Genomic DNA, 88,724 nt, shown 5'->3' with positions numbered 1-88,724 from the left:
TACTCCAGCCTGAGCTACCTCAAGCGTTTGCCACTGGACCAGGTGAAGATCGACCAGAGCTTCGTGCGGGACGTGCTGGCGGACCCGAACGACGCGGCGATTGTGCGGACCATCCTGGCGCTGGCCAAGAGCCTGGACCTGGAGGTGGTGGCAGAGGGGGTGGAGACGACGGGGCAGTTGGGCTTTCTGAGGCTGCACGGGTGTGAGGGGTTCCAGGGGTATCTGTTTGGACGGCCGGGGCCGGTGGGGGAAATCGATGCGTACCTGCACCCCGCCAGTTGACGGCGCCCGGGCGGTGGCTGGCCTTGGCACCGCAGGGCGCTGCGGCGCGGTGTGGGAGAAGGCGTAGGCATGTTCTTTGACAAAGTGCTGGACCGCGAGGCCCCGGGAATACGCGGACTTGTTCTGGTGCTGGTGGCCGCCTTGTTGGGGGCCGTGCTGGTGGTGCAGGGGGCGCTGCATTGGCGCGGCACCGAGCGTGCGGCCGAGCGCTCGCGCCTGCTGCAGCAGACGGCCGATGCCCTGGTGAGCCAGACCACGGGTGGGTCCATGCTGGGCGCTGTGTCGTTGCTGGGGCTGAGCGAACCCCTGCTCAAGGAGATGGCCCTGGGCAACCTGCCCCCGGACAACCCCGATGCGCTGGCGCGGCTGGCCGTGGCGCGCGGGCGGTTTCTGGTCAACGGCGTGTATGTGATCTCGGCGGATGGGACGGTGGTGGCACACGAGACGCCGGGGACCCGCTCCACGGGGCTCAACCTGGCGTTCCGGCCGTATTTCCAGCAAGCCATCCAGGGTGCGGTCAGTGTGTACGCCGCCGTGGGGTCCAATACCCAGGAGCGTGGCCTGTACTACGCGGCGCCGCTGTACGACGGCGATACACCAACGGGCTCCATCATCGGGGTGGTGATGTTCAAGCAGGGTTTTGAGCCGGTGGACCTGCTGCTCAAGCGGACGGGGGTACCCATGGTGCTGCTCTCGCCACAGGGGGCGGCATTTTCCTCCACACGCCCCGAGTGGCAGTTTGCCGTGGCTCCGCCGCTAACCCAGGCGCGCATTGACGCGCTGCGCGCCTCGGGCCAGTTCGGGCAGTTTTTTGAAAACGGCGTGGCGTCGGCGCTCCCGTTTGCCGCCGATGCGGGCGAGGTGGTGCTCAACGGCGTGGCCTATGCCGTGGCCCACCGCGCCATCAGCTGGAATGACCCGGGGGGGCAATGGCAGCTGGTGATGCTCGACGACGTCAGCGCCCTGATGACGGCCACCCAGCGGGTGCAGGTGGGCGCTGCTGCGTTTGTGGTGCTGAGCCTGCTGGGCCTGTTGCTGCTCGACCTGCGGCGCAGCCGTGCGCGCGTGGCCACGGCCCTGGAGCGCTTCCGCGTGCTGGGCGCGGCACTGGAGAGTAGCCCGGTGTCGGTGGTCATCACCGACGGCGAGGGCCTCATCGACTGGGTCAACCCGCAGTTCGAGCGCAACACCGGCTACACGCTGGAGGAAGTGCGTGGCAAAAAACCATCGCTGGTGTCCAGCGGGCAGACCCCGGCGCAGACCTACCAGGTCATGTGGTCCACGCTGCTGTCGGGGCAGTCGTGGCAGGGCCATTTTGTGAACCGGCGCAAGGACGGCAGCACCTACCACGACGAGGCCACGCTGTCGCCCGTGTTTGACGGGCGGGGGCGGCGCATCGGCATCGTGGGCCTGCACGAGGATGTGTCCGAGCGCATCGAGGCCCAGAAGGAACTGGAGCGGCGCGAGCGTCTGCTCAACGAGCTGCTGGAGCAGCAGACGGCCATTTTTGACAACGCCCCGCCCATCGTGCTGGTGTGTGATGGGCATTTCCGCCAGTTCAACCCGGCGTTTGTCGAACTCATGGGCGGCACGGCCTCGCAACTGCTGGGGCTCGGTGTGTCGGTGCTGTTTGGTGGCCCGGGCCACTCGGACCTGTTCACTGCCCGCGTGGCGCCCAGCCTGGCTTCGGGCCAGGCGCTGCGCGAGACGGCCACCCTGTTCCGTCTGGACGGCAGCCGCTTCGAAGCGCGGCTGGCGGGGCGCAGCCTCAAGATGGATGAGTACGGCACAGCCTCCATCTGGGTGATCGAGGACGTGAGCGACCAGCGGCGGGCCGAGCTGGCCATTCAGCAGGCCAAGGAGCGCCTGGAGCTGGCCCAGGAGGCGGGCAAGATCGGTGTCTTCGACCTGAACCTGCTCACCGGCGAGATCCTGTGGTCCGACAAGCTGGCGCAGATGATGGGCCTGCCCCCCGGCACACAGCCCGATGGCCGCGATTTCTGGCTCAGCTGCCTGCACCCCGATGACCGGGCACAGGCCCGCGCCTACTTCGACAGCTGCCTGGCTGGTGCTGAAGACCACCTGCGCGATTCCTGGCGCGTTGTGCGCCCCGATGGCGACGTGCGCTGGTTCCTGGAGGCGGCGCGCATCTTCCGCGATGCCCAGGGGCGGCCGGTGCGGGTGGTGGGCGTCAATGTGGACATCCACGACCAGAAGCTGCTGGAAGAACAGGTGGCGGGGCAGCTGGATTTCCAGCAGGCCCTGATCGATGCCATCCCCGTGCCCCTTTTCTACAAGGGGGCCGATGGGCGCTATGTGGGCGTCAACCGCGCGTACGAGCAGGCTTTTGGCGTCACCCGCGAGTCCCTGGTGGGCAAGACGGTGATGGACCTGGAGTTTCTGCCCCACGCCTCCCGCGTGCTGTTCGAGCGCGACAACGCGCTGGTCCTGGCGGGCGAGCAATCGGTGCACCGCGAGGTGGACCTGCCGTATGCCGATGGCGAGATGCACCACACGCTCTTCTGGCTGCACGGGTTCCGGCGCGCCGATGGAACGCCAGGGGGCACTATCGGCACGTTTGTGGACATCACCGACCGCCAGCGTGCCGAGCAGGAGCTGCGCCGCGCCAAGGAACTGGCCGAGGAGTCCACCGCACTCAAGTCCAACTTCCTGGCCAACATGAGCCACGAGATCCGCACGCCGATGAACGCGATCATCGGCATGTCGCACCTGGCGCTCAAGTCGGGCCTGAGCCCGCGCCAGCACGACTACGTGAGCAAGATCCAGCAGGCGGGCCAGCACCTGCTGGGGGTCATCAACGACATCCTGGATTTTTCGAAGATCGAGGCAGGCAAGCTGGTGGTGGAGCGCCAGCCGTTCTTGCTCGACCGCATGCTGGAGAGTGTGTCCGACGTGGTGGGCTACAAGGCCGGTGCCAAAGGGCTGGAGCTGGTCTGCGATGTGGCCGGCGACGTGCCCCCCAACCTGGTGGGCGATGCGCTGCGCCTGGGGCAGATCCTCATCAACTTCGCCAACAACGCCATCAAGTTCACCGAATCGGGCGAGATCAGCATCGCCGTGCGGCTGCTGGCGTCGGCGGGCCAGCAGGTGCGCCTGCGTTTTGAAGTACGCGACACCGGCATCGGCCTGACCGAAGAGCAGATGGGGCGCCTGTTCCAGAGCTTCCAGCAGGCCGACACCTCCACCACGCGCCGTTATGGCGGCACGGGGCTGGGCCTGGCGATCTGCAAGAGCCTGGCCGAACTCATGGGCGGCGAGGTCGGGGTCGAGAGCCGGTTTGGCAAAGGGTCCACCTTCTGGGTGGCGGTGCCGCTGGAACGTGGCGCACCGGCCCGGGTGCTGCTGCCGCCTCCCGACCTGCGCGGCAGCCGGGTGCTGGTGGTGGACGATAACCACACGGCGGCCACGGTGCTGTCCGACATGCTGCAGGCCATGGGGTTTGAGGTGGAGCAGGCGCATTCCGGCCTGGAGGCTCTGGACCGGCTGCGCGAATCCATGGCCCAGCACCGGCCGTTTGGCCTGCTGCTGCTGGATTGGCACATGCCGGGCATGGATGGCGTGGAACTGGCGGGCCACATCCGCAGCCTGGGCATGGCCAAGGTGCCCCAGATGCTGATGGTCACCGCCTATGGCCGCGAAGACGTGATGCGTGCCGCTCGGGCCCAGGGCATCGAGACCGTGCTCATCAAGCCCGTCAACGCCTCGGTGCTGTTCGATACCCTCATGCAGCCCATGGAGCATTCCACGGCCACCGCGCGCCGCACGGTGTCTGCCGCACCGGCGGCTGACGAGCTCCCGCTGGAGATCCGGGGCGCCCAGGTGCTGCTGGTGGAAGACAACGAACTCAACCAGATGGTGGCGATGGAGCTGCTGCTGGATGCCGGGTTTGCGGTGGACGTGGCCGAAAACGGCCAGATTGCCATCGACCGCATCGAGCGCAAACACTACGACGCCGTGCTGATGGACATGCAGATGCCCGTCATGGACGGCGAAACTGCCACCCGGGCTTTGCGCGGCAACCCCCGGTACGCGCAGTTGCCCATCATTGCCATGACAGCGAACGCGATGGAGGCCGACCGCCAGCGCTGCTTTGCGGCGGGCATGAACGACCATGTCGCCAAGCCTATAGAGCCTGCGGCCCTGTGGGCCGCCCTGGGCCGCTGGATACGGCCCCGCGCAGGGTTGGGGGCAGTCGCTTCCAGGGCTGGCGTGCTGCCCGGGCGCACGGGTGAAGACGTCGCCCCGCAGCCGCTGGCGCGCAAGCCCGAGGCCCCCGCCCCTGCCGTACCGCTGCCGACCGTGGCGGGTCTGGACACGGGCCTGGGCCTGCAGCGCGCCCTGGGCAAGCCCGGGCTCTATACCGAGCTGCTGCGCCGGTTTGCCGAAGGTCAGGCGCCGGTGATGGCCGAGCTGCAGCAGGCCCTGGCCGCCAACAACCTGAGCGTGGCCGAGCGCCTGGCCCACACGCTGCGGTCCGTGGCGGCCAACATTGGCGCCCCCCAGGTGTCCGAGTGCGCCCAGGCCCTTGAGCATGCGCTGCGGTTTCGCCATGGCAACGAGGCCATCGTCCACGTGCTGGCCGAGTTGCGCGCGGCCCTGGTGCCGCTGCTCGCGGGATTGCAGGCGTGGCTGGCGGAGTCGGTGGTGGCTGTGGAGCCCGCACCGTCCGTGCCGGGGTCGGGTGGCGAGATCGCGGCGGAGGCTTTGCAGCGCCTGCGCCACCTGCTGGAGCAGGATGACCCTGCAGCCACAGAATTTTTCCAACACAATGGCAAGATACTCGGCGCGGCCTTGGGGAATGTCTTCAAGACCGTCGAGATGCACACCCTGAACTTTGATTTCGAGCAGGCCCTGGAGGCCATGGCGGCTGTGCCGGGGCCTGAATCCCTGGCGGCCCCGCTCTCCTGAACTGAACGGCACGACCCCACGGCACTACACGCAGGACACCCATGGACAATGCGCCCTTTGCCGCCACCCAGGCGACATTCGTTGACAAGCCGAACGCCACGGTGCTGGTGGTGGATGACACGCCCGAGAACCTCACCCTGATGGGCAGCTTGCTGCGCGAGCATTACCTGGTGAAGGTGGCCAACCATGGTGAGAAGGCCATCAAGATCGCCCAGTCGGGCACGCCACCCGACCTGATCCTGCTGGACATCATGATGCCCGAGGTGGATGGCTACGAAGTCTGCCGGCGCCTGAAGGCTTCGCCATCGACACGCGACATTCCGGTGATCTTTCTCACCGCCCGCTCCGACCCCGACGACGAACGTATGGGCTTGGCACTGGGCGCGGTGGACTACATCACCAAGCCTATCAGCCCGCCCATCCTGCTGGCCCGCGTCAACACGCACCTGGCCCTCAAGGCCACGGCCGATTTTCTGCGCGACAAAAGCTCCTATCTGGAGCGCGAGGTCGCCATGCGCACGCTGGAGGTGCAGGCCATCCAGGACGTGACCATCATGGCCATGACATCCCTGGCCGAAACGCGCGACAACGAGACCGGCAACCACATCCGCCGCACCCAGCTCTACATGAAAACGCTGGCCGAGCGCCTGCGCCACCACCCGCGTTTCGAGCATGTGCTCAACGATCGCATGATCGAGCTGCTCTACAAGTCGGCCCCGCTGCACGACATCGGCAAGATCGGCATCCCCGACAGCATCCTGCTCAAGCCGGGCAAGCTCACGGTGGAAGAATTCGAGGTGATGAAGACCCACACCACGCTGGGTCGCAACGCGATTGAGGAGGCCGAGCGGCGCCTGGGCATGCGCGTGGCGTTTTTGAGCGTGTCCAAGGAGATCGCCTACAGCCACCAGGAAAAGTGGGATGGCACGGGCTACCCGCAGGGGCTGGCGGGCGATGCGATCCCGGTGTCGGCCCGCCTGATGGCCGTGGCCGACGTGTACGACGCACTCATCAGCAAGCGCGTGTACAAACCCGCGTTTTCACACGATCAGGCCTGCAGCACCATCGTGCGGGGCAAGGGCACCCACTTTGACCCCGACATGGTCGATGCGTTTGTGGACATTGCGGAAGACTTCCGCAGCATTGCGCAGAAGTACCCTGACCCGGTGTAGCAGACAACCCCCTGAGCGACTTCGTCGCTTCCCCCTTCTCTCGAATGGCTGCGCAATTCGGGAAGGGGGACGCAGCCAGTGCGGCGGGGCGGCCCTTGCACGGCTGCACTGGTGTGCGTCTCGCCCGCTGCACGGTCCAGCTACCAGACCTCACCAGGGGTCATCGTGCGTCGGCTTCACCGCTGTGCGCGGTGGATGGATTTAGAACGGCGCGTCTTCGCCCTTGGCGGTGTCGGCCTGGGGAGCCGCCGATTCGGCTGCGTCCGCAGCGCTTTCTGCCTCCGGGGTGCTGTCGGTTTCAGGTGCATCGGCCGCAGCCGCCTGGCGCACAGCCGCCTTGTCGCCAGCGCTTGCAAACTTGCTGTACTTGCCAAGGATGGGCACCAGCTGGCCGTACACGCGGGGGTTGCCCGCCAGGCACTCGCGCTGCTCCAGGAAGTCGGCCTCGCCCGTGAAGTTGCCCACCAGGCCACCGGCCTCGGTCACCAGCAGCGAACCTGCGGCCACGTCCCAGATCGACAGGCCGGTTTCAAAGAAACCATCGGTGAAGCCCGCAGCCACATAGGCCAGGTCCAGCGCGGCGGCGCCGGGGCGGCGCAGGCCGGCGGTGCGCTGCATCACGTCGGCCATCATGTTCAGGTAGCTCTTGAAGTTGTCGCCTGGGCGGAAGGGGAAGCCCGTGGAGATCAGGCAGTCCTTGAGCTGGGTGCGCTTGCTCACGCGGATGCGGCGCTCGTTCAGGTAGGCGCCGCGGCCCTTGGTGGCGGTGAACAGGTCGTTGCGGGTGGGGTCGTACACCACGGCCTGCTCGACCTTGCCCTTGACGGCCAGCGCGATGCTGATGCAGTACACGGGGAAGCCGTGGATGAAGTTGGTGGTGCCGTCCAGCGGGTCGATGATCCAGACAAATTCCGAATCCCTGGCGCCGTATTCCTTGCCCGACTCTTCAGCCAGGATGCCGTGGCCGGGGTAGGCCGTCAGCAGCGTCTCGATGATGATCTTTTCGGAGGCGTGGTCCACCTCGGTCACAAAGTCGTTGATCTGCTTTTGCGAGATCCGCACCGATTCCACGTCCAGGGCCGCGCGGTTGATGATGGCGCCGGCGGCGCGTGCAGCCTTGATGGCCACGTTGAGCATGGGGTGCAGAGTAGACGACATAAATTGTGGTGGTTGGCAGCGCGCGGCCGGGGTGGCGCGGGCGTCTGCGTACAGGATGAGCGGGGAGGTCAGGCCCGTCCCGGCGATGCGGGCGGCGACAATAGAGGGCGGGATTTTACCCGCAGAGCCCTTTTTTGCCTAACCGGCCGCTTTTCCCCTCTCGCCACGCCCGTCCATGAAGACCCGTTTTGTCCTGATCAACACCAGCCACGCCGGCAATGTGGGCGCCGCTGCCCGCGCCATGAAAACCATGGGGTTTGACGACCTGGTGCTGGTCGCCCCGCGCTGGGCCAACGTGCTGCGGCGCGAGGAAACCATCCAGCGCGCCAGCGGCGCCCTGGATGTGCTGAACAACGCGCGCATCGTGGACACGCTGGATGAGGCCCTGGACGGCATCAGCCACCTGTGCGCCACGGCCATGACGCCGCGTGACTTTGGCCCGCCCACGGCCGCGCCGCGTGCCCACTTTGAAATGCTATTGAATCAGGAGCTATCAAGGCAATATGGATGCGCGCAAGAGGCCGAAAAAGCTTCCAATCCAGAGGCGCCCGAGCCCGAACCAGCCCGCCAGGCGGGCGTGGCTTTCCTGTTTGGCTCCGAGCGGTTTGGCATGACCAACGAGGATGTCTACCGCTGCCATGTGGCGCTTTCCATTCCCACCAACCCCGGCTTTGGCTCGCTCAACCTGGGCGCGGCCATCCAGGTGATTGCCTACGAATGGCGCCAGGCGCTGGGCGGCTTTGCGGTGCAGGACGCGACGCCGCCCCGCGCGCTGGCCGATGCGGCGCAGGTCGCGGGCATGCTGGGCCACTGGGAGCAGGCGCTCACATCCATCGGTTTTCTGGACCCCGCCGCGCCCAAGAAGCTCATGCCCCGCCTTAACCAGCTTTTCAACCGCGCGCAGTTGAGCCCTGAGGAAATCCACATCTTGAGAGGTGTCGCCAAAGCCATGATCGAGACGGCGCAGGCGAAACGATAGACTGTGCAGTCCATTTACAAATAACCATAACAACCGATGCTCGCTCGCCTGCGTTCCGATATCCAGTGCATCCTCGACCGCGATCCTGCCGCGCGCAGTACGTGGGAGGTGATCACCTGTTATCCGGGCCTGCACGCGATCTGGCTGCATCGCCCCGCGCACTGGTGCTGGCACCACGGCCTGAAATGGCTGGGGCGTTTCATCTCGCACTTCGCGCGCTGGTTCACCGGCATCGAGATCCACCCCGGCGCCAAGATTGGCGAGCGCGTGTTCTTCGACCACGCCATGGGCGTGGTGGTGGGCGAGACCGCCGAGATTGGCGATGGCTGCACCATCTACCAGGGTGTGACCCTGGGTGGCACCTCGCTTTACAAGGGCGCCAAGCGCCACCCCACGCTGGGCAAGGACGTGGTGGTGAGCGCGGGCGCCAAGGTGCTGGGCGGGTTTGAGGTGGGCGACGGCGCCAAGATCGGCTCCAACGCCGTGGTCATCAAACCCGTGCCCGCAGGCGCCACGGCCGTGGGCATCCCCGCGCGCATCATCCCGTCCAAGGCGGGCCAGAGCGCCGACGTGACCGAACCCCAGCAGGCGCGCAAGTTCACGGCCTATGGCATCACACAGGAAGACGACCCGCTCTCGCAGGCCATGCGCGGCCTGATCGACAACGCATCGTCGCAAGAGCACCAGATTGCGCTCTTGTGGCAGGCGATCGAGAAGCTATCGGCCAATGCCCAGAACAAGGACTGTGTGCCTTGTGATGCCGCGATCAAGGAGCAGTTCGAGGCGGGCAAGCTCAACGAGCTGGTGGGCAAGTAGGCCGCCCGGCCCTGCCTGGCGCAGTGTTGCTCCAAAAAAGATAGCTGCTAGCGCTTGATGGACAGGCGGTGGCAGCTATTTTTGCTTTGAGGAAGTGCTGATCAGGCGGTGCGCGGCGCGCGAATGGCCGACTTGGGCCGGAACGCCTTGCAGACCGTGTCTCGTGTCTCCAGGTACGGCCCGCCGATCAGGTCGATGCAGTACGGCACGGCGGCAAAGATGCCCGGCACGATCTGTTGTCCGTCGGCATCTTTGAGCCCCTCCAGCGTTTCGGCAATTGCCTTGGGCTGGCCGGGCAGGTTGATGATGAGGCTGTTCCCCCGGATCACCGCCACCTGCCGCGAGAGGATGGCGGTGGGTACGAACTTCAGGCTGATCTGGCGCATCTGCTCGCCAAAGCCCGGCATCTCCTTGTGCGCCACGGCCAGCGTGGCCTCGGGCGTCACGTCGCGCAGCGCGGGGCCGGTGCCGCCGGTGGTCAGTACCAAGGCACAACCAGCGTCCACCAGCTCGACGAGCGCGGCGCTGATGCCCGCCTGTTCGTCAGGGATCAGGCGCGGCTCGAAGGTGATGGGGTTGTGCAGAGCGCGTGTGAGCCAGTCCTGCAGCGCAGGCAGGCCCTTGTCTTCATAGACGCCGGTGCTCGCACGGTCGCTGATGGAGACGATGCCGATCTTCACCGGGTCGTGTAGGGGCTCACTCATCGCTGCCGTCCTCGTCTTCGTTCACGTCGCTGGACTCTGCCGTGCCGGTGCCGCCCAGGTGCTCGCGCACCAGCTGGAACAGCTCGCGGTAGGCGCGGCCCTTGCGGGGTGCCAGGCCTTGCGAGACCTGGACATTGGCCTCTTTACCTGCGGGCTGCGCATCCTTGCGCGCCTGGCGGATCAGCGCGCGCAGCTGCTGGGTGTCGGTGGTGGGGTGCTCGGCCATCCAGGCGGCCAGCGTGTCGTCGTCGGCAATCAGGCGGTCGCGCCATTGTTCGGCCAGGTGCAGTTGCAGCTTTTCGGTGGCCGAGCCCTTGCGCTGCTCTTCCAGCGCCTGGCGGGCAGCGTCCACCAGTTCGGGATCCAGCTTGCGCATGAGCTTGCCCACGTACTGCATCTGGCGGCGCTTGCCTTCAAAGTTGGTGATGCGCCGGGCTTCGGCCAGGGCGTCTGCCAGCTTGTCGGGCAGGCCCACGGCGTCGAACAGGTCGGCGCGCAGGGTCAGCAACTCCTTGCCCAGGTCTTGCAGTTCATCGCTCTCGCGCTTGAGATCGGTGCGGCTGGCATCGGGCGTGCCTTTGAGTTCGGCCTTGAGCTGAATGTCCAGTTCGCTGCCTTCGGCAACAAAATGGCCCTTCACAAAGTAGCCTTTTTTGGGTTTGCGTGACATGGGGTGGGGGCAAAAAACAAGTGGCGCAGAGCGCGCCACAGCGGCAAGTATCATAGCTGCCGCTATGAATAAACCCTCCAAACGCGCCCCGCGCACCCCTGGCGCGCTGGCTGCTGCGCCCGCAGCTGCCACCTCCCGCACCCCTGACAGCGGCTTCAGCTACAGCCGCCCGTTTTTTGAAGAGCTGGTGGACCGCGCCCTGGCGCATGCCAAGAAGCTGGGCGCCACCGACGCGGGCGCCGAGGCGTCCGAAGGCTGCGGCCTGTCGGTCAGCGTGCGCAAGGGCGAGCTGGAGAACGTGGAGCGCAACCGCGACAAGTCGCTGGGCGTGACGGTCTACCTCGGCCACCGCCGGGGCAATGCCAGCACGTCGGACTTTTCTACCAAGGCCATTGAGCAGACCGTGCAAGCGGCCTACGATATCGCCCGCTTCACGGCCGAAGACCCGGTGGCCGGCCTGCCGGACGCCGATGACATCGCGCCCGCAGACACGCACCGCGACCTGCAACTCTTCCACCCCTGGGCCGTCACCAGCGAAGAAGCCGCCGAGATGGCCAAGGCCTGCGAGGCCGCCGCGCTCAAGACCCACCGCCGCATCACCAACAGCGAAGGCGCGGGCGTGTCGGCCCAGCAAAGCCATTTCTTCAGCGCCCACACGCGCGGTTTTCGCGGTGGCTACGCCAGCTCGCGCCACAGCTTCTCGGTGGCACCCATCGCATCGCTGCCCGGCAAAAACGGCGAGATGCAGCGCGACGCCTGGTACAGCTCCATGCGCAACGCGGCCGACCTGGCCTCGCCCGAGGCCGTGGGCCGCTACGCCGCGCAGCGCGCCCTGAGCCGCCTGGGCAGCCGCAAGATTCCCACCACGCAGTGCCCTGTGCTGTTCGAATCGACCCTGGCCGCAGGCCTGCTGGGCGGGTTTGTGCAGGCGGTGAGCGGCGGCTCGCTCTACCGCAAGAGCAGCTTCTTGCTCGACTCGCTCGGCAAGATGGTCTTCCCCAAGCACATCGACATCCTCGAAGACCCGTTCATTCTGGGCGGCAAGGGCAGCTCGCCGTTTGACGAAGAAGGCGTGCGCGTGGCGCCGCGCAAGGTGGTCAAGGGCGGCCGGGTGGAAGGCTATTTCTTGTCGAGCTACTCGGCCCGCAAGCTGGGCATGAAGACCACGGGCAACGCCGGGGGCTCGCACAACCTGGTGATGACTTCGCGCCTCACGCAAGCCAGCGACAACCTGGATGCCATGCTGCAAAAGCTGGGCACGGGCCTGTTTGTGGTGGAGCTGATGGGTCAGGGCGTGAACTACGTGACAGGCGACTACTCGCGCGGCGCGAGCGGGTTCTGGGTGGAGAACGGCAAGATCGCCTTCCCCGTGCACGAGATCACCATCGCGGGCAACCTGAAAGACATGCTCAAAGGCATTGAGGCCGTGGGCGCCGATGCCTACAACTACGGTGCCAAGACGGTGGGCTCCATCCTGGTCAACCGCATGAAGGTGGCGGGCAGCTGATACGGGTGCTCCTGCCCCGCGCAAAAAAAGGCTCCTGGGTTCCAGGAGCCTTTTTTTGTGAGGGCAAGCCACTGATGCGGAGCCAAGGGTGCAGCACTGGCCGTTGATCGCTCCTATTTTGATAGCTGGTTGCGCTTGCTGTAAGGGCGGCAGGGCCTGTTTTTCCTCGAATTGAGAGGCTGTGCAACCCACCCGGCTCTTCAATACGCCGCGCTGGACTTGGCCGGTGCTGCCGCTGGGGCGGCCCCGGCAAACTGCCCGCGCAGCTTGCGCGCTGCGTTGGCAAACATCAACACATCCACACCCACCGCCACAAAGGTGCAGCCCAGGTCGAGGTAGCGCTGGGCCAGCACGGGGTCAGACGTGAGGGTGCCGGCCGCCTTGCCGCTGGCGATGATGGTTTTCATGGCACCTTCGATGGCGGCTTGCACCTCGGGGTGGCCGGGGTTGCCCCGGTGGCCCATCGATGCAGCCAGGTCGGCCGGGCCGATGAACACGCCGTGCACGCCGTCCACCGCGCAGATGGTTTCCAGGTTCCCCAAAGCGGTCACGGTTTCGGCCTGCACCAGCAGGCAGACCTCGTCGTCGGCGATGGACAGGTAGTCGCTGCGGCTGCTCCACAGCGACGAGCGCCCCACCGCGCTGCCCACGCCGCGAATGCCCAGCGGCGGGTACTGCGTGGCGGCCACGATGCCGCACGCTTGCTCGGCGGTGTCCACCATGGGCACCAGCAGGGTCTTGGCGCCAATGTCCAGCATCTGCTTGATGAGTGCAGTGCTGCCCTCCACCAGCCGCACGATGGGGTGCGCGGGGTGCGAAGCCACGGCCTGCAGTGCGCCCAGGGTGCTGCGCAGGTCGTTGGGGGCATGCTCGCCGTCAATCAGCAGCCAGTCGTAGCCCGTGGTGGCAGCGGCTTCGGCCAGGTAGGGGTCGGCCATCGACAGCCACAGGCCAATTTGCGGGCGGCGCTCGGCCAGGGCGGTTTTGAAGGGGTTGTGGGCTGGCATGGTGTTTCCGGTGTGAAGGGGTTTCAGAGGAGTGTTCGGGCGGGGTGTTCTGTCACTGGGGTGCAGCGGGCGCCCCCTCAATCCAGCTGCCCCTGGCACACGTACTTGGTGTGCAGGTAGTCGTCCAGCCCATGGGTCGATCCCTCGCGCCCATAGCCCGACTCCTTGACCCCCCCAAACGGCGCAGCTTCAGCCGCAATAGCGCCTTCATTGATGCCGACGATGCCGGTTTCGAGCAGATCGGCCACGCGCCAGATGCGCTTAACGTTCTGGCTGTAGAAGTACCCCGCCAGCCCGAAGGGCGTGTCGTTGGCCGCTGCAATCACCTCGGCCTCGTCGTCAAACACCGTCAGCGGCGCCACGGGGCCAAAGGTTTCTTCGCAGGCACAGGCCATGCTGGCGTCGGCCCCGCTGAGCACTGTGGGCGCGTAGTAGTTGGGCCCCAGGTGGGGCAGGCGCTGGCCGCCGGTGAGCACCTTGGCCCCTTTGGCCACGGCATCGTTGACGTGGCGTTCGATCTTCTCGACCGCCCGGTCATTGATCATGGGACCGATCTGCGAAGTGGGGTCACTGGCCGGGCCGACTTGGAGCGCGGCCACCCTGGCTGCCAGCTTGGCCGCAAAGCTGTCAAACACGCTGCGGTGCACAAACACCCGGTTGGGGCAGACACAGGTCTGGCCACCGTTACGGAACTTGGCGGCCATCAGGCCGTCCACGGCGGCATCCAGATCGGCATCGTCAAACACAATGAAGGGTGCATTGCCGCCCAGCTCCAAAGACAGCTTCTTGAGCGTGTCGGCACTGCGCCGCGCCAAGTGCTTGCCCACGGGGGTGGAGCCGGTGAAGGTGATCTTGCGCACCCGGCTGTCATCCAGCCACACGTCCACCACGGCGGGGGTGTTCTGGCGCGAGGCGGTGACGATGTTCAAAACACCCGCAGGCACACCCGCTTCATGGGCCAGTTGCACCAAAGCCAAAGACGTCAGCGGCGTATCTTCCGCAGGTTTGCACACCACGGTGCAGCCTGCGGCCAGGGCCGGGGCGATCTTGCGGGCGATCATCGCGGCGGGGAAGTTCCAGGGCGTGATGGCAGCGACCACGCCCATGGGCTCCTTGAGCGCAAACATACGCCGACCGGGCACCGGGGCGGGAATGATCTCGCCATTTATGCGTGTGGCCTCTTCGCCAAACCACTCGATGTAGCTGGCGGCATAGGCCACCTCGCCCCTGCCTTCGGCCAGGGGCTTGCCTTGCTCCAGCGAGATCAAGGTGCCCAGGTCGTCCTGGTGTGCCAGCACCAGGTCGTTCCAGCGCTTGATGATGGCGGCGCGCTGCTTGGCGGGGACTTTGCGCCAGGTGGCGAAAGCAGCGTGGGCTGCGTCCAGGGCGGCTACGGCCTCTGCCGCGCCGGAGTCGGGCACCGCAGTGATGACGGCGCCAGTGGCGGGGTCGGTCACACCCAGACGAGGACCAGAGAACGCTGCCCACTGGCCGCCGATGAAGTTGGCGTTGCGGATGAGGTCGGTGCGGGTGAGGGAAAGTGGGGTTGGCATGGGTTTGAATAAAAAGAGGGTCCTAGCGCCTGTTGATCAAGCGCATGCAGCTATGTTTTTGATAGTGCACGGGTGTGGCGTCAACTCACAATCCCCATGTGCCACGGCACAAACTCATGGTCGCCCAGGCCCAGCAATTCGCTCTTGGTTTGATCGCCGCTGGCATGGCGCAGGATCTGGTCAAAGATGCGCTGCCCCAGCTCCGGCACGGTGCATTCGCCGTCAATCACCACGCCGCAGTTGATGTCCATGTCTTCCTCCAGCCGGGTGAACATGGGTGTGTTGCTGGCCAGCTTGATGGTGGGCGCGGGCTTGCTGCCAAACATGGAGCCGCGCCCGGTGGTGAAGCAGATGAGCTGCGCGCCGCTGGCGATCTGGCCGGTAGAGGCCACAGGGTCGTAGCCGGGAGAGTCCATGAACACAAAGCCGTGCTCGGTGATGGGCTCGGCGTATTCGTACACCGCACGCAGGGGCGTGGTGCCGCCTTTCATGGCGCTGCCCAGCGATTTTTCAAAGATGTTGGCCAGCCCGCCCGCCTGGTTGCCGTGGCCCACCACGCCGTTGAACTGGGCGTTCTGGCCTGCGGTGTAGCGCTCCCACCAGGCCAGGCGGTCCAGCAGCTTCTGGCCGACTTCGGGGCTGATGGCGCGGCGGGTGAGCATGAATTCCACGCCGTGGATTTCGGGCGTCTCGCTCAGGATGGCGGTGCCGCCGTGGCGCACCAGAATGTCCATGGCCGCGCCCAGCGCGGGGTTGGCCGTGATGCCCGAGAAGCCGTCCGAGCCACCGCACTCCAGCCCGATCTTGAGGTGGCTGGCGGGCACGGTGCTGCGGCGTGCCGCGTTGGCGGCGGGCAGCATGGATTCAATGGCGGCAATGCCCGCGGCAATCGTGGCGCGGGTGCCGCCCACGTCCTGCATCACCATGGTGTGCAGTTGCGGGCCGGTTTGCAGGCCCTGGGATTCGACCAGCCCATCGACCTGGTTGCGCTCGCAGCCCAGGCCCACGATGAGCACGCCCGCCAGGTTGGGGTGGCGCGCATAGCCTGCCAGCGTGCGGCGCAGCACATCAAAGTGCTCGCTGGGCGACGACATGCCGCAGCCGCTGGTCTGCGCAAACGCGACCACGCCGTCCACGTTGGGGTAGGCGGCCAGCCGCTCGGGGGTGAAGTGCGCGGCAATGTTCTTGATCACGGTGGCCGAGCAGTTCACCGACGACAGGATGCCGATGAAGTTGCGCGTGCCCACCTGCCCATCGGCACGCACATAGCCTTCAAAGGTGGCGCGTTCGGCCTCGGGCACGTAATCCACGGGCCGCACATCGGTGCCAAAGGCCGGGTCGCGGTAGTAGTCCACCAGTTGCAGGTTGTGGCTGTGCACATAGTCGCCGGGCTCCAGGTCGCGCGTGGCCACGCCGATCACGGTGTCGTATTTTTTGACCTGCTCGCCCGCTGCAATGCGGCGCGCGGCAATCTTGTGCCCGGCGGGCACCTGGGCGCGGGTGCGCACGCCCAGTTCCGCAATCTCTTGCCCCAAGGCCAGGACGGTCTTGGCGACCAGCACGTTGTCGTTGGGGTGCAGGTGCAGCAGGGGGGTATCGGTGCGGGACATGGGGTTCTCGGGGTTTTTGGGGTGATTTTGAAGGGGCCTGCCCGGCTACGGCAGAGCCTGCGGGATGCTCTGCCTTCGGTCGCTCAGCTCTTCATCAGCTCGCGCAGCTTGAGCTTGTCGATCAGCACGGTTTCCTTCTGGTAGACCGTGTTCACGTATTTTTCGTAGTCCGGCCCGTCCAGGTACAGCACGGGTGCATCGAGCTTGTCGGCCACGGCCTTGAACTCGGGGCTCGCCACGGCCTGGCGGAAGGCATCGCGCAGCTTGGCCAACACCGCCGGGTCCAGGCCCTTGGGCGCGCCGATGCCGTTGGGCGCATCGACCACCACGTTGTAGCCCAGCTCCTTGAGGGTCGGTGTGTCCTTGAAGCGCGTGGTGCGCTGCTCACCCCAGGTGGCCAGCAGGCGCAGCTTGCCCGCCTCGACATGGGGCGCCCACGAGCTGCTGTCGGCCAGCGCATCCACATGCCCGCCCAGCACACCCTGCAGCGCCTCGGCACCGCCCTTGTAGGGCACATGGTTGAGCTGGATGCCTGCGGCCATCGCAAACTCCTCCATGCCCACGTGGGTGGCGCCGCCCACGCCTGCGTGGGCATAGGTCACTTTGCCGGGGTTGGCCTTGGCAAAGTCCACAAAGTCCTTGAGCGTCTTGAACGGGGACGCGGCAGGCACCGCAATGCCAAAGGTCTGGCCCGAGGTGCGGGCGATGTACGTGAAGTCCTTGCGCGGGTCGGCCTGCAGCGTGCCCAGCTGCGAAAAGCGGGTGACGGAGATGGGGATTTGCCCCACGGTGTAGCCGTCAGACTTGGCCGATGCCAGTGCCTTGGCGCCGATCATGCCGGAGGCGCCCACCTTGTTCTCCACCGCAATGCTCTGGCCCAGCACGCGCCCGGCCACGGTGCACAGCGCACGCATCGACTGGTCGGCCGTGCCGCCTGCAGGCCAGGGGCAGATGAAGGTGATGGGCTTGTCGGGCCAGTTCTGTGCCAGCAGGCGGGCGGGGGTGGCGGTGATGGCGGCTGCGCCGAGCGCGCCGAGGACGAACTGGCGCCGTCCATTGCGTGGGGTCTGCATGCTTGTCTCCTGTTGTTGAAATCGGACCAGCCGCCATTGTTCGAACTCATTGCATAACAATCCAATGAAAATATAGACTCTCTTCATTGCCTGGAGGTTATGAATCAGCCCCCCCGAGCAGGGTGTCCCGACCACAGCCTTCCCTTTCACCGATTCGCCGATTCACCATGGCCCAAATCGACCGCGTGCTGCGCAGCAACCTCAAACTGCGCCACCTGCAGATGCTGGTGGCGCTGGACCAGTTTCGCCACCTGGGGCGCGCGGCCGAGTTTTTGTCGGTCACGCAGCCTGCGGTGTCCAAAACCTTGGCCGAGATCGAAAACATGTTCGGCCTGCCGCTGTTCGAGCGCTCCACCCGGGGCACCGAGCCCACGGCGGCAGGCGCCAGCGTGGTGCGGTTTGCGCGCTCGGTGCTGGCGGGTTTTGACCGTACGCGCGACGAGATTGCAGCCGAGGCCAGTGGCGCCATGGGCCGCACCAGCGTGGGTGCCATGGTGGTGGCGACCCCCGTGTTGCTGGCGAAGGCGGTGGAGCGGCTCAAGGCCCGGTCTGCACGCACCACCGTGCTGATTGACGAGGGCGACCTGACCCGCCTGCTGCCCAAGCTGCGCCTGGGCGAGCTGGACCTGTTTGTGGGCCGTCTGGAGCCCGGCTATGCCTCGCCAGACCTGGAAACCGAGGCGCTCTACGAAGACCCCATGGTGGCCGTGGTGCACCCCGCCCATGCCCTGGCCCGCCGGCGTGCCGTGCGCTGGGCCGATGTGGCAGTGCAGCCTTGTGTGCTGCCGCCGCCCTGGGCCTCGCTGCGGGTCAAGCTGGAGCAGCAGTTTTTTGCCCATGGGCTGCTTCCACCGGCCGACATCATCGAGTCGGCCTCTTTTTTGGCGCAGGTCACCTTCTTGCAGCAGCGCGGCGCCGTGGCCTTCATGGCGCGCACGGTGGCACGGCATTTTGCGCAGCAGGGCATGGTGTCCGTGCTGCGGCTGCCCGTGGCGGTGGACTTGCCCCCGGTGGGGCTCATCACGCTGCGGGGCCAGCGCTTGACGCCGGTGACGGAGCATCTGGCCGAGTGCCTGCGGGAGGTGGCCCGCGCGCTGGTGTCTGGGCCGGGGTGACTGCAGGAGTTTTGGAGCGCTATTCGGCCCCCGCGCTGTGGGTTCCTGCGCTTTCATCCGCAAAGTCCACCAGCAACTCCAGCACGCCCGCCACTGCAGGTGACGGTGCTGGCTGGTGCCGGTGCGCCACGGCCATAGGGCGCATCAGCGGCGGCTGCAGGGGGCGGATCTGCACGCCGGGCGTGCCCTGCAGGTCTTCCACTTCTTCCATGGGCAGCAAGGCCGCGCACTGGCTGGCCACGGCCAGGCTTTTGAGGGCGCCGGGGTAGCTCAGCGCCAGAAACGGGCGCGGGTGGTGGCCCGCCTGGCCAAACCAGTTGGCTATCAACCCGTGCATCTGCGTGGCGGGCGCGAACGACGCCCAGCGGCGGCTGGCCAGCCAGTCGGGGCTGATGCGGTCGGGGGCATCCCACGCGACGGGCAGCAGGGCCACCATGGGGTCGTTGCGCCACGGGGTCTGCCGCACCTCGGCCAGTGGCGGCTGGGGGCTGGCGACGATCGCGATGTCCAGCGTACCCGCCTTGAGCCGCTGCATCGACTCGGCCGAGCCCACGGCCTCCAGGCGGATTTCCACCCCCGGGCTGCGCGCCGCCAGCGCCTCCAGCATGCGCGGCAGCAGCCGGGTGCTGACGCCCGCCGACACGCCCACCCGCACCATGCCTTCGCGGCCGGATGCGTGGCGCCGCACGCGCTCCACCAGGTCATCACTGGCCAACAGCAGCTGGCGGCCTTCGCGCACCAGCACTTCGCCTGCGGGGGTGAGGTCGGCCTGCCGCCGCCCCCGCACCACCAGCTCGGCGCCCAGGCGCGATTCCAGTTCCTTGATGTGCATGCTCACGGTGGGCGGCGCCAGGTGCAGCGCCTGCGCGGCGGCCGCAAAGGTGCCCAGGTCGGCAATGGCGATCAGGGTCTGCAGCTGGTCGAGGTTGAGGTTACGCATCAGATTTCCTGACTTCAGGCTTCAATGAATTCAACTTTACAGATGTTAGCCCCGCCGCGAGCATCGGGGCCATGTTGCATCCCACCCGTCTGGACCCCGAAGACACCGCCCGCCACGCCCTTGCCCGCCAGCCCCCGGGTGCACTGCCACGGCGCCCGGCCCGTGCCGGCCGCTGGCCGCGCCGGGTGCAACGCCTGGGCTGGCGTTGGCTGCGGAGGCTGGGCGCTGCCCTGGCCCGGGCCGAGCAGCGCATCACCGACAACTTCAGGGTGCCGCCCCAGGGGGGCTGAGGCAGTTTGGGAGCGTGGAGGAGGCAGTGCGCAGTGGCGTGGCGCCGGGGATCGGCCTACACTGCCAGACCGGTCGGACGGCCTGGACCGGGCCCTGGCGCACCGCCAGGAAGGCTGCATGTCACCCCTGCTGCATGTCGGGCCGGATTGAGCGAAAGGACCTGGTATGTTGTCCGATTCCTCTGTAACCACCATGCTGCCCGTGATGGACATGGACCGCGCCCGTGCCTTCTACGAGGGCTGCCTGGGCCTGAGGCCCGGTGGCTTCCGGCCTGATGGCAAGTTTGTCTATGCCGTAGGGGGCAGCACGCTGGCGCTGTTCCCCAAGCCGGAAGGCACCAAGGCCGACCACACGGCCATCAGCTTTCAGGTGGCCGACATCGCCGCCACCATCGAGGCGCTGAAACGCGCCCAGGTGGTGTTCGAGGACTACGACTTCCCCGGCCTCAAGACCGTGAACCATGTGTGTGTGCTGGGCGCCGAGAAGGCCGCATGGTTCAAGGACACCGAGGGCAACTACCTCTGCCTGCACGAGGACATTGCCACTTAGCCTGTGGTTTCAAGCAAAAAAGGCCTTTGCCGCGCGATAGGTATGCCTTTTAAGCTATTGAAATAGGAGCGTTGGGCCGGGGCCGTGGCTCAGTGCCCCGCCACCCGTGCCGCAATCGCCTCGCCCACCTGCGTGGTGTTGGCCGTGCCGCCCAGATCGGGCGTGCGCGGACCGCTTTTGATGACCTCTTCGATGGCCGTGACGATGGCGTCATGCGCCTGCCGTCCTGCGCCCTGGCCCTGCGTAAGGAAGTCCAGCATCAGCGCACCCGACCAGATCATCGCTATCGGGTTGGCGATGTTCTTGCCGTAGATGTCGGGCGCCGAGCCGTGCACCGGCTCGAACAGGCTGGGGAAGTTGCGCTCGGGGTTGAGGTTGGCCGAGGGGGCCAGGCCGATGGTGCCGGTGGTGGCCGGGCCCAGGTCGCTCAGGATGTCGCCAAACAGGTTGGTGGCGGCCACCACGTCAAAGCGCCCGGGCTGCAGTACGAAGCGGGCGGTGAGGATGTCGATGTGCTGCTTGTCCAGCGTGATGCCGGGGTAGTCCTTGGCGACTTCGTCGGCCCGCTTGTCCCACCAGGGCATGCTGATGGCGATGCCGTTGCTCTTGGTGGCCAGGGTGACGTGCTTTTTGGTGCGGCTTTGGGCCAGGTCGAAGGCGAACTTCAAGAGGCGGTTGGCGCCGTGGCGGGAGTAGACCGACTCCTGGATCACGATCTCGCGGTCGGTGCCCTCGTACATCACGCCACCCAGCGAGGTGTATTCGCCCTCGGTGTTCTCGCGCACCACGTAGTAGTCGATGTCGCCGGGCTTGCGACCGGCCAGGGGGCAGGGCACGCCCTCAAACAAGCGCACAGGGCGCAGGTTGATGTACTGGTCGAACTCGCGGCGGAACTTGAGCAGCGAACCCCAGAGGGACACATGGTCGGGCACGGTGGCGGGCCAGCCGACGGCGCCGAAGAAGATGGCGTCCATGCCCGACAGTTGCGCCTTCCAGTCGTCGGGCATCATTTTTCCGTGGGCGGCGTAATAGTCGCAGCTGGCCCAGTCGATGGTGGTGGTTTCGAGGGTGATGCCAAAGCGTTCTGCGGCGGCCAACACCACGCGCAGGCCTTCGGGCATCACCTCCTTGCCAATGCCATCTCCGGCGATGAGGGCGATGCGGTAGGTTTTGGCAGGGGGGGAAGAGGTCATCAAGCGGTCCTTGCAATGGCGTCGGGAATGCGGCTGCAGGGCGCAGCCAGCGGCATGGTGTGCATTGTTCCCAGCGCTTCCGATAACTACAATCCGCCAACTGTGGCTTCATCTTTCACACTTCGTGCATAAAAATCCTGCAGCGGAAGACCTGCGCGTGTTCACGGCCGTGGTGCGCAAGGCGAGCTTTGGCGGCGCCGCCACCGAGCTGGGCACCTCACCCGCCTATGTCAGCAAGCGCATTCGCCTGCTGGAGCAGGACCTGCAGGTCAAGCTGCTGCACCGCACCACCCGCCGCGTGGCGGTGACGGAAGAGGGCGAGCGCGTCTTCCATTGGGCGCAGCGCATCCTGGACGACATGGAGCAGCTGATGCAGGAGGTGGCCGTGACGCGCAGCGAGCCGCGCGGGCTGTTGCGGGTGAGCAGCAGCTTTGGTTTTGGCCGGCAGATCGTGGCGCCTGCGCTGTCGCGGTTGGTGGCGCAGCACCCGGGGCTGCAGGTGCGCCTGGAAGTGTTCGACCGGCTGGTGGATGTGGCGGGCGAAGGGTTTGACCTGGACGTGCGCGTGGGCGACGAAATTGCGCCGCACCTGATCGCCCGCCGCCTGGCCGACAACCACCGCGTGTTGTGTGCAGCGCCTGCCTACCTGCAGCGCAAGGGCTCGCCGCGCACGGTGGCTGATCTGGCCGCGCACGACTGCCTGGTGATTAAGGAGCGTGACCATCCATTTGGCGTGTGGCGCCTGCGCAGCGGTGCGCAGGAAGAGTCGGTGAAGGTGCGTGGCCCGCTGTCGGCCAACAACGGCGAGATGGCCGTGCAGTGGGCGGTGGACGGACGTGGCGTGGTGCTGCGCTCGTTGTGGGATGTGGGCGCGCACCTGCAGACCGGGCGCCTGGTGCAGGTGTTGCCGCAGTGGCAGCAAGAAGCCAATGTGTGGGCCGTCTACCCCACGCGGCTGGAGCGCTCGGCCAAAGTGCGGGTGTGTGTGGAGTTTTTGCAGGCGCTCTTTCGCGACGGGTGGGCGTCGCGCAGCGCAAAGATCGGTGTGGGCGCAAACGCCTCGGTTTGACGCAAAAATAGCTGCCAGCGCACGTCTCACATGCGCTGGCAGCTATCAAAAAGATACCGGTCGTACCGCGTGGGCACGACCGCAGGGGCGATCAGCCCGCCAGTGCCGCTTTCACGGCAGCCGACACCTGGCCCATATCGGCCTTGCCCGCGAGGCGGGTCTTGACCACGCCCATGACCTTGCCCATTTCGCCAGGGCCCGATGCGCCGATTTCGGCCACGATGGCCTTCACGGCAGCCAGCGTTTCTTCTGCCGACATGCGCTCGGGCAGGTAGGCCTGCAGCACAGCCATCTCGGCCTTTTCCTTGTCGGCCAGGTCCTGGCGGCCTGCGCCCTCAAAGGCGGTGATCGAGTCCTTGCGCTGCTTGATGAGCTTGTCCACGATGGCCACCACGGCCGCGTCGTCCAGGGTGATGCGCTCGTCCACTTCCTTCTGCTTCATCGCGGCCTGCAGCAGGCGGATGGTGCCCAGGCGCTCACTGTCCTTGGCGCGCATGGCGGTTTTCATGTCTTCGGTGATCTGGTCCTTGAGGCTCATGAGGCTTTTCCTTTGTCTTTGTGTGGGTCAGGCAGGGACTTAGGGTTTGCAAAAAGCCCCTCTGGCTAGGCGTAGTGCCGCAGACAGTAGTCTCGCTACGGCAAGGCGCTACAACGACGCCAGAGGGGCTTTTTGCAAACCCGAAAAAACAAAAACCCGCGCTTGGCGTCCCTAGCGCGGGTTTGTCGGCACTCCGTATCAGGACGGTGCCAAAGCGGTACTTAGTACAGCTTCTTGGGCAGTTGCATGCTGCGAACGCGCTTGTAGTGACGCTTCACGGCAGCAGCCTTCTTGCGCTTGCGCTCGGCGGTGGGCTTTTCGTAGAACTCACGGGCGCGCAGGTCGGTCAGCAGGCCGAGCTTTTCAATGGTGCGCTTGAAGCGGCGCAGGGCAACGTCAAAGGGTTCGTTTTCTTTTACGCGGATCGTAGTCATTAGCTAATGTTTTCCAAATGGTGCCTGCAGAGGGGCTTGGGGAGATCGGGCCTCAAGTCCGTACAAAGCGGTTTCCCCGTCTGTAACTAGTATTTGGCCGACGGGGCATTGCCAGCAAAGCCGGAGATTATAGCCCTTATTCGCGCCGGTAGCGCAAGGTCCCGCCCGTCTGCCGCCCCACGAGGCGCCCGGTTGGCGGCTCACGGGCTGGCTGCACTGCAATGGCGCGGAAATTGCTTCATGTTGTAACACTCCTATTCACTCTCCGGTGGGTAGCCCAGGCCATCCGCCTGGGCGGGCCCTTGCCGCAACACCATGGCATTCATGCGCCGCGTATCGGGTTGGCTGGGCCGCCTCAGTGTGGGCCGCAAGCTCATGCTCATCTATCTGCTGGACCTGACGGCGGTGATCTACGTCTCCAGCATCCTGATCCACGAGAAGTACCTGGCCATCGACTTCACGCGCAAGGAGATCGTGGGCACCACCTATGCGGCGGTGGTACGCGATGGCTTGCTGGGGCAGTTTCTGGATGCCTCCCAGCAGCCGCCGCAGGTGGCCGAGGTGCTGGCCCGGCTGGCGGTGGTGCGTGCGGCCCATGACGAGCTGCTGCGCACCGGCGATGCAGGCCAGCGCTTCAGCACCGTGCTGGAGCAGTTGCCCGGCAACGCACGGCAGGCGCCGGCAGAAGTGGCAGGAGCGGCATCGGCCGATGCGCCCTCGCTCACCCTGCGGCGCAGCCAGTTGCTGCGCGAGGGGCGCGAGCTGCTCACCACGGTGGGCAACCAGTCCAACCTGATCCTGGACCCGGACCTGGACAGCTACTACGTCATGTCGCTGGTGGTGCTGCGATTCCCGGAGCTGCTGCAGGCGGTGCATGACACGGTGAGTTTTTTGAGCGCAGCGCCTTCGGCGCGGGGGCCGCAGTGGACCTCGGAGCTGCTCACGCTGGTGGGGCGGCTGGACGCGGTGGCGCAGGGCATTGAGTCGGACTACAACCAGGCGTTCATTGCGGGTTCGCCCGAGATGCGTGCGGCGCTGGGACGGCAGCGCGAGGCGCTCAAGGCCTCGCTGGAGAGCCTGCAGGCCCTGCTGCAGGGCATTGCCGCTGGCGAGTCGCGCCTGACGCTGGCCCAGGTGGGCGCGCAGCAGGCCCAGGTGCTGGGTGCGCTGCGCGATGCCTGGTCGGTGGGCATCGTGGACCTGGAACGCCTGTTGAACCAGCGGGTGGACAGCCTGTTTGCACGCATGTGGCTGCACCTGGGCACGGCGCTGGTGCTGCTGGGCTGCATCCTGAGCCTGGTGACCCTGGTCGCGCGCCAGATTGCCAAGCCGCTGCAGCAACTGGCCCGCGTGGCCGACGAAGTGCGTAAAAGCGGCGACCACACGCTGCGCGCAGAGTGGAACAGCCGCGACGAAATCGGCCGTCTGGTCACTGCGTTCAACGAGATGCTCTCGCAGCTCGACCGCGATCGCCTGCTGCAGCAGGAACTGGCCGCCAGCGCCCGCGCGGCCGAGGCACAGCGCGAGCTGGTGGAGGCCTTCCCCATCCCCATGGTGGTCACCTCCATCCCCGAACACGAGGTGCTGCACTCCAACGCGCCCGCCGCCCATTGGCTGGGCGGCCGCAAGACCGACCCCTGGGCCGTGGGACTGGAGCCCGGGGTGCGCGCGCGCTTCTTCCAGCGGTTGGCGGACCAGGGCTCGGTCGATGAATTTGAAGTGCGCTGGAAGGGCAGCCCCGAGCCCTCGTGGGCCGTGCTGTCGGCGCGGCGCCTGCAGTTCCAGGGGCGCGACTCGGTGCTCACGGCGTTCACGCCCATCAACGTGCTCAAGGTGATGGAGCAGCGCCTGGAGCTGTGGGCCAAGGTGTTCGAGGCCTCGTCCGAGGGCATCATCATCATGAACGCCGATCAGCAGATCATCAGCGTGAACAAGGCGTTCTGCCGCAGCACGCACTACGACTTCTACGAACTCATTGGCGAGGGTCTGGGCTCGTTGCTGGAAGAGGCGGGGGGCGAGCCGCTGTCTGCGCAGATCCGCCGCACCATGGCCGACAAGGAATCCTGGCAGGGCGAGGTGCGGTTTCGCCGCCGCTCGGGCGAGACCTACCCGGCCTGGCTCATGGTGTCGGCCGTGCGCGAGGGCAAGGGTGGCGCTGTGGCCAACCACATCGGCATTGCCATCGACATCACCGACCGCAAGCACAACGAGGAGCGCATCCAGTTCCTGGCCCACCACGACGTGCTCACCGAGCTGCCCAACCGCTCGCTGTGCGTGCAGCGGCTGCAGGCCGCGCTGGCGCAGGCGCCCATCACGGGCGAGAAGGTGGCGGTGCTGTTCATCGACCTGGACCGCTTCAAGTCCATCAACGACACGCTGGGCCACCACATTGGCGATGGCCTGCTGCGCTCGGTGGCAGCGCGTCTCACGCAGGCCGTGCGCAGCCGCGACACGGTGAGCCGCCTGGGCGGCGACGAGTTTGTGGTGGTGATGCGCGACGTGGCCGGGCGCGAGGATGTGCAGCAGCTGGTGGAGCGGCGGCTGATCCCGCTCATCCGCCAGAGCCATCCGGTGGAGGGGCATGAGTTGAATGTCTCCTGCAGCGTGGGCATCGCCGTCTACCCGGAAGATGGCAGCGACATTGACGAACTCATGCGCCGCGCCGACGCCGCCATGTACGAGGCCAAGACCACAGGGCGCGACATGGCGCTGTTCTATTCGATGGAGACCGACCTGCGCGCCGTGGCCCGCCAGACCATGGAGCAGCAGCTGCGCCGCGCGCTGGAGCGCAACGAGCTGAGCCTGCACTACCAGCCGCGCCTGTCTGCCAAGGGCGCGCACCTGCTGGGCGTGGAGGCGCTGCTGCGCTGGAACAGCCCGGTGCTGGGCGCCATCCCGCCCAGCGAGTTCATCCCCATTGCCGAAGAGAGCGGCATGATCCGCGCCATCGGCGGGTGGGTGCTGCAGCAGGCCTGCGAGCAGTGGGCGCGTTGGCAGGTGTTGCCCGAGGACGGCGACGAGCACCCACAACCGCACCAGCACGTGCACGCGCATTCACCCGCGCACCTGCACCCGCTGGCGGATGTGTCCGTGTCGGTCAACCTCTCGGCTGCTCAGCTGGCCGACCCGGCGCTGGTGCCTGACATCGAGGCGCTGCTGGCCCGCACCCGCATGCCTGCCCACCGGCTGGAGCTGGAGATCACCGAATCACAGCTTATGGACAACGCCCACGCGGCGGCGCAGCAGCTGGCGGCCCTCAAGGCGCTGGGCGTGCAGTTGTCCATTGATGACTTCGGCACCGGGTATTCGAGCCTGGCCTACCTCAAGCGTTTTGACATTGACCGCCTCAAGGTGGACAAGTCCTTTGTGCGCGACATGCTGACCAACCCCGCCGACATGGCCATCACGCGCGCCATCATCGCGCTGGGCCACACGCTGGGGCTGCGCATCGTGGCCGAAGGCGTGGAAGACCTGGCCACGGCCCAGGTGCTGGGTGCGCTGGACTGCGAGGAGCTGCAGGGCTATTACTTCAGCCGCCCCTTGCCGCTGGACCACCTGGAAGCCTGGGCGCTGCAGCACCGCTTGCTGCAAGGTGCCTCGTTGCGTGGGCTGGATGCCACGATCACACAATCCGCACCGCTAATGGGGTGATGCGGCGCAGCGATTCAGTGCGTGCCGTGGTCAGGTCAGCCGCAGGTGGAGCAAAACCGCCAGGCCGGTCAGGATCACGCCTGGCGCCAGATTGCCCAGCCACACGGAGGTGCGCGATGTGGAACGGCCCGAGATGCGCGAGTCGGCCCGCAGGTAGGCGTCGCCCTCGTCGGTGAGCAGCCAGCGCAGCATCACCGCGCCCCCGGCCAGGGAGCCCACGCCCAGCGCTGCGAGGATGGCGACAAAGATGTTGCCGCCGATGCTGGCCGCAGGCACCAGGGCCACAAGGGCACCGACCGCCGTGGCGGCCGCCTGCAGTTTTTCTGTGCGCTCCATGGCGTCCATGCCGGTCTCCCGAAAAAAGACGTTGAGGGTGAAAGCCCGGTGGGCTGGCCGAAGTGTAGGGGCGTTGTCCTGGCGGCGTCTTCCTCCTCAATGCGTCAACGCGTCACGCATCACCAGTCAGTGGCAGCGCCTGCGCACAGGCATGGGCGCTGGCCCAGGCCCACTGGAAGTTGTAGCCGCCCAGCCAGCCCGTCACATCCACCACTTCGCCAATGAAGTACAGGCCCGGCTGGGCCTTGCACTCCATGGTCTGCTGCGACAGCGCCTTGGTGTCCACGCCACCCAGCGTTACCTCGGCCTTCTTGTAGCCCTCGGTGCCCGTGGGCGTCAGCTCCCAGCGCGCCAATTGCTCCGCCAGGCGCGCCAGGGCCTTGTCGCTGGCCTCGTTGATGGGGCGCTGCCAGTCTGCCTCGCGGCCGGCCCAGGCATCGGCCAGGCGGCTCGGGACCAGGGTGGCCAGCTCGTTGGCAATCAGCTTGCGCGAGCGGGCCTTGCCCTGCGCCAGCGCAGCGGGCAGGTCCACCGTGGGCGCGAGGTTGATGGCCAGCGGCGTGCCCTCCTGCCAGTAGCTGGAGATCTGCAGCACCGCCGGGCCCGACAGGCCCCGATGGGTGAAGAGCAGGTCTTCGTCAAAGGCCATGCGGGACTTTTTGGCTCCGGTGCTGATCTGCACCGGCAGCGCCAGACCCGCGAGTTGTGCATAAGGCGCCCAACCTGTTCCATCAAAGGTCAGCGGCACCAGGCCTGGGCGGCGCTCGACCAGCGGGATCTGGAACTGCTGCGCGAGCCGGTAGCCGAAATCCGTGGCACCGATCTTGGGGATGGACAGCCCGCCCGTGGCAATCACCAGCGAGCGCGCTTGCACCGGGCCCCGGTCAGTATCAATTTGATAGCTATCGACGCTTGATGGATGCGCGGTGGCGGCCAAAAATGCTATGTTTTTCACGGCACAAGGCTGCCAATGGGTCACCCCACCTGCCGTGCACTCGGCCAGCAGCATGGCAATGATGTCCTCGGCTGAGCGGTCGGCAAACAGCTGGCCCTTGTGTTTTTCGTGGTGGGGGATGCCGTGTTTGTCCACCAGCGCAATGAAATCCTGCGGCGTGTAGCGGGACAGCGCAGAGCGGCAGAACTGCGGGTTCTGCCCCACAAAATGCTTGTGCGGCGCGGCCGGGTCCAGGTCGCGGTTGGTGAAGTTGCAGCGCCCGCCGCCCGAGATGCGGATCTTCTCCGCCACCTTGTCGGCATGGTCGATGAGCAAGACCTTCAGCCCCCGCTGGCCCGCCTGGCCCGCGCAGAACAGGCCGGCAGCGCCGGCGCCGATGATGATGGCGTCAAAAAATGGAAGGGACACGGAGAGTCATCAAAAAGGGACAAAGGCGTGATTGTCCCCCGGCTGCCCTGGGGCCTGCTCCGCACGGCGCTATGCCGATGCAGCGCAGGCCCCAGTCGCCCCTCTCTCCCTCTTGTCTTGTCGGTACGCCGATCAGAACGCTGCGCGCAATGTCACGCTCAGGTTGCGCGGGTCGGCGTAGTTGCCGTAGTCCAGGTTGGCCCAGTACTTCTGGTTGGTGACGTTGTTCACGGCCAGCGTGGCGCTGAGCTTGGGGTTGAACTGCCAGGACGCGCGCAGGTTGAGGATGGCCTTGGGTGATTGCTTCACCGTCACAGTGCCGCTGGGGTGCGGGATGTTGAAGCCCTCGATGGCGCTTTGCCAGGTCAGGTTGCCGCCTACCGACAAGGGCGCGAGGGCGCCCGAGAGCTGGTAGTCCGTGCCCAGCTGCAGCAGGTAGTCGGGCATGTTGGCGTAGATCAGGTCGGTGGGTGCGCGCGTGACCTTGGCGCGGGTGAGGCCCGCGCTCACGCGCCACTGCCGGGTGGCCATGCCTGCGAACTCCAGCTCGAAGCCGGTGGATTTGGTGCCGTTCACGGCCACGTAGGGCAGGGTGCCGTCGGGCAGCGGGGTGGTGATGGCACTGTCGCGCACGCCGTAGTTGTCCTGCTTCGTCTGGAACACCGCAAAGTGCGCCTGGATGCGGCGCTCGAACAGCTCGGCCTTGAGGCCGGCTTCTGCATTGCTGCCGATGACGGGCGACAGCGGTGTGTTGCTGCGGTCCTTGTAGTTCTGCGGGTTGAAGATGCGTGCGTAGCTGGCGTAGGCCGACAGCGTGGGCGTGATGTCATACACCGCGCCCACATAGGGCGTGGCCTTGCGGTTCTCGTCCTGGATGGCGGAGCGGCCCGCATAGGTGCCGGTGGTGCCATAGGTGTCGGAGTGGCGGTGCCAGTCGGTCAGGCGCAGGCCGGTGAGCACCGACAGCGGGTCGGTCACGCGCCAGCGTGCCGAGGCGAACAGGCCCGTCTGCTGCGTGATCTGCGTGCGCCAGGCGCCGGTCTTGGAGTACGTGGGCGCAGGCGCGCTGCCGTCCCAGGTGTAGATGTTGGGGATCACGTAGCTCCAGCCCGCGACGGAGGTGTAGCCGTCAGTGCGTGTGGCGGTGCGGGTGGAGCTCATGCCCACCACCAGGTCGTGCTTGCGCCCGCCCAGCTCGAACTTGCCCGACAGGTAGGCGTCCACCGTGTCCTGCTTTTCGCTGCCGCCGCTGACGGCGGCATACAGCGTGGTGCCTGCGCCTGTCACCGGGTTGATGAAGGGCGCCTTGGCGGTGGTGGCGCCATAGCCGTAGGTGCTCAGGCGGAAGGTGTCGCCCTCGGTGTGGTTCAGAGCGGCCTTCAGGCTCCAGTCGTCATTGAGCTGGTGGTCGAGCGTGGCGTAGAGCGTGCCCGATGTGCGCTCCCAGCGTGTCCACGATGGCGAGAAGCTGGTGGAGATCGGCAAATCGATGGGCGTACCCGTGGTGGCAAAACGGGGGATGGTGCCCCAGATGGGGGCCTTGGGGTCGTTGGACTGGCGCTGGTAGCCCACCGACACCACGGTGGCGGTGCCGATGTCGGCCTCCACCGCCGCGAGCAGGGCGGTCTTGTCCTCGGAGTAGCGGTCGCGGAAGCTGTCCTTTTTCTGCGGAGCTACCACCAGGCGGCTGCGCACGCTGCCGTCGCTATTGAGTGGTGCGTTGATGTCCAGCTCGCCGCGGTACAGGTTCCACGAACCCGCCGTGAGCGCCACAGAGGCGGCGAACTCACGCTGCGGGCGCTTGCGGATCATGTTGATGGTGGCCGACGGAACGCCCACACCGGTCTGGATGCCGTTGGCGCCGCGCACGATGTCGATGCGCTCGTACAGCGCGGTGTCGAACTCCTGGTTGGTGCTGCTGCTGTAGCTGGGCAGGCCGTCGATCTGGAAATCGGTGATCTGGAAGCCGCGCGCGTAGTACAGCGGGCGCTGCGTGTCGTAGAAGCTCACGGCAATGCCGTTCACGTTGCGCAGCACGGTGTCGATGCTGGTGAGCGACTGGCGCTCGATCTGCGCACGGTTCACGGTGCTGACCGACTGCGGCGTTTCACGCGCCGTGAGCTGGAGGCGGGTGGATGCGCTCTCGCGCGCACCCGACACGGTGACGCTGTCGAGTGCCTTGGGCTGCACGATCTGGTCGGCCGTGGTCGGGGAAGTGTCAGTCGTGGCTGCGGGCTGCTGGGCCCAGGCGGTGCCGGCCCCAGAGGCGGCAAGGGCGGCGGCGACCGCGAGGGGATGAACGGCACAGACAATGCGCCTGCGGGGTGCGGACATGGACGGGCTCCAGAGAGAAAAGCGATGACGGGCTGGCTTGCAGCGCTTTTCTACGAGAGCACGGCTGGCTGGAAATATTCGTAAAAATTGTAAACGCGAATGGGAATGATTGTTGATTGCAATTTTTCTAGGCCGCTCAATCCCAGCTGTTTTGTCGCAATGGCGCAACGTGCCCGGCGCGTGGCTGGGCATGGGGGAGGGGCGCAGCACCAGGCCGCCCGTGCGGGAGCTGGTCCCTATTGCCGGTATACCCCGCCAGATCCCACCACCGCGATGTCCACATAGTTGGAGCCATGGTGGTTTTGCGCACTGAACTGGTAGCCAAAGCCGCCCAGGTCCAGATTGCCCAGGTTTTCCATGGCCTGGGCGAGGCTGGCGCGCGTGACGCCGGAGCCCGCTGCACGCAGGCCTTCGATGAGCACGCGCGCGTCCATGTAGCCGGTGTAGCGGTCGTAGTCCACGGGCTTGTCGTGGCGCTTCATGGATGCCTGGAAGTCGCGCGTGAGCGCAATGGTGGGCTTGGTGGGCGAGGGGCCCGTGCGCGCCACGGCCAGGCCGCGCGCATCGTCGCCCAGCGCCTTGAGCACGGCGGTGCCTGCGCCCAGCGACAGTGTGTAGATGGGCACGCCCAAGTGCGCGCGGTTGGCCCGCACATAGGCCACCACCGACGGGCCTGCCGCCACCAGCAGCACGGCCTGGGGCTTCTGCATTGCCAGTGCCTTGGCTGCGTCGTTGGCGTCGTCGCCCGACGATGCCAGTGCGTGCGACCCGGCCAGGGCCGCGCCCTCGGCCGCGATGGTTTTTTCGACCAGGGGCAGCAGCAGCTTGCCGAAGTCGTTGTTCTCATAGGCCACGGCGATGCGCGAGGTTTGCACTGCCACGAGGTTGCGCACGATCTTCACCAGCTCGTCGGCATAGCTGGCGCGGGTCGTGAACAGGTAGGGGTGCTGCTGCGCACGGATGGCGGGGCTGCCCGTGTACACGGAGATCAGTGGCAGCTTGGCCTGCGCCAAGTAAGGCAGCAGCGTCATGACCTGGGAGGTACCGGCCACGCCAAACAGCGCCAGCACGCCGTCCTTTTCGCTCAGCTGCTTGGCGTTGTCGAGTGCGCGGCGCGGGTCAAAGCCATCGTCCAGCGTCACCAGCCGGATCTTGCGGCCGCCTATCCCGCCCTTGGCGTTGGCATCTTCGATGGCCGCGTCCTGCCCTTCGTGGATGGGGGACAGAAAGGGCGCCATACCGCCCGACAGGGCCGTGGAGCGGCCAATCAGGATGTCGCCTTTGCCCTGGGCGGTCTGCGCATGGACAGGCAGGCTGGCCAGGGCCGCGCCCCCGGCCAGTGCCAGCACAAGGTGGCGGCGGAGCGCCACGGGCGGGCGCTGGTCGGTGTGCAAGGCAAAGGGGGGCTTCATCATCAAACGGCGTCTCCGGGTGCGGGGCCACGGTGGCCCCAGGGTGCGGCGATGTTAGGAGGGCTGCCGGTGGTGCATTCACCGGGTTTTTACCGGGAAGGCGTCAAATGTGGGACAGCTGCGCGCCCTTTCGCTTTGGCCCGGATACAGCACGTAACGACAGGTCCGACGCATGCGCCCGCAGTCGCGCAGTGCTGCGCGGTAGCATGTGCCATTGACCTGAAGAGGACTGCTTTTATGAATCCGATCCGTTACGCCGCCTGCCTCCTGGTGCTGGGCCTTGTGGCCCCGGCCTGGGCAGTCAACAAATGCACGGATGCCAATGGCAAGGTGTCGTTTCAGGATGCGCCCTGTGTGGGCGAGGGCGAGAAGATCGACGTGCGGCCCGCCATCCAGGGGGCTACGCCCATCCGGCCTGCGCCCTCTGCGGGGAAGGAGGGCGCATTCGGCGCATCGTGGCAGCGCAAGCAGTACCTGCAGACGCAGGGCGTGCCCCAGGCGCGTGCCGCCCTCGTGCGCAACCAGCAGGAATGCACGGCCCAGCCTGCCGAGGCCACGGCCCAGGCGGGCCCGCTGCGGCGCGGCACTTTGCCGTCGGGCAACCAGTTTCCTCAGGACCGTGCAGCGGTCGCCGCCAAGGACAAGGCCGCGTGTGACGTCCGCAGTGAAGAGTTGCGTGAGCAGCTGAGGCAGCTCGAAGAGGAGCTCAACGCTCTCTAGGCCGCTGGGTTGCCTGCGGGTGCGGGGAGCCAGTCGCCGTTTTCAGCCCTTCCAGGTGAACGGAAACTTGAACTGCTTCACAAAGCCGTTGGGCACATAGTCACCCAGTACGCCGTAGTGTTCGGGCCAGAGCTTGGTGCTTTTGACGGCGGTGCCAAACAGGTAGTCCAGAAACGCAAAGTGGGCGGCGTAGTTCTTGTCCAGCGCCTCCTGGTCCTGGCTGTGGTGCCAGTGGTGGAAATTGGGCGTGACCAGCACGTAGCGCAGCGGCCCCAGGCGCACACTCACATTGGCATGGTTGAACACGGCCTGGAAGCCTACGATGACGATGTACGCATCGATCACTTCCTTGCTGAAACCCAGCACGTAGATAGGGGCCAGCACCAGCGTGCGGGTGATGAGCAGCTCCAGGATGTGCTGGCGCGAGCCCGCCATCCAGTCCATGCTTTTGACGCTGTGGTGCACCGCGTGCAGGCGCCATAGCGTGGGCACCTCGTGGTACGCGCGGTGGGTCCAGTACTGCACGAGGTCAGCCACCAGCACGATGAGGAACAGCGCCACCCAGAAGTTCAGGCCCTGCACCCAACCCCGGATGCCGTCGCTGGCCGCCCAGCCAAAGAACTTGTGCACGATGAGGTTGGTGGCCAGCAGCACAAAGCCCACCACCATGTGGTTGACGATGAAGTGGTGAAAGTCCGTCTGCCACTCGGCGCGGAAGATGGGCTGGTCCTTGCGCAGCGCGAACAGCTTCTCGATGAAGATGAAGATCAGCGAGCTGCCCAGCAGGTCCAGGATGAACCAGTCCAGACCGATGTAGGGCGTGTTGTCGGGGAAGTTCGGGTTCACCTCCACCTTGTGGCCGCCCAGCAGCGCGGTGATGGCCACTATGGCAAACGCAAAGGTGGCCAGCCAGCGCGCGCGGTTGAACACAATGTTGACCAGCGAGATGCCGCCCGCAATCGCCATGGCCACCAGCATGATGGTGCGGATCACCGTCACGTCATAGCTCTTGCGCAGCTGGGGCGTGGTCAGGTACTCGGGGAAGTGAAAGGCCAGCACGCCCAGAAAACACAGAATGGCCAGCGTGAGCGCAATCACGCCCGACACCAGTCCCTTTCCGGTGCGCAATGCGCCATGGCTTTCGGTGAATTCGTTGAGTTTTTCTAGTTCGATCATCGGTTCCTCCTCGCACCCGGTCAGCAGGTGCTGCGCGAGTGTAGCGAAGCTGCCACCCGCAGTGCGTGGGGGCCCATTTGCGCGCGACGCAGCGCACACGGCTTTCTAAAATCGCTGCATGAACATCCCTTCACACCAACTGAGCATGACCGTGCTCATGTCGCCCGACATGGCCAACTTTTCGGGCAACGTGCACGGCGGCGCCATCCTCAAGCTGCTCGACCAGGTGGCGTATTCATGCGCCAGCCGCTATTCGGGCTGCTACACGGTGACGTTGAGTGTGGACCAGGTGATGTTTTTGCAGCCCATCCATGTGGGCGAGCTGGTGACTTTTCTGGCCAGCGTGAACTACACAGGCAGTTCGTCGATGGAAGTCGGCATCAAGGTGGTGGCCGAGGAGATCCGTTCGCAGGTGGTGCGGCATGTGAACAGCTGCTTTTTCACCATGGTGGCTGTGGACGAGTCGCGCAAGCCCGTGCAGGTGCCGCCGCTGTCGCCTTCCACCCCCGACGAGCGCCGCCGCTGGGATGCGGCCCTGCTGCGCAAATCCTTGCGCAAGGAGCTGGCGGAGCGCTTCAGGCAGGTGCGTGAAACCGCTGGTGGATAAGGAAAAGAACCGGCAATAAAAAAGGGCCTCTGCATGGCAGAGGCCTTGGGTGGGGTTTGATCCGTGCGGGCGCCGCTCAGCGCGCGGCGCAGAAACCGAACTCTGCAGCAGCCCCAGGGGACAGGGTCTGGTTCCAGCTTACGCCCGATGCGTTCAGATTGCTGCCAGCCTGGGACCAGGTGGCATTCCACAGGTTGTTGATGGTGCCACTCACCGGGACGCTGATGGCCCAGTTGCCGGTGGCATTGCCCATGTTGATGACCTTGACCTGCTGGCAGTAGCCCGAGCCCCAGTCGCTGTTCACCGTCTGCATCACGGAGAAATTGGCAACCGGCGTGGGGGTGGGCGTTGGAGTCGGCGTGGGGGTAGGTGTGGGAGTAGGTGTTGGGGTGGGCGTGGTGCCATCGCCCCAGAGGCGCTGCAGCAATTGCACCTTGTCCGTGCGCACGGTGGTCCAGTCATCGTCCAGGATGCCGCCGGTGTCGCCGCTGTTCGGGTTCCACGACCAGTAGAAGCCGCTGCGCATGCCTTTGGCAACGAGGTAGTCCACCAGCGTGTTCTGCCACAGCACATCGCGTGTGTCGCCCCGGCCATATTTGCCGCCGAATTCACCCAGCACCACGGCATGACCCGCCTGCACAAACTGGCCGAAATGCTGGTCCCAGATCGCGGGCATGTTGCCAGGGAAGTCGGACGCGTTGAAGTACGACTGCACATACACGTCCGGCCCGTAGGTGTGCGGGGCCAGCAGCAGCCGGTTGGCTGGGATGTTCAGGGGCGTGCATGCCAGGGGCTCCAGGTTGCCCCCCCAGAAATGGGCGCTGTTGCTGGAGCAGCTGGGGTTTTCGCCAACACCCTCCACCGCAATCAGCCAGTGGGGGGCCAGTGGCAGCACGGCGGCGGCGGCGCGCTCGGCCGCCCGGTTCCAGTCGGTGGCGTGGTTGCCCGTGCCCCAGGTGGCCGCACCATGGGGCTCGTTCTTGATGTCAATGCCGATGACGCCGGGCACCGATGCATAGCGCTGGGCCACAAAGGTCAGGTCGCTGATCCATTGCTGCTCGCTGTAGCTGGGGGTGTACCAAAGCTCGCTGATGGTCTGGCAATCGGGGGTGTGGTGGTCGAGCAGCACATACATGCCGCGCGCGCTCAGTTCGTTGACCACCTTGTCCATGACCTGGATGGCTGAGAGGCCCTGCAGATCCGTATTGCGGCCGTAGTCGATGCTGCTGGGCGGGGCCGAGCCGTGCAGCGTGGCGGGGCAGAACGGCAGGCGCACGGCGTTGAACCCCTGGGCCTGCATCTGCGTGATCATGTCCTTCCAGTGGCGGGCCCACAGGCCATGCACCACATGCGTGTTGGTTTCAAAACCAAACCAGTTCACGCCGCGCAGCTGAACAGGCTGCCCTGCATCGTTGACCACTTTGCCCGCCTGGATGTCGTAGCTCCAGGCGGCGCTGCTGCCAAGGATTAGGCAACCTGCGAGAGCCAAGTTTTTGCAAAAGTTGGGGAGCTTCATGAAATCCTCTCTTCCTGAATAGGCCGCGCACAAGGTTTGTGGCCAAGGGGGCGTCTCGTGGACGCCGATGTTTTCAGGAATGATAGGTGGTGCTTGCCGGGAAACTGCAGTGGTTTGCTCCCTGCTTGTAAGCGCATGTCAAAGGCGGGCAACCGCCTGGCCTTGCGCCGCCTAGCGGCCGGGGCATCAGGCCCCTGTGCGGCTGCGCCCGGCCAGCGACACCGCCTGCAGCGACAGGCCATCGATCTCGTTGGTGATGCCGGATAGCACATTGGCCACCACCGCAAACTCGCGGCCGTGCTGGCCTGCGCGGGCGGCCATCACCTGGGCGTTGAAGCTGACCACCTTGGCCTCGCGCGCCACGGTCTGGATGGAGGCCACGATGCCCGCGAGTTCCTTCATCAGGGTTTCGGACTGGGCCTTGTTCACTTGGTCAAACGCGGTGGTGGCGGTGTTGAGTGCTTCGAGCACGCTGTCGGTGGACTCCACCAAGCGGGCCAGCGCGTCTTCTACGCGCGGGCTCTGGCGCTCGGCCAGGTCCAGCGCTGTGCTCACCTGCTGCGCAAACGCATCGATGGTGGCACCCACGCCCTGGGGGCCGTGGTATGCCCTGCGGATGATCTCGGCGCTGGCGGCATCAAGGTGGCGCGGCGTGTCCATCAGCCGCGCCTGGCTGTCGGTGAACAGGGTGAGCGAGCTGCGTGCAGCCTTCAGGTGCAGGTCGCTGCCGCGTGCGGCCAGCACGCTTTGCAGCACCATGCGCTGAGACAGCATGCGCTGGCGCGCCGCAAGGTTGACTAGTGACATGCCCGCGTCGCGCGAGGGAGTCTGTGTGGAAGACGACAGCGTGGGCATGCTGGAAGTGCGTGCGGAGAGTGGAAATGCTGCCATGGTGTTCCTTGTGCGGGTTGCATTCAGATGCATGTCTTCAAGCAATACCCGGGCCAAGATGTGCGGGTGGAATGACCCAATGCAGTGCTGCCAATGTGGCTCTGTGTGGGAAGGCGCGATGTCTGCGCAAACATGCATGCGCAAGGTGCCTGGGTGTGCAACGGCGCACTCTGCATAGCAATGGCGCGCGCAACCCGGTACTGTCCTGCGCAGAATGCAGGCGGGCCGATAGAAAGATGAGGATGGCGGTGTGTGCTCAGCCCGCGCGCAGGGCCTGCAACGGCTCTACGCTGGCGTCATGCACGGCCAATGCCAGGCCACGCACCACATCGCCCACCACAATCACCGAGGGGCTGGCGAGCCCCTCGCGCGTGATGGTGGCGTGCAGGCTGCCCAGCGTGGTGACAGCATGGCGCTGGTGGGGCAGGCTGGCGTGCTGGATCACGGCCACGGGGGTGTCGGCGGGCAGGCCGGTGAGCAGTTCCTGCTCGATGGTGGCAGCGCCGCTCACGCCCATGTAGATCACGAGGGTGAGCTTGGCATCGCGGGCGGTGCGGGCCAGGGCCTGCCAGTCGGTGCCCGCATCGCCCGGTTTGGCATGGCCGGTGATGAAGACCACGCCATGCGCATGTTCGCGGTGTGTGAGCGGGGCGCCCAGAGAAGTGAGCCCGGCCAGGCCCGCCGTGATGCCGTTGATCACGCTGACCTGCACGCCGGCGGCACGCAGGTGCTCCACCTCCTCACCGCCACGCCCGAAGATGAACGGATCGCCTCCCTTGAGGCGCACCACGTTCTCGCCCTCGCGCACGGCCATGAGCATGAGTTTCTCGATGAAGGCCTGGGGGGTGCTTTTGCAGCCCCCGCGTTTGCCCACATAGACGATGCGTGCTGTGGGGGATGCGTGGGCCACGATGGCATCGCTCACCAGGTCGTCCACCAGCAACACGGTGGCGGCCTGGATGGCCTTGAGGGCCTTGATCGTCAGCAGCTCCGGGTCCCCGGGGCCTGCGCCCACCAGGGTACAGCTGCCGCCGGTGGCCAGCGGGGATGTGAATGCGGGCTGGGTGGTGGGGGGCGTGGGGCGGCTCATGGGGATGTCTCCGAAGCAGTTTGATCAGCCAGCTGCAAGATATGTTCCACCTGCCGCTCGATGGCCGGTGGAATGGGCAACTCGCCCGCCAGCACGCGGCGCGTATAGGTGGCTGTGGTGGCCACGTCGATCTCGGCGGGCAGGCCGGGCACTTCGCTGGCGGTGCCGGGCTGCTGCGTGTCCAGCACCGTGTGTTCGCCGTGCACAAAACCGTCGTAGCGCGGCGTGCGGCGCGGGTCGGTGGCAACCTCGCCCTCCAGCCCGCGTGAGAGCAGCGCACTCATGCCCAGCGTGCGGAAGGTGGTTTGCAGCATCTCGAAGTATTCAGGGTGCGTATAGGCCGTGACCACCACCGACGGCCCCGCGCAGGGGCTCATCAGCTTGACCACGCTGTGCCCCGGGTTGCGCAGGCCCACCACCTCGCGCACGGCCAGCAGGCGCGCCAGGCCTGCGTGCAGGTGCTGGGTGTGGATGTGGCGCACAGAGCCGTTAGCTATTTTTTCAGGAGCTGTCAGCGCAGGTACATCCAGCGCCAGAAGCACATCCGATGCCAGAATCCGCCGTGCCTCGGTGCGCATACCATGCAGCAGCACGGGCAACCCTTCACGCGCCAGCAGCAGCGCCAGCAGTGGCGTCAGCACCGGCAGCTTGCGCGCACCGTTGTAGCTGGGCAGCACGATGAGGGGGCGGTCGGTGGCGGGCAGCAGCGCCAGGCGGCTGTGCGTGGCGTCCAGAAAACCGCACATCTCCTCCGAGGTCTCGCCCTTGATGCGCATGGCCAGGCAGAAGGCGCCGATCTCCAGGTCGCTCACCTGCCCGTCCAGCACCTGGCCGAACAGGTCGGTGGCCTGCTCGCGCGACAGTGGCTTGGCGCCGCGCGCGCCGCGGCCGATTTCCTTGATGTACTGGGCGATGGCCATGGTTCTTGGTGGCGGGACTTGTGAAACAGGGCTTCAGCGTCGTTGTTTCGGCTTGCCGTACAGGCGTACTGTCTGCGCCGAAAGCGCCTAGCTGCAGCCCTGTTGCACAAGTCCTGGTGGGGTTTGTTGGTCTGAGGGCTATTTTCCTGCAAGCAAGAGAACTTTTGGTTATATGGTGGCCTGCGCCATGGGCTTGGACGCCAGCGGCCCCGTGGCCCGCACCATGCGCTTGAGTTCGGGGATGCACGAGCCGCAGTTCGTGCCGCAGCGCAGCTTGCCTTGCAGTTGTGCCAACCGGTCGTCGTCGGTGCCGTGGCAGTGCGCCAGCTCAACGGTGATGGCTGCGTCCGTCACGTTGAAGCAGGTGCACACCGACTTGCCACGCGACTGCACGGCCACGGGCGCCTTGGCGCCGGGCACCAGCAGCAGGCGACCGTAGGTCTGGGCAGGCAATTCTTCTTGCAGCAGAGTCTTGAGCCAGCCTTCGGCGCTGGTGTCGCCGGCCAGCACGATGCCTTCGAGCGTGGTGCTGTCCCCATGCCGCGCCAGCCGGGCGGCGCGGCGCTGGCCGCGTTTTTTGTCGGCATAACGCAGCGTGTCGGTGCCTGCCAGGCCCATCAGGGATTCGATGCGCTCCACGGTGACGTCGGGCGGGGCCTCATGCGCGGCGGCGCGCAGCAGCACGCCCACCCGCTCGCGGCCCGGCTCGCCCAACGGCGTGTTGTTGCTGAAGGGCACACAACTGGCAAACGGGAACTGCGCCATCAGTGCAGACAGCGCCTCGCGCGTGGCCTGGGCGCTGTCGGCGGGCAGCCAGGCCATGGCCAGCAGCGTCCACGGCAGCTCGGCCTTGAGGACCTTGACGGCCGCGTGCTTGAGCTCGGGCTGCTTGGACGTGGGGCAATACGCCGAGGTGGTGAGTGCATTTACGCCCGCCAGCCTTTCGCCGGTGGACGAGCAGCCGCTCAAAAATTCGCTGCCCCAGTGCATGGCCATGAAGGCCTGCGACAGGCCCACCGTGGCGTCAGCCTGCGCGGGCACGACGATGGTGCCGCGCTTGCTCGTCACATAGACCAGGTCGCCGCTCTTCAGGCCGCGCCGCTCCATGTCCTGTGGGTGCAGTTGCACGCTGGGTTCGGCCACATGGCCGAACAGGCGGCCCAGGGTGCCGGTGCGTGTCATGCCATGCCACTGGTCGCGCAGGCGGCCGGTGGTCAGGCTGAAGGGGTAGCGCGATTCGCGCTGCTCGGCCACCGGCTGCCAGGCGTGGGCCGCAAAACGCGCGCGGCCATCAGCGGTAGGGAAGATGCCGTCTTCGTACAGGCGGGCCTTGCCGGTGGTGGTGCCTTCAGGCAGCGGCCACTGTTGGGGGCCTTGGGATTCGAGCATCTCCCACGACAGGCCGGTGATGTCCAGGTCGCGCCCACGGGTGCTTTCGCGGTGTTCCTTCCACACGGTTTCGGCGCCCGCATCGGCGGCCTCCGTGGTGTAGGGGAACAGCGTGGGCTGGCCGGGGCGCAGGCGTGCCTCCAGTTGGTGCGCAAACTGCACCGCAATGGCCCAGTCGTGGCGGGCCTCGCCGGGGGCTGGCACGGCGGGGCGCACGCGGGAGATGCGACGCTCGCTGTTGGTCACGGTGCCGGTTTTCTCGCCCCAGGTGGTGGCGGGCAGCAGCAGGTCGGCATACGCGCAGGTGGCGGCGGTGGCAAAGGCCTCTTGCACCACCACAAACTCGGCGCGTTGCAGCGCGCGACGCACGGTGGCCTGGTCGGGCATGCTCTGCGCGGGGTTGGTGCAGGCGATCCACAGGGCCTTGATCTCGCCATCGGCGGCGGCCTGGAACATCTCCACGGCCGTCTTGCCTGGCTTGCTGGGCACATCGGCCACGCCCCACAGTGCGGCGACCTCGGCACGGTGCTGGGGGTTGGCCAGGTCGCGGTGGGCGCTGAGCAGGTTGGCCAAGCCGCCCACCTCGCGTCCGCCCATGGCGTTGGGCTGGCCCGTCAGGCTGAAGGGGCCCGCGCCGGGTTTGCCGATCTGCGTCGTGGCCAGGTGCAGGTTGATGAGCGCGGCGTTCTTGGCGGTGCCGCTGCTGCTCTGGTTCAGGCCTTGGCAGTACAGGCTCAGGGTCGCTTTCGACGTGGCAAACCACTTGGCTGCCGTGGTCAGGTCGGCCACACTGATGCCGCAGGTCTGCGCCACGCGCTCGGGCGTGTAGTCGCGCACCAGGGCCTTGAGTTCGTCAAAGCCGGTGGTGTGCGCGGCGATGTATTCGGCGTCCGTCCAGCCCTCCCACAGCATCAGGTGCAGCATGCCGTTGAACAGCATCACGTCGCTGCCGGGCTGGATGGGCAGGAACAGATCGGCCATGCCAGCGGTGTCGGTGCGGCGCGGGTCGGCCACGATGACCTTCATGCCCGGGTTGGCGGCGCGTGCGTCTTCGATGCGACGGAACAGGATGGGGTGCGCCCAGGCCGCATTGCTGCCCACGATGAACAGGCACTGCGCGTGTTTCACATCGTCATAGCAGGCCGGCGGCGCGTCGGCGCCCAGAGTCTGCTTGTAGCCCGCCACCGCGCTGCTCATGCACAGGCGCGAATTGGTGTCGATGTTGTTGGTGCCGATCAGGCCCTTGGCGAGTTTGTTGAAGACGTAGTAGTCCTCGGTGAGCAACTGGCCGCTGACGTAAAAGCCCACGGCGTCGGGGCCATGCTGCTGGATGATGTGGGCGAACTTCTCGGTGGCCAGACCCAGGGCGGCGTCCCACGACAGCGACTGGGGCGCATCCGCGCGGTGCGCGCGGCGCTGGGGTTGCAGCAGCCGCGTCTGCAGCGTGATGGGGCTGCTGGCCGTGAGGTGCAGGGTCGAGCCCTTGGTGCACAGGCGGCCGAAGTTGGCGGGGTGGTTCGGGTCGCCCCGCACGCCGGTGATCTGGGGACCGTTGCTTTCGATGATCACGCCGCAGCCTACGCCGCAGTAGGGGCAGGTGGATTGGGTTTCTTGCATGGCTAGGGGCCTGGAGTTGTGATCTTTTTTTGGGGTCTTGCGCGCGTCCATCAAGCGCATTTGGCTATATTTTCTATAGCATCAAGGGTGCTTTGCGCCTGGGGTGTGGCCATGCCGGTTCATGCCGTGGCTGTGCGCCGCGCAGGCCCTGCAATGGGGCGGGCCAGGTCGGTGGCGAGCGTGGCCAGTTCATGGCTGTCCAGGTACACCGCACCGTCCTCCACCTTCACCGCGAACTTCGGCGTGCAGCCCTCGTCGGGGGCCGACGCCTGGCCGTCGCACAGGCCGATGGTCCAGTTGTGCAGGGGGCAGGCCACCTGCGTGCCAAACACAATGCCTTGCGACAGCGGGCCGCCCTTGTGGGGGCAGCGGTCCAGCAGCGCAAACACGCCGTTCGCGTCGTTTCGGAACACCGCCACGTCCAGCCCTGCGGGCCGGGCCACGCGGCGCGCGCCCAGCACGGGGATGTCGTCCACGCTGCAGATCAGCTTCCAGTCGGGGGTGGGGTGGTTCGTGGTCATGGGGTGGTCCTTGGGGATTTTGTTGTGGTGGTGTGGGGCGGACTCGGTAGCCAATGCTCAGGTGCCGAGTGCGGCGTACATGCCGGTCACGCGGTCCATGCTGGCGAGCAGGTTTTCGCTGCTCACAAACACTTCGGACACCTGGCGGAAGGTGTTGCTGGCGTTGCCCAGGCGCTGCAGCGCGGCGTCGAAGAACACCCACTGGCCGTCCGCCAGCAGCAGCTCCTGGCGGATGCGGGCATTGGCCTGGGGCGCGTTGCGCAGCAGCTCGGTGGCCTTGAGGAATTCGTCGCGCGCCTTGGCGATCTCGGTGGTGGCGGCGGCCGTGTCCACCCCCAGCATGGCCGACAGGCAGAACTTGGCCATGCGCTGGCTCAGCATGCGCTGGCGCCCGGCCACGTTCACCAGGTGGCCCACGGGCTTGCCCAGCGCGGCCTCGTACTGCGAGGTGCCCTGGTGGGCCAGGGCCAGCACCTTGGCGTCGGCCTGCAGCAGCGCGGCCACGCCATCGCGCGAGGGCGTGGTGCCCATCAGCGTGGCCTTGTGGTCGGCCCAGGCGCCTTCGAGCTTCACGTAGGTGTCGCGGATGGCGGGTGAGGGCGCAAAGGCCTTCAACTCGCCCAGTTGGCGCTCGAACAGCGCCAGGGACTGCTCCAGCACGGCACGCGCCGCCGGGGTGTCGGACTTGTGGGCCAGGGCCAGCCAGGCCTTGCCCATGCGCTGGCTCAGCATGCGCTGGCGCCCGGCCTTGTTGATGGCGTCATTCAGGTCGGCCACCTCGGCCTGGGCCTTGCCCACAGGCACCAGAAGGCCCAGAGCGCCCCAGGCCGTGGTGTAGCCTGCAGAGGTCAGAAGGGTACGGCGTTGCATGGTGGGTTCCTTCTTTCCGATCAGGCGCCCAGGGGCACGAACTGGCGCGTGTCCACGGCCGCCTTGTCAAATTCGAACCAGGGGTCGGGTTCGCCATCGAGTGCAAACTGCAGCTGCTCCCACAGCGCCTTGCGGCCTGCGTGGTCGTCGAGGATGCGCTTCTTCACGTAGTCGAGGCCCACGCGGTCCACGTAGTGCACGGTGCGCTCCAGGTACCAGCCCTCCTGGCGGTACAGCTCGCAGAACGCGCCGGTGTACTCCAGCACTTCCTCGGCGGTTTTCAGCTTGGTGAAGAAATGCGCCACCTCGGTCTTGATGCCGCCGTTGCCCGCCACGTACATCTCCCAGCCCGAGTCCACGCCGATGATGCCCACGTCCTTGATGCCCGCCTCGGCGCAGTTGCGCGGGCAGCCGCTCACCGCAAACTTCACCTTGTGCGGGGCGTACATGCGCCACATGGCGCGCTCCAGGTCCTTGCCCATCTGGGTGCTGTCTTGGGTGCCCATGCGGCACCACTCGCTGCCCACGCAGGTCTTCACCGTGCGCAGCGCCTTGGCGTAAGCATGGCCGCTGGGCATGCCGATGTCCTTCCAGACGTTCTGCAGGTCTTCCTTCTTCACACCCAGCAGGTCGATGCGCTGGCCGCCCGTGACCTTGACGGTGGGGATCTTGTACTTGTCCACCACGTCGGCAATGCGGCGCAGCTCGTCGGCCGTGGTCTCGCCACCCCACATGCGCGGGATCACGCTGTAGGTGCCATCCTTCTGGATGTTGGCGTGGCTGCGTTCGTTGATGAAGCGGCTTTGTGGGTCGTCCTTGGCCTCCTTGGGCCAGGTGCTGATGAGGTAGTAATTGACGGCCGGGCGGCAGGTGGCGCAGCCGCTCGGCGTTTTCCATTCCATGAACTTGAACACCTCGGCAATGCTGACCAGCTTGCTGTGCCGGATCGCGTCGCGCACGGCCTGGTGGCCGTGGTCGGTGCAGCCGCACATCGCCTTGGTCTTGGGCGTGGCGCTGTAGTCGCCGCCTGCCGTGAACATGATGATCTGCTCCACCAGCCCGGTGCACGAGCCGCAGCTGGCGCTGGCCTTGGTGTGCTTGCGAACTTCGTCGAGGGTGAACAGGCCCTTGTCCTTGATGGCCTTGCAGATCGCGCCCTTGGTCACGCCGTTGCAGCCGCAGACCTCGTCGCTGTCTTCCATCGCCGCGGCCTTGCTCTGGCCCTGGTGGCCGGTGTCGCCCAGGTGCGATTCGCCAAACATGAGCTTGTCGCGCAGGTCGCTCACGCTGCGGCCGTCGCGCAGCAGCTTGAAGTACCAGCTGCCGTCCACGGTGTCGCCATACAGGCAGGCGCCCACCAGCTTGTCGTCCTTGAGCACCAGCTTCTTGTACACGCCGCCAAAGGGGTCGCTCATCACGATTTCTTCGGTGCCTTCGCCGCCCTGGAAGTCACCCGCGCTGAACAGGTCAATGCCCGTGACCTTGAGCTTGGTGGATGTGAGCGAGCCCTGGTAGCGGCCAATGCCGAACTCTGCCAAATGGTTGGCCAGCACCTTGCCCTGCTCGAACAGCGGGGCCACCAGGCCATAGGCAATGCCCCGGTGCGCGGCGCATTCGCCCACGGCGTAGATGCGAGCGTCGGTGGTGGTCTGCAGCGTGTCGCTCACCACAATGCCGCGGTTCACGTGCAGGCGCATCTTCTCTGCCAGCGCGGTGTTGGGGCGGATGCCCACGGCCATCACCACCAGGTCGGCGGGCACCTCGGTGCCATCCTTGAACTTCACACCCGCCACGCGGCCCTCGGCGTTGCCCACCAGCTCCTGCGTCTGCGCGCCCATCAGGAACTGCATGCCGCGCTCCTGCAGTGACTTCTCCAGCATCTTGCCGGCCACGTCGTCGAGCTGGCGTTCCATGAGCCAGTCGCCCACATGCACCACGGTGACCTGCATGCCGCGCTTCATGAGGCCGTTGGCGGCCTCCAGCCCGAGCAGGCCGCCGCCGATGACAACAGCGTGTTTGTAGGTGGCGGCGGCGTCGATCATGGCCTGCGTGTCGGCAATGTCGCGGTAGGCCAGCACGCCTTGGAGGTCCTTGCCGGGGATGGGCAGGATGAAGGGGTTGGAGCCCGTGGCAAGGATCAGGCGGTCGTATTCGGCGGTGACCACGGTGCCATCCTTGCTGGTGGCACTGACCACGCGGCGCACGCGGTCCACATCGGTCACCGTGAAGCCGGTGTGCAGCGTGATGTGGTTGTCGGCGTACCACGACCAGTCGTTGAGGATGATCTCGTCAATCGTCTGCTCGCCCGCCAGCACAGGGGACAGCAGAATGCGGTTGTAGTTGGGGTGGGGCTCGGCACCGAACACCGTGATGTCATACAGATCGGGGGCGATCTTGAGCAGCTCTTCCAGCGTGCGCACACCGGCCATGCCGTTTCCCACCATCACCAGTTTGAGCTTCTTCATCATGACTCCATCGGTTCCATCGCCGGGGCGATGCGCAAAACAAAAAAGGCGTCCACACGATGCTGCTCCGAGGTCTCGAAACCGCATGTGGGGACGCCTTCGTCCGTACAACTCCTCCGTGCGCCTTTGCACTGCTGAATTGCGTGGGCCTGCCCGGCCCTTGCCCTTGTTAAGCAATGGCCGTGCCAGACTCTTTGCACTGATCTGGGGTGGGCGCAGGCTGCGGGCCCGGGCGGGGGCTGCCGAGGGCGCGGAGGTGTGTGGACGGGCAGGCCCCGGCATGCACCACCTTGGGCACAAAACCTGCATGGAGCTGGTGCATGAGTTTTGAACTGGATGTGGGCCAGGCCTCACTGGCGGGCCGCAATGAGGTGAATGAGGACTTCGCCGCCCTGGTGGTGGGGCAGGGGCGTGACCGCGAGCGCGGCGCCATTGCCGCCATTGCCGATGGCGTGAGCACGGGCGGCAAGGGCCGCGAGGCCGCCCAGACCACGGTGAGCACCCTGGTGGGCGACTACTTCGCCACCCCCGAGACCTGGGACACCACCGTGGCGCTGGACCGCATCCTGAACGCGCACAACGGCTGGCTCGTCTCCATGAACCGGCGCCGCCAGCCTGCCGTGGGCCTGACCACGCTCACCGCGCTGGTGCTGCGCGGTCAGTCGTACACCCTGGCCCATGTGGGCGACACCCGCGCCTACCTGCTGCGCGGCGGGCGCCTGCAGCTGCTCACGGCCGACCATGTGATGGCGCAACGCGACTTTGCGCACCAGCTCACCCGTGCCATGGGGCTCGATGACCATGTGGTGGTGGACTACAGCCAGGGCGAGCTGCACAGCGGCGACCTGTTCGTGCTGCTGTCCGACGGCGTGCATGGCAGCCTGCCCGAGCGCGAGCTGCGGCAACTGCTGCGCCAGGAGGGCGTGGCGGCCCAGGCGCTCAGCGACGAGCTGGTGCAGGCCGCGCTGCGCCGGGGCAGCAGCGACAACGTTACGGCCCTGGTGGTGCGGGTGCAGGGCGCGCTGGAGGCCACGCTGCAGGACGAGTCCCGCCGCGCGCAGGACCTGCCCGTGCTGCCCCTGCTCAAGGTGGGCGACATGGTGGACGGCCTCACGGTCACGGCCATCGTGGCCGACAACGGCATCCACCGGCTGTACCAGGTGCGCGACGGCGCCACGCAGCGCCTGTATGCCCTCAAAACCCTGCTGCCCACGCGCGCCCACGATGCCGAAGAGCGCGCCACGCTCGCGCACGAGGCCTGGGTGGCGCGGCGCATGCAGTCGGGCCAGGCTGCGGCCCATCTGGCGCGGCTCAACACTTGGCCTGCGGGCGACGGGCAGGACGGCGATGGAAGGGGAGGCGAGGGTGCCAGCGCCTTCTACCTGCTGTACGACTGGCACGCGGGCGAAACCCTGGGCCAACGCCTGCGCAGCCGCCAGCACCTGCCCGTACCGCAGGCCGTGTCGGTGGTGGTGCAGGCCGCGCGCGTGCTGGGCTGGCTGCACCGCCAGGGCGTGGTGCACCGCGACATCAAGCCCCACAACCTGCACCTGGGCGACGACGGTGTGCTGCGCGTGCTGGACCTGGGCGTGGCCCTGTCGGGCCGCGAGCCCGAGGCCACGCGCCAACTGCACGCGGGCACGCCCAGCTACATGAACCCCGAACAGTGGCCCGGCTATGAAAAAAGCGGCGATACCGAGGGGCAACTGCCCGACGCGCGCAGCGACCTGTTTGCGCTGGGCGTCACGCTCTACCAGCTGCTGAGCCACGGCCGCCTGCCTTATGGCGAGGTGGTGCAGTACCAGCTGGGCCGCTACCACCGCGACCCGGTGGCCCCCAGCCGCCACAACCCCGGCGTGCCCATCTGGCTCGACCAGATCGCCCTGAAGGCCGTGGCGCGCCAGCGCACACAACGCTTTGAAACGGCCGAGGAGCTGCTGCTGGCGCTGGAGCGCGGCGCATCCCGCCCCTTGTCAGCCCCCGGCCCGCAGCCGCTGATGCAGCGCGACGCCACGGCCTTGTGGAAGATCGCGCTGGCGGTGAGCGTGCTGGTGAACCTGCTGTTGATCTACTGGGTGCTGTTCTTGCCGAGGTAGTACTGGGGAGCTGGATTTGCTCCTGAAAATGTAGCTGTAAGTGCTTATGCAGAAGGCGGAAGAGCCATTTTTTGCTTGAATCTTCAGCAACACGCCGTCTTGTTTGGGTGTGCGCCACGGTGGGTAGCAGTCTCTTTCACAGGGCACTGCCTTTGGGCTCCCTCTCCCCTCGCGGGAGAGGGCGGGGGGAGAGGGTGCTTTCCTTGGGGCGCTGATACCCCCTCTCCCCAACCCTCTCCCGCGAGGGGAGAGGGAGTTTCAGGGGGCAACGCTGGCGCCGGTCATGCGCCGCGCGCGCATCCCTCTTTTAGCGAAGGTTCGGCAAGCGCTATCGCGCTTACTTGCTTAACGCAAGTCATGCGCTGCGCGTACGGCCGCCCTTCTAGCGAAAGTGCGGGCAACGCTGCGCGTTGGCTGGCTGCGCCAGCTCAGGCACTGCGTGCCCGACCGCCCTTTTGCTGGAAGTGTGGCGAGCGCTTGCGTGCTCACCGGCTACGCCGGTCATGCGCTGCGCGCGCGTCCACCCTTCTCTGCCCATGTCCGCGTCCAGCGGATCTGCATCACCCGCAGCAGCACCAGCATGGCCAGCGCGCACACCGCAATGCCCACAAAGCCCCACAGGTAGGTGCCGGTGTACTGGCGCGAGATGCCCATACCGCTGGGGATCAGGCCGCCGCCCAGGGCGCCGATCTCGCCAATCATCGAGCCGGCCACGGCCGTGGTCAGCGGCCAGCGCAAGGGCACCAGCTGGAAAAGGGCGCCATTGCCCGCGCCCAGCGCTGCAAAACACACCAGGAAGAGCAGCATGGTGACGGGCAGCGAGTTCTCGGCCAGGCCACACAGCACCATGCTCACAGCCGTGATGGCCAGCACAGCGGTGAGCGTGTTCACGCCGCCCCAGTGGTCCGACAGCCAGCCGCCAAAGATGCGCAGCGCTGCACCCAGAAAGGCCGCCAGCATGGTGAGCTGGCCTGCCTGCACCTTGCTCACGTGGAACTGGTCATAAAAATAGCTGGGCAAAAAGGTGGTCAGGCCGATGAAGCCGCCAAAGGTCACGGCATAGATCAGGCTGAACGCCCAGCCGTCTTTTTCAAACAGGCAGGCAATGTGTTCGCGGAAGGTCGAGTGGGCTGCCAGGTCGGTGGGCTCCTTGGCAAAGACCGCCATCACGATCGCGGGCACGGCCACGCTCACGGCGGCAAAGCCGTACACGGCCTGCCATCCGAACTTCTGCGCCAGCGCGGGGGCCAGCAGGGCGGCCACGGCCGTGCCCACGTTGCCCGCGCCCACGATGCCCATGGCCAGGCCCTTGTACCGTGGCGGGAAGGAGCCCGAGCCCAGCGACAGCGCCACGCCAAAGCTGGCCCCGGCCACGCCCAGCAGGATGCCCATGGCCAGCAGGTCGCCGTAGTCGTGCACAAACAGGTAGCCGTAGCCCATGGCCACGAAGATGCCCGCCATCTCGACCAGCGTGGCGTTCTTGCGCCCGATGTACTGCGCCAGGATGCCCAGCGGAAAGCGCATCAGCGCACCGGCAAAGATGGGGATGGACAGCATCATGCCCATCTGTGTGGGCGTGAGCTGGAAGCTGTCTCGGATGAACGGCGCCATGGCACCGTTGATCACCCAGACAGCGCACGAGAAACCGAAGTAGAGGAAGGACGACCACAGCGTGGGGGCGTGGCCGGACTTGAGGAACTCGCGGAATTGAAGCATGGCGATCGTGCGCAAAAGGGCTGAAGGACTCCCCCAGCCGGGGCAAAAACAAAAAGGCGCCTGCATGGATCGCGCAGGCCTTGCAGCCAATTTGCATTCCATGAAGACGCCATCGTCCAGTTCGCCCAATCCGCCGTTGCACCGGGCTGATACACGGCCAGCGTTGGCCGCACCAAACAGCAAGCAATGCCTGTGCCAGCCGGGTTGTTTTGGGTGTTTGAATAAAAAATTGCCGTTACCGCGCGCCCATATTCAATTCATTGCTATCAAATGGTGAGTATTTGGCCGCCGGGCTGCTGCGCTTTGGGGCGCGGCGCTGGAGGAATGCACTCTTTTGGTGAGCGTGCGGCGCGCGGCGATTTAGTTGTTTGCGAAAGAAAATTTTCGCCATAGGATGAAACCGACTTTTCCAAGGCTTTTTTCAGTTCAGTTTTTCTGGGGTGACAAGGTTTTCCACAAGGAGGGGTTTCATGCGCGTCAATCTGCCCGTCAGCACGCACGAATATGCGTTTCCCAAAGGCCAGACTCTGGTGTCCACCACCGATCTCAAGGGCCGCATCCTGTACTGCAACCCGATGTTCATCGAGGTCAGCGGCTACGAAAAAGAAGAACTCCTGGGCCAGCCCCACAACATGATCCGGCACCCGGACATGCCCGAGGAGGCCTTCCGCGACATGTGGGAGACCATCGCCAAAGGCATCCCCTGGTCGGCACCGGTCAAGAACCGGCGCAAGGACGGCTCGTTCTACTGGGTCATGGCCAACGTCACGCCGCTCATGCAGGGCGACCAGCCCACGGGCTACATGTCGGTGCGCACCGAGGCTACGCGCGAACAGATCCAGGGGGCCGACCAGCTCTACCGCACCATGCAGGCCGAAAAACAGGCAGGCAGGCTGGTGCATGTGCTGCGCGGTGGGCAGCTGATCACCGACACCTTCATGGGCCGCCTGATGATGGCGTTGCAGCCGGGGCCCCTGGGCAAGATCGCGCTGTGCACCCTGCTGCTGGTCCTGCTGTCGTGGGGGGCTGCCGCGCTGGGCGGGTATGCGATGACGCTGGGCTCGGGCGTGGCCTGGGTGGGTGTGGTGGTGGCCGCCATCGCCATGGCGGTGTACCTGCACCGGGTCACGGTGCTGCCCCTGGTGGAAATGCTGCGCTGGGCCAACCGCATGGCGGCGGGCGACCTCACGCAAAAGTTTTCAGCCTCGCGCACCGATACGGTTGGGCAGCTGCAGAAGGCGCTGGCGCAGCTCAATGTGAACCTGCTGTCCATCGTGCGCGATGCGCGGCAGGAGAGCGAACACATGCAGGTCTCCACCCGCGAGATCGCGCAGGGCAACCAGGACCTGTCGTCCCGCACCGAGGCGCAGGCCAGTAACCTGCAGCAGACCGCAGCGTCAATGGAAGAGATCACCGGCACCGTCAAGCAGACCGCCGAATCCGCCCGCCAGGCTACGGTGCTGGCCACACAGGCCACCCAGGTCACCGAGCGCAGCAGCAGCGCCGTAGACGGTGTTGCTGACACCATGAAGCAGATCCAGGCCGCATCCGGCCGCATCAGCGAGATCACGCAGCTCATCGACTCCATCGCGTTCCAGACCAACATCCTCGCTCTGAACGCTGCCGTGGAAGCAGCGCGTGCGGGCGAGCAGGGGCGCGGGTTTGCCGTGGTGGCCTCGGAGGTGCGCAGCCTGTCGCACCGCACGCAGTCCGCCGCCAAGGAAATCCGCCAGCTCATCGACGACTCGGCCAACAAGGTAAGCGAAGGCCACGAGAAGACCGATGCCGCGCAAAAGACCATGACCGAGTCGCTGGACTTGGTGCGCCGCGTGAACACGCTGATCGGCGAGATCCACAGTGCATCGAATGAGCAGCTCAGCGGCATCTCGCAGGTCAACTCGGCCGTGGCGCAACTGGACACCATCACGCAGCAGAACGCAGCGCTGGTGGAGGAAAACGCCGCCTCGGCCATGCAGCTCAATGGCCAGGCGCAGACCATGACCGAGACGGTGCAGGTGTTCCGCATCGACGCCTCGGCGCCGTCGCAGGCGCGCGATGCGGTGGCGCTTCGCAAGGAGATGAAGGGTCAGGGTGGTTCGTCATCCAGCAGGGCGCTGGCGGCGGTGTGAAGTGGCCGCGCGGGGACTGGAGCCCGCGGATAGCAAGTCCGAGGGCGGCACTGCAGATTCGCGATCTCAGGTGCTGCTTCTAATGGTCAGCTCAAACCCCAGATTCACCGAGTTGTGCTCCGGTACCTCGCCGCGCATCAGCGCCAGCAGCATGCGTGCGCTGGCCTCGCCCACGGCAGAGCGTGGCGTGCGCACGGTGGTCAGGGGCGGCAGCATCTGGTCGCTGCCCGCCAGGTCGTTGAAGCCCGCAATCGCCACCTGGCCGGGTACCGACAGGCCCAGGCGCTGCGCAGCCAGCAGGCCGCCCTGGGCCAGGTCGTCGTTGCAGAAGAAGATGGCATCCACGCCGGGGCGGGTGCGCAGCAGCTCCTCCAGCAGTTCACCGCCCAGGCGCATCGATGAGGGCTGCGGGCTTAGCAGTTCCAGCTTGGGGTCGTACCGGCCTGCTTCACGCAGGCAGCGGCGATAGCCCTCGGCGCGCTGCATGGTGCGCGGGTCGAGCTGGGCGGCCACAAAGGCCACGTTTTTATAGCCGCGCTCCAGCAGGTGGGCCGTCATGCTGTGGCCCGCGTCCTGCTGCGAAAACCCCACGCAGAACACGCCGGGGGCCGGGGTCATCTCCATCAGGTGCACGCAGGGCACACCGCTGGCCGCAATCAGTTGGCGCGCGGCCTCGGTGCGGTCAAAGCCGGTGACCAGCAGGCCCGCCGGGCGGTGGGCGAGGTAGGTGCGCAGCAGTTGTTCTTCTTCCTGCGGGTCATAGTGCGTCACGCCGATCAGGGCCTGGTAGCCCTCGGGGAACAGGGTGCGGTGCACGGATTCGAGCACGTCCACAAACAGCGCGTTGGACAGCAGTGGCACCAGCACCGGCACCTGCACGCTGCGTTGCGAGGCCAGCGCGCGCGCGGCCGGGTCGGGCACATAACCCAGCTGCTGGGCCGCGTCCTTGACCCGCTGCACCAGCTCTTGGGCCACGCCGCGCTCGCCGCGCAGTGCGCGGGATGCCGTGATGGGGCTGACGCCCGCCGCCTTGGCCACGTCGCTCAGCGTGATGCGCCCGCTGGATCGGCGCCGGGTCTCGGATTTATTCAAGGGTTAACCCTCATTGGGATGGGTGTTGATCTGGTTAGGATAGCGCTGTCCAAAGGCCTGGGCAAGACAGTTGGCGTGTTTTTTGGCATGTTGGCCGAGTCATTGCTCGCATTTTGGAGGCATCTGCAGAGATGCATTTTTTTGGATTCATTGGATAGCGCTACCAATATGAGTTTTACGCCGTTATCGGTTTATCTGGTCGTCATGGGGGTGGCCGGTTGTGGCAAGTCCAGCCTGGGCGCTGCCCTGGCCCAGGCCGAAGGTCTTCCCCTCATCGAAGGGGACGACCACCACAGCCCCGCCAGCCGCGAAAAAATGCGCCAGGGTATTGCGCTGACCGACGCCGATCGCGAGGGCTGGCTGAGCACGCTGGGGCAACTGCTGCAGGCGCAGCCGCAGGGTGTGGTGCTGACCTGCTCAGCGCTCAAGAAGGCGTACCGCGACAGGCTGCGCAGCGCCTGCCCGGGCCTGCGCTTTGTTTTTCTGGAGATCGACCGCACCCATGCAGGCCAGCGCGTTGCAGCGCGTGCGGGCACACATTTTTTCTCCAGCGCGCTGGTGGACAGCCAGTTCGCCACGCTGGAATCCCCCGTGGGCGAAACCGGCGTGCTGCGCCTGGATGCCCTGCGGGACCTGCCCACCCTGCAGCAGCAGGCCTCGGCCTGGCTGGCCACAAAGGAGACCGCATGAGTTCCCCCGCACAAGATGCCGCGCCGCAAAGCCGCTTTGCCCGGGTCTCCCAGGTGCTCATGGCCAGCTGCCTGGGCGTGATGGCCGTGGCCGTGTTCATCAACGTGGTGCTGCGCTACGGCTTTGGCAGCGGCGTGGCGGCCAGCGAAGAGCTGTCTCGCCTGCTGTTCGTCTGGATGGTGTTCATCGGCGCTGCCGCCGCCTACCCGGCAGGCGAGCACATGGCCTTCACCAGCCTGGCGGGCCTGCTGGCCAAGCGCCCAGTGGCGTTTGGCGTGCTCACCGCTGCCATTCGCCTGCTGGTGATGGCGGCCTGCGCCATGCTGGCCTGGGGTGCCTGGCAGCAGGTGGTGGTGGGCATGGGCAGCCGCTCGGTGGTCATGGCCTACCCGGCGGCCTTGCTGCCACTGCCGGCCTTTTTGTGTGCGGTTGCCATCGGGGTGATGGCAACCATTGAACTGATTCAACGCAAGCCCTTGGACCTGGGCCACGGCGCGGAGGTGGAGTGATGTTCGGACTGACGCCTGAAGCCTTGGCCTTTGTGGTCTTTTCGCTGGGCATGCTGGTGCTGATGGGCACCGGCATGAACATGGGCCTCGCCCTGGTGCTTACGGGCGCAGGCATGGCCTGGGTGCTCGACTTCTGGGATGCGCAGTTGCTCGCCCAGAACCTGGTGGCGGGGGTGGACAGCTTTCCGCTGCTGGCCGTGCCTTTCTTCATCCTGGCCGGTGAGCTGATGAACTCGGGTGGCATCAGCCGCCGCATCATCGACATGGCGCAGGCCTGGGTGGGGCACATCCGGGGCGGGCTGGGTTACGTGGCCATTGGCGCTGCGGTGCTCATGGCGAGCATGAGCGGCTCGGCCCTGGCCGACACTGCAGCCTTGGCCACCATCCTCTTGCCCATGATGCGGCAGCAGGGCTACCCCATGAACACATCCGCCGGGTTGATTGCCTCGGGCGGCATCATTGCGCCCATCATCCCGCCGTCCATGCCCTTCGTGATCTACGGCGTGACCACCAACACCTCGATCTCGGCGCTGTTTGTGTCGGGCATCGTGCCGGGGCTGATGATGGGGGTGGGCCTCATCTTTGCCTGGCGCTGGGTGCTGCGCGGCATGGACCTGCCCCAGGGCCAGCCCCTGCCCATCAAGGACCGCCTGCGCTCCACGGTGCGCGCCTTCTGGGCCATGCTGATGCCGCTCATCATCATCGGCGGCATGAAGACCGGTGTGTTCACCCCCACCGAGGCCGCCGTGGTGGCCGCGTTCTACGCACTGGTGGTGGCGCTGTTCATCCACCGCGAAATGAAGCTGGCCGACATCTATGGCGTGCTGGTGCGTGCAGCCAGGACGACCTCCATCGTGATGTTCTTGTGCGCTGGCGCCCAGGTGGCCAGCTACATGATCACGCTGGCCGACCTGCCCAATGTACTGACCAGCTGGCTGGGCCCGCTGGTGGAAAACCCGCGCCTCCTGATGGCCGTGATGATGATCGTGCTGGTGCTCATCGGCACGGCGCTGGACCTCACGCCCACCATCCTGATCTTTGCGCCCGTGATGCTGCCCATCGCCGTCAAGGCGGGGATCGACCCGGTGTACTTCGGCCTGATGTTCGTGCTCAACGGCGCCATCGGCCTCATCACCCCGCCGGTGGGCACGGTGCTCAACGTGGTGGCCGGGGTGGGGCGCATCTCGATGCACAGCGTCATCAAGGGCGTGAATCCTTTTCTCATCACCTACGTGCTGATCCTGGCGCTGCTGGTCGTGTTCCCGCAGATCGTGACTGCGCCTGTCGTCTGGTTGAGATGAAGCACCCCCTGTGTCGCTTCGCGCCTTCACCCCTCTCTCGCATTGCTGCGCAATGCGGGAGGGGGACGCCCCCAGCGCGGCGGGGCGTCCCTTGCGCGGGGGCACTGACCTAGGCCGCGCCGGTATCGGTCATCTATCCCCTTTGATCCCTTTTCCTCTGTTCCTCACTCCCTCACCACAATGGAGACAACCATGAAAACTTTCCGTCGTACCCTGCTGGCCGCCCTGTCGGTCGCTGCCATCACTTGCTCGTTCCAGGCCGCAGCGCAAGACTTCAAGCCGCGCATCATCCGTTTTGGCTATGGCCTGAACGAGGTGTCCAACCAGGGCCGTGCCACCAAGCTGTTTGCCGAAGAGGTCGAAAAAGCCTCGGGCGGCAAGATGAAGGTGCGTGCCATTGGCGCCGCCGCGCTGGGCTCGGACGTGCAGATGCAGCAGGCCCTGATCGGCGGCGCGCAAGAGATGATGGTGGGCTCCACGGCCACGCTGGTGGGCATCACCAAGGAAATGGCCATCTGGGACACGCCGTTCCTGTTCAACAACGCCAAGGAAGCCGACGTGGTGCTGGACGGCCCCGTGGGCCAGAAGGTGATGGACAAGCTGCAGGAAAAGGGCCTGGTCGGCCTGGTGTACTGGGAGAACGGTTTCCGCAACCTCACCAACAGCAAGCGCCCCGTCAACAAGCTCGAAGACATGGACGGCATCAAGCTGCGCGTGATGCAGAACAACGTGTTCCTCGACAGCTTCAAGACCCTGGGTGCCAACGCTGTGCCGCTGCCGTTCTCCGAACTCTTCACCGCGCTGGAAACCAAGACGGTGGACGGCCAGGAGAACCCCTACAACACCATCCTGTCGAGCAAGTTCTACGAGGTGCAGAAGTACCTCACCGTGACCAACCACGTCTACAGCCCCTGGATCGTGCTGGTGAGCAAGAAGTACTGGGACGGCCTGTCGAAGGCCGAGCAGAAGGTGCTGCTCGATGCCGCCAAGAAGAGCCGTGACTTCGAGCGCCAGGACACCCGCGCCGAGGCCGACAAGGCGCTGGCCGACCTCAAGGGCAAGGGCATGCAGGTCAATGAACTGCCCGCCGCCGAAGCCAACCGCATGCGCGAAAAGCTGGCTGCCGTGAACGCCAGCATCGCCGCCAACGTGGGCGAAAGCCTGTGGAAGGATGTGCAGGGCGCTGTGGCGCAGGCACGCGCTGGCAAGTAATCCGGGGCAAGGAGGGGCGCTGCAGCAGCGCCCTTGTTTCCTCCGATACAAGACAAAAGGCTGGGAACCCTTGCGGGTCCCCAGCCTTTTTTGCATTGGCAACTCTTCTGTGCCCGCACTGCCTGGCAGCGCGGGCCGGGCTCTTTACAGCGAGCCGATTTCGCCCGAAGAGATCTTGCCGGTGCGCAGGGCTTCAGCAGCCTGGGCGTTCACCGCATTGCGGTCGGCCGTGGAGGTGTAAACCAGAGCGCGGGAACCGACGGGGATGGCACCGCTGGTCTGGGGCACAGCCGAGGCTTCGACTTGCACTTCAGCGCGGGTGCGGTTGGTTTCGAACTTGGTGGCGTACTGCGAAGCATCGGCTTCGTCAGCCTGGGCGCCAAAAGAAGCGAAAGCAGCGACAGCGGCGATGGACAGGAAACGGGCGGTGTTGTTCATGGTGAAACTCCGGTGAAATTCAAAAAAATAGGGTTCAAGCAATCAGGTCAGTGAGGGGCGATGAATCCAGCGGATCCAGCTCAGCCTTGTTCACCCGAGGGGATCTGGCCGGTGCGCACAGCTTCAGCAGCCTGGGCACGCACAGCAGCGCGGTCAGCGGTGCTCTTGTAGGTCACGACGCGGGAACCAGCAGGCTCAATGCCGCGGGTCTGGGCCACAGTGGCGGCTTCGGCAGCCACTTCAGCGCGGGTGCGGTTGGTTTCAAACTTGGTGGCGAATTGCGAAGCATCGGCTTCGTCAGCGTGGGCGCCGAAAGAGGCGAAAGCAGCGACAGCGGCGATGGAGAGGAAACGTGCGGTGTTGTTCATGATGGATAAGTCCTTTAAAAAGCGTCTCAAAAAAACCAGGAGAAAAACAAAACAAAAACTGTCTCAACCCTGGGTTCGGTGAGTCGCCTTGCGGGATCGGCTCATCGATGGGTTGAACTGTACGCCGATGGTGTTCATGGAAAAACCATCTGGTCGCGAATTAACTGTTCCAGTATTGGAAACAATCCAGGTGCTTGTTTCCTGTGCGGCGACAAGGCCGGTGGGGGCGCAAGCGGTGGGCGCGGGGGCCAGGAAAGTGGGCGGTGGATCCTTTCGGAGTGCGTTGGACATGGGCTGTATCGTGCCCAGTGGCCGACTTTGCGTCGTCTCGTCACCGTTTCGGTTCTTTTCAGTTTGTTTCGCGTTCCGCCGAATGCAACAGTGGCGAAACATATGCATCGCAGCCGCTACACAGGGGCCAAAAACCTCGGCAAATCGGGCTTGCGCGGGTTGCGCGCGCGGGGCTTATGGGCTGAAATAACCTTCAGCCTGTTTCAGTTCTCACGAGGGAGGTTCCCATGACCAGCGTCGCAAAGATTCTTCAATCCAAACCCGATGCCATCGTGCACACCATCGCCCCCACGGCCCTGGTGTTTGATGCGCTCAAGCTCATGGCCGACAAGGGCATTGGTGCCCTGCTGGTGACCGAGGGCGAGGCCATCGTGGGCATCTTCACGGAGCGGGACTACGCCCGCAAGATCGCCCTCATGGGGCGGACCTCGTCCGTCACGCAGGTGCGGGATGTGATGACCTCTGCCGTCCGTTTTGTGCGGCCCGACCAGACCAGCGAGCAGTGCATGCAGATCATGAGCACGGGCCGCATGCGCCACCTCCCGGTGGTGGACGCCAATGACAAGCTGGTCGGCATGATCTCGATTGGAGACTTGGTGAAGGACATCATCTCCGAGCAAAAATTCATCATCGAACAGCTGGAGCAGTACATCACCGGTAGCCATTGACGACCCCCTGAGTCGCCTGCGGTGCCTTTCCCCCGGAGGGGGGACGCGCCCAACGCGGCGGGGCGGCCCTTGCGCGAGGGCACTGGTCTGGAGCTGCGCGCGTGCGATGGCCCTGCCATGGGGATGTAACGAAAAAGGGCTCTGACCGATCTGGCCAGAGCCCTTTTGTTTTGGTTGTTTGGGCCGGTGCCGGCCCGGCCGCTCAGGCGGCTTTTTCGACGTGGCCCTGGCGGGTGTAGAGGAAGTCGATCACCGCCTTGCGGTAGTGCACGTACTGCGGGTCTTCTGCCAGCTCCACGCGTTTGCGGGGGCGGGGCAGGTCTACGGTCAGCACTTCGCCAATGGTGGCTGCAGGGCCGTTGGTCATCATCACGATCTTGTCGGACAGCAGCACGGCCTCGTCCACGTCGTGGGTCACCATGACCACGGTGCTTTGTGTGCGAGCGACGATCTCCAGCAGCTCATCCTGCAGCTTGGCGCGGGTCAGGGCGTCGAGTGCGCCGAAGGGCTCGTCCATCAGCAGCACCTGGGGTTCCATGGAGAGAGCCCGGGCAATGCCCACGCGCTGCTTCATGCCGCCCGAGATTTCGCCGGGGCGTTTTTGGCCTGCGGGCGTGAGGCCCACCAGCGCCAGCGCAGCATCGGTGCGGGCCTTGAGCTGGGCCTTGGTCTCCTTGGCGCCAAACACGCGCTCCACCGCCAGGTAGATGTTGTCGAAGCAGGTCAGCCAGGGCAGCAGTGAGTGGTTCTGGAACACCACCGCGCGCTCAGGCCCCGGGCCCTTGATCTCCTTGTTGGCGCACAGCAGCGCGCCGTTGGTGGGGGTGGTGAGGCCCGCGATCAGGTTGAGCAGCGTGGACTTGCCGCAGCCCGAGTGGCCGATCAGTGCCACGAACTCGCCCTTGGCAATGGTCAGGTTGATGTCGCGCAGCGCAGGGAACAAGCCCTTGGCCGTCTTGAAGGTCTGCTCGACGCCGTGGACTTCGATGAACTTGGTGCTCATGGAGGGGTGTGCAGATGCTGCTGTGGTGGTCGTGTTCATGCTTTCACCTCTTCGAACGTAAATGCGGTGGCCAACTTGATGAGCGCAAACTCCAGCAGCAGCCCGACGATGCCGATCACGAAGATCGCGATGATGATGTTCTTGACGTTGAGGTTGTTCCACTCGTCCCACACCCAGAAGCCGATGCCCACGCCGCCGGTCAGCATCTCGGCCGCCACGATGACGAGCCACGCGGTGCCCACGGCCAGGCGCACGCCGGTGAGCATGTAGGGCAGCACGGCGGGGAAGAGGATCTTGATGGCGATCTTCCATTCGCTCAGGTTCAGCACCCGGGCCACGTTCATGTAGTCCTGCGGCACGCGCTGCACGCCCACGGCGGTGTTGATGATCATCGGCCAGATGGAGCAGATGAAGATGGTCCAGATGGCGGCCGGGTTGGCGCCCTTGAACACCAGCAGGCCGATGGGCAGCCACGCCAGGGGCGACACCGGCCGCAGCAGGCTGATGAGCGGGTTGAACATGCGCGACAGAAAATTGAAGCGCCCGATCACGAAGCCCGCCGGAATGCCCACCAGCGCTGCCATGCCAAAGCCGATGGCCACGCGCTCCAGCGACATCAGCACGTTCCAGCCCACGCCCTGGTCGTTGGGGCCGTTGCGGTAGAACGGATTGCTGAAGATGTCCAGCGCCTGTTTCCACGTCTCCATCGGGCTGGGGATGCTGCCGCCCGTGGTGGTGGAGACCACGGCCCACAGGCCGACCAGCAGGCCCAGGCCACACAGCGGCGGCAGCACGGCCAGCCAGAAGCTGCGCGAGAGCGCCGCCCAGTCGCGTGCGGCAGGCGCGGCAGGTGCTGTGGCGCCGGGCGCGGTCGTTGCCTTGGCTGCGGGTGCAGGATTCAAGGTTTTTTGGGCTCTTGCGCCTGCTGGTAAAGCGTTTGTAGCTACATTATTCATAGCATTCTGTGCAACCCCGGCAGGGGCAGCATCCAGGGGGGAGTGAAAAACGGCACTGACCATGGTGTTTCTCCTGTGAATCCTTTGAAGAGGCCGGGTGTGCAGGTCGGGGCGGGGTGGGGCGCCCGATCAGGCTTTGATCTTGAAGCTGTCGGCGTACTTGGCGGGGTCCTTGCCGTCCCACACCACGCCATCGAGCAGCTTGCTGGAGCGCATCACGTCCTTGGGCACATTGATCTTCATGGCGCTGGCCACCGACTTGTAGAGGTCGATCTGGTTGATCTGCTTGGCCACACCCAGGTAGTCGGGGTGGTCCTTCAGCAAACCCCAGCGCTTGTGCTGCGTGAGGAACCACATGCCGTCCGAGAGGTAGGGGAAGTTCACCGCGCCGTCGTTGAAGAACTTCATGTGGTTGGGGTCGTCCCAGGTCTTGCCCAGGCCGTTCTGGTAGCGGCCCAGGATGCGCTGGTTGATCGCGTCCACGCTGGTGTTGACGTAGGCCTTGCCCGCCACCGTCTCGGCCATCTTCATCTTGTTGGACAGGCTGGCGTCGATCCACTGGCTGGCTTCGAGCACGGCCATCATCACCGCGCGGGTGGTGTTGGGGTTCTTCTTGACGAACTCGGCCGACGTGCCCAACACCTTCTCGGGGTGGTCTTTCCAGATGTCCTGGGTGGTGTTGGCAGTGATGCCGATGCCGTCCATGATGGCGCGGTGGTTCCAGGGCTCACCCACGCAAAAGCCGTCCATGTTGCCCACGCGCATGTTGGCCACCATCTGCGGCGGCGGCACGGTGATCAGCTTGGCGCCCGACAGCGGATTGATGCCCGCCGCCGCCAGCCAGTAGTGCATCCACATGGCGTGGGTGCCGGTGGGGAAGGTGCCTGCAAAGGTGTACTCGCGCTTTTCCTTGGCCATCAGCTTGGCCAGCGAGGGGCCGTCCACCGCACCCTTGTCGGCCAGCGCTTTGGACAGCGTGATCGCCTGGCCGTTGTTGTTCAGGCTCATCAGCACGGCCATGTCCTTCTTGGGGCCGGCCGTGCCCAGGTGCACGCCGTAGACCAGGCCATACAGCACATGGGCAAAGTCCAGCTCGCCGTTCACCAGCTTGTCGCGCACACCGGCCCACGATGCTTCCTTGGTGGGGATGATGGTGACGCCGTACTTCTTGTCGAAGCCAAGCACCGACGCCATCACCACGCTGGCGCAGTCGGTCAGCGGGATGAAGCCGATCTTCACTTCCTTCTTCTCGGGGGCGTCCGAGCCCTGTGCATGCACCAGGGCACGCAGGGCAGGGCTCACGCCCACGGCGCCCACGGTAGCGGCCTGCAGCACGGTGCGGCGGTTGAGGCTGGTTTTCAACAGATCGGTCATGGGGCGGTTCCTCGGTGCGTTAAAAAACAAAAAAGGCGTCCTCCCCTGGCCGGGTTGCATGCGCAAACGGGCTCGGAGAGGGACGCCTTTGTCCATGGCAAAGCCCATTGGGGGGCTTTGTGTCAGCACTGGCCCGCCATTGGGCCGGTGCTGTCAGGGTGGGACCGTCTTTGGTCTTACCAGGGTTAATGCAAGCAGCGTGCCAGCCTGTGTTGCGCCTATTCAGCTCTCCAATCACTATGTTTTTGATAGCTGCTTGGGCAATATGGTCGTGCGGAGAAAGCCTTTTGGGCTTGAAATGTTCACGGCTGGTGCATGTGTGCGGTCTGCACTGCGGTTGTGCGGCGCACCATGTAGGAGAAACCGGTGGATCTGGACGCAGCCCAAGCCAGGGCGGCAAGCCAAGGTCCGCCCCGCAGCGAGGGCCGCGTCCCTCTTCCCGCATCGCGCCAGCGATTCGGGAGAAGGGGGAAGGCGCGCAGCGCCTCAGGGGGATGTCACTAGCCGAGCAGATCCATCACGTCCAGCATGCGTTGCGCCACGTCCACGAGCTTGAGGCCCTTGTCCATGGCGGTCTTGCGCAGCTTTTCGTAGGCCGCCTGTTCGGTCAGGCCCTGGCGCTGCATGAGCAGGCCCTTGGCGCGGTCGATGGTCTTGCGGTCCTTGAGTTCGGTCTTGGCATCGGCCAGCTCAGCGCGCAGGGCCTGTTCGTGCTGAAAGCGCGCCATCGCCACGTCCAGAATGGGGCGGATGCGCTGCGGCGCCAGGCCCGCCACGATGTAGGCCGACACACCCGCCGCCACTGCGTCCTTGACGTGCGAGGTGTCCTCGTCGTTGGTGAACATCACGATGGGGCGGCGCTCGTCGCGCGTGGCCATCACCACATGTTCGAGCGCATCGCGGGCTTCGCTCTCGGCGTCCACGATGATCAGGTCGGGCTGGAGCTGGGCAATGCGTTCGCTCAGAAAAACGTCGGCGGGCAGCGTGGCCACCAGGTTGAAGTTGTTTTCCAGCAAACCTATGCGCAGCGCACGCGACCGCTCCGCCTGCAGGACGGCGTGTTCGTCGTGTGGGTCGGTGACCGCCAGATCCGGGGCGACCACCACGATGCGCAAAGCCTCATTCATAGCGCTGAGCATAAGCAATTTTCACGCCGTATTTGGGTGCGCCGAAGCGGTGCACACAGGGCCAATGCGCGGGCGGGGTGGCCACCAAGGGGCCGCCGAGGGGGCGCGGTCTGTTGGGTAGCCTCCTCTAAAAGCGACGAAGCGCTGCAATGCGCTGAAAAGACCTTCAACACGCCCATAGGCCGCGGCGGCCCGCCTTGCGGGGCCTGAAAGTTGCTAATTAAGGACGCTGCGGGAGGGCATACCCGATAGCGCCTCCGGGTGGCCTCGCATATACATCCGGTCACTTCGACATTCAGATATGGAGTTTTTTGCATGAACAAGCACTTCAACCGGCGCCGCTTCTCGGCCAGCCTGGCCCTGACCGCAGTGGCGACTGCCGCACTCCTGACCGGATGCGGCAAGGTGCCGGACACCATCAAAATTGGTGTGGCGCAACCCCTGAGCGGCCCGCTGGGCGCCTTGGGGCAGGATCTGCTCAACGGCGTGACCCTGGCGGTGGATGAACTCAACAAATCCGGCTACACGGTGGACGGCAAGCGCGTGACGCTGGAGGTGGTTTCGGTGGACGACAAGGCCGACGCCGCCACCGGCAAGGCCGTGGCCCAGCAGCTCGTGGATGCGGGCGTGGTGGCCGTCATCGGGCACCTGAACTCGGGCGTGAGCATCGAGACCGCGCCCATCTACGCCGCCAAGGACATTGCCCAGATCGCCATCTCCACCAACCCCAAGTTCACGCAGCTGGGTTTTTCCACCACCTTCCGCATGGTGGGCAACGACACCCTGCAGGCCCGCGCCATCGGCTCGTTTGCCGCCACCCAGCTGGGCGCCGCACGTTATGCCGCGCTGGACGACGGCACCCCCTACGGCAAGGGCCTGGCCGACGGCGCCGCCGAGCAGCTCAAGGCCGAGAAAAAAGAAGTGGTGGTCCGCAAGTCGTTCGACGACAAGACCGTGGCGTTTGACGAACTGGCCGGTGAACTCAAGGCCGCCAAGGTCGATGTGATCGTCTCCACCCTCAACGACTTCCAGGCGCTGGCACTGCTCGAAGCCCTGCGCAAGGTGGACCACACCAAGGTCAGCCTGCTGGGCGGCGACACCATCAAGACCACCGACATGACCAAGGGCGGCGGCATCGTGCAGGGCATCTACGCCACCTCGCCCGTGCTGGAGGCCAAGGAGTTCTCCACCGGAAAGCCTTTCCTGGAGAAGTACATCGCCGCCTACAAAAAGCCCCCGGCCTACGGCGGCCACTACAGCTACGACAGCACCTACGTGCTCTCAGCCGCCATCCAGAAGGCCAAGTCCGCCGACCCCAAGGACATCACCAAGGCCATGCACAGCATCAATGGCTACGCCCCCGTGATCGGCACCATGACCTGGGATGACAAGGGCGAGCAACGCTACGGCGCCGTCGGCGTGTACGAACTGCGCGCGGGCAGCTGGGAGCTGCGCATGCGGTCGGACCGCTGGTAAGCCCTGGGGCCATGGCCTCTTTCAACCCTTGCTGGTGGATGCCAGCAGGGGTTTTTTTGCTTTTGGGTGGCCCGGATCGCATGGGTTTTACACTTCGGGCATGAGCTTGCTGATCCTGGGTATTGAATCTTCGTGCGACGAAACCGGCGTGGCATTGGTCCGTTCTACGGGCGATGCCGTGCCTACGCTGCTGTCACACGCGCTGCACAGCCAGATCGAGATGCACCAGGCCTATGGCGGCGTGGTGCCCGAGCTGGCCAGCCGCGACCATATCCGCCGTGTGCTACCGCTGGCCAAAGAGGTGCTGGCCGAGTCCGGCCAGACGTTGGCCGATGTGGACGTGGTGGCCTACACACGTGGCCCGGGGCTGGCGGGGGCGCTGCTGGTGGGGGCGGGCGTAGCCTGCGCCCTGGGTGCGGCGCTCAACAGGCCGGTGCTGGGTGTGCACCACCTGGAGGGGCATCTGCTGTCGCCCTTCCTCAGTGCCGACCCGCCGGAGTTTCCCTTTGTGGCCCTGCTCGTTTCGGGCGGTCACACCCAGCTGATGCGCGTGGATGGCGTGGGCCGCTACGAGATCCTGGGCGAGACCATTGACGATGCGGCGGGCGAGGCATTTGACAAGTCCGCCAAGCTCATGGGGCTGGGCTATCCCGGTGGCCCGGCGCTGTCCCGGCTGGCGGAGCAAGGCAGCGCCACGGCCTTCAAGCTGCCACGGCCTCTGCTGCACAGCGGTGATCTGGATTTTTCGTTTGCCGGGCTCAAGACTGCCGTGCTCACGCAAGCCAAGAAGCTGGGCGACGAACTGGAGTCGCGCAAGGCTGACCTGGCCGCCAGCACCGAGGCGGCGATTGTCGATGTGCTGGTGAAGAAGACGCTGACCGCGCTCAAGCAGACGGGCCTGAAACGTGTGGTGGTGGCCGGTGGCGTGGGGGCTAACAGGCACCTGCGTGCACAGCTCAACACGGCCTGCGCGCAAAACAAAGTGAGGGTGCACTATCCCGAGCTGCACCTGTGCACCGACAACGGCGCCATGATCGCCATGGCTGCTGCAATGCGGCTGCAGGCGGGGCAGCAGCAAGCCAGCACCGACTACGCCTTTGACGTGAAGCCGCGCTGGCCGCTGGATGCGATCACGGTTTGATTTTCTGAATAAAAAAAGCCGCTACCGCCTGTCCAGAAAGCGTTAGCAGCTATCTTTTTTGATTGTCAGAAGGGGTAGTGGCGCGGCGTGGTCTGCACCGTGATCCAGCGCAGTTCGGTGAATTCACGCACCCCGGCCATGCCGCCAAAGCGGCCATAGCCCGAGCTCTTCACGCCCCCAAACGGCATCTGGCCTTCGTCATGCACCGTGGGGCCGTTGACGTGGCAGATGCCCGACTCGATGCGCGCCGCCACGTTCCAGGCCTTGGCCACGTCGCGGCTGAACACGGCAGACGACAGGCCGAACTCGTTGTCGTTAGCGCAGGCAATGGCTTCTTCCACACCGTTCACGCGCACCACGGGCTTGACGGGGCCGAACGATTCTTCGCGGTAGATGTCCATCGCGGCCGTCACGTGGTCCAGCACCGTGGCCTGCATGAGTGTGCTGTCGCTCTTGCCGCCGCAGACCAGCTTGGCGCCCTTGGCCAGTGCGTCGTCGATGAGGGCGTTGCAGCGGTGCACCGTGGCCATGTCCACCACCGAACCCAGCACCACCGGGCCCTTGCGCGGGTCGCCCAGGGGCAGGGCCTTGGCGCGCTCGCCCAACTTGGCCACGAATTCGTCGGCTACGGCGTTGTCCACGATGATGCGTTCGGTGGACATGCAGATCTGGCCCGAGTTGGCAAACGCGCCAAACACGGTGCCCGCCACGGCGGCGTCGATGTCGGCGTCATCCAGCACCAGAAGCGGCGCCTTGCCGCCCAGCTCCAGCACCACGGGTTTGAGGTACTTGGCGCAGGTCTGCGCAATGATGCGGCCTACCTTGGTGGAGCCGGTGAAGTTGATGCGGCGCACTGCCGGGTGGGCCACGATGGCTTCGACCACAGCACCAGCGTCGGCGGGTGCGTTGGTCACAAAGTTCACCACGCCAGCGGGCAAACCGGCCTCCTGCAGGGCTTCGATTATGAGGCCATGGGTGGCGGGGCACAACTCCGACCCCTTCAGGATCACCGTGTTGCCGCAGGCCAGGGGTGTGGCGATGGCGCGCACGCCGAGAATGACGGGGGCGTTCCACGGCGCAATGCCCAGCACCACGCCCGCTGCCTGGCGCACGCCCATGGCCAGGCTGCCGGGCACGTCGGAGGGGATCACTTCACCGGCGATCTGTGTGGTCAGCGCGGCGGCCTCCTGCAGCAGGCCAGCAGCCAGGTGCACGTTGAAGCCCGCCCACATGCCAGATGCACCGGTCTCCGCCGCCATGGCAACCGCAAAGTCGGCCGTGCGGGCCTCCAGCGCGTGCGCGGCCTTGAGCAGCAGCGCACGGCGTGCGTTGGGCCCAAGGGCGGACCATGCCGGGAAGGCCTTGGCGGCTGCGTCGGCAGCGGCCTTGGCATCGGCCACGCTGGCGGCAGGGGCGGTGGTGGCGACCGATCCGTCGAGCGGGTTGCGGCGCTCGAACGTGGCGCCGCCGGTGGCTTGCACTCGCTCGCCGTTGATCAGCATGGAAATGGCAGTCATGGATGAAAGCTCCTGAAGAAGAACAGATGAAAGAAGGGGGGTAGGGGGTTCAGGCGACGCCGAGATAGGCCTGGCGCACCACATCGGATTGCAGCAGATCCAGCGCATTGCCGGACGCCACGATGCGCCCGCGCTCCAGCACATAGCCGCGCTGCGCAATCTGCAGTGCCTTGCGCACGTTCTGCTCGACCATCAGCACCGTCACGCCCTGCGCGGCAATGCGCTGCACGATGGCGAGCAGTTCATCGACCATGCGCGGTGCCAGGCCCAGCGAGGGTTCGTCCAGCATCAACAGGCGCGGGCCGCTCATCATCGCGCGGGCCACGGCCACCATCTGCTGCTCGCCGCCGCTCATGGTGCCCGCCAGTTGCTGCGCACGCTCCTTGAGGCGGGGAAAGTCTTCAAAGGCCTGCTGCAGACGCTCGCCCCGCACCCGCGATGGCACCAGCCAGCCACCCAGTTCCAGGTTTTCGGTCACCGTCATCTGCGGGAAGAGCTGGCGGCCCTCGGCCACTAACGCCAGGCCACGTTGCACGCACGCCGTGGCGTTCACGGCAGGCACGGACTGACCGTCCAGCTGCACGGTGCCCGTGCGCGGCAGCAGCCCGGCCAGCGCCTTGAGCAGTGTGGTCTTGCCCGCGCCGTTGGGGCCAACGATCACGGTGATGCCGGGCGCGGCCTCCAGTGTCAGGTCTTGCAGCACCTGAAAGCCGTGGTAGCCGGTCGTCAGGTTCTGCACTTGCAGGTGTGCGCCGCTCATGCCGTGGCTCCTTGTTCTTTGCTGCTGGCCATTTCGTCACCCAAATAGGCTTCGATCACCTGCGGGTCGCGCACCACCTCGGCGGGCGTGCCGTCGGCAATCTTGCGGCCCTGGTGCAGCACCAGCACGCGCTCCACGTACTTGAGCAGGGTCGTCACTGCATGTTCGATCCACACCACCGTCAGGCCATAGTCGTCGCGCAGGCGGCGTATGCGCTGGGCCATGGCGTCCACTTCGGATTCGGTCAGGCCCGCGGCCACCTCGTCGAGCAGCAGCAGGCGCGGGCGAGTGCCCAGGGCCATGCCGATCTCCAGCAGGCGCTGCTGCGACGGCGTCACATCGGCGGCGGGGCGGTCGGCCAGGTGGGCCAGGCCCAGCATGGCCAGGATCTCGCCTTCGCTGCGCAGGCCCTCCGGCCCCTGGCGGTGGCGGCCTGCGAACTGCATGCCAAAGCGCACGTTGTCGCGCACTGTCATGTCAGGAAACACGCGCGGCGTCTGGAAGGTGCGCGAAATGCCGTGGGCCGCATAGTGGTGCGGGCCCTTGCCGGTCAGGTTGTCGGTGCCGCTCACCAGCGTGCCTGACGTGGGCGGCTGCACGCCCGAGATGGCGTTGAAGAACGTGGTCTTGCCCGCGCCGTTGGGGCCGATGATGCCGATCAGCTCGCCCTTGTGCAGTGTGGCGCTCACGCCGTCCACGGCCGTGAGGCCGCCAAAGCGCACGGTCACGGCGTCGATGGTCAACAGGGCTTCAGCCATGGTGTGCCTCCACCGCAGGCTTGCGCCTCTGCCACAGCGTGGCCAGGCCATTGGGCAGGTACATCACGCACAAGATCAGCAGCAGGCCCAGCACCATCATGTAGCCGTAGGGCAGCTGCAGGCGCAGTGTTTCGGCCAGCAGGCTGAACACGATGGCCGCCAGGATGGGGCCGCCGATGCTGGTGGCGCCGCCAATCAATGCGATCAATACCGTCTGGAAGCCAATGAATGGGCTGAACACAGCCGCGGGCTCGATGTACGTCCAGCGCACCGCCATGGCCGCGCCCACGGCGCCCGCAAAAGCGGCCGTGATGCCAAACCCCAAGATCTTCGCCAGCCGTGTGTCCACGCCGAGCGTCTGTGCGCGTTGCTCATCCGCACCGATGCCCGACAGCGCCAGGCCAAACCGGCTGCGCTGGATGGCAATGGATGCCGCGATGGCCGTGGCCGCGATCAGCAGCACGGTGAGGTACACGGTTTCGTTGCTGGGCACCACCGTCAGCACGCGGCCGACCGTGCCAGACACCTGCTTTTCGACAAAGGTCACGGCATGGCGGATCAGCTCGGTCATGCCGAATGTGAGCACGGCAAAGTAGGTGCCGCGCAGGTGTAGCACGGCGGCACCCATCACCACGGCAACGGCTGTGGCAATCAGTGCGCCGCTCAAAATCACCAGCGGCCAGGGCAGTACCGCCAGCAGCGTGGCGCTGGTGTAGGCGCCGATCCCAAAGAAGGCTGACGTGGCCAGCGACAGGTAGCGTGTGGCGCCGCAGAACAGCGACCAGCTGGTGGCCAGCGCGATGTACATCAGGCAGCTGAGCAGCACGGAGGCCATGAACTCGGACACCAGCCAGGGCAGGGTGGCGACCACCGCCACCCCCGCAGCCAGCGCCAGCCAGGGCTTGTTGGAATGTAGGGAAGTCATTTTTTCGAGAAGAGTCCGTTGGGGCGCCAGATCAGTACGCCGATGAACACGGCGTAGCTCAGCAGCATCTTGAGAGACGGGCTGCTGAAATGCATGCCCAAGGCTTCCACTACGCCCAGCAGTAGCCCGCCAGCCAGGCTGCCCGCCAAGCTGCCAAAGCCACCCAGCGTGATGACGATGAGCGCAGTGACGGTATACGGCTCGCCCATCGACGGGGAGATTTCATACGTCATGGACAGCAGCGAGCCCGCCACGCCCGACAGGCCCAAGCCGATGCCGAACATCATCGGGTGCAGGCGCCGGGTGTTGATGCCCACCAGCTGCGCGCCGGTGGGTGACTGCATGAGCGCCCGCACCGCCTTGCCCAGCAGTGTGAGCTTGAGCAGCGCGATCAGCCCGGCCGACAGCGCCAGTGCCACGCCAAACAGCACCAGCTTGTTCTCGGTAAAGCGCATGCCCGCGATTTGCACCGGATCGGCCAGGTATTCATACCCGCGCAGGTCGCCGCCCCAGATCAAGAGGGCGGTGTTTTGCACCAGGAACATCAGGCCAAAGCCCACCATCAGGCTGCGCGCCTCGAACACGTCCACGTTGGGCGCGCGGGCGGCCAGGCGCTTGAAGCACAGCGCATGCACCACCACGCCCAGCACAAACAGCGCGATGAAAGCCAGCGGCATCAGCAGCAGCGGCGAGATGCCCCACAGGCTGTGCGCCGACCAGGTGAGGAAGGCGCCGAGCATCAGGAACTCGCCATGCGAGATGTTCATGATGCGCATCAGCCCGTACTGCAGGTTCAGGCCCATGGCCACCAGCGCGTAGATGCCGCCGGTAATGAGGCCACTGGCGACCAGTTCGGCCCAGGAAGTCAAAGACACAGTGTTATTTCCAGGCTGGTTTCGCGGTGTTCAACTGCGCCGTGGCGCGGTCCTTGGGCCACACGACTTCGAAGTCGCTGCCCTGCCACTGGCTCACGGTGCCGGGGATGGACGCGTTCTCGCTGCCCTGGAAGCGGATGCCGCCCAGGATGGTCTTGAACTCGTTCTTGGCGATGTGCTCGCGCAGGGCCTTGCGGTCCAGGCCCGCCTTTTCCACGGCCTGCTGCAGGATTTGCAGGCCCGCCCAGGCGTGGCCGCTGGCCCAGCGGTCGGGCTCCTTGTTGAACTTCTTCACATGGGCGTCGAAGTAGGCTTTGGCCTCGGGACTGGTCTTCACGCTCCACGAGCCCATGCCGATCACGCCCTCGGTGTTGGCCTGCATCACGTTCTTGTAGAGCTGGAAGGCTGTGCCCACCGACGCGTAGAAGAACTTGGGGTTCAGGCCCACCTCGCGCGCCTGGCGGCTGGCCAGGATGGTGTCGGGCGGGTAGGTGATGCCGATGAAGGCGTCGGGGTTCTGGTCCTTGATGCCGCGCAGCACGGGGGCCAAGTCCTTCACGCCCAGCGGGTAGCTCTTGCGCTCCAGCACCTGGATGCTGGTCTTCTTGAGCGCGTTGTTCAGCGCGGCAAAGTTTTCGAGGCCAAACAGGTCGTCCATGTAGACGATGGCAATGGTCTTGACGTTGTTGGCCACCAGCATGTCCACCAGCGCGCCCATCATCTTGTCGGGCTGCTGCAGCAGCGAGAAGAAGTAGGGCAGGTTCATGTCGATCAGCTTGCGCGACAGCGCCGTGGGTGCCAGCAGCGGGTAGCCAAAGCGGTTGGCCAGCGGCGCAATGGCAAAGTTGGCGCCCGAACCCCAGGGCGGCAGGATCAGGTCCACCTTGTCGCTGCCCATGAGCTTTTCGTAGGTGCGCACGCAGGTTTCGGTCTCGCTGCGGTCGTCGTAGCCGATGAGTTCGATAGGGCGCTTGGTGCCCTTCACGCTCAGGCCGCCCGCTGCGTTCACCTGTTCGGCCCACAGCAAGTAGTTGGGCTCCTGGCTCACCTGGGCACCGGCCGCCCAGGGGCCCGTGCGGGCAATGGCGTAGCCGATGCGAACAGGTGCCGCGCTGCTGCCCTGTGCCCACAACTGGGGCGCCACGGCTAGGGTGCCGACCGTGGCGGCTGCGCCTTTGATCCACCGGCGCTTGGAGGGTTGGTGTGCTGTCATTGTGTGTCTCCTCGGATGGGGCCTGCGTGGTGCACGCCGTGCCAGGAATCGTAGGGAGACGGGCATCAGCGCGCTGCGCTGAGCGTGCACAAAACGCTTGCCTCAGCGTGCAGATGGCAGCGGGTTTACCCGGATTTCCCTCGGTGGCACGGGGTAACGGGGCGTCCGATAATTCGGCCGCATAACCATCAGGTTTGCGCAACCCCGCATTGGAGACACCATGGCCCATCCCTTGACCGAGGTATCCACCGACGCTGTGCCCGCGCGCGACCGCCTGCACCTGTGGGGCGATGCCGTGTGGCGCCTCATTGGCGGGCTGGAGTCCGACGCCTTTGGCGACGAGGCTTTTGCGGGCCACATCACTTCAGGCCAGGCGGGCTATGTGAACCTGTGCCAGCTGAACGTGAGCCGCCACCGCGTGGTGCGTACCCCCAGCCTTATCCGGGGCAGCGACCGGGCCTACATCAAGGTGGTGGCGCAGCTGGAAGGGCGTGCCTGCTTCGAGCAGAACGGCCGCCAGGTGTGGCTGTCGCCGGGGGAGTGGAGCGTGTACGACACCACCCGCGCCTACGCGGTGAGCAACCCCGAGGCCGTGCGGCAGATGGTGCTGATGATTCCCAAGGAACAGCTGCCTGAGCGCAAGCTCAAGCTTGACGACCTCATGGTGCAGCGCTTTTCGGGCACCAGTGGTGTGTCGCGTCTGGCATGGGACACCATGCGTGCCGCCTTCTCTGAGCTTCCCACCATGTCCGACGCCGCTGCCGATGGCGTGGCCGATGTGATCACGCACCTGGTGCAGCTGTCGCTGCTGGAGCGCAATGGTCAGCAAAGTGCGCTGTCGCAGCGCGAGGCCCTGCGCGACCGCATCGTCCAGTACATCGACCGCCACCTGGGCGACCCCGACCTCACCATCGATCGCATGGCCCAGGCGCTCAATTGCAGCAAGCGGCACCTGTACAACGCGGTGGCTGATGATGAGGAAACCCTGGCCGCCATGATCCAGCGCCGCCGTCTGGAGGCCTGCCTGCGCGACCTGCAGCACCCGGCCCATGCGCAGCGTTCGGTCACGGACATTGCGCTGTCCTGGGGCTTCAGCAACAGCGCGCATTTCAGCCGGGCGTTCCGTGCGCATGTGGGGTGCAGCCCCAGCGAGTACCGGGTGCGGGCTGGCCTGGGCGGTGCGCTGGCGCACTGAGGGGCGTGCCGTACTTGTTCAACCTAGGGTAGCCTGCTGTCGTTCCTGTTTTCGGCCGGGATTGGTGTGGTGTTTGGCTACTTTCCGGCGCGGCGCGCGGCGCGCATGGACCCCATCGATGCGCTGCGGCATGAGTGAGCCTGAGGCAGGCGGTCATTTCAGCAAAGAAAAAGGCCCTTACCGCGCGCGGTACGGGCCTTTTTTGCTATCAATCTGGTAGTTATTGGATCGTGAGCGTGGTGGCCTTGCTGGCAGGTTCCACCTTGGCCAGGGTCAGCGTCAGCACGCCGTTTTCGAGCTTGGCGCTGCTGTGGGCGGCATCGATGTCGGCGGCCAGCTCCCAGGCGCGCTGCACTTGGCGCGGGGCGCCTTCCACACTCTGCAGGCGCACCACATTGCCTTCGATGCTGATCGAGAGCTGCTCGCGGGCCAGGCCGGGCACGTCCAGCTGCAAGGTGGTGGCCTTGTCGTCCTGCGTGACGGTGCAGCCTGCGGAACCGGCTGCAGCGGGCTCTGCCAGCGCGCCCATCAGAAAACGCTGCAGCGCGAGGTCGGCAGAACGGGGGGCCTGGGCGTAGGCGGCGCGGCGGATCACAGGGGCGAAGATCATGGGTAACTCCTATAAACTGCGCGGCTCTCGACGTGGTCGCCGCATGCCAAGAATTTGTGTACGCCCGCGTCGCTTTTCAAGGGAAAAAGTGGCATGAATAAATTGCAAGCCGTGGGCTTGAAATCGGGCGCAGCAGCATTACGTCACACCGCTTGGGCCGCTGCTTTGGCAGTGGCGGGCGCCATGGCCCCCGTGTCCGCCAGCTGGGCGCAAGCCCCGGCGCCAGCCGCCGCAGCCAGCCAGGCCCGGCCCGTCAAGGTGGCCCTCATCGAAAGCCTGTCGGGTGCGTTCTCCAACACGGGCGAGGCGGTCTACCGCAACGTGTACTGGGCGATGGAGCGCGTGAACGCGCGCGGCGGCGTGCAGCTGCCCGCCAGCAGCGGCGGCCCCCGCCCACTCGTGTTGGAGCGCTATGACAGCAAGGGCCAGAACGAAGAAGCGTTGTCGGCACTGCGCGCTGCCATCGACGATGGCGCGCAGGTCATCCTGCAGGGCAATTCGTCGGCTACGGCGGCAGTGCTGATCGAGGCCATCAACAAGCACAACGAGCGCGAGCCGAACAAGCGTGTGCTGTTCCTCAACTACTCGGCGGTGGACCCCATCCTTACCAACGAGAAGTGCAGCTTCTGGCACTTCCGCTTCGATGCCCATGCCGACATGCGCATGGCCGCGCTGATGGACGTGATGCGCGAGGACAAAAACCTCAAGAGCGTCTACCTCATCGGCCAGGACTACAGCTTTGGCCAGGCCGTGCTGCGCGAGGCCAGGAAGCAGTTGACTGCGCAGCGCCCCGATGTGGCCGTGGTGGGGGAAGAGCTGCACCCCATCGGTCGCGTGAAGGACTTCGCGCCCTATGCCGTGAAGATCAAGACCAGCGGCGCGCAGGCCGTGGTCACTGGCAACTGGGGCAACGACCTGACCCTGCTGGTCAAGGCCGCACGCGAGGTGGGTTACGAAGGCAGCTTCTACACCTTCTACGGCAATGCGCTGGGGGCACCGGCTGCAATGGGTGACGCCGGCATCGGCAAGGTGGTGGCTGTGGCCGACTGGCTGCCCAATGTGCCAGGCGCGCAGAGCGAGGCGTTCTATCAGTCCTTCCGCGCGCGCTTCCCCAAGCCGCAGGACGACTACGTGCATATGCGCATGCAGCTCATGGTCGAGGCGCTGGCCCAGTCCATCGAGCGCGCGGGCAGCACCGACACGCTGGCCATCGCGCGGCAGATGGAGAACGCCAACGTGCAGCTCTCCGGCCAGGGCGGCAGCATGCGTGCGGCGGACCACCAGTTCCAGCAGGCGCTGGTGGTGGGCGTGATGGACAAGAAGGGCGCACCCGGCGTGAAGTTCGACGTGGAAGGCTCGGGCTACGGCTTCCGCGTGGTGCGGCAGATCCCCGCCGCCAAGGCGCAGCAGCCGCACAGCTGCACCATGCAACGGCCCTGACGGGCACTATTGGGGTGGCAGTGCTGTAGCGCAGCCGTCCTCTTGCCCCTCACTGTGCCGGGTTGCGCGCTGCGGCCACCTCGCGCCCCAGCTCGATCACCGCCATTGCGTAGTAGCTGGACCAGTTGTAGCGCGTGATGGCATAGAAGTTTTCGGTGCCTGCCACGTAGCTGGGCGCATCGCTGCCGTTTTGCAGTTCTACCAGCGCCAGCGGGCCGGTGTGCTGTGCGCCTGCGGCGTCGAGCACGGCGCCCTTGGCCAGCATGCTGGCTGCGCTGAAGGTGGGCAGGATGTCGGGGGCGAGCAGCTCGTCCAGCTGCAGGCGTGCGGTGTCGAATTGCACGCCAAAGTGCGTGGGCATGCCGGGCGTCCAGCCGTGGCCCCGGAAATAGTTGGCCACCGAGCCGATCGCGTCGGCCGGGCTGTTGAACAGGTCCACGCGGCCGTCGCCGTCGAAGTCGATCGCATAGCGCACCCAGCTCGATGGCATGAACTGGCCCAGGCCCATGGCTCCGGCGTAGCTGCCGCGCGGCTCGAAGGGGTCGGTGTTGCTGCGGTTGGTGAAGCTCAAGAACTGCTCCAGCTCGCGGCGGAAGAAGTCGGCGCGCTCCTGGGCACGCGGGTGGGCTGCAGGGAAGTCGAACGCCAGCGTGGCCAGCGCGTCCATCACGCGGAAGTTGCCCATCTGTTGGCCGTAGATGGTCTCCACGCCGATGATGCCCACGATGGTTTCGGCGGGCACGCCGTATTCGCGCTCGGCGCGCTCCAGCGCCGCCTGGTTCTGCTGCCAGAAGCGCACGCCCGCACGGATGCGGATCGGCTCGACAAAGCGGCTGCGGTACACGCGCCAGTTCTTGGCCGTGCCCTTGGCGGGCGGCAGCATGAGCTTGGGCACCTGGGGCAGGAACTGTGCCTGGCCAATTGCCTGGCGCACCCATTCGCGGTCCAGGTTGCGGCGTGCGGCAAGGTCGTCGGCAAACTGCAGGGCCTCGGGGCGCGAGGCGTAGAACACCGCAGGCTGCCTGGCGCTGGTGTTTTTTGAGGGTTTTTCGGGCTTCGCGCCTGCTGGTATTGCGCAAGCAGCTATCAATAGCGTAGCAATGAGGGCAATCGATCGGTGGGTCTTCGGCATGTCCGGGGTCAAGGTTTGGGGGCTGGGGGCCAAGGCATGGTGCGGAACTCACGCCGCAAATCGTTCAGGGCGGTGTCGGGCTGGGGCGCGTAGCGCAGGCGCTCCAGGCGCAGCAGCCAGTCGGCCACCGCCGCAGCGGGCGCGCCGAATTGTGCCTGCACCCGCTCGGCCATGGCGCGGGGGGGCAGGGTGGGCGGCAGCACCAGCCCGGCGCGGGCCAGGCGTTGGCGCGCGCGGGCCAGCAGGCGCAGCCAGGGGTCGTGCTGGCTGCGTTCCCACAGGCTCCAGGCCATGCCGCCCAGGGCCGCGAAGATGACCAGGAAGCCCAGCACCATGGTCAGGTCCTGCCAGCTGGGGGCTTCAAAGCCCAGTGCCTTGAGCAGGTCGAGCTGGCGGCTTTGGGTGTAGTTGAGCACCCACTGGTTCCAGCTGTTGTTCACGGCCTCCCACACGGCGCGCACGCTCTGGGCCAGGCCGGGGCTGAGGACGGTGCCCACGGCCGCTGCCAGCGCGCCTTGCGGGGCGCGCAGCCGTTCGAAGGCGCCGGTGCGCCCGGGGGCCACGGCGCCCGTGGGGTCCACCCGCACCCAGCCGCGCCCGGCCAACCAGACTTCGGCCCAGGCATGGGCATCGCTCTGGCGCACCGTCCAGAGGCCGTCCACGGGGTTGCGGTCGCCGCCCTGGTAGCCGGTCACGATGCGGGCCGGGATGTCGAGTGCGCGCATCAGCACCACAAAGGACGAGGCGATGTGTTCGCAGAACCCTTCTTTGCGGTCGAACCAGAATTCGTCGGCCGTGTGCTGGCCGTACACGCCGGGCTCCAGCGTGTAGGTGTAGCCGCCGGTGCGCAGGCGGGCCAGCGCGGCATTGACCAGGGCCTCGGCGTTGTCCTGGCTGGGGTTGGGGGCGATCTGCGGGTCATTGCGCATTTGCTGGGCCAGCGCCAGCGTACGGGGGTTGAAGCCTGCGGGCAGCTCGGTGTAGGCGCGCAGGCTGCGGGTGGGGGCGCTGGTGCCATGGCTGAACTGGGGGTAGCTCTCGGCCTTGTAGCGCACCACGGCGGTGATGGGGCGGTTGGTGAGCCACTGCAGGTCCTGCGTCATCAGCGTGTCCATGCCGGAGACGGCGGGCTTGTTCACGGCTGCATCCATCAGCAGCAGCCAGGGGCGCTGGTGGGCTTCCAGGGTGACTTCGTAGCGCACGGGCTCGCCGCGCACCTGCAGGTTGGCGGCGGTGCCGGGGCTCGACTGCAGGATGTCGCCGCCGCGTGTGCCCAGTGGGTGCCACTCGACGCCGTCGAAAGCACCGAATACCGGCCCGCGAAAGTACAGCTCGTTTTGCGGCGGCGCGGCGCCGTTGGGGGTGTCAAAGCGCACCCGCATGGCCACGCTGTCGTCCAGCGCCAGTTCGGCGATGTTGCCCACCTTCATGACACCCGACAGCCCGCTGCGCCCGGCCATGGTGTCGCTGGGCATGCCCCACAGCGGCGCCATGCGCGGAAACAGCATGAACAGCGCGGCCATGATGGGCGCGCCCAGCAGCGCCATGGTGCCTGCGGTGCGCAGTGTGAGCGCCAGCGGCGGCCGGCCCACGGGCATGTGCGCGTTGACCACAGCCGCCAGCAGCCCCAGCAGCGCCACCAGCATGGCGGCGGCGGTGAACAGCGACTGCGAGAAGAAGAAGTTGCTGAGCATCGTGAAGAAGCCCAGGAAGAACACCACCATCGCATCGCGCCGCGCGCGCAGCTCCAGCATCTTGAGCGCCAGCAGCATCACGATCAGCGTCACGCCCGCGTCGCGGCCCAGGATGGTGCGGTGTGTGTACAGCGTGCCACCCACGGCCAGGATCAGCGGAATGGCCAGCACCCAGCGTGTGGGCAGGGGCCGCCCCTTCCAGGCCAGCCAGCCGCGCCACAGCAGCAGGCTGCCCGCGAGCAGGCTGGCCCAGACGGGCAACACGTTGACCTGCGGCGCGATCACCCAGGCGATCACACACAACAGGAACAGCGTGTCGCGGGCGTCGCGGGGCAGGGCGTGGAGGGTTTGGCGCAGGGTCATGGTTGTGGGGATGGTCCCAGGCACGATGCCATTTGTTTGCTATTGAATTGGTAGCTATAAAGGCAATGTGGTCGCGCGCAGGAGGCTGTTTTGATTGTGTTTTTTATCAGTGCTTCACTGTCTGTCATTTCCGCTCCCCACTGCGCTGCGCTTCACCTGCAGCCTACGAAACTGGCGCGACCCAGCGCCAGAGCAGCCAAGCAAGGGCCGCCCCGCAGCGAGGGCTGCGTCCCCCTGCCCGCAGCGCGCAGCGCTGCGAGAGCGGGGGCTGAGCGCCGCGGCTCCAAGCCTGCCTGCGCAGGCTTGGACGGCAGCGAAGAGCGGCCGACTCTGGCGGACGCCCCGAGACTTGCAGCCGCTCAGGGGGGTGTTCCCTATCAACACAGTGCCAGTGCCTCCAGGCAACGTCTGCGGTGGGCGGCCCCGGTGTCGGGGGCGATTTCGGCGCCGGGCAGGCGCAGGCCGTAGTCCAGGCCCAGCCGGTCGGCCTGCAGCACCCAGGCCGTCAGGCGTGAGACGCGGGCTTCGTGGTCGGGCAGGGCGGCACGGGCCAGGTCCAGCCACAGCTCATGGCGCTGGGCCTGCTGGGCGTCGCGGCTCACCAGGTCGTCGGTGCCGGTGGCCAGCGACTTGGCGGCCTTTTTCCACACCACCAGCTTGAGCGGGTCGCCACGCCGGTAGGCCCGCACGCCGTCGAACTCGCCAATGCCCTGCGACGGCGCGCTGCCCGTGCCACCCGCACGGGGCTCCCCGGGGGGCAGCGGGGGCGCGGGCACCTCGGGCGCGGGGTAGACCAGCACCTCGGAAGCCGGGCGCCAGTACGTCCAGACGCGGAAAGTGCCGAGCGGGAAGCGTGTTTCTGCCGTGAGCGTGGGCACGCGGTGCAGGCCCCGGCGCGTGGGGCGGAAGGCCACCTGCACACTGGCCTGCCCCTGGGCGGGCACGTCGGTCCAGGCCCAGTGGTGCTCGGCCTTGCCCGTGCCATGCACCGACAGCGCAATGCCGTAGCGCGGCGACTTGCGTTCGCTCGACAGCTGCAACTCAAACGCCGTGCTCGTGCCCATGAACTGGGGCTCGGGCGCCTTCAGGTGCAGCGTCAGGCCCCGCAGGTTGGCGTGGCAGATGTGCATGCCCGCAGCCGCACTGCCTGCTAGCAAAAAGGTGAGCAGGTAGCCCAGGTTGAGCTGGTAGTTGATGGACGCCACCAGCAAAACGACCAGTGTCAGCGCCAGCATCCAGCCCGAGCTGGTGGGCAGGATGTAGACATTGCGCTGGGTGAGCAGCAGGGTGTCGTTCAGCGGCAGGCGCGCCTGCCACCACTGCTGGAAGCGCTTGCGAAAGGGCGCCAGCGGGCTCAGCCGGGCGAGGGCGGTACGCCAGGGGGCGGGGGCAGCCGGGTCCATGGGAATCGCCACGGTTTTCTCAGGGCAGGGGGACAGCGTCCACCATGGCGCGCACCTGTTCCACCGCGCCGCGCCCGGCGTCGCCCACGGGCACCAGGCGGTGCGCGATGGTTTGCGGCAACACGGCCTGCACGTCGTCGGGCGCCACATAGTCGCGCCCGCTGATAAGAGCCTGGGCCTTGGCGGCGCGCAGCATGGCAATGCCCGCGCGGGGCGACAGGCCTTGCAGAAACCAGCGGCCCGAGCGGGTGGCGGCGATCAGGTCCTGCACGTAGTTGAGCAGCGGCTCGGCCGTGTGCACGGCCTGCACCTGGCGCTGCAGCTCGGTCAGTTCGTCTGCCGACAGCAGGGGCAGCAGGCTGCTCACCATGTCGCGCCGGTCGGAGCCCGACAGCAGCAGGCGCTCGGCCGCGCGGTCGGGGTAGCCGATGGAGATGCGCATGAGGAAGCGGTCCAGCTGCGACTCGGGCAGCGCAAAGGTGCCCAGCTGGTCGTGCGGGTTCTGGGTGGCGATCACGAAGAAGGGGTGGGGCAGTGCGCGGGTTTCGCCCTCCACCGACACCTGCTTTTCCTCCATGGCTTCGAGCAGTGCGCTTTGCGTCTTGGGGCTGGCGCGGTTGATTTCGTCGGCCAGCAGCACCTGGGCAAAGACCGGGCCGGGGTGGAACACAAAGGCCTCCTTGCCGCGCTCGTACACCGACACGCCGGTCAGGTCGCTGGGCATCAGGTCGGCGGTGAACTGCACGCGCGAAAACTGCAGGCCAAAGGTGTGCGACAGGGCATGTGCCAACGTGGTCTTGCCCACTCCAGGCACGTCTTCGATGAGCAAGTGCCCCCCCGCCAGCAGGCAGGCCACGCAGTCCTGCACCTGGGCCTGTTTGCCCACAATCACCGTGTTAAGCTGGTCCAGAAGCGATTTGATCTTGTGCTGTGCATTCATGGCGCGACGTTATCCTAAAAAATTGAGACACGGGGATTGACTGTGAGCAAGACGGGCTATTTCACCCACCGGGATTGTTGGAAGCACGAGATGGGCCCGGGGCACCCCGAATGTCCTGAACGGCTCGATGCCATCGAAGACCGTTTGCTGATCACCGGCGTGGCCGATGCACTGGAGCGCTACGAGGCGCCCGAAGCCTCGCTGGCCGACATCGAGCTGGCCCACGGCCGCATGCACGTTGCGGCGCTGCGGGGCCTGTCCGACCGGCTCAATGAAGAGCTGATGGCCGGTGGCCCGAACTACGCGCAGATCGACACCGATACCTCCATCAACGCCCACACCTGGAAGGCCTCGCTGCGCGCTGCCGGTGCAGCCCTGGCCGCCACCGACGCCGTGATGGCGGGCGAGGTCGAAAACGCGTTCTGCTCGGTGCGGCCCCCGGGCCACCACGCCTGCCGCGACAAGGCCATGGGGTTCTGCTTTTTCAATAACGTGGCCGTGGCCGCCAAATATGCGCTGCAGCGCTACAACCTGCAGCGTGTGGCCGTCGTGGACTTTGATGTGCACCACGGCAACGGCACCGAAGACATCCTGGCGGGCGACCCGCGTGCGCTGATGGTCAGCATCTTCCAGCACCCGTTCTACCCCTACAGTGGCGACCAGGACCCGGCACCCAACATGGTCAACGTGCCCGTGCCTGCTTACACGCGCGGCATGGATATCCGGGAGATCATCGAAATGATGTGGATGCCCCGGCTGGAGGCCTTCAAACCCGAGATGATTTTTGTGAGCGCAGGCTTTGACGGCCACCGCGAGGACGACATGGGCCAGTTGGGCCTGACCGAGCAGGACTACGCCTGGATCACCCAGCGCGTGAAGGATGTGGCCCGCCGCTATGCCAAGGGCCGTATCGTGTCCTGCCTGGAAGGCGGCTACGTGATGGGGCCGCTGGCGCGCAGTGTGGAGAGCCACCTGCGCGTCCTCGCGGATTTGTGACTATCCCCCTGAGCGGCTTCGCCGCTTCCCCCTTCTCTGGCATCACTGCGCGATGCGGAAGGGGGACGCCACCCGTGCGGCGGGGCGGCCCTTGCACGGTGGCCCCCGCCTGGACAGTGCCAGTTTCAGCCGGCGTGTGAATGGCTGACAGGAGCAAGATATGACGACAACGAATTTTGATGATGTGCTGCAGACCACCCGCGACGCCCGTGGCGTGGTCACCCTGACCCTGAACGACCCCACCCGCTTCAACGCGCTGGGCAGCGAGATGCTCGCGGCGCTGCAGCAGGCGCTGGACGGGGCGGGGCGTGACGAATCGGTGCGGGTGGTGGTGCTGGCGGCTGCGGGCAAGGCGTTTTGTGCGGGCCACAACCTCAAGGACATGGCGGCCCATCCCGATCTGGCGTACTACCAAAAGCTGTTTGCCCAGTGCAGCCGCATGATGCTGACCATCCACAAGCTCAGCGTGCCCGTGATCGCGCGTGTGCAGGGCATGGCCACGGCGGCAGGGTGCCAGCTGGTGGCGCAGTGCGACTTGGCCGTGGCGGCCGACGCGGCCAGCTTTGCCACCAGCGGCATCCACTACGGCCTGTTCTGCGCCACGCCCAGCGTGCCGTTGGTGCGCAACGTGCCTGCCAAGCGGGCGATGGAGATGCTGCTGACGGGTGACTTCATCGACGCCCCCACGGCGCTGGCGCAGGGGCTGGTGAACCGGGTGGTGCCCGCCGATGCGCTGGATGCCGAGGTTGAAAAGCTGGTGCTGTCCATCCTGCAAAAGCCGCGCGTGGCCGTGGCCATGGGCAAGGCGCTGGTGTACCAGCAGCGCGAGCTGGGCATCGATGCCGCCTACCAGCTGGCAGGCCAGGCCATGGCCACCAACATGATGGATGAGGCCGCGCAGGAAGGCGCACGCGCCTTTGCCGAAAAACGCCAGCCCGGCTGGAAGCGCTGAGGGCCGGGGCGATGGACAAACCGATGCTGGACGATGTGGGCCTGTGGGCGCAGGCCTTTTTGAGCCCGACGGTGCTGGTGGAGCTGGCGGCCCTGGCGGGCTGCGTGGCGCTGGCCTGGGCGCTGGTGGCGCTGCTGCAGCGGGGGCTGCAACGGGGCGACCCGCGCTCCATCCTGTTTGGCGTTCGGATCGTGGATGGAGCGCTGTTCCCGCTGCTGCTGCTGGGCCTGGCCTATGTGGCGCGCACCGTGCTGCACCACTGGGTGCCGCTGGCAGCCTTCAAGGTGGCGATCCCGGTGCTGGTGGCGCTGGTGGTGATACGGATCGGCGTGAAGGTGCTGCAGGTGGCGTATCCCGATGCCGCCTGGGTGCGGCCCATCGAGCGGTCGATTTCCTGGCTGGCGTGGCTGGGCATGGTGCTCTGGGTCACGGGGCTCCTGCCGCTGGTGCTGGAGGAGCTGGACCAGATCCACTGGAAGGTGGGGGGCGCCACGCTGTCGGTGCGCACCATGATCGAAGGGGCCGTGACGGCGGGCGCCGTGCTGCTCATTGCCTTGTGGATTTCCGCCGCCATCGAGTCGCGCCTGCTGCGTTCGGCCACCGGGGCCGAGTTGTCGCTGCGCAAGGCTGTGAGCAATGCCTTGCGGGCGCTGCTGGTGTTTGTCGGGCTGATGATGGCCTTGTCAGCCGTGGGCATCGACCTGACGGCGCTGTCCGTGCTGGGCGGTGCTGTGGGTGTGGGCATTGGTTTTGGCCTGCAGAAGCTTGCCTCCAACTATGTGAGCGGCTTTGTCATCTTGGCCGAGCGCAGCATGCGCATTGGAGACAACGTGCGCGTGGACAACTTCGAAGGCCGCATCACCAACATCAATGCCCGCTACACCGTGGTGCGCTCGTCCACGGGCCGCGAATCCATCGTACCCAACGAGATGCTGATCACCCAGCGGGTGGAGAACCTCTCGCTGGCCGACCCCCGCGTGTGGCTTTCCACCGTGGTGAGCGTGGCATATGAAAGCGATGTGGACCTGGTCACCCGCCTGCTGGGCGAGGCGGCCCTGGCCAGCAGCCGGGTGCTGCGCGATCCCGCGCCCAGTGTGGCCTTGTCGGCGTTTGGCGCCGACGGGCTGGAGTTCACCGTGGGCTTCTGGATTGCGGACCCCGAGAATGGCGCTCTGGGCCTGCGCTCGGAGATCAACCGCGCCATCCTGAGCGCCTTGCGCGCCCACCAGATCGAAATCCCGTACCCCCAGCGGGTCATGCATGTGCAGGTCGATGGAGGGTTGGCGGCGGCGATGTCGCCTCCCGCATCGGCTCCTGCGAAGTGAGGTTTGCCTGTGGTCCCGGTGCAAGGTACCGCAGGCGACAACAAACACTGGACAGCCGCCCGGCGCACTCGCCTATAATCGACAAAAAGCACGATCGTTCTTTTTTCTGATCGTGAAGTCTCTGTCCCTGTCCTGTAGCACTTTCGTTGCAGTGCGGCATAGAATGTTCCAGTTTACGTAAACGTCAATTCAACCAACTCTCTAGGAGCCGCAGCAATGAAGGTCTTGGTCCCTGTCAAGCGCGTGGTGGACTACAACGTGAAGGTCCGCGTAAAGTCGGACAACACGGGTGTGGACATCGCCAACGTGAAGATGAGCATGAACCCCTTTGACGAAATCGCCGTCGAAGAGGCCGTGCGCCTGAAAGAAAAAGGCCTGGTGACCGAAGTCATCGCAGTCTCCTGCGGCGTCGCCCAATGCCAGGAAACCCTGCGCACCGCCATGGCCATTGGCGCCGACCGCGCCATCCTGGTCGAGACCGACGTCGAACTGCAGCCCCTGGCCGTGGCCAAGCTCTTGAAGGCCCTGGTGGACAAGGAACAGCCCCAGCTCGTGATCCTGGGCAAGCAGGCCATTGACGACGACGCCAACCAGACCGGCCAGATGCTGGCCGCCCTGGCTGACCTGCCCCAGGCCACCAACGCCAGCAAGGTGGACCTGGCTGCCGACAAGGTCAACGTGACCCGTGAAATCGACGGCGGCCTGGAAACCCTGGCCCTGTCGCTGCCCGCCGTCATCACCACCGACCTGCGCCTGAACGAGCCCCGCTACGTCACCTTGCCCAACATCATGAAGGCCAAGAAGAAGCAGCTGGACACCGTCAAGCCTGAAGACCTCGGCGTCGATGTGACACCCCGTCTGAAGACCTTGTCCGTGAACGAACCCGCCAAGCGCGGCGCGGGCGTGAAGGTGGCCGACGTGGCCGCCCTGGTCGAGAAACTCAAGAACGAAGCGAAGGTGATCTAAATGTCGGTACTCGTTATTGCTGAACACGACAACGCGTCCATCAAGGGCGCGACCCTGAACACCGTCACGGCCGCTGTGGCCTGCGGTGGCGACGTGCATGTGCTGGTGGCTGGCCACAACGCAGGCGCTGCCGCCGCCGCTGCTGGCCAGATCGCTGGTGTGAGCAAGGTCATCCACGCGGACGCTGCGGGCCTGGCCCACGGCCTGGCCGAAAACGTGGCTGCCCAAGTGCTGAGTATTGCCAGCAACTACAGCCACATCCTGTTCCCCGCCACCGCCAGCGGCAAGAACATTGCCCCCCGCGTGGCCGCCAAACTGGACGTGGCCCAGATCAGCGACATCACCAAGGTGGTGAGCGCCGACACCTTCGAGCGACCCATCTACGCGGGCAACGCCATCGCCACCGTGCAAAGCGCTGACGCTGTGAAGGTCATTACCGTGCGCACCACGGGCTTTGACGCCGCAGCCGCCACCGGTGGCAGCGCCGCCGTTGAAACCGCTGCTGCCGCTGCCGATGCTGGCAAGAGCAGCTACGTGGGCAGCGAGATCGCCAAGAGCGACCGCCCCGAACTCACCGCCGCCAAGATCATCGTCTCCGGTGGCCGTGCGCTGGGCAGCAAGGAAAAGTTCGACGAAGTCATCACCCCCCTGGCCGACAAGCTGGGCGCAGCCATCGGCGCATCGCGTGCCGCAGTGGACGCGGGCTACGCGCCGAACGACCTGCAAGTGGGCCAGACCGGCAAGATCGTGGCACCGCAGCTGTACATCGCGGCCGGTATCTCGGGCGCCATCCAGCATCTGGCTGGCATGAAGGACTCCAAGGTGATCGTGGCGATCAACAAGGACCCCGAAGCCCCGATCTTCAGCGTGGCCGACTACGGCCTGGAAGCCGACCTGTTCACGGCCGTGCCGGAACTGGTGAAGGCGCTGTAAGGCGCTCTGGCCCACCAGCCGCCACAAAAGGCATCGCTTGCGATGCCTTTTTTTTGACGATTTTTGCTTTCTCGGAGACTTCAATGAGCTACACCGCCCCCGTCAAGGACATGCTGTTCGGCATCGAGCACCTGGCCAACATCGAACAGATTGCGCAGATCCCCGGCTTTGAAGACGCGGGCCTCGACACGGCCGCCGCCGTGCTGGAAGAGTGTGCCAAGTTCAATGAAGGGGTGCTGTCACCGCTCAACTGGGAAGGCGACAAGAACCCGTCGAGCTGGAAAGACGGCGTGGTCACCACCACGCCCGGCTTCAAGGATGCGTTCCGCCAGTACGGCGAAGGCGGCTGGCAAGGCCTGCAGCACCCGGCCGACTTCGGCGGCCAGGGCCTGCCCAAGACAATCGGTGCGGCCTGCATCGAGATGACCAACAGCGCCAACATGAGCTTTGCGCTGTGCCCGCTGCTCACCGACGGTGCCATCGAGGCGCTGCTCACGGCGGGCAGCGACGAGCTCAAGGCCACCTACCTCGAAAAGCTGGTGACCGGCGAGTGGACCGGCACCATGAACCTGACCGAACCCCAGGCGGGCTCCGACCTGGCCCTGGTGCGCACGCGCGCCGAACCGCAGCCCGACGGCAGCTACAAGGTCTTTGGCACCAAGATTTTCATCACCTACGGCGAGCACGACATGGCCGCCAACATCGTGCACCTGGTGCTGGCCCGCGTGGCGGGCGCACCCGAAGGCGTGAAGGGCATCAGCCTGTTTGTGGTGCCCAAGTTCCTGGTCAACAAGGATGGCACGCTAGGCGCGCGCAACGACGCGCACTGCGTGAGCATCGAACACAAGCTGGGCATCAAGGCATCGCCCACGGCCGTGCTCCAGTTTGGCGACCACGGCGGTGCCGTGGGCTACCTGGTGGGCGAGGAAAACCGTGGCCTTGAATACATGTTCATCATGATGAACGCCGCGCGCTACGCCGTGGGCATGCAGGGCATCGCGATTGCCGAGCGCGCCTACCAGAAGGCCGTGCAGTACGCCAAAGACCGCGTGCAAAGCCGCCCCGTGGACGGCAGCATTGCGGCCAGCGCGCCCATCATTCACCACCCGGATGTGAAGCGCATGCTCATGACCATGCGCGGCTACACCGAAGGCTGCCGCGCCATGGCCACCGTGGCTGCCGCCGCGTTCGACGCCGCGCACCACCACCCTGATGCCGACACGCGCAAGCAGAACCAGGCCTTCTACGAATTCATGGTGCCGCTGGTCAAGGGCTACAGCACCGAGATGAGCCAGGAAGTCACCAGCCTGGGCGTGCAGGTGCATGGCGGCATGGGCTTCATCGAAGAGACGGGCGCCGCGCAGTACTACCGCGACGCCAAGATCCTGACCATCTACGAAGGCACCACCGCCATCCAGGCCAACGACCTCGTGGGCCGCAAGACGGCGCGTGACGGCGGCCAGGTGGCCAAGGGCATCGCTGCGCAGATCGAGAAGACCGAAGCAGACCTGCTGGCCAGCGGCACGCCCGCAGCCCTGGCCGTGGCCAAGCGCCTGACGGCGGCGCGCGAGGCGCTGCTCGACGTGATCGACTTCGTGGCCGGCGGCACCAAGGCCCAGCCCAATGCCGTGTTCGCGGGCAGCGTGCCCTACCTGATGCTCGCGGGCAACGTGGTGGCGGGCTGGCAGCTGGCGCGCAGCCTGCTGGTGGCGCAGGACCTGTTGCACAAGGGACAGGACCAAGCCTTCATGCGCGCAAAAATCACCACGGCGCAGTTCTACGCCGACCACATCCTGGTGAAGGCCCCCGGCCTGCGCGACAGCATTGTGGACGGCGCGGCCAGTGTGACCGAGCTGGCACTCGACGCCTTCTGAGGCGCGGTGAGCGAGCTGTGAGGAGACGCATTCCTGCAGTGCAGGAGTGCTATAAAAATCATAGCTGCTAGCGCATGACCATCAGGCGGTAGCAGCCAATTTCATCCTAATCTTTTGTTCTGGAAGTTGTTGCCATGTCCAAACTGCCTCCCGTGCTGCACAACCTGTCGCTGCCCGTCATCGGCTCGCCGCTGTTCATCATCAGCAACCCCAAGCTCGTGATCGAGCAGTGCAAGGCCGGTGTGGTGGGCTCGATGCCCGCGCTCAACGCCCGCCCTGCCGAGCTGCTCGACGAATGGCTGGCCGAGATCACCGAGACCCTGGCGGCCTACAACAAGGCCAACCCCGACAAGCCCGCCGCGCCGTTTGCCATCAACCAAATCGTGCACAAGAGCAACGACCGGCTGGAGCACGACATGCAGGTCTGCGCCAAGTACAAGGTGCCGATCATCATCACGTCGTTGGGTGCGCGCGAAGATGTGAATCAGGCCGTGCACGCCTGGGGCGGCGTGGTGCTGCACGACATCATCAACAACAAGTTCGCGCGCAAGGCGATTGAAAAAGGCGCCGACGGCCTGATCGCCGTGGCCGCAGGTGCGGGCGGCCATGCGGGCGTGAAGAGCCCGTTCGCGCTGATCCAGGAAATCCGCCAGTGGTTTGACGGCCCCGTGGCCCTGAGCGGCTCCATCGCCAGCGGCGACGCCGTGCTGGCGGCGCAGGCCATGGGCGCAGACTTCGGCTACATCGGCTCGGCCTTCATCGCCACGCACGAAGCGCGCGCCAGCGATGCGTACAAGCA

75 protein-coding genes and 1 pseudogene (1 of these 76 cut by a window edge) are annotated in these 88,724 nt (G+C 66.0%); 33 read left to right on the top strand and 43 right to left on the bottom strand.

Annotation, left to right across the window (positions count from 1 at the left end; genetic code table 11):
* The 3 genes from AvAM_RS25320 to AvAM_RS25310 form a co-directional block, all read left to right on the top strand.
* A partial coding sequence (locus tag AvAM_RS25320) for an EAL domain-containing protein (protein WP_137749667.1) occupies positions 1-282 on the top strand: 282 nt, incomplete at its 5' end.
* Positions 283-351: 69 nt separating this feature from the next.
* A complete protein-coding gene (locus AvAM_RS25315; protein WP_137749666.1) occupies positions 352-5,211 on the top strand; it encodes a PAS domain S-box protein in 4,860 nt (1,619 codons plus the stop codon).
* 41 nt (positions 5,212-5,252) lie between these two features.
* The gene (locus AvAM_RS25310; RefSeq protein ID WP_137749665.1) at positions 5,253-6,383 is read left to right on the top strand and encodes a two-component system response regulator; all 1,131 of its coding nucleotides are present in this window, start codon (positions 5,253-5,255) and stop codon (positions 6,381-6,383) included.
* 201 nt (positions 6,384-6,584) lie between these two features.
* Here AvAM_RS25310 and AvAM_RS25300 read toward each other — a convergent pair whose 3' ends face one another.
* Positions 6,585-7,541 carry an inositol monophosphatase family protein gene (locus AvAM_RS25300; protein WP_137749663.1) on the bottom strand — a complete coding sequence of 319 codons (957 nt, stop codon included), beginning with the start codon at positions 7,539-7,541 and terminating at the stop codon, positions 6,585-6,587.
* A 175-nt stretch (positions 7,542-7,716) separates the two neighbouring features.
* Between AvAM_RS25300 and AvAM_RS25295 the strand changes: the two genes are divergently transcribed.
* A complete protein-coding gene (locus tag AvAM_RS25295) occupies positions 7,717-8,520 on the top strand; it encodes an RNA methyltransferase (RefSeq protein WP_137749662.1) in 804 nt (267 codons plus the stop codon).
* 36 nt (positions 8,521-8,556) lie between these two features.
* On the top strand, positions 8,557-9,336 hold the full coding sequence (cysE, locus tag AvAM_RS25290) for a serine O-acetyltransferase (protein ID WP_137749661.1): 780 nt from the start codon (positions 8,557-8,559) through the stop codon (positions 9,334-9,336).
* Positions 9,337-9,437: 101 nt separating this feature from the next.
* Here cysE and mog read toward each other — a convergent pair whose 3' ends face one another.
* Together mog and yjgA are read right to left on the bottom strand one after the other, a co-directional pair.
* Positions 9,438-10,040, bottom strand: coding sequence for a molybdopterin adenylyltransferase (mog, locus tag AvAM_RS25285; protein ID WP_137749660.1), 603 nt, complete (start codon positions 10,038-10,040; stop codon positions 9,438-9,440).
* Complete coding sequence (yjgA, locus tag AvAM_RS25280; RefSeq protein WP_137749659.1) at positions 10,033-10,710, bottom strand: ribosome biogenesis factor YjgA; 678 nt, start codon at positions 10,708-10,710, stop codon at positions 10,033-10,035. The genes mog and yjgA overlap by 8 nt, the downstream gene beginning before the upstream one ends.
* A 64-nt stretch (positions 10,711-10,774) precedes the next feature.
* Here yjgA and pmbA point away from each other — a divergent pair, with 64 nt between their 5' ends.
* Complete coding sequence (gene pmbA / locus AvAM_RS25275) at positions 10,775-12,217, top strand: metalloprotease PmbA (RefSeq protein WP_137749658.1); 1,443 nt, start codon at positions 10,775-10,777, stop codon at positions 12,215-12,217.
* A 200-nt stretch (positions 12,218-12,417) separates the two neighbouring features.
* Here pmbA and AvAM_RS25270 read toward each other — a convergent pair whose 3' ends face one another.
* From AvAM_RS25270 to AvAM_RS25255, 4 genes are all read right to left on the bottom strand, one after another.
* Complete coding sequence (locus AvAM_RS25270; protein ID WP_137749657.1) at positions 12,418-13,224, bottom strand: aldolase/citrate lyase family protein; 807 nt, start codon at positions 13,222-13,224, stop codon at positions 12,418-12,420.
* 77 nt (positions 13,225-13,301) lie between these two features.
* A complete protein-coding gene (locus tag AvAM_RS25265; RefSeq protein WP_137749656.1) occupies positions 13,302-14,777 on the bottom strand; it encodes an NAD-dependent succinate-semialdehyde dehydrogenase in 1,476 nt (491 codons plus the stop codon).
* A gap of 80 nt (positions 14,778-14,857) precedes the next feature.
* Complete coding sequence (locus tag AvAM_RS25260) at positions 14,858-16,387, bottom strand: UxaA family hydrolase (protein WP_137749655.1); 1,530 nt, start codon at positions 16,385-16,387, stop codon at positions 14,858-14,860.
* Between the two features lie 83 nt (positions 16,388-16,470).
* The gene (locus AvAM_RS25255; RefSeq protein WP_137749654.1) at positions 16,471-17,460 is read right to left on the bottom strand and encodes a tripartite tricarboxylate transporter substrate binding protein; all 990 of its coding nucleotides are present in this window, start codon (positions 17,458-17,460) and stop codon (positions 16,471-16,473) included.
* 167 nt (positions 17,461-17,627) lie between these two features.
* Between AvAM_RS25255 and AvAM_RS25250 the strand changes: the two genes are divergently transcribed.
* Positions 17,628-18,575: a LysR substrate-binding domain-containing protein gene (locus tag AvAM_RS25250; protein WP_137749653.1), complete on the top strand. Its 948-nt coding sequence runs from the start codon at positions 17,628-17,630 to the stop codon at positions 18,573-18,575.
* Between the two features lie 19 nt (positions 18,576-18,594).
* Here AvAM_RS25250 and AvAM_RS25245 read toward each other — a convergent pair whose 3' ends face one another.
* Complete coding sequence (locus tag AvAM_RS25245) at positions 18,595-19,515, bottom strand: LysR family transcriptional regulator (protein ID WP_137749652.1); 921 nt, start codon at positions 19,513-19,515, stop codon at positions 18,595-18,597.
* Between the two features lie 71 nt (positions 19,516-19,586).
* Between AvAM_RS25245 and AvAM_RS25240 the strand changes: the two genes are divergently transcribed.
* Positions 19,587-19,805 carry a hypothetical protein gene (locus AvAM_RS25240; RefSeq protein ID WP_137749651.1) on the top strand — a complete coding sequence of 73 codons (219 nt, stop codon included), beginning with the start codon at positions 19,587-19,589 and terminating at the stop codon, positions 19,803-19,805.
* Positions 19,806-19,971: 166 nt separating this feature from the next.
* Entirely contained in the window at positions 19,972-20,355 is a 384-nt protein-coding gene (locus AvAM_RS25235) for a VOC family protein (protein ID WP_137749650.1), read from the top strand.
* An 89-nt stretch (positions 20,356-20,444) separates the two neighbouring features.
* Here the strand turns inward: AvAM_RS25235 and AvAM_RS25230 are convergent, their stop codons facing one another.
* Positions 20,445-21,548, bottom strand: coding sequence for a tartrate dehydrogenase (locus AvAM_RS25230; RefSeq protein WP_137749649.1), 1,104 nt, complete (start codon positions 21,546-21,548; stop codon positions 20,445-20,447).
* 124 nt (positions 21,549-21,672) lie between these two features.
* On the opposite strand from AvAM_RS25230, the gene AvAM_RS25225 reads away from it, so the two are divergent.
* On the top strand, positions 21,673-22,617 hold the full coding sequence (locus AvAM_RS25225) for a LysR substrate-binding domain-containing protein (protein WP_171012400.1): 945 nt from the start codon (positions 21,673-21,675) through the stop codon (positions 22,615-22,617).
* A gap of 91 nt (positions 22,618-22,708) precedes the next feature.
* On the opposite strand, the gene AvAM_RS25220 is transcribed toward AvAM_RS25225, so the two are convergent.
* Positions 22,709-23,155: a GatB/YqeY domain-containing protein gene (locus AvAM_RS25220; RefSeq protein WP_137749647.1), complete on the bottom strand. Its 447-nt coding sequence runs from the start codon at positions 23,153-23,155 to the stop codon at positions 22,709-22,711.
* 221 nt (positions 23,156-23,376) lie between these two features.
* Positions 23,377-23,589, bottom strand: a complete 213-nt coding sequence (rpsU, locus tag AvAM_RS25215; protein ID WP_007833691.1) for a 30S ribosomal protein S21 — start codon at positions 23,587-23,589, stop codon at positions 23,377-23,379.
* A 315-nt stretch (positions 23,590-23,904) separates the two neighbouring features.
* Here rpsU and AvAM_RS25210 point away from each other — a divergent pair, with 315 nt between their 5' ends.
* Positions 23,905-27,240 (top strand): EAL domain-containing protein, encoded by a 3,336-nt coding sequence (locus AvAM_RS25210; RefSeq protein WP_137749646.1) that lies wholly within the window; start codon positions 23,905-23,907, stop codon positions 27,238-27,240.
* 30 nt (positions 27,241-27,270) lie between these two features.
* Here AvAM_RS25210 and AvAM_RS25205 read toward each other — a convergent pair whose 3' ends face one another.
* The 4 genes from AvAM_RS25205 to AvAM_RS25190 all read right to left on the bottom strand — a co-directional run bounded on the left by AvAM_RS25205 (position 27,271) and on the right by AvAM_RS25190 (position 32,688).
* Positions 27,271-27,585: a hypothetical protein gene (locus tag AvAM_RS25205; protein WP_137749645.1), complete on the bottom strand. Its 315-nt coding sequence runs from the start codon at positions 27,583-27,585 to the stop codon at positions 27,271-27,273.
* A 103-nt stretch (positions 27,586-27,688) separates the two neighbouring features.
* Positions 27,689-28,939 (bottom strand): NAD(P)/FAD-dependent oxidoreductase, encoded by a 1,251-nt coding sequence (locus tag AvAM_RS25200; RefSeq protein ID WP_137749644.1) that lies wholly within the window; start codon positions 28,937-28,939, stop codon positions 27,689-27,691.
* A 132-nt stretch (positions 28,940-29,071) separates the two neighbouring features.
* Positions 29,072-31,273, bottom strand: a complete 2,202-nt coding sequence (locus AvAM_RS25195) for a TonB-dependent siderophore receptor (protein ID WP_137749643.1) — start codon at positions 31,271-31,273, stop codon at positions 29,072-29,074.
* Positions 31,274-31,509: 236 nt separating this feature from the next.
* Positions 31,510-32,688, bottom strand: a complete 1,179-nt coding sequence (locus AvAM_RS25190) for an ABC transporter substrate-binding protein (protein WP_249368395.1) — start codon at positions 32,686-32,688, stop codon at positions 31,510-31,512.
* A gap of 234 nt (positions 32,689-32,922) precedes the next feature.
* Here AvAM_RS25190 and AvAM_RS25185 point away from each other — a divergent pair, with 234 nt between their 5' ends.
* Positions 32,923-33,405, top strand: coding sequence for a DUF4124 domain-containing protein (locus AvAM_RS25185; protein WP_137749642.1), 483 nt, complete (start codon positions 32,923-32,925; stop codon positions 33,403-33,405).
* 42 nt (positions 33,406-33,447) lie between these two features.
* Here AvAM_RS25185 and AvAM_RS25180 read toward each other — a convergent pair whose 3' ends face one another.
* Positions 33,448-34,581 carry a sterol desaturase family protein gene (locus AvAM_RS25180; protein WP_137749641.1) on the bottom strand — a complete coding sequence of 378 codons (1,134 nt, stop codon included), beginning with the start codon at positions 34,579-34,581 and terminating at the stop codon, positions 33,448-33,450.
* 118 nt (positions 34,582-34,699) lie between these two features.
* Here AvAM_RS25180 and AvAM_RS25175 point away from each other — a divergent pair, with 118 nt between their 5' ends.
* The gene (locus AvAM_RS25175; protein WP_094286998.1) at positions 34,700-35,188 is read left to right on the top strand and encodes an acyl-CoA thioesterase; all 489 of its coding nucleotides are present in this window, start codon (positions 34,700-34,702) and stop codon (positions 35,186-35,188) included.
* A gap of 76 nt (positions 35,189-35,264) precedes the next feature.
* Here AvAM_RS25175 and AvAM_RS25170 read toward each other — a convergent pair whose 3' ends face one another.
* The 8 genes from AvAM_RS25170 to nirB form a co-directional block, all read right to left on the bottom strand.
* On the bottom strand, positions 35,265-36,704 hold the full coding sequence (locus AvAM_RS25170) for a cellulase family glycosylhydrolase (protein WP_137749640.1): 1,440 nt from the start codon (positions 36,702-36,704) through the stop codon (positions 35,265-35,267).
* A 186-nt stretch (positions 36,705-36,890) separates the two neighbouring features.
* The gene (locus AvAM_RS25165) at positions 36,891-37,595 is read right to left on the bottom strand and encodes a type IV pili methyl-accepting chemotaxis transducer N-terminal domain-containing protein (RefSeq protein ID WP_137749639.1); all 705 of its coding nucleotides are present in this window, start codon (positions 37,593-37,595) and stop codon (positions 36,891-36,893) included.
* Between the two features lie 256 nt (positions 37,596-37,851).
* Positions 37,852-38,685 (bottom strand): uroporphyrinogen-III C-methyltransferase, encoded by an 834-nt coding sequence (cobA, locus tag AvAM_RS25160; RefSeq protein ID WP_137749638.1) that lies wholly within the window; start codon positions 38,683-38,685, stop codon positions 37,852-37,854.
* On the bottom strand, positions 38,682-39,605 hold the full coding sequence (gene ybiB / locus AvAM_RS25155) for a DNA-binding protein YbiB (protein ID WP_137749637.1): 924 nt from the start codon (positions 39,603-39,605) through the stop codon (positions 38,682-38,684). Before ybiB ends, cobA begins: the two co-directional genes overlap by 4 nt.
* 168 nt (positions 39,606-39,773) lie before the next feature.
* Entirely contained in the window at positions 39,774-42,611 is a 2,838-nt protein-coding gene (locus AvAM_RS25150) for a nitrate reductase (protein ID WP_137749636.1), read from the bottom strand.
* A 119-nt stretch (positions 42,612-42,730) separates the two neighbouring features.
* A complete protein-coding gene (gene nirD / locus AvAM_RS25145) occupies positions 42,731-43,132 on the bottom strand; it encodes a nitrite reductase small subunit NirD (protein WP_137749635.1) in 402 nt (133 codons plus the stop codon).
* 57 nt (positions 43,133-43,189) lie between these two features.
* Entirely contained in the window at positions 43,190-44,002 is an 813-nt protein-coding gene (locus AvAM_RS25140; RefSeq protein ID WP_137749634.1) for a type IV pili methyl-accepting chemotaxis transducer N-terminal domain-containing protein, read from the bottom strand.
* Between the two features lie 20 nt (positions 44,003-44,022).
* The gene (gene nirB, locus AvAM_RS25135) at positions 44,023-46,467 is read right to left on the bottom strand and encodes a nitrite reductase large subunit NirB (protein WP_137749633.1); all 2,445 of its coding nucleotides are present in this window, start codon (positions 46,465-46,467) and stop codon (positions 44,023-44,025) included.
* Positions 46,468-46,787: 320 nt separating this feature from the next.
* Between nirB and AvAM_RS25130 the strand changes: the two genes are divergently transcribed.
* Positions 46,788-48,563, top strand: a complete 1,776-nt coding sequence (locus AvAM_RS25130; protein ID WP_137749632.1) for a bifunctional protein-serine/threonine kinase/phosphatase — start codon at positions 46,788-46,790, stop codon at positions 48,561-48,563.
* 501 nt (positions 48,564-49,064) lie between these two features.
* Here AvAM_RS25130 and AvAM_RS25125 read toward each other — a convergent pair.
* On the bottom strand, positions 49,065-50,279 hold the full coding sequence (locus tag AvAM_RS25125; RefSeq protein ID WP_137749631.1) for a nitrate/nitrite transporter: 1,215 nt from the start codon (positions 50,277-50,279) through the stop codon (positions 49,065-49,067).
* Between AvAM_RS25125 and AvAM_RS25120 the strand changes: the two genes are divergently transcribed.
* On the top strand, positions 50,278-50,556 hold the full coding sequence (locus AvAM_RS25120; protein ID WP_137749630.1) for a hypothetical protein: 279 nt from the start codon (positions 50,278-50,280) through the stop codon (positions 50,554-50,556). The two genes, AvAM_RS25125 and AvAM_RS25120, sit on opposite strands and share 2 nt — an antisense overlap.
* Before the next feature lie 193 nt (positions 50,557-50,749).
* Positions 50,750-52,408 carry a PAS domain-containing methyl-accepting chemotaxis protein gene (locus AvAM_RS25115; RefSeq protein ID WP_137749629.1) on the top strand — a complete coding sequence of 553 codons (1,659 nt, stop codon included), beginning with the start codon at positions 50,750-50,752 and terminating at the stop codon, positions 52,406-52,408.
* Between the two features lie 66 nt (positions 52,409-52,474).
* On the opposite strand, the gene AvAM_RS25110 is transcribed toward AvAM_RS25115, so the two are convergent.
* Positions 52,475-53,500: a LacI family DNA-binding transcriptional regulator gene (locus AvAM_RS25110; protein ID WP_137749628.1), complete on the bottom strand. Its 1,026-nt coding sequence runs from the start codon at positions 53,498-53,500 to the stop codon at positions 52,475-52,477.
* Between the two features lie 204 nt (positions 53,501-53,704).
* Between AvAM_RS25110 and AvAM_RS25105 the strand changes: the two genes are divergently transcribed.
* The 4 genes from AvAM_RS25105 to AvAM_RS25090 all read left to right on the top strand — a co-directional run bounded on the left by AvAM_RS25105 (position 53,705) and on the right by AvAM_RS25090 (position 57,212).
* Positions 53,705-54,190: a gluconokinase gene (locus tag AvAM_RS25105; protein ID WP_137749671.1), complete on the top strand. Its 486-nt coding sequence runs from the start codon at positions 53,705-53,707 to the stop codon at positions 54,188-54,190.
* Complete coding sequence (locus tag AvAM_RS25100) at positions 54,187-54,699, top strand: TRAP transporter small permease (protein WP_137749627.1); 513 nt, start codon at positions 54,187-54,189, stop codon at positions 54,697-54,699. Before AvAM_RS25105 ends, AvAM_RS25100 begins: the two co-directional genes overlap by 4 nt.
* Positions 54,699-56,000, top strand: a complete 1,302-nt coding sequence (locus tag AvAM_RS25095; protein WP_137749626.1) for a TRAP transporter large permease — start codon at positions 54,699-54,701, stop codon at positions 55,998-56,000. Before AvAM_RS25100 ends, AvAM_RS25095 begins: the two co-directional genes overlap by 1 nt.
* Before the next feature lie 192 nt (positions 56,001-56,192).
* Positions 56,193-57,212 carry a TRAP transporter substrate-binding protein gene (locus tag AvAM_RS25090; protein WP_137749625.1) on the top strand — a complete coding sequence of 340 codons (1,020 nt, stop codon included), beginning with the start codon at positions 56,193-56,195 and terminating at the stop codon, positions 57,210-57,212.
* Positions 57,213-57,356: 144 nt separating this feature from the next.
* On the opposite strand, the gene AvAM_RS25085 is transcribed toward AvAM_RS25090, so the two are convergent.
* The gene (locus AvAM_RS25085) at positions 57,357-57,650 is read right to left on the bottom strand and encodes a DUF4148 domain-containing protein (RefSeq protein ID WP_137749624.1); all 294 of its coding nucleotides are present in this window, start codon (positions 57,648-57,650) and stop codon (positions 57,357-57,359) included.
* A gap of 80 nt (positions 57,651-57,730) precedes the next feature.
* Complete coding sequence (locus AvAM_RS25080) at positions 57,731-58,018, bottom strand: DUF4148 domain-containing protein (protein ID WP_137749623.1); 288 nt, start codon at positions 58,016-58,018, stop codon at positions 57,731-57,733.
* Between the two features lie 518 nt (positions 58,019-58,536).
* Between AvAM_RS25080 and AvAM_RS25075 the strand changes: the two genes are divergently transcribed.
* Positions 58,537-58,977, top strand: a complete 441-nt coding sequence (locus tag AvAM_RS25075) for a CBS domain-containing protein (protein WP_137749622.1) — start codon at positions 58,537-58,539, stop codon at positions 58,975-58,977.
* Between the two features lie 202 nt (positions 58,978-59,179).
* Here AvAM_RS25075 and AvAM_RS25070 read toward each other — a convergent pair whose 3' ends face one another.
* From AvAM_RS25070 to AvAM_RS25055, 4 genes are all read right to left on the bottom strand, one after another.
* Positions 59,180-60,019 (bottom strand): ABC transporter ATP-binding protein, encoded by an 840-nt coding sequence (locus AvAM_RS25070; RefSeq protein WP_137749621.1) that lies wholly within the window; start codon positions 60,017-60,019, stop codon positions 59,180-59,182.
* Positions 60,016-60,999 (bottom strand): nitrate ABC transporter permease, encoded by a 984-nt coding sequence (gene ntrB / locus AvAM_RS25065; protein WP_137749620.1) that lies wholly within the window; start codon positions 60,997-60,999, stop codon positions 60,016-60,018. Before ntrB ends, AvAM_RS25070 begins: the two co-directional genes overlap by 4 nt.
* Positions 61,000-61,065: 66 nt before the next feature.
* Positions 61,066-62,310: a CmpA/NrtA family ABC transporter substrate-binding protein gene (locus AvAM_RS25060; RefSeq protein ID WP_137749619.1), complete on the bottom strand. Its 1,245-nt coding sequence runs from the start codon at positions 62,308-62,310 to the stop codon at positions 61,066-61,068.
* A gap of 500 nt (positions 62,311-62,810) precedes the next feature.
* Positions 62,811-63,437 carry an ANTAR domain-containing response regulator gene (locus AvAM_RS25055; RefSeq protein WP_137749618.1) on the bottom strand — a complete coding sequence of 209 codons (627 nt, stop codon included), beginning with the start codon at positions 63,435-63,437 and terminating at the stop codon, positions 62,811-62,813.
* 315 nt (positions 63,438-63,752) lie between these two features.
* Between AvAM_RS25055 and AvAM_RS25050 the strand changes: the two genes are divergently transcribed.
* Entirely contained in the window at positions 63,753-64,913 is a 1,161-nt protein-coding gene (locus AvAM_RS25050; RefSeq protein ID WP_137749617.1) for a branched-chain amino acid ABC transporter substrate-binding protein, read from the top strand.
* Positions 64,914-65,013: 100 nt separating this feature from the next.
* The gene (gene tsaD / locus AvAM_RS25045) at positions 65,014-66,054 is read left to right on the top strand and encodes a tRNA (adenosine(37)-N6)-threonylcarbamoyltransferase complex transferase subunit TsaD (protein WP_137749616.1); all 1,041 of its coding nucleotides are present in this window, start codon (positions 65,014-65,016) and stop codon (positions 66,052-66,054) included.
* 65 nt (positions 66,055-66,119) lie between these two features.
* Here tsaD and AvAM_RS25040 read toward each other — a convergent pair whose 3' ends face one another.
* Genes AvAM_RS25040 through AvAM_RS25015 form a run of 6 tightly spaced genes read right to left on the bottom strand, consistent with a single transcriptional unit; the run spans position 66,120 to position 72,102 of the window.
* Positions 66,120-67,571, bottom strand: coding sequence for an aldehyde dehydrogenase (locus AvAM_RS25040; protein WP_110959883.1), 1,452 nt, complete (start codon positions 67,569-67,571; stop codon positions 66,120-66,122).
* 49 nt (positions 67,572-67,620) lie between these two features.
* Positions 67,621-68,331 carry an ABC transporter ATP-binding protein gene (locus AvAM_RS25035; protein ID WP_137749615.1) on the bottom strand — a complete coding sequence of 237 codons (711 nt, stop codon included), beginning with the start codon at positions 68,329-68,331 and terminating at the stop codon, positions 67,621-67,623.
* Positions 68,328-69,089 carry an ABC transporter ATP-binding protein gene (locus AvAM_RS25030; RefSeq protein WP_137749614.1) on the bottom strand — a complete coding sequence of 254 codons (762 nt, stop codon included), beginning with the start codon at positions 69,087-69,089 and terminating at the stop codon, positions 68,328-68,330. Before AvAM_RS25030 ends, AvAM_RS25035 begins: the two co-directional genes overlap by 4 nt.
* Positions 69,082-70,014 (bottom strand): branched-chain amino acid ABC transporter permease, encoded by a 933-nt coding sequence (locus AvAM_RS25025; RefSeq protein ID WP_137749613.1) that lies wholly within the window; start codon positions 70,012-70,014, stop codon positions 69,082-69,084. The genes AvAM_RS25030 and AvAM_RS25025 overlap by 8 nt, the downstream gene beginning before the upstream one ends.
* Complete coding sequence (locus AvAM_RS25020; protein WP_137749612.1) at positions 70,011-70,889, bottom strand: branched-chain amino acid ABC transporter permease; 879 nt, start codon at positions 70,887-70,889, stop codon at positions 70,011-70,013. The genes AvAM_RS25025 and AvAM_RS25020 overlap by 4 nt, the downstream gene beginning before the upstream one ends.
* A 4-nt stretch (positions 70,890-70,893) precedes the next feature.
* Positions 70,894-72,102, bottom strand: a complete 1,209-nt coding sequence (locus tag AvAM_RS25015; RefSeq protein ID WP_137749611.1) for an amino acid ABC transporter substrate-binding protein — start codon at positions 72,100-72,102, stop codon at positions 70,894-70,896.
* Between the two features lie 220 nt (positions 72,103-72,322).
* Here AvAM_RS25015 and AvAM_RS25010 point away from each other — a divergent pair, with 220 nt between their 5' ends.
* Together AvAM_RS25010 and AvAM_RS26000 are read left to right on the top strand one after the other, a co-directional pair.
* Positions 72,323-73,297, top strand: coding sequence for a helix-turn-helix domain-containing protein (locus AvAM_RS25010; RefSeq protein WP_137749610.1), 975 nt, complete (start codon positions 72,323-72,325; stop codon positions 73,295-73,297).
* Positions 73,294-73,435: pseudogene (locus AvAM_RS26000) on the top strand (ABC transporter permease); the annotation flags it as partial. The gene AvAM_RS25010 and the pseudogene AvAM_RS26000, both read left to right, overlap by 4 nt.
* Positions 73,436-73,517: 82 nt before the next feature.
* On the opposite strand, the gene AvAM_RS25000 reads toward AvAM_RS26000, so the two are convergent.
* A complete protein-coding gene (locus AvAM_RS25000; RefSeq protein WP_137749609.1) occupies positions 73,518-73,907 on the bottom strand; it encodes an Hsp20/alpha crystallin family protein in 390 nt (129 codons plus the stop codon).
* Positions 73,908-74,000: 93 nt separating this feature from the next.
* Here AvAM_RS25000 and AvAM_RS24995 point away from each other — a divergent pair, with 93 nt between their 5' ends.
* On the top strand, positions 74,001-75,347 hold the full coding sequence (locus tag AvAM_RS24995; RefSeq protein WP_137749608.1) for a branched-chain amino acid ABC transporter substrate-binding protein: 1,347 nt from the start codon (positions 74,001-74,003) through the stop codon (positions 75,345-75,347).
* Between the two features lie 49 nt (positions 75,348-75,396).
* Here AvAM_RS24995 and mltB read toward each other — a convergent pair whose 3' ends face one another.
* The 4 genes from mltB to AvAM_RS24975 form a co-directional block, all read right to left on the bottom strand.
* Positions 75,397-76,479 carry a lytic murein transglycosylase B gene (mltB, locus tag AvAM_RS24990; protein WP_137749607.1) on the bottom strand — a complete coding sequence of 361 codons (1,083 nt, stop codon included), beginning with the start codon at positions 76,477-76,479 and terminating at the stop codon, positions 75,397-75,399.
* A gap of 8 nt (positions 76,480-76,487) precedes the next feature.
* Positions 76,488-78,536, bottom strand: a complete 2,049-nt coding sequence (locus AvAM_RS24985; RefSeq protein WP_137749606.1) for a DUF3488 and transglutaminase-like domain-containing protein — start codon at positions 78,534-78,536, stop codon at positions 76,488-76,490.
* A 377-nt stretch (positions 78,537-78,913) separates the two neighbouring features.
* Positions 78,914-79,939 carry a DUF58 domain-containing protein gene (locus tag AvAM_RS24980; RefSeq protein ID WP_137749670.1) on the bottom strand — a complete coding sequence of 342 codons (1,026 nt, stop codon included), beginning with the start codon at positions 79,937-79,939 and terminating at the stop codon, positions 78,914-78,916.
* A gap of 19 nt (positions 79,940-79,958) precedes the next feature.
* A complete protein-coding gene (locus AvAM_RS24975) occupies positions 79,959-80,879 on the bottom strand; it encodes a MoxR family ATPase (RefSeq protein ID WP_137749605.1) in 921 nt (306 codons plus the stop codon).
* Positions 80,880-80,921: 42 nt separating this feature from the next.
* On the opposite strand from AvAM_RS24975, the gene AvAM_RS24970 reads away from it, so the two are divergent.
* The 7 genes from AvAM_RS24970 to AvAM_RS24940 all read left to right on the top strand — a co-directional run.
* On the top strand, positions 80,922-81,875 hold the full coding sequence (locus AvAM_RS24970) for a histone deacetylase family protein (RefSeq protein ID WP_171012398.1): 954 nt from the start codon (positions 80,922-80,924) through the stop codon (positions 81,873-81,875).
* Between the two features lie 160 nt (positions 81,876-82,035).
* Positions 82,036-82,827, top strand: a complete 792-nt coding sequence (locus AvAM_RS24965) for an enoyl-CoA hydratase (protein ID WP_137749604.1) — start codon at positions 82,036-82,038, stop codon at positions 82,825-82,827.
* Between the two features lie 11 nt (positions 82,828-82,838).
* Positions 82,839-84,152 carry a mechanosensitive ion channel family protein gene (locus AvAM_RS24960; protein ID WP_137749603.1) on the top strand — a complete coding sequence of 438 codons (1,314 nt, stop codon included), beginning with the start codon at positions 82,839-82,841 and terminating at the stop codon, positions 84,150-84,152.
* A 216-nt stretch (positions 84,153-84,368) separates the two neighbouring features.
* Positions 84,369-85,118: an electron transfer flavoprotein subunit beta/FixA family protein gene (locus AvAM_RS24955; protein WP_137749602.1), complete on the top strand. Its 750-nt coding sequence runs from the start codon at positions 84,369-84,371 to the stop codon at positions 85,116-85,118.
* Positions 85,119-86,051, top strand: a complete 933-nt coding sequence (locus tag AvAM_RS24950; protein ID WP_137749601.1) for an electron transfer flavoprotein subunit alpha/FixB family protein — start codon at positions 85,119-85,121, stop codon at positions 86,049-86,051.
* 83 nt (positions 86,052-86,134) lie between these two features.
* A complete protein-coding gene (locus tag AvAM_RS24945) occupies positions 86,135-87,925 on the top strand; it encodes an acyl-CoA dehydrogenase (RefSeq protein ID WP_137749600.1) in 1,791 nt (596 codons plus the stop codon).
* Between the two features lie 134 nt (positions 87,926-88,059).
* Positions 88,060-88,724 carry the 5' portion of a nitronate monooxygenase family protein gene (locus AvAM_RS24940; protein ID WP_137749599.1) on the top strand. It continues 289 nt past the right edge of the window, so 665 of the gene's 954 nt are visible here — the first part of the coding sequence; its start codon is at positions 88,060-88,062; the stop codon falls past the right edge of the window.

It is taken from the genome of Acidovorax sp. NB1, from assembly GCF_005405905.1.
GTDB lineage: Bacteria > Pseudomonadota > Gammaproteobacteria > Burkholderiales > Burkholderiaceae_C > Acidovorax.
This window is presented reverse-complemented; position numbering and strand designations above follow the sequence as displayed.

Coding starts and splice junctions, on each gene's coding strand:
- AvAM_RS25315 (WP_137749666.1), top strand. CDS start 352: ATGTTCTTTGACAAAGTGCTGGACCGCGAGGCCCCGGGAATACGCGGA.
- AvAM_RS25310 (WP_137749665.1), top strand. CDS start 5,253: ATGGACAATGCGCCCTTTGCCGCCACCCAGGCGACATTCGTTGACAAG.
- AvAM_RS25300 (WP_137749663.1), bottom strand. CDS start 7,541: ATGTCGTCTACTCTGCACCCCATGCTCAACGTGGCCATCAAGGCTGCA.
- AvAM_RS25295 (WP_137749662.1), top strand. CDS start 7,717: ATGAAGACCCGTTTTGTCCTGATCAACACCAGCCACGCCGGCAATGTG.
- cysE (WP_137749661.1), top strand. CDS start 8,557: ATGCTCGCTCGCCTGCGTTCCGATATCCAGTGCATCCTCGACCGCGAT.
- mog (WP_137749660.1), bottom strand. CDS start 10,040: ATGAGTGAGCCCCTACACGACCCGGTGAAGATCGGCATCGTCTCCATC.
- yjgA (WP_137749659.1), bottom strand. CDS start 10,710: ATGTCACGCAAACCCAAAAAAGGCTACTTTGTGAAGGGCCATTTTGTT.
- pmbA (WP_137749658.1), top strand. CDS start 10,775: ATGAATAAACCCTCCAAACGCGCCCCGCGCACCCCTGGCGCGCTGGCT.
- AvAM_RS25270 (WP_137749657.1), bottom strand. CDS start 13,224: ATGCCAGCCCACAACCCCTTCAAAACCGCCCTGGCCGAGCGCCGCCCG.
- AvAM_RS25265 (WP_137749656.1), bottom strand. CDS start 14,777: ATGCCAACCCCACTTTCCCTCACCCGCACCGACCTCATCCGCAACGCC.
- AvAM_RS25260 (WP_137749655.1), bottom strand. CDS start 16,387: ATGTCCCGCACCGATACCCCCCTGCTGCACCTGCACCCCAACGACAAC.
- AvAM_RS25255 (WP_137749654.1), bottom strand. CDS start 17,460: ATGCAGACCCCACGCAATGGACGGCGCCAGTTCGTCCTCGGCGCGCTC.
- AvAM_RS25250 (WP_137749653.1), top strand. CDS start 17,628: ATGGCCCAAATCGACCGCGTGCTGCGCAGCAACCTCAAACTGCGCCAC.
- AvAM_RS25245 (WP_137749652.1), bottom strand. CDS start 19,515: ATGCGTAACCTCAACCTCGACCAGCTGCAGACCCTGATCGCCATTGCC.
- AvAM_RS25240 (WP_137749651.1), top strand. CDS start 19,587: ATGTTGCATCCCACCCGTCTGGACCCCGAAGACACCGCCCGCCACGCC.
- AvAM_RS25235 (WP_137749650.1), top strand. CDS start 19,972: ATGTTGTCCGATTCCTCTGTAACCACCATGCTGCCCGTGATGGACATG.
- AvAM_RS25230 (WP_137749649.1), bottom strand. CDS start 21,548: ATGACCTCTTCCCCCCCTGCCAAAACCTACCGCATCGCCCTCATCGCC.
- AvAM_RS25220 (WP_137749647.1), bottom strand. CDS start 23,155: ATGAGCCTCAAGGACCAGATCACCGAAGACATGAAAACCGCCATGCGC.
- rpsU (WP_007833691.1), bottom strand. CDS start 23,589: ATGACTACGATCCGCGTAAAAGAAAACGAACCCTTTGACGTTGCCCTG.
- AvAM_RS25210 (WP_137749646.1), top strand. CDS start 23,905: ATGGCATTCATGCGCCGCGTATCGGGTTGGCTGGGCCGCCTCAGTGTG.
- AvAM_RS25205 (WP_137749645.1), bottom strand. CDS start 27,585: ATGGACGCCATGGAGCGCACAGAAAAACTGCAGGCGGCCGCCACGGCG.
- AvAM_RS25195 (WP_137749643.1), bottom strand. CDS start 31,273: ATGTCCGCACCCCGCAGGCGCATTGTCTGTGCCGTTCATCCCCTCGCG.
- AvAM_RS25190 (WP_249368395.1), bottom strand. CDS start 32,688: ATGATGAAGCCCCCCTTTGCCTTGCACACCGACCAGCGCCCGCCCGTG.
- AvAM_RS25185 (WP_137749642.1), top strand. CDS start 32,923: ATGAATCCGATCCGTTACGCCGCCTGCCTCCTGGTGCTGGGCCTTGTG.
- AvAM_RS25180 (WP_137749641.1), bottom strand. CDS start 34,581: ATGATCGAACTAGAAAAACTCAACGAATTCACCGAAAGCCATGGCGCA.
- AvAM_RS25175 (WP_094286998.1), top strand. CDS start 34,700: ATGAACATCCCTTCACACCAACTGAGCATGACCGTGCTCATGTCGCCC.
- AvAM_RS25170 (WP_137749640.1), bottom strand. CDS start 36,704: ATGAAGCTCCCCAACTTTTGCAAAAACTTGGCTCTCGCAGGTTGCCTA.
- AvAM_RS25165 (WP_137749639.1), bottom strand. CDS start 37,595: ATGGCAGCATTTCCACTCTCCGCACGCACTTCCAGCATGCCCACGCTG.
- cobA (WP_137749638.1), bottom strand. CDS start 38,685: ATGAGCCGCCCCACGCCCCCCACCACCCAGCCCGCATTCACATCCCCG.
- ybiB (WP_137749637.1), bottom strand. CDS start 39,605: ATGGCCATCGCCCAGTACATCAAGGAAATCGGCCGCGGCGCGCGCGGC.
- AvAM_RS25150 (WP_137749636.1), bottom strand. CDS start 42,611: ATGCAAGAAACCCAATCCACCTGCCCCTACTGCGGCGTAGGCTGCGGC.
- nirD (WP_137749635.1), bottom strand. CDS start 43,132: ATGACCACGAACCACCCCACCCCCGACTGGAAGCTGATCTGCAGCGTG.
- AvAM_RS25140 (WP_137749634.1), bottom strand. CDS start 44,002: ATGCAACGCCGTACCCTTCTGACCTCTGCAGGCTACACCACGGCCTGG.
- nirB (WP_137749633.1), bottom strand. CDS start 46,467: ATGAAGAAGCTCAAACTGGTGATGGTGGGAAACGGCATGGCCGGTGTG.
- AvAM_RS25130 (WP_137749632.1), top strand. CDS start 46,788: ATGAGTTTTGAACTGGATGTGGGCCAGGCCTCACTGGCGGGCCGCAAT.
- AvAM_RS25120 (WP_137749630.1), top strand. CDS start 50,278: ATGGCGATCGTGCGCAAAAGGGCTGAAGGACTCCCCCAGCCGGGGCAA.
- AvAM_RS25125 (WP_137749631.1), bottom strand. CDS start 50,279: ATGCTTCAATTCCGCGAGTTCCTCAAGTCCGGCCACGCCCCCACGCTG.
- AvAM_RS25115 (WP_137749629.1), top strand. CDS start 50,750: ATGCGCGTCAATCTGCCCGTCAGCACGCACGAATATGCGTTTCCCAAA.
- AvAM_RS25105 (WP_137749671.1), top strand. CDS start 53,705: ATGGGGGTGGCCGGTTGTGGCAAGTCCAGCCTGGGCGCTGCCCTGGCC.
- AvAM_RS25100 (WP_137749627.1), top strand. CDS start 54,187: ATGAGTTCCCCCGCACAAGATGCCGCGCCGCAAAGCCGCTTTGCCCGG.
- AvAM_RS25095 (WP_137749626.1), top strand. CDS start 54,699: ATGTTCGGACTGACGCCTGAAGCCTTGGCCTTTGTGGTCTTTTCGCTG.
- AvAM_RS25090 (WP_137749625.1), top strand. CDS start 56,193: ATGAAAACTTTCCGTCGTACCCTGCTGGCCGCCCTGTCGGTCGCTGCC.
- AvAM_RS25085 (WP_137749624.1), bottom strand. CDS start 57,650: ATGAACAACACCGCCCGTTTCCTGTCCATCGCCGCTGTCGCTGCTTTC.
- AvAM_RS25080 (WP_137749623.1), bottom strand. CDS start 58,018: ATGAACAACACCGCACGTTTCCTCTCCATCGCCGCTGTCGCTGCTTTC.
- AvAM_RS25075 (WP_137749622.1), top strand. CDS start 58,537: ATGACCAGCGTCGCAAAGATTCTTCAATCCAAACCCGATGCCATCGTG.
- AvAM_RS25070 (WP_137749621.1), bottom strand. CDS start 60,019: ATGAACACGACCACCACAGCAGCATCTGCACACCCCTCCATGAGCACC.
- ntrB (WP_137749620.1), bottom strand. CDS start 60,999: ATGGTCAGTGCCGTTTTTCACTCCCCCCTGGATGCTGCCCCTGCCGGG.
- AvAM_RS25060 (WP_137749619.1), bottom strand. CDS start 62,310: ATGACCGATCTGTTGAAAACCAGCCTCAACCGCCGCACCGTGCTGCAG.
- AvAM_RS25055 (WP_137749618.1), bottom strand. CDS start 63,437: ATGAATGAGGCTTTGCGCATCGTGGTGGTCGCCCCGGATCTGGCGGTC.
- AvAM_RS25050 (WP_137749617.1), top strand. CDS start 63,753: ATGAACAAGCACTTCAACCGGCGCCGCTTCTCGGCCAGCCTGGCCCTG.
- tsaD (WP_137749616.1), top strand. CDS start 65,014: ATGAGCTTGCTGATCCTGGGTATTGAATCTTCGTGCGACGAAACCGGC.
- AvAM_RS25040 (WP_110959883.1), bottom strand. CDS start 67,571: ATGACTGCCATTTCCATGCTGATCAACGGCGAGCGAGTGCAAGCCACC.
- AvAM_RS25035 (WP_137749615.1), bottom strand. CDS start 68,331: ATGAGCGGCGCACACCTGCAAGTGCAGAACCTGACGACCGGCTACCAC.
- AvAM_RS25030 (WP_137749614.1), bottom strand. CDS start 69,089: ATGGCTGAAGCCCTGTTGACCATCGACGCCGTGACCGTGCGCTTTGGC.
- AvAM_RS25025 (WP_137749613.1), bottom strand. CDS start 70,014: ATGACTTCCCTACATTCCAACAAGCCCTGGCTGGCGCTGGCTGCGGGG.
- AvAM_RS25015 (WP_137749611.1), bottom strand. CDS start 72,102: ATGACAGCACACCAACCCTCCAAGCGCCGGTGGATCAAAGGCGCAGCC.
- AvAM_RS25010 (WP_137749610.1), top strand. CDS start 72,323: ATGGCCCATCCCTTGACCGAGGTATCCACCGACGCTGTGCCCGCGCGC.
- AvAM_RS25000 (WP_137749609.1), bottom strand. CDS start 73,907: ATGATCTTCGCCCCTGTGATCCGCCGCGCCGCCTACGCCCAGGCCCCC.
- AvAM_RS24995 (WP_137749608.1), top strand. CDS start 74,001: ATGAATAAATTGCAAGCCGTGGGCTTGAAATCGGGCGCAGCAGCATTA.
- mltB (WP_137749607.1), bottom strand. CDS start 76,479: ATGCCGAAGACCCACCGATCGATTGCCCTCATTGCTACGCTATTGATA.
- AvAM_RS24985 (WP_137749606.1), bottom strand. CDS start 78,536: ATGACCCTGCGCCAAACCCTCCACGCCCTGCCCCGCGACGCCCGCGAC.
- AvAM_RS24980 (WP_137749670.1), bottom strand. CDS start 79,939: ATGGACCCGGCTGCCCCCGCCCCCTGGCGTACCGCCCTCGCCCGGCTG.
- AvAM_RS24975 (WP_137749605.1), bottom strand. CDS start 80,879: ATGAATGCACAGCACAAGATCAAATCGCTTCTGGACCAGCTTAACACG.
- AvAM_RS24965 (WP_137749604.1), top strand. CDS start 82,036: ATGACGACAACGAATTTTGATGATGTGCTGCAGACCACCCGCGACGCC.
- AvAM_RS24960 (WP_137749603.1), top strand. CDS start 82,839: ATGGACAAACCGATGCTGGACGATGTGGGCCTGTGGGCGCAGGCCTTT.
- AvAM_RS24955 (WP_137749602.1), top strand. CDS start 84,369: ATGAAGGTCTTGGTCCCTGTCAAGCGCGTGGTGGACTACAACGTGAAG.
- AvAM_RS24950 (WP_137749601.1), top strand. CDS start 85,119: ATGTCGGTACTCGTTATTGCTGAACACGACAACGCGTCCATCAAGGGC.
- AvAM_RS24945 (WP_137749600.1), top strand. CDS start 86,135: ATGAGCTACACCGCCCCCGTCAAGGACATGCTGTTCGGCATCGAGCAC.